Source organism: Streptosporangium sp. G12, from assembly GCF_052983175.1.
The window spans coordinates 229554-323721 of the sequence record NZ_JBRIQO010000008.1 but is presented as its reverse complement, the minus strand read 5'-3'; the positions used below and the strand labels follow the sequence as shown (position 1 = coordinate 323721).

The following is a 94168-nucleotide window of genomic DNA, read 5'->3' as shown; positions in this document are numbered from 1 at the left end:
GGACCCATCTCCATCGAGTGGGAGGACGCCGGCATGGACCGCCTCGACGGCGCCCCCGACGCGCTGGCCGTCATCCGTAAGCTCAACGCCATCACCCCGCCCACCACCGCCTTCGACGCCGCCTTCTCCTCGGACTGAACCCTCAGATCCTCGGAGCGAACCCCAGGCCGAAACCCCGGCGGGTTTCAGCCGGACCTCCCGGCTGAAACCCGCGCGGAAACCCGGCCTGGACCCCGAACCGACCCCCTCAGGGCGAACCTCCCGGGCCGAAAGTCCCGGCCCGGGATTCCTGACTGAGCTCGCTGACAGAATTTTTTTACGTTGAGCTGCTCTGACGGAAAAATATAGCCCTGAGACATATATCCGTAATATCCGCACAACGTACGATTCCTTGCACAAGCGGGTCGGGCCTCCCGGCTCGACCCGCCGCGGGGTCGTCTCCTCCGTTTTAACGACCACGTATGCCCGCCGTGACATCCCCTCCGACCGGATGGCCGAAATGGTGATGTCATCGGCGCCGTCCGGCCTCGGCCGGGCGGATGAAAACCGTCATCCCCCAGGAGTCGACTCACCACAGGAGGCCAGATGCGTACGGGAGTGTGGCTGGTAGGAGCACGAGGGTCCGTCGCCGTCACGAGTGTGATCGGGGCGCTCGCGGTGCGCGCCGGTCTCGCCCAGCCGACGGGCTGTGTCACGGAACTCCCCGAGTTCGGCGGCGCCGGGCTGCCAGGTCTGGGCGACCTGGTGTTCGGCGGGCACGACATCGTGCCGACCCCGCTGGAGAAGAAGGCGGCCGCGCTGGCCGGAGCCGGGATCGTACCGGCCCGGCTGGTCGAGGCCCTGCGCGACGAGCTCGCCCGCGTCGAGGAGAACCTGAGGCAGGTGCCGCTCGCCGAGAACCAGGCCGCGACCGCGCAGCTGATCAGCGCCGACATCACCGAGTTCCGGCTGCGTCACGGCCTGGAACGGGTCGTCGTCATCAACGTCTCGACCACCGAGCCGGCACCCGAGCCCCATCCGGCCCACGCCGACCTGGAGCTGCTGGAGGCCGAGCTGGCGGTCTCCCGGGACCTGCTGCCGCCCAGCGCCCTGACGGCGTACGCCGCCTTCCGCGCGGGCTGCCCCTACGTGGACTTCACCCCGTCGACGGGCGCCAGGCTGCCCGCCCTGGACCGGCTCGCCGGCCTGCTGGGGCTGCCGTACGGAGGCCACGACGGCAAGACCGGCGAGACGCTCGTCAAGTCGGTGCTCGCCCCGATGTTCGCCCAGCGCAACCTGCGGGTCCGCACCTGGTCGGGGATGAACCTCCTCGGCGGGGGAGACGGCGCCAACCTCGCCGACCCCGCCGCCAACGCCGCCAAGGCCGCCAGCAAGCAGCGGGTGCTGGGCGAGACGCTCGGCTACACCCCGCAGGGCGAGACCCGCATCGAGTATGTGGAGGACATAGGCGACTTCAAGACCGCCTGGGACCTTGTCACCTTCGAGGGGTTCCTGGGTACGCCCATGCGCATGGAGTTCACCTGGCACGGCTGCGACTCCGCCCTCGCCGCGCCCCTGGTCCTGGACCTGGCGAGGCTCACGGCGGCGGCGCACCGCTCCGGCCGCACCGGTCCGCTGAGCGAGCTGGCCTTCTTCTTCAAGGACCCGCTCGGGGTGGTGCCGCACGCGCTGGCCGACCAGTGGCGGGTGCTCCGGGAGTTCGCCGGCACCCTCGGCGGAGAGGAGCCGGTCTGATGCCGTCGCTGCGCGACCTCGTGGAGCTCGTGCGCGCCCCCGCCGCCCTGTCCGTACCCGGTGACGTCGTCGCCGGGGCCGCCGCCGGGCAGGTGCTCGGCGGCAGGACCCTCGGCCTGGCCTGCTCCTCGGTCTGCCTGTACTGGGCGGGGATGGCCGCCAACGACTGGGCCGACCGCCACCTGGACGCGGTGGAACGCCCGGAGCGGCCGATCCCGTCCGGCCGCGTGTCGCCCGGCGCCGCGCTCGGGATCGCCGCCGGGCTCACCGTCGCCGGTCTCGCGGCGGCCGGGCTCTCCGGCGGCCGCCGGGCCCTCGCGGTCGCCGTCCCGCTCGCCGCCGCCGTCTGGTCGTACGACCTGGTGGCCAAGAACACCGCGGCGGGTCCCCTGGCGATGGCGCTGTGCCGGGGGCTCGACGTGCTGCTGGGCGCCACCCCGGGGCGGAGCGTCGCGGAGGCGCTGCCCTCGGCGTTCACCGTCGCCGCCCACACCTACCTGCTCACCGCGCTGTCGCGAGCCGAGGTGTCCGGCTCCGACCGGAGCCTCCCGGTGGCGACCCTGGCCGGTACCGTCGCGCTCGCCGTGGCCACCGCCCTGGGACGCGGCGACGCGCCGTCGCGGCCGCAGACCGCGCGCGCGGCGCAGGTGGTGCGGGCCGTGCAGGCGGGCCTCACCGGCTGGTACGCCGCCAGGTTCGGCCTGTCCCAGGCCCAGGCGGTCGCCGAGCCGTCGGCCTCCCGGCTGCGGGCCGCCGTCGGCACCGGCATCGTCGCGCTGCCCGCCCTGCAGGGCGCGCTCGTCGCCCGCAGCGGCGCCATCCGCGAGGGCATCGCGGTCGCGGCGGCCGTCCCGCTCGGGCGGGCCCTCGCGAGGAAGGTGTCCCCCACGTGAGCTCCGGCAGCACCGGCACCAGCACCGGAACCGACGTGGGCGCCGGGCCGAGGTTCGGCTACGGCACCAACGGGTTCGCCAACCACCGGCTCGCCGACGCGCTCCGGGTCATCGCCGACCTCGGCTACCAGGGGGTCGCCCTCACGCTCGACCACGACCACCTGGACCCGTACGAGGAAGGGCTGGCGGGCAGGGTCGCGGCCACGGCCGACCTGCTGCGCGACCTCGGGCTCGGCGTGGTCGTCGAGACCGGGGCCCGCTACCTGCTGGACCCGTGGCACAAGCACGCCCCCACGCTGCTGCACGACGAGCGCGAGACGCGCCTGGACTTCCTGAACCGGGCGGTCGCCATAGGCGCCGACCTGGGAGCCGAGGCGGTGTCGTTCTGGGCGGGAGTGCGCCCGGAGACGGTCGACGAGGCCACGGCCTGGGCCAGGCTCGTCGACGGCTGCGCCCGGCTCGCCGAGACGGCCGGCGCCGCCGGCGTGCCACTGGGCTTCGAACCCGAGCCCGGCATGCTCGTCGAGACGATCGCCGGATGGCGCAAGCTCCACGCCGAGCTCGGCGAGCCGCCGGGGTTCGGCATCACGCTGGACATCGGCCACTGCCGCTGCCTCGAACCCGACCCGGTCCCCGACTGCGTCAGGGCCGTCGCCGAACACCTGGTCAACGTGCAGATCGACGACATGCGCCGCGGCGTGCACGAGCACCTGGAGTTCGGCGAGGGAGAGATCGACTTCCCTCCCGTGCTGCGCGCCCTGACCGGCTGCGGCTACCGGGGCCTCGTCGCGGTCGAGCTGCCCCGCCACTCGCACGCCGCGCCGCAGGTGGCCGCCCGATCCCTGGACTTCCTGCGTGCGGCCGCCGCAGAAGGGACGAACGCATGACCCCACGACCGAACATCCAGACGGACGGCCTGCTGAAGGCGCTCGACCAGGAGTGGCTCGCCGGCGCGCGTGAAAGCGTCGCCGCCAAGCCCGAGAGCGTCACGCGGCACTTCGCCTCCGCGGGACGGCGCGCCGGACGGGCACCGCTGCCGGACGCACCCGGCTGGACCGCCGACGAGGCGGCGAGGGCCGTCCTGCTCGCCGCGCTCCCGCCGGACGCGGTGGCCGGGCAGGTCGCCGACCTCTACCGGTACGGCGACGCCGACGAGAAGCGCGCCGTGCTCAAGGCCCTGCCGCTGCTGCCCCTCGGCGCGGAGGCGGTATCGCTCCTGCACGACGCGATCCGCACCAACGACACCCGCCTGGTGGCCGCCGCCCTCGGCCCCTACGCCCGCCACCTCGACCAGACCATGTGGCGGCAGGCGGTGCTCAAGTGCGTGTTCATGGGCGTGCCGCTCGCCGCCGTGGACCGGCTGGAGGAGCGGGCCGACGCCGAACTGGCCGGGATGCTGGCCGCGTTCGCCGAGGAGCGAACCGCGGCCGGGCGCCACACCCCCGACGACGCGACCGCACTGCTCGGCCGCCTGACCAGCGAGAAATCCGACCGTCCGACCAGCGAGAAGGAGGCCTGATGCGGATCTTCGACCCGCACATCCACATGACGTCGCGCACCACCGACGACTACGCGAGGATGGCCGCCGCCGGGGTGCTCGCCGTCGTGGAACCCGCCTTCTGGCTGGGCCAGCCGCGCACCAACCCCGGCTCGTTCACCGACTACTTCGACTCGCTGATCGGCTGGGAGCCGTACCGCGCGGGGCAGTTCGGCATCCTGCACCACGCCACCATCGCGCTGAACCCCAAGGAGGCCGGGGACCCGCGCTGCCGGCCCGTGCTCGACCTGCTCCCGCGCTACCTGGAGAAGGACCGCGTCGTCGCGGTCGGCGAGATCGGCTACGACTCGATGACCCCCGCCGAGGACGACGCCTTCGAACGGCAGCTCGCGATGGCCGTCGACCACGAGCTGCCCGCGCTCGTGCACACCCCGCACCGCGACAAGGCCAGGGGCACCCAGCGCACCCTCGACGTCGTCGCCTCGTCCGGAATCGCGCCCGGACGGGTCGCCGTCGACCACCTCAACGAGGTCACCGCGGGCATCGTGCACGACTCGGGCTGCTGGATGGGCTTCTCCATCTACCCCGAGACCAAGATGTCGCCGCCCCGCATGGTGGAGATCCTGCGCGAGCACGGCCTGGAGCGGGTGCTGGTCAACTCCGCCGCCGACTGGGGCGTGTCCGACCCGCTGCTCACCCTGGAGACCGGCAGGGCGATGCTGGAGGCCGGGTTCAGCGAGGACGACGTCGACCGGGTGCTCTGGCGCAACCCCGTGGAGTTCTACGGCCAGTCGGGACGCCTGGACCTGTCCGAGGTCGCCGGGGCGCGGGAGGCCACGTTCGAGGGCAGTTCCATCAAGCGCGGAGGGTCTTGATGCGGCTGCGTCACCCCGGCGGACGGACGTTGCACCTCAGCTACTGCACCAACGTGCACCCGGCCGAGGACCTCGACGGCATCGTCGAGCAGCTCGACACGTACGCGGTGCCGATCCGCGCCCGCCTCGGCGCCGAGACGCTCGGGCTCGGGCTCTGGCTGGCCGCGCCCGTCGCCGCCGCGCTCGCCGCCGACCCCGCGCTGCTGGCCGGGTTCCGCCGCGAGCTGGACGCGCGGGAGCTGGAGGTCGTGACGCTCAACGGCTTCCCCTACCGCTCGTTCCAGGACCCGGTGGTCAAGCACGCGGTCTACCACCCCGACTGGACCACTTCCGAACGGCTCACCTACACCCTCGACCTGGCGAACATCCTGGCCGCCCTCCTGCCGGACGACGCCGCCAGGGGGTCGATCTCCACGCTCCCGCTCGCCTGGCGCGACCCCTGGGACGAGGACATGTCCCGCCTCGCCATGCGCGGGCTCGAGAAGCTCGCCGCCGGGCTCGCCGCCGTCGAGTCCGCCACCGGCCGCGTCATCCGGGTGGCGTTCGAACCCGAGCCCGGCTGCGTGGTGGAGACCACCGGGCAGGCCGTGCGCGCCCTGTCCGGCGTCGACACCGACCGGCTCGGCATCTGCCTGGACCTCGCCCACCTGGCGTGCGCCTGGGAGCGGCCCGCCGACGCGCTGCGCCGGTACGCCGAGGCGGGCCTGCCCGTCGTCAAGGTGCAGGTCTCCGCGGCCCTGGAGAGCGACGACCCGGAGACCCTGCGCGAGTACGTCGAGCCGCGCTTCCTGCACCAGACCCGCAACGCGGCCGGCGACGACGCCGACGACCTCGACGAGGCGTTCGAGCGGAAACTGCCAGGACCGTGGCGGGTTCATTACCACGTACCGCTGCACGTCGCACCGCAGGCGCCGCTCGGCACCACCGTGCCGGTGCTCCGCGAGGCCCTCGCGGAGCTGGTCGGCGGCCCCGAGCCGCTCTGCGACCACTTCGACGTGGAGACCTACACCTGGGGCGTGCTGCCACCCGCGCTGCGCCCGCAGACCCCCGAGCAGCTCGCCGCGGGCATCGCCGACGAGCTGGACTTCGCCCGCGCCGAGATGCGCGACCTTGGAGTGAAAGCATGACATCGTTGCTGGTCCTCGACGTGGTGGGGCTCACCCCGAGACTGCTGGCGCACATGCCGAGGCTGCGCGCCGTCGCCGACGGCGGCTTCCAGGCCGAGCTCGGCACCGTGCTGCCCGCCGTCACCTGCTCGGCCCAGTCGACCTTCCTCACCGGCGTCGCGCCCACCGAGCACGGCGTCGTCGGCAACGGCTGGTACTTCCGCGAGCTCGGCGAGGTCTTCCTGTGGCGCCAGCACAACGCGCTGGTCGGCGGGGACAAGCTGTGGCACGCCGCCCGGCGCGAGCGGCCCGGTTTCACCGTGGCCAACGTGTGCTGGTGGTACGCGATGGGCGCCGACGTCGACTGGACGGTCACCCCCCGGCCCATCTACCGCGCCGACGGGCGCAAGGACCCCGACTGCTACACCTACCCGCCGGAGCTGCACGACGAGCTCACCGGCAAGCTGGGCGCCTTCCCGCTGTTCACCTACTGGGGCCCGGGCGCGGGAATCGCCTCGTCCACCTGGATCTGCCGCGCCACCGAGCAGATCATGAAGGACCACGACCCGGATCTCACCCTGGCGTACGTGCCGCATCTGGACTACGACCTGCAGAGGTTCGGCCCGTCCGACCCGCGCTCGGCCGCCGCCGCCTCCGAGCTCGACACCGTGCTGGCCCCCCTGCTGGACGCCGCCGCCGCGCGCGGGACCACCGTGGTGGCCCTGTCGGAGTACGGGATCACCGACGTCTCCCGCCCGGTCGACATCAACCGGCTGCTGCGGACCGAGGGACTGCTGGAGGTCTACACCCAGGACGGCATGGAGTATCTCGACCCCTGGACCTCCCGCGCGTTCGCCGTCGCCGACCACCAGGTGGCCCACGTCTACGTCGCCGACCCCGCCGACATCCCGGCCGTCGCCAAGCTCTGCGCGGGCCTGCCCGGGGTGGCCGAGGTGCTCGACGAGGAGGGCAAGGCCAGGAACGGGCTGGCGCACTCCCGGGCGGGGGAGCTGGTCCTCGTCGCCGAGCCGGACGCCTGGTTCACCTACTACTACTGGCTCGACGACGCCAGGCGTCCCGACTTCGCCAACCTGGTCGAGATCCACCGCAAGCCCGGCTACGACCCCGCCGAGCTGTTCTTCGACCCCGCCGCCCCCGGCGCCGCCAAGCGCAGGGCCGCCGTGGCGCTGCTGCGCAAGAAGACCGGCATGCGCTACACGATGAACGTCGTCGGCCTCGACGCGGGCGCCCGCGCCATCCGGGGCTCGCACGGCCGCCTTCCCGACGACCCCCTCGACGGCCCGGTGCTGCTCTGCTCCGACCCGTCCGTGGCCAGCGACCGGATCGCCGCCACCGAGGTGAAGGACCTGCTGCTCCAGCTGTCCCTGCGCTGAGCGGCTCCTCAACGGCGCCGCCCGCCTGTGCCTTTCACCCCCCGGGCGGGCGGCGCTCTCCACCTTCTCCTCGCACGCCTTCCGGACGGGGTCGCGTGTTCTCCCGCACGGGGTCGGCCGCGTCCGGACCCCCGGGAGGGAGAACACCCCCGACGGCGCGCGGCCGCGCATCCCGGTCGCCGGCCTTCTCGTGCCGAGGGCGCCGTCCTAGACGAGCAAGTCCGAAGTCCGGTCAGTGGTCGTAGGCGATCAGTGACCGGGTGACGGGCTGGCCGGTGGCGCGGTAGTGCCGGATCGCGGCGGTCAACGCCAGGATCCGCTGGGCGGCACGGACCGCGACGCCGCTCGGGCTGCGCCCGCCGTGCAGTTCCAGGTCGAGCCGGCCCTTGAGGGTGTCGTTGACCGACTCGATCAGCTGGCGGATCGGTTCGAGGAACTGCTCGCCGGGCCGGGGAGCGAGGTTGCGGTAGGAGGGCCGCAGCAGTCGCACACCTCGCAGGGCACGAGCGGCCGCATTCGACGGGGGTGGAGTCGACGACCCAGATCGGGTCGGCCCACAGGTCGCTGTCGTGGGCCAGCGCGCAGATGGTGCGCTGGAGCAGGGGCAGTGCGCTGCGCAGGCGCTTGTCGTAGCCGGACTGGCCGGGCAGACAGGGGAAGGCGCCGGGCAGATGGCGAGGCAGGAACCGCAGCCGGCGGGTCTCGGAGCGGATGCCGGGCAGGGCCTGGGCGATGGCCACGGTGAGTGGTTCGGCGTCGGTCAGGCGCGGTGGGCGGCCCAGGCGAACGTGCTGACCCGTCTGGGTGAGCCAGTCATCGATCCTGACATACAGTGCGGTCAGAAGGGTGTCGAGGTCGTTGGTCACACATCGATCCTCGACACCCTTCGTCGCTTCTGCTCTGGCGTCGGGGGCAGGTTCGTCTGTCGTGAGGCGCAGCCCGGGTGGGCGACATTCGCCCCACTGCCGACGCGCTCCACGGGTGGGCTCATCAGCCGGTACGTCCCGCCTTACCCGTTCTCAGTTTTAGGACTTACTCGTCTAGACCGGCCGGTAGCGGTCGCCTCATCGCGCGCCCCCGTAGACCCGGGCGGCGGTGCCGCCGAGCACCGCGGCGCGCTCGGCGGGGTGCCAGCCCGCGAGCAGCCGTTCGACGCGGGCGCGTTCGCCCGCGTAGTCGTCGCGCAGCAGCAGAACCGGCCAGTCGGAGCCCCACAGGAGCCGGTCGGCTCCGAGCGCGGCCCGAGCGGCGGCGAGCAGTGTCACGGCCCTTCCCTCGTCGTCACCGAGCCCTGAGACCTTGGCGACCGCGCGCGGGGCCCGGGCGAGCTCATCGAGCGCGGTGCGCCAGGACCGTGGGTCGGCATCCGGCTCGTGCGCGTTCGCCAGGTGGTCGATCACGACGGCCAGCCCCGGATGGCGGGCGGCGAGCGCGGCGGCCTCGGGCAGCTGCGCGGCCGAGATGAGCAGCTCGAGCAACAGCTCCTCCCTCTCCAGGGCGATGAGCCCCGCCACCGTCGCCGGGTCGGTCCACCAGCCGGCCGGGGCGGCGGTGAGCGACTGCCGCACCCCGCGCAGCAGGGTGCCGCCGGGCGCGGCGCGCAGGGCGGCGAGCCGTTCCGCCGCGTCCGGGCGGGCGAGCTCCACCCAGGCGACCACGCCCAGGACCCGCGGGTCGTGGGCGGCGCCCGCCAGCAGCCGCTCGGATCCCGCGTCGCTCTCCTCGGCGGCGACCAGCACCACGCGGGCGACGCCCGTCGTCGCGAGCTCGGGGGCGAGGTCGTCGAGCGTGAATATCCGGCGGATCGCCCCCGACGCCGGCTCGGCGAGCCAGCCGGTGCCGAGCAGCTCCGCGCCCCAGACGTGGACGTGGGCGTCGACGACGCTCACCGGGCTCAGACGAGCGGCCGGCGGCCGGCGTCGCGCCACGCCTCGTACTCGGCGCGGCTGTCGAGGCTGAGCGGGTAGTAGTCGGACAGCCGCGCGCCCTGCTCGAGCCGCATCCGGCTGAACTCCTCCCAGTTCTCGTGGTCCTCGGCCGACCGCACGAGCTCGAGCGCCTTGCCCGAGGGCACGATCACCGCGCCGTCGTCGTCGGCGACCACGACATCGCCCGGCAGGCAGAGCACGCCGCCGGCGGCGACCGGCACGTCGTAGGCCCAGGGGAACAGGTCGGTCTGCGAGGCGTAGTGCGGCGTCGTGCCGGTGCACCAGATCGGCACCCCGAGCTCGCGCACGCGCGCGGCGTCGCGGATGCACCCGTCGACGACGATGCCGGCACCGCCGCGACGCTTGAAGTAGCGCACGAGCATGTCGCCGAAACAGCCGGTGAACGAACTCCCGTAGGCCTGCACGACGAGCACGTCGCCCTCCTGCACGGTCTCGAGAACGGCCCAGAGGGCGGTGTCGCGCTCGACGTACTCCTGGCTCAGGCCGCTCGCGACGTCCTCGCGCTGCGGCATGAACTGCAGCGTCAGCGCCGAGCCGACCACGCGACTGCCGCGCTCGAGCGGGACGGGGCCCTGGACGGCGGTGCGGGTGATCCCCATGCCGTTGAGCTTGGCGCACGCCGTGGCGGCGCTCACCGCCTCCATCCGACGGAGGATGTCGGGGTCGGCCCGGTCGAAGGCCCCGCCGCGTACCGGCAGAGGCCAGACGGTCGACGGCGACTCGCGGGTGGTGTTCATGCGTTCTTCTCCTGAGCGGTGCGGACGAAGTCCTGGTGGGAGGCGCGGTGGACGCGCCGGGTGGTCTCGAGGTCGAGGGCGATCCGCGTGCGCGCGGGCAGGAGCACCTCGATCCGTGAGGCACCGACCGCGACGCGGTGGCGCGTGGTCGGAACGGGCGGGATGTCGTACCGGCGGTCGTCGCCCGGGTAGCCGGGCTCGGCGGTGTCGTGACCGGCGGTGACGATCTCGTCCTCACCGAAGGCGCCGGCCTGCACGACGACGAGCTGATCCTCGTCGCCGGTGTTGACGAGCTCGAGCGCGACGTGGTGCTCCTCGACCGCGCTGACGAGCGCCGCGACGCCGGGCGGCAGGCCGGGGCGTTCGCGCGTCCCGTCGCCGATCACGACACGGGCGAGCGCGAGGCCGCCGTAGTAGATGGCCGGTGGCGCGCCCGTCACGAGCTGGCTCAGCACCTCCGTCACGACGGGGTTGAGCCGTTGCCAGAAGTGGATGTCCCCGTCCTCCGGTTCGTCCGGTGCCTGTGCGATCAGGGACATCCGCCGGAGGGTCTGGGCGAGGGCCAGCTCGAGCGCGCGTTCCGGGTAGTCCGGATTGCGTCCGGCGAGGTAGCCGATCCACGGCGCCTCGTGGCCCTGCTCCTCCTTGTCGTGGAACCAGCGCACCGCCTCCCAGTCGGAGTCGGAGGCGGCCCGCAGCCGCTCGAGGCGCGGATCGTGCGCGACGTCGCCCTGCGCCCACGCGAGCCAGAGCACGGGCGCGAGCGGCACCGGGTGCCGGTCGAACCAGCCCTCCGGGCCGTGCCGGTAGGGCACGAGCAGCTCGCGGGTGCTCTCGTCGGCGCCGAGCCGCTCGGCCCAGCCGGGGCCGAGGCTGCCGCGGGTCGCGATGCGGTCGGCGACCACGCCCTCCGCCATCACGGCGTCGAGGGTGGCGCCGACGAGGCCGATCCGGTCGAGCGTGCCGGTGAGCACCACGGTGTTGAGCGCGGCGACCGTGGCGGTGGGCGCGATCGAGTGCAGGCCGTGAGGCCAGGTCCAGCCGTAGTGGCCGCCGTACCAGGCGCCGCCGTGCAGTTCGCCGACGACCCCGCCGGGACCGACGTTGTCGGGCAGCATGCCGCCGTTCGCGGCCGCGCGCTCGCGCCAGGCGTCGACGTACTCGAGCACCCAGTCGGCGAAGCGCCGGTCGTGGTCGTAGAGCCAGGCGTTGACCGCGAGGGTTGTCGCGGCGAGGTTGACGGCGGTGTCGCCGCGCCCCATCCGCTCCTGCATCGCCCGGCCCATCGCACGGGCCGCGGCCGGGTCGGCCAGATCGTCCCAGCCGCGGATGCCGGGGACGTCGAGCAGGGGGAGGCCGTAGATCTCCATGCCGGCCTGGTCGGCGCGGTATTCCTCCCAGTCCTCGCCGACGCCCCAGCGCGGACCACCGGAGCCGGTGTGCGGGGCGACGATCGTGCGGGTGACCGGGTCGTAGTTGCCGGCGCCGGGCAGGTAGAGCTCGGCGAAGCGACGCGCGCGTGCGCGGAACACGGCGTCGGAGGGATCCGCGGCGCAGATGGAGAGGAAGAACGGCAGCGACTCGCCCTGGTGGAACCAGTCGTAGCCGAGCTCGTACTCCTCCCGCACGAATCCGAACTCGGTGAGTTGCCGGGTCACGCCCTCCCAGTGATGCTTGGCCGCGTCGAGAACGTCGGCGGATCCGCCGAGGCGATACAGCACGGGCCAGTTGAAGAACGGCTCGTAGAAGTCGTCGACACCGTCGCGACCGTACATCCGTCCCCGGTAGCGCAGCCGGCCGTCAGGCTCGCAGAAGCGTCGCTCGAACTCGCGCCAGGCACGGTCGAGGCGGGCGAGCAGCTCGCGCTCGAGGACCGCCCAGCGGGGCAGCTCACGGACGGGGACGGTGGCGGAGATCCTGATCATCCTTTGACCGCTCCCGAGGTGAGACCGCCGATGATGCGTCTTTGCAGGAGGACGTAGAACACGATCACGGGCGCGACCGCGAGCAGCATGTTCGAGTAGACGATCGTGAAGTCGGTCGAGTACTTGCTGATCGCCGCGAACACGCCGGTGGTCACCGTGTAGATGCCGGACCCGGGTCCCAGGATGATCCGCGGATTCACGAAGTCCGACCAGACGCCCACCGAGTTGAGCACGACGGCGGTCGCGACGGCCGGGCGCATGAGCGGGAAGATGATGCGCCAGAACGTGCCCATCCGGCTCGCGCCGTCGATGCGAGCCGCCTCGTCGAGCTCGCGCGGGATGCTTTTGACGAACGCGGTGAAGAGGAACACCGTCGTGGGGATCGTCAGCGCCGTCTGGAACAGGACGAGACCGGGAACGGTGCCCATGAGGCCGATGGTCCTCAGCACGTAGATCACGGGGATGACGATCGCCTGGCTCGGGATGAACAGGCCCGCCAGCAGCACGAGCAGCACCAGCCGGTGGCCGCGCCGGACCCCGCGGGCGATCGCGTAGGCGGCCGGCCCGGTGACGAGGATCGAGAGCACGTTGACCGACGCGACGAGCAGCGCGGTCGTGCCGTAGGCGCCGATCACGTTGAAGTCGGCGGAGGTCGCGGCCGCCACGATGTTGTCGATCGTGAACCCGTCGGAGGGCACGTCGAACGGCGAACTGACGATGTCGTCCTGGCTCTTGAACGCGTTGGTCACGAGCAGATAGAGCGGGACGACCATCACGGCGGCGAGAACGACGAGCACGACGCCCCGGAGCAACCGGATGACGATCACGCGGACACCGCCTGTTCACTCTGGCGGCGGAGCTGGGTGACGACGACCGTCACCGCGATGATCGCGACCATGAGCACGACCGATTGGGCCGCGCCGTAGCCGAGCTGTGAACGGCTGAAGGAGGTCGTGAGGATGTTGAACACGGTCGTCTGGGTGGTTCCGGCAGGCCCGCCCGCGGTGAGCGCGAGCACGAGCTCGTAGACCCGCAGCAGGCCGATGGCGGAGAGCACGACGTTGAGCGTGACGGTCGGCGCGAGCACGGGGAGCTTGACCTGCCAGAAGGTCTGCCAGGGGCCGGCCCCGTCGATGCGGGCCGCCTCCAGAAGCGAGACGTTGAGAGTCTGAAGGCCCGCGAGGTAGAGCACGACGTTGACCCCGAAAGTCGCCCATATGATCACCGCGACGGTCGTGAAAGTGGCCCATACGGGGTCGGCGAGGAAGGGGAGGCGTTCGAGACCGAGGTTGGTGAGCAGCGCGTTGACCGCGCCGTTGCTGCCGAGGATCGACGCCCAGAGGAAACCGAGGATGACCGGCCCGATCACATACGGTGAGAAGACCAGCACACGCATGACAGTGTTGACGCGGGTGTGGCGGTTGAGGAGCAGGGCGACGCCGACGCCCAGCGTGTTGCAGGCGATCGTGCCCACGACGGCGATCACCGCGGTGAAGGCGGCGGCCCGCAGCACCTCGGGGTCCTGCACGAGCCTCTCGTAGTTGCGGGTTCCGACCCATGACGGCGGGATGGTGAAGCCGTCCCAGTTCGTGAGGCTGAGGTAGATGGCGATCGCGATCGGGATGAGGACGAACAACGCGACCAGCGCGAGCGCCGGCGCGATCATGACGGTGTCGGTGAGCAGTTCGAGGCGGGCGTCCCGGCGACGGCGGGTGGCCGGAGCCGCCCCGCCGGCTCCGGCCCGGGTGTCATTGCCCGGCATTCAGATCCCACCAGGAGTCCAGGGCGGCCGCCGCGTCCGCCGGAGTGGTCTTGACGTAGAGGGCCTGGACCTGCTTGTTGAGCTCGTCGCCGAAACCGCCGGGAATCCTGGGGCCGGACGTGCCGAGTACGAGGCAGGGAGCGGCGTCGAGGATCGCCGCGACCGCCTGGTTGAGCGGGCTGCCCTTGTAGGAGATCCCCTGGCGGAAGTTGCCCTCGGAGGCGAGTGACGCGGTGACGGCCGTCTTGTCGCTGACCAGGTACTCGACCAGGCTCAGCGCGAGGTCCCGGTTCTTGGAGGCCTGCAGGATCGAGTACGGCTGCGCGGGTCCGCTCATCTGCCCGGCCGGGCTGCCGTCGAGTGACGGCGCCGCGAAGACTCCCACGTCGAACGAGGTGGCGGCCTCGTCGATCGAGGGCACGATCCAGTTGCCGATCACGTAGGTCGCGGCCTTGCCGGAGGTGAATCCGTCGATCGAGTCCTGGTACTTGAGGCCGAGCGCGTCGGGATCGACGAGGCCGTCGGCGATCCAGCCCGCATAGGCGTCGAGGTACTTCTCGTACGCGCTTTTCGCGAAGGTGGCGGAGCCGGCGTTGCGCTTGGCGTAGAAATCATCGGACGCGAGGAGCTGCGGGTTCGCCAGCATCGCGAACTGCGCTCCGGTGACCCACTCGCCCGCCGTCTGCAGCGGAAGGTAGCCGGCCGCCTTGAGCGCCTTGAGGTCCTTGGTGAACTCGTCGAGGCTGGTCGGCGGCGCGTCGATGCCGGCGGCGGCGAAGGCTTTCTTGTTGTAGAAGACGAGCGACTGGATCTGCGCGCCGGTGGCGACCTGCCAGATCTTGCCGTCGACCTGGTTCTGCTCGGCGAGCGGGGTGTCGAGCACCCACGGCTCCTTCGGGAAGGCGAGCAACTGCGGTGCCACCACGGGGTCGAGGTTGCTGGCGACGATGTCGGGCACGTCACCCGAGGCGAGCTCCTGCTGGAGGGTCGCCTGCACGTCCTCCCCGCTCGGCACCTCGATGGTGACGGTCACCCCCTTGTGCTTGGCGACCCAGGGCTGGACGAGGTCCTCGTAGTACTTCTTCGTCAGGACCGGTGTGATGTTGGCGAGGATGCGGAGCTCACCCCCGCCCTCCTCGGCGCTGTCGGTCGCGCATCCCGTCAGCAATCCCGCGATCATTGCCGAGCCGATGAGGATCGCGGCGGCGCCGCGTGTGCTGTGTCGCATGAATCTTCCTTGATCTGTAATCGCCTATCGATAGGCAATGGGCGCACAGTAATCGGTCGCGCGTTCGGCGGCAACCTTAGGACGGGTTCGATGCGTCGAGATTTCCGGACGCGTGCGCGGCGAAGGCGCTCGCGGCGACCTCCGGATCGCCGCTCATGAGCGCGTCGATGAGATCGGCGTGCCAGTGGACGACCCGTGCCCGGTCGCCGAGGTAGGAGGGGTCGCCGATCGCGCGCTGGCTGATGAGCATGGGCTCGAGGGTGTCCCAGAGTCTGGCGAGCACCGAGACGCCCGCGGCGGCGATCACGCCGCGGTGGAACTCGACATCGAGTGTGCGGAAGGCCGCCCAATCCCCGGCGGCGACGGCTTCCTGCATTCGCGAGACGATCGCGCGCAGCCGGGTGAGGATGGCGGCGTCCGCGGTCGTGACCACGAGGCGGGCACCTGCCGCCTCGAGCGCGGCGCGCATCTGTCGGGCGATCGCGAACTCCTCGGGGGAGATCTCGGTCACGTAGCTTCCGTGGCGGGGCACCGAGACCACGAGCCCCGCGTGCACCAGCCGCTTCACCGCCTCGCGCACGGGCGCCTGGCTGATGCTGAGCTGCCGGGCGATCTCGGATTCCACGACGCGGGATCCGGGCGCGCGCGAGCCGTCGAGGATCGAGGTGAGGATCAGGTCGTACACCTGGTCCGAAAGCAGTCCCCGGTTGATTCCGGTGTCGGTCATGGTGCCTTCCGTTGCGCTCTGATGTTCTGTCCAGGCTAGCGATAGTCGATAGAGGGCGTCGCCGTTGTCGCGGTGATCGAGACCGAAGCCGTCTCGGCCCGGTTGCCGGCTCCCCATTGACTCGCTGGATGTCCCTCACTACTTTTCGATTATCGATTAGTGATTGGACCAACGATGGCCCGTCGGATCATCGCGGCACGCGCCGCCGCACTCGCCACGATCGCCGTCGCCGCATTGCTCGGCGGCACCCTCGCAGGCGCGCCTCCAGCCGCGGCCACGGGAGGCGCCACCTACCACGTGAGCACCTCCGGCTCCGACTCCAACCCGGGCACCTCGAGCTCCCCGTTCCGGAACCTCCAGCGATGCGCCGCTGTCATGACCGCCGGCGATACGTGCGAGATCGCATCCGGGACATATCGAGAGACCGTCACGCCGTCCGCCAACGGCACGGCGACGAACCGCATCACCTACACCGCCGCGCCGGGCGCGGCGGTCATCGTCGACGGCAGCGATCCGGTGGCCGGCTGGTCGCAGGTCACCGGGGCGCAGCTGACCGCGCTCAAGGCGAACGATCCCACCCTCGACGGGTCGGAGTTCGCCGCGGCGGTCGGAGCCGGTCGGATCCATCGTGCCGCCGTCACCGTCAACGGCGACCTCTCCGGACAGCAGGTGTTCGTCGACGGTGCGATGCAGCCCGAGGCGGCGTGGCCGCACCCGGGCAACAACCCGGCCGAGCCGGTGCTCGCCTCCGCGCAGTCCGGCACCCAGACCTCGCTCTCCGACCCGGCGCTCACCCAGCCGGCCGGCTGGTGGGTCGGCGCCCGCCTCACGTCGCACAACTGGTTCGTCAGCGAGACCGGCACCGTGACCGGCTCGGCGGTCGGTTCGGTGACCGCGAGCAGCCTGCCGGCATGCGTGGGTCTCAGTCCCAACCGGAAGAACCTCTACTCGCTGAGCGGCAAGCTCGCCCTGCTCGGCAAGGCGGGCGAGTGGCACCACCGCTCGGCCGACGGCCACCTCTACCTCTGGACCCCGGACGGGGCCGCCCCCTCGAGTCACACCGTCGAGCTCAAGAAGCGCGACCTCGCCTTCGACCTCTCCGGTCGCTCGTACACGACCGTGCTCGGGATCGGCATCAAGGGCGCCACCGTCCGGACCTCATCGTCAACCCACCACGTGGTGCTCGACGGGATCACCGCTCGCCACGTCTCGGCTTACAGCGACCTCACCATCGACCCGAACAAGGTCACGCCCAGCGACCCCTGCGACGTTCTCACCGCCGGCGAGACCACGAGCGGCATCCAGCTGCGTGGCACGGCCAACGTGCTGCGCAACAGCACAATCGACTGGAGCGCCGGCAACGGCGTGATGGTGGCGGGCACCGGCAACACGGTGACCAACAACCGCATCACGAACGCCAACTACATGGGCAGCTACGCGGCGAGTGTCAATGTGCTCGGCAGTGACCACCTCATCAGTCACAACACGGCATGGGGCAGCGGGCGCAGCAACCTCAACATCGACAACAAGGTCTCCGGCACCACCGCGTCGGGCCATCTGATCCGGTACAACGATTTCGGCGACTACGGCAAGCTCGTCAACGACGTCGGCGCGATCTACGTGTGCTGCCGGGTGAACATGGCGAACACGATCATCGACCACAACCTGCTGCACGACGCGGCCCCGGGCGTGGCCGAGGACGGGCCGGCGCCCGGCGTATACCTCGACCTCGAGACCCACAACGCCACGGTCGCCGACAACGTCGCCTGGAACCGCACCACCTACGGCGTCGTGCTGATCAACCCGAACGGGGGCACGACCTCGGGTAACAAGATCTACGGCAACACGAGCGGCACCGACCCCAAGGCGGTCAGCCTGTTCGGCGGCACCTACTCCACCTCCGAGGTGAAGAACAACATCGGCACGGTCGACACCGCGACAGGGGTCACGGTGACCGGCAACCTGCCGAACTCGACCAACCCGCAGTTCACGAACGCCGCCGGGCTCGACTTCACGGTCGGCTCCGGCTCCCCGGCCCGCAACGCCGGTGCGGTGCTGCCGCCCTGGACGGACAACTCGACCGACGCGACCCCCACGATCGGCGCCTACCAGTACGGTGCGACGAAGTGGGTCGGCGGGGCGCGCTCCGTCGGCGCGGCCATCCAGGCGGAGTCAGCCGTATCCGGCTCCGGCACGAACACCCGCTCCGGCGGGACCGGCACGGTCGTCGGCAGTTTCGACGGCGGCGACCGGCTGCGCTACGCGAACGTCGCCTTCGGCAACGGGCGCACCATGTTCGCGGCGACCCTCGCGACCGAGACGCAGTACGCCAACCAGCGCTTCGAGATCCGCATCGACTCGGCCACCGGCCCCGTCATCGGCACCGCGACGGTCTCGGCGACCGGCGGCTTCGACCGCTTCGTGCCCCAGTACACGCCGATCGTCCCGACCAGCGGCACCCATGACGTGTACCTCATCGCCCTCGGCACCGGGCCGGGTGTCGGCGACATCGACACGATCGCCTTCACGCGCACCACGGCGAAGCTGGAGGCGGAGCAAGCGGACGCCGGTTCCGGCACGAGCGTGATCGCGGGCGGGACCGGGACGTCCGTCGGGAGCTTCGACGGCGGTGACAGCCTGTCCTTCCGTTCGGTCGACTTCGGAATGGGACGCACATCGTTCTCCGCCTCGCTGGGTGTCGATCCCGCCTACGCGGGCCAGACCTTCGAGGTCCGGATCGACAGCGCGACCGGTCCGGCGATTGGTACGGTCACGACGACCTCGACCGGTGGATGGACGCGGTTCGCGACCCAGAGCATCGCCATCGCGAGCAGTAGCGGTGTGCACGATGTGTTCCTGGTCGCGACCGGCGGTGCGGGCGTCGCCAACATCGACTGGGTGGCGTTGGAGTAGCTCCGGCCGCCGGGCACGTTCGTCGCCACTCGCCGCGATCGGAGAATCCGACCTGTCCAGGTGGAGCATCCGGATGAGCGGTCACACAGCCCCGGCCCTCCCGGTCCCCGCGCCACTCGATGATCCGCTCTTGCGTTGAGGGACTACCCGAGCGTGGTCATCGATCCCACGGCTGACATCGTGGAAGCGGGGGTGGGAGCCCCCGCGGGCAGCGGCTGCTCGGTCCAGATGCACTTGCCCTCGGCGGTGTAGCGCGTGCCCCAGCGCTGCGACAGGGCCGCGACCAACTGGAGTCCGCGTCCCCCCTCGTCGGTCTCGGACGCGCGGCGGATGCGGGGAGTGGTGAGGCTTCTGTCGTGGACCTCGCAGATGAGCGACCGGCTCCGCAGCAGGCGGAGCACGATCGGCCCCTTTGCGTGGCGGACCACGTTCCCGATCAGCTCGCTGGCCAGGAGTTCGGTGGTCATCGTCAGGTCGTCCAGGCCCCAGGTCGACAGCTGCTCGCGGACGTGCTGCCGTGCCACGCCGGCGGCTCTGGGGTCCTCGGGCAGGCACCACGAGCTCATGTCGCGGCGGTCGAACGATTTGACGCGCGTGATGAGCAGGGCGGCGTCGTCGGCGGTCTGCAGGTCGGCGGGGAGCAGGGCGCCGGTGACGGAGTCGCACAGGAGTTCCAGCTCCGCGTCACAGGTGTAGCAGGTGATCCGCCTCAAGGAGGTCGTGAGGCTCTCGGCGAGCTGGGCCATGCCGCTGTCCAGGTCACAGGTGGGGGACTCGACCAGGCCATCGGTGTACAGCACGAGGAGGGCGTCGTCGGGCAGTCGTACGTCGAGGGTCTCGAAGGGGGGTTCGGCGGCGCCGAGCGGCGGGTTGGCCGGGATGTCCGGGAAGAAGGTGGTGCCGTCCGGGCGGACGATGGCGGGGGACGGGTGCCCGGCGCCGGCGAGGGTGCAGATGCGGGTGCTGGGATCGTAGAGGGCGTACAGGCAGGTGGCGTACGAGTCGTCCCCCAGGTTGCTGACGAGCTCGTTGAGGTTGTAGAGGATCTCCTCGGGCGGAAGCTCGAGGGCGGCGAGGGTGTGCACGGCGGTGCGCAGGCGTCCCATGGTCACGGCCTCGGGCATGCCGTGGCCCATCACGTCGCCGATGACGAGCGCCACCCTGTCGGAGGACAGGGGGATGATGTCGTACCAGTCGCCGCCGACCTCCATCTCCTTCCCGGCGGGCATGTAGCGGGCCGCGGCGGTGACGGCGGGCAGAGAGGGAAGCTCGTGGGGAAGCAGCTCACGCTGTAGTTCCTGGGCGTGGGCGTGCTCCGCCTCGTACAGCCTGGCACGTTCCAGGGCATGGGCCATCAGGCTGCCGACCGCGTTGAGCAGGGTGGACTCATCTTCGGTGAAACGGCGCGGCTGGCTGAAGCCCAGGACGCAGCAACCGACCCGGTGGTCGGGGGCGAGCAGGGGAAGGAAGGCCCATGCCCGCTTCCCGCTCACGGCGAGGAGATCGGCCATGCCCGGGAACACGCGGAGATACTCCTCCGGCGAGCAGATGAAGACCGGGGCACGGCTTTCGAGCGCCTGGACGATGGGAGGGATGGTCGCCGGGTCTTTCGACTGCACCGAGTCGATGCACGCCTGGGAGTATCCCACCGAGCCGATGGATCGAAGGCGATTGTTCTCGATCCCGTAGATGATCAGACCGGTCGCGACGAACAGCGACGACAGCCGGTCGGCGGTGACGTTCGTGACGTCGCGCAGGGTCAGTGCCGAGGCGAGCGCGCTGGTCAGCTCGCCGATGCGGGCGGCGCGTTCCGCCGCCGCGCGCGCGTCGGCGGCCTGCTCGGCCTCTTGTGCCCGCTTCTCGGTGACATCGCTGATGAACATCGTCATGCCCTCGGGCACCGGAACCAGCCGCACGTGGTAGCAGCGGTTGTTGGCGGGCCACCGGACGTCGAACTCGGCCGGCAGTCCCTCGTCGGTGGCCTGCCGGAAGCGGCTCTCCAGATCGGGTGTCGTGACCGTGGGCAGCTCCCACAGGACGCGCCCGAGCGGCTTCTGCCCGGAGCCGATGAGCCGTTCGGCTTCCAGGTTGAGGAAGGTGATCTTTCCGTCGTCGTTCATGGCGATGAAGCCGTCGCTCATGTGCCAGAGGGCCCGGCCGACACGGTCGAGGGCGAAACGGGCTTCCGTGGTGTCCCACAACGTGCCGATCATGTAGGCCGGCTCACCGCTCTCGTCGAGCAGCAATCGGCTCCGCACCTGCACCCAGCGGATCTTCCCGTCGGCGTGGCAGATGCGGTGCTCGGCGCTGAACATGCTCTTGGAGCGGATGGCCTCGTCCAGCGCGGCCAGCACCCATGGCAGGTCCTCGGGGTGAACCATCTTGGTCCAGGTCTCGATCTGCCCGTCGAAGGTGTCCGGGTGGACGCCGAAGATCTCGCAGAGCGCGTCGCTCCAGGTGAGGTCGCCCGTGCGGATGTCCCAGTCCCACGTGCCGACCATGACCGTGTTGAGCGCCTGCTGGAGCTGGGCGCCCGAGAGCGTGGGGCTCACACCGCGGGCGGCGGCGGACGGTGGCGGGGAGACCCCGCGCAGGCGGTTCGCCGCCCAGCGGGCTGCCATCCGGAGGAACGCCTGTTGGTCCGGTGAAGGCTCGCCGGGGGCGGCGGTCAGGACGGAGAGCGTGCCGAGCGTGCCGTCGGGGCCGGGCAGCGGGACGGCCGCCATTCCGGCGACGCCTGGAGAGGTCCGGGACTGTGGCTCGGAGCCGGGAGCCGGATACGCGGCCGGCTTCGGAGAGGACCACGCGAAAACGCCGCCGCGGGCCGCGCGGGCGGGTGCGCCGGGTTCGTCCCGCTTGACGTTCTCCCACGCCTGGGTGAAGGTCCGGGGCAGGCCGGTGGTGACCACCAGGCGGAGCGCGTGGTCGCCGGAGGGGTCGCTCAGGTGCGCCATGCCGCCCAGCCCGCCGAGCTCGGCGACCGCATGGTGGAGCGCGACCCGCAGCGCCTCGGTCGCCGTCAGGCCGTCGTCCATGCTCTCAAGCGCCCGCAGCTTTTCCACTGCCGAACGCTTCGAGAGTCCCTGTATGTCCAGGGTGTGTTTGTCCACATGCATGTTTGATGATCGCCCAGGTGGGCTGGCAGGAGATCTAGCGAACCCGGAACGTACTAATCGTATGTGGGCAAATGTCGCATTTGTGGCAAATTTTGGCCAGTGAACTGCCGGGAGGCCGCCCGGGGTTGTACGTGGAGTCCGGCTTCGGCGAGATCGGGACTTTGCCGAAGCTCCACCGGAGGCTCGACGGGAGCATGCCACCACTCGGGGTGGGGATCGGCGCCGGCGCGGGTGTGGGCGGAGCGGCGTCGAGGGCCTTCGGGGCCGAGGTGCGGGCACTCCTGCCTCGTATCATCTGACCGATTTGTCACTTCATTTACACTGCGATGAAAGGAAATATGTCGATTTCGATCTCTTATTCTCATGGTGAGTGATCGACGTTTCAGAAATGAACGGGAGCGCCATGGGCGACTTCACATAACGTGGATCGCGATCCTGGGCGGAGGCTCGGCAGGCGAGCACCAAGGAAGGGGATCGATGACCGATCGATATGGTAGGGATCACAGATGAGGGACTCCGAACCTGTCAAGAATCCTGCCATCGGGATCGACCCGACGATCCCGCATCCCGCTCGTATCTAGGATTACCCCCTGGGGGGTAAGGACAACTTCGTCTCCGACCGCGCCGCCGCCGAGCAGTTCATCAAGGTCTCGCCCGGGACGCGCGAGGGTGTTCGGGCGCACCGCGCCTTTCTCGGCCGAGGAGTGAGATACCTGGCCGAGGACGCTGGAATCGAGCAGTTCCTCGACATCGGTACCGGCATTCCCACTCAGGGCAATACTCATGAGATCGCGCAGGAGATCAATCCGCGCGCCCGTGTGGCCTATGTGGACAACGACCCGATCGTGCTCGCTCACGGCCGTGCTCTGCTCACGAGCACCGAAACGGGCGCCACCACTGTGATCGAAGCCGACCTCCGGAAACCGGACGCGATCCCCTCGAACCCGGAAGTCAGGAAGGTGCTCGACTTCTCGCAGCCAATCGCCGTCATCCTGGACACCCTCAAGGGCCGGCTCGACCTGGAACTGCACGGCGGGCGCAGCCCGAGCGGCGTCGCGGTCCGTGCCGCCCAGCGGATCCTGGCGTTGACCGCCGCGATCCGGCACAACCGCGCACCCGTCCGGCCCGGGTGCGGGCGGACAAGGCCTGCTCCTCCCAGGCCATCCGTTCTCACCTGCGCCGGCGCGGTATCCGCGCCACGATTCCCGAACCGGCCGACCGGGTTCAAAGCCGGCTACGACGCGGCAGCCGCGGTGGCCGCGGTGGCCGGCCTCCGGCCTTCGACCGGATCGACCACCGCGATCGCAACACCGTGGAGCGCGGCGTCAACCGGCTCAAGCGCCACCGCGCCCTCGCCACCAGATACGACAAGCTCGCCGTCCGTTACCAGGCCACCATCCATATCGCCGCCATCGACGACTGGCTCACCTGCCTTTGAAACAGGCTCTAGGCGGCGGTCGCCTGCTCCGGCAGGCGGGCGCCTAGCAGGGCCAGGCAGTTGACCCACATGGTGTCGAGGCCCTGGGTGTCGTTGTACAGCTTCGCGAAGAGCACCTGGCCCTCGATCTGCGCGACCACGGCACGAGCGGCCGCGGCGCTGTCGGCCACGGTGACCTCGCCTCGCGCGCGCGCCTCCTCGACGACGGACCGCACCATGTCGACCTGGGCGTCGAAGATCTCCTGCAGGCGGACGCGGATCGGCTCGGTCCGGTTGCTCAGCTCCAGCGTGAGGTTGCCGAACATGCAGCCGGAGACGGTGCCGCACGACTCCTTCCCGGCGCTCTGCTCGGCCGCGGTCGCCTCGAACAGCCGGCGCAGCCGCTCCAGGGGGGCGCCGTCGCCGTCGAGGATCACCTTCCAGCTGTCGCGCTCCTCGGTCCACTCCTCGTCGATGACGGCCCGGACCAGGGCTTCCTTGGACTCGAAGAAGTAGTAGAAGCTGCCTTTCGGGACGCCGGCGGCCTTGCAGATCTCCGCGACCCCGAGCGCGGAGTACCCGTTCAGCTCGATCAGCCGCTGCGCGGCGGTGAGGATCTTTTCCCTGGCGTCACTGGTCCGTCCCATATGACAAGTGTACGACCGGTCGTCTATGTTTTCCACTAGACCGGTCGTCTATAAACGGAGGGTAATCATGAGTCATCCGATGCCTGTGATCCTGGAGCGATGGAAGGCCGCGTTCGACGGCCACCGGCCGGACGCGATGGCCGAGCTGTTCACCGACGACGCGCTGTTCCTGGGCTTCCTCCCGGAACCGGCGTCCGGCAGGGAGGCCGTACGCGCCTACTACGCGGCCGTCCCGCCCGGCCGCACGGCCGAGGTGAGGATCCTGCACACCTACACGCTCGGGGAGGTGGTGGCGGGCGGTTTCGCCGCCGTCTCGTTCCGTGCCGACGGCGAGGACGAGGTGCCGGTGAACCTCTCCCTGGTCCTGGTGCGCGAGGGTGACACCTGGCGCATCCGGCACTACCACGTCTCGCGCGTCCTCGAGCAGTAGCCGGCGCGTCCGCGGGGGCCCGGTTCCGGGGCCGGGCGTCCGCCTCCCAGGTTTTGACGAATACTAGACCGGTCGTCTACATTGAAGTAGTAGACCAGTCGGCTAGTAAGGAGTCATCAGATGAACACGCAGGAACAGAAGGTCGCGATCATCACGGGGGCCTCCCAGGGCATCGGCGCGGGTCTGGTCGCGGGGTACCGCCGGCTGGGTTACGCCGTCGTCGCGACGTCGCGCTTCATCGCGCAGCCCGACGACCCGGAGATCCTCGCCGTCCGGGGCGACATCGCCGACCCCGAGACCGCCGAGAAGGTCGTCGACGCCGCGATCGGGAAGTTCGGCCGCCTCGACACCGTGGTCAACAACGCCGGGATCTTCATCGCCAAGCCGTTCACCGACTACACCGACGACGACCTCGCGATCTACCTCGGCGTGAACCTGACCGCGTTCTTCCAGGTCACCCGGCGGGCCGTCCCGCACCTGCTGGCCCACGGCGGCGGCCACATCGTCAGCATCACCACCAGCCTGGTCGACCACGCCAACTCCAACGTGCCGTCGGTGCTCGCCTCGCTCACCAAGGGCGGCCTGCAGTCGGCCACGAAGTCGCTCGCGGTCGAGTACGCCGGCCGCGGCCTGCGGGTCAACGCGGTGTCGCCGGGCGTCATCCGGACCCCGATGCACGCGCCGGAGACGCACGAGGCCCTGGCCACCCTGCACCCGGTCGGCCGCCTGGGTGAGATCTCCGACATCGTCGACGCCGTGGTCTACCTGGAGAACGCGCCGTTCGTGACGGGCGAGATCCTGCACGTCGACGGTGGCCAGAGCGCCGGTCACTGACCTTTTCCGGCGAGCCCCCGGCGTGGGCGAGGGCCTCTTCAGGGCGGCTGTTCCAGGACCGCGGCTCGGTACGGCGGCTTTGGGACGGCGGCGCGGGGGCGGCGTGCCCGTCAGCCGCGGGCGGCCCGCTCGTGGTGACGGATCACCTCTTCGATGACGAAACGCAGGAACTTCCCGGCGAACTCCGGATCGAGCTTCGCCTGCGTGGCGAGCGCCTGGAGCCGTTCGATCTGCGCCGCCTCCCTCACGGGATCGGCCGGGGGGAGCCGGTGGGCGGCCTTCAGCTCACCCACCTGCCTGGTGCACTTGAAGCGCTCCGCGAGTAAGTGGACCAGCGCCGCGTCGATGTTGTCGATGCTGTCTCGAAGGTCTCGAAGGTGGGCGAGGGGCGGGTCGATGCGCTGCCCGTCGTCCTCGAGAGACTGGTCGTCCATTCGCTTCTCGCCTCCGCTCGGGTCGGTGGTGGAGTCCGTCGTCCCGCCTCGACGGGCGTCGGCCGGGCCTGGACCTCCCCGGCGGGTGTGACCGCGCCGGCCGGGCCGGGGCCCTCCCGGCGGGCGCGACCACGGTGGCCGGGCCAACCGGGCGACCGGTGAAGATTACACCCGCGGGCGAGGTGGGAGCGCGACCCGAGCCCGTGGCGTCCGCCGGGCCGCGGGCCGCCGGACCGTGTCCGGCGGCCCGGCGAGGACTACCTCGCCCAGGCCTCGCGGCCGGTGGTCACACCGGCGCCGGTGCGCAGTGACTCCTCGATCGCCAGGCCGATCAGGTGGTCCTGGCAGCCGTCGGCCAGGGAGTAGGGCTCCGGGGCCTCCCCCCGACACCAGGAGGTCATCCGGCACAGGAGCGAGACGACGGCCAGATCGTCCTCGGAGAAGTGCGCGCCCCGATGATCGTTGCGGTAGACCACGCGCCCGTCGAAGCTGATGTGGTCCAGCTCGCGGCCCTCCAGGTTCAGGTCGATCCCGGTCTGGCGCCGCATGAGCCGCGACTCCACCGGCGTCCTCGGGTCGGCCAGGCGCACCACGCTGTCGTCCACGATCTCTCCCAGCGATCCCCGGACGACGACGCGCCGGGCGCGCAGCGGGTTCCACCACTGGTTGTCGGTGAAGTCGTAGAGCCCCATCCCCTCGGCGAACTCCAGGGTGGCGATCGTGGTTGCCGCCTCCTTCGGCGTGGAGTCGCCCGTCCAGCCGTCCCTGGACAGCGGGTCGGCCAGCGGGGCGGTGAACGAGCGCGCCGTCACCGTGGTCTCCCCGAAACCGGCCCCGAGCAGGTGCCGGATCAGGGACACGGCGTGGTACAGGTGCGTCGAGGAGATCTGCGCGGAGGTCACCTGCCCGATGATCCCCTCGCGGACGAGCGCGAGCCTCGCCGCGTGCCCCGGCATGTACGAGTACTGCTCGGCGACCTGCACCAGGCCGCTGGACCCGACGGCCGACCACAGGTCGCGCAGCCCGTCCAGGTCGGCCGCCGGGGGCGTCTCCGCCAGCACCGGCACGCCGAACCCCACCAGCTCCTTCGTCACCTCCGGGGTGACCGGCCACGGCACCGAGGGAATGACGAACTCGGGACGTCCGGCCGCGAGCATCTCCCCGACGGAGCGGAACGTCGGCACGCCCCAGGCGGCCTCGACCTCGGCGCCGCGCTCCCGTGACCTGGTCACCACGCCGGACACCGACAACCGCTCGGGCAACCGCCTGGCCAGGCGCACGAAGAACTCCGAACGCCACCCGCTGCCGACCAGGCCGAAACGTCCCGCTGACTGTGAGGTCATCACACTTCCTTGAAAGGGGGTGTCGTGACCCGCCGGGACGAGTTCGTCGGGCCCCGCGCGTCACGATGCGCGTATCGAACAGGAGACTACTCGGACCGGTCGACGTCCCCCGGGGCCGACGTCCCTCCGAGCGGCGCGGTCCGCCACTCCGGGCTCGAGGGCGGGGAGGCGTTGTCGCCCGCCGGGTGGCGGTCGCGGCGGGTGCGGAGCTTGTGGCGGTTGCCGCAGCGGTCCATCGAGCACCAGCGCCGCGCCCCGGGGCGGGAGGTGTCGAGGAAGAGCAGGTAGCAGCGCTCGCCCCCGCACATCCTGATCCGGTCGAGGGCAGGGCCGCCGAACACCTCGATGGCGTCGCGGGCCACCGCGGAGAGGAACTGCGCCCCGGTCACGGGGGAGGCCCAGCCGCGATCCAGGGCGGGGCCGATGACCGGGACGGGCGGCGGCGCGGCGGCGGCCTCGTTCAGCGTGGCGAGATCGGCCTCGGAGAAGGCGCGCGAGCCCGTGGCGGCGGTCGCGGCGAGCCGCTGGACGGCGGCGCGCAGGCGGAGGGCGGCGGCGAAGTCGCCCGGGGAGACCTGGACGAGGTCTCCGAGCCCCGCCCTGGAGTGCGGGATCCAGGCGGCGAGGTCGCCGGGCGTGTGGAGCCGCTCCCATTTCGAGAGCTCTCCCTCGCCTCCGGTGACGAGAAGCTCCAGGCACAGCGTGCCGGCGTCGAACCTGAAGCGCTGCCCGTCGAGCGGGGTGAGCTCCATACCGGTTGCCAAGGTCATGGATCGAGTGTAACACTTGACACCGGTTAAACCAGTGTCAACGAGAGGGAGTGCGACGATGAGCCTCGAGCGTGAGCTGATCGAACTGTCCGAGCGGGCCTGGGAGGCCAACAGGAACGGCGACGCGGAGTTCTACGACCGCTTCCTCGCCGAGGCGCCGCTGAGCGTGTCGCAGTGGGGGATCGTGGACGACCGGGAGGCGATCCTGAAGGGGTTCGCCGAGAACCGCAACCCGTACACGCGCACGGACCTGAGCGACCACCGGGTGACCGTGCTGAACGACGGCGGCGCGACCCACACCGCCACCGTGGAGATCGACGTGCTCGTCAACGGCACGGACAAGCAGACCATGAGAATCTTCGCCACCACCGTGCTGACCCGCCGCGACGGCGAGTGGAAGGCCGCCCTGTTCCAGATCACCCCGGCGCCCGCCGGGTGAGGCGCGCCCCTGTCAAGTGATCATCGGGGTGACGCGACTCCACGAGCGGTTTTCGGTGGCGTGCCGCTTCAGAAGGCGTTCGTGTCGTAAATGGCAATTATCCGAAGTGAGGATATTCGCCAAGGTGGATTTCTCCAGCGGTGTGGGCGATTCGCCCACACCGCTCCAGATTCACCGCGCGAGCAGCGGGAGCGCCGGGAAGGTGTGGTCCTGCCACAGCAGCCGCGAGGTCTCCTCCGGGTAGGAGGCCACCGTCGACGGCGTGTCGAAGAGCTGTGCGAGGCGGTGGCCGGCGTCGTACGGAGGCCAGCCCGGGTCTCCGTGGGCGGCGAACGCCGTCCACGCCCCGCGGATCCGCGCGGACAGCTCCTCCGCCGCCGGGGAGGGCGGGTCGCCGATCAGCACGGCGGGCTGTCCGCCGCTCAAGTTGCCGAAGACGAGCGGCACGTCCAGGCCGTGGCAGGCGCCGAGGGCACCGCCCAATCCCGGGGCGGGCCAGGTCAGCTCGTAGAGGTGGGCCCGGCCGCCGCCGGCGATCTGGGCGTCGGCGAGGTGGAGGCTCGGCATGCGGAACAACCAGTCGGCGTTGACCAGCTCGTACAGCTCCTCGTCGGCCGCGGCCGGGAACGCCTGGCGGTACCGGCGCGCGCCGTCCGGGCCGGGGGCGAGCATGTGCAGAGCGGCCTCGGCCTGCTCGTGCGTGACCTGGCCGAGCACGCCGTCGATCAAGCTGAACAACCGGTGCTCGTCACGGGTGTGCCCGACGAGAAGCCCGACGTCCCGGGCGGCGCCGTCGGCCAGTGCCTGCCAGGGGGTCGCCGGCAGGACGTCGCCGTCGACAACCGGTGCGAACGGGATCGGCCGGTGCGTGATCTGCCCCCAGCGCTCCCGCCACTGGACCGTCTTGGCGAAGACCGCGTCGCCCGCGGCGGGCAGCCGGTCCGGGGCCACCGCCGACAGGCCGGACACCGTGGGCCGTACCCCCAGCTCGGCGGCGCAGGCGGCGGCGATGTCGGCGGCGAGCTCGGGGGAGAAGAACGTCCCCGGCACGCTCTGCGCGACCGCCCGGTGGAAGAGCCCTGCGGCGCGCGGCATGGCGAGCAGCGCGGCGACCGATCCGCCACCCGCCGACTGGCCGAAGATCGTGACCCGGTCCGGATCGCCGCCGAACCCCCGGATGTTGTCCCGCACCCACCGCAAGGCCGCGACCTGGTCGAGCAGTCCCCGGTTGGCCGGGGCTCCGCCGATCTGCGCGAACCCCTCGACACCGAGACGGTAGTTGAGGGTCACGACCACGGCTCCGCTCCCGGCCAGGCGCCCGGCGTCGTATTCCGGGAGGCTGGAGTCGCCCATGGCGTAACCGCCGCCGGGGATCCACACCATCACCGGGAGCCCTGTCGCCGGATCCGGTTCCGGTGTCCAGACGTTGAGCGTCAGCCAGTCGTCGCCGGCGGTGTCCCGGGACACCCCGAGCACGCCGGACTGCGGGGGCGGCGGGCCGTACGCGACCGCCGGGCGCACGCCGTCCCAGCCGCGCACCGGTTGCGGCGCGGCGAAACGGAGGGGGCCGACCGGCGGCTCGGCGAACGGGATGCCGCGGAAGACCGCCAGGCCCGCCTCCCGGCCGCCGCGCAGGACACCGGCCGCCGTGCGGACCTCCGGCTCGGACTCGGACGGCTTGCCGGATGCGGTGACGGTCATGTCGCGGTTTCCTCTCCGTGCCGGTTCGGTCGAGCATCCCAGCACGTGCCATCCGCGGGCAAAGCATTTAGGGCGCGGCCCGCATGAACCTGAAAACCGCGTTGAACCAATCTTGAACGCTTTCCGGAAACGATCCCTCCCGCGCGCCGATTCCCGCCGGCCGGTACGCAGGCGACAGCAGACCGGTGCTCGTGTCCATAGGAGGATGGTGGCCGTGTCAGCCACCTCGCCAGAAGAATCACAAGATGAGACCTGTCGTCCATCGCCGAGTCGGCGACGGCGGTGGGTTCGCCGTATGGTGATCGTGTTCGCGCCGATTCTTCTGCTTTACGCGCTCATCATGGCGCCCGCGTGGTTTCACAATCATCTGCTTGATGGTCTCGCGGACCGGATTCTGAGCCACCCCCTCCCGCCGGGGACCGACTTCGGCGATTACGAGAGGCAGGGCGTGGTGATGCCTGGTGGTGGCCACAAGGACACGTGCGGCTATCGGGTCCGTTTCGATCTCCACACATACATGTCGGCAGAGGAGACACTGAAGCACTACCAGCCAGCGAAGATCGAACCTGTTGAGGGGAACAGGCCGCTTGAGATCAACGTGTGGACGCTGTCTCGGTCACAGTCTTCCCCGTTGGAAGACGGTGGTGGTCAGCGAATCATCGTTGAGATTCAGGACAACGGTCACGACGGCGGAGGTTGGGATGTCCGTTGCTGGTGAGTGTCGGCGAGCGTCGGAGCGGGTGACGGGAGTCGAACCCGCGCTGCCGGTTCGGGAAATCTCCCATGCATCTGGTCGCTGAGCTGCGAAGACACTGACCTGTGAGGGAGTGCTTCGAGTATCCGTGAGTTCCCCTCGATCACCCTCCTGACGGGCACGCGACGAGCACGGCTCACTTGGCATCGGATCGGACCCGCTGCCGTCGTCGACCCATGCAGTCAGGAGTGAGGCCCCCTCGACATGGCTGCTCCCGGAGGCCGGTTCCCCGGAATCCGGCCGGGCGTGCTCTTGCCGGCGCCGGTGCCCCCGGCGATCCAGCGGACATGCGCCAGCCGATGAACACGATCGGCAGAGTCATATTCGTCCAGGGGGTCATACCTGGCATCTCATGAAATCGAGCAGCCATGAACAGTCTTGTTCTTGAATCCCGCTCGGATGAGGATTGAAGGAGAGGGTCGATTCGTCCATGCCCGAGGCCGGCGCATCGGTGAGTTCGACGGGGTCACCGATGCGGCGCACGCGGCGCACCCTCTATCCGCCTGACCCATCCCGGAGCCGGACGGCGCCGGCCGGAGGCGGGTGTTCGAGAGACGATGTGGTCATGCCTGATCTGCTCTGGGATGACGTCAAACTCTTCTTCGACACCGGGTGCAACGGGGTGTTGCCCGATGTGGCGGTGGAGGGAACCGGTCCCGAGGACTGGCAGACGCTTCTCGATCTCGTTCGGTCCCAGCGCTGGAGGAGCGAGTATGTCCGGGACGGTGAATCGTCGGCTCCACCGACCGCGGCCGAGATGATCGCGGAGGGGGCGGGAGGTGCGGCCCTGAGGGTCTGGCCGGCCCCCGGGATTCTGGCGATCTTTCGCGCTTACGGCGCCGAGTTCATCGACTTCGACGTCGACCTGAGGGAACTGCAGGGCCAGGAGCGGCTGGACGTCCTGCTCGAATTCCTCACCGCGATCGGGAGGCGACTCGGGAAGTCGGTGTTGATGACCCCTGAAGGTGATCACGGCCATCCTGTCCTCGGATATGACGTCGAAGCCGGCCGGGTGGTGTTGCTGGCCGACCCGGGCGCGTACGGGTTCGCCGAGGTCACCGGCTAGGAGCCCCTTCGCCGAATGGATACGGCCCCCGCGGCGGGCACGCGCCGACTTGCCGCTGCTCCACCGGGCCTTGCCCGAGTCGGAACGGACGACGAGGCCGCCGTCCCTCCGCAGGTAGGCGAACGTTCCCCCTCCTGCCGAGCGACATGTGGGGTGGCCTGCGAGATTCACGGCCACCGGGGTCTCAGGTGCCCGTCGGGGCGGGGCTCGGCGGACCCGAAGGTTGACGCAACCAGATGATTGCCATATGTTGAGTAGCAACCAACTGGTTGCTACATGGAGGCGGACATGACATTCCCCGATCGCATCGAGCGCACGGTCCAGCTGGCTCACTCGCCGGAGCGGGTCTGGGCGGCGCTGACCACCGCCGAGGGCCTGGGCACCTGGTTCGGGAACCGCGCCGAGGTCGACCTGCGCGTCGGCGGCGAGGCCAAGCTCGTCTGGGACAGCGGAGACACCGCCACCCTCACCATCGAGCGCCTCGAGCCGCCGCGCGTCTTCGGCTACACCTGGCCGGTCGCCGGCCTTCCCGACGGCGATCCGCGACGCACCTACGTGGAGTTCACGCTGGAGCCCGCCGGTGCCGGCACCACGCTGACCATGGTCGAGAGCGGGTTCGCGCAGCTGCCGGACGCCGAAGCCCACAAGGCGGCCTACTCGGGCAACACCAAGGGCTGGACGAACGAGCTGGGCGAGCTGGTCGCGTACCTCGACGGACATGCCTGACCTGGAGGCGGTGGCGCAGGAGGTCTTCACCGCCCTGGCCGATCCGAGCCGGCGGGGGATCCTCGCCGCGCTCGCGGCCGGGGGGCCGGCCACCGCGACGGATCTGGCCGCCCAGCTGCCGATCACCCGGCAGGCCATCGCCAAGCATCTCGCCCTGCTGGCCGAGGCGGGGCTGGTGGTGGCCGAGCCGGGGGAGCGGCGCCGGGTCCGTTACCGGGTGGACTCCGCGCCGATGAAGGTGGCGCAGCAGTTCCTCGCCGTGCTCGCCCGCGACTGGGACGGTCCGCTGGCCGCCCTGCAGGACCGGTTGAAGTAGGGGCCGGCGCCCGGCCGGTTGAAGCAAGGACCGGGGCCCGGCCGGCCGGTTCCCGCGCGATCTCGCCGGCCGGCCTCGCGTAGTGCCTGGTCGTCCTGTCCGCCGAACTCGTTGTCCGGGTCTCGGCCGACCCCGTCCGAAAGGAGTGTCCGATGTTCGATCCAGTCGCGATGATCTTGGCTGACAAGGCGACCAGACGTCACGTGCTGTCCGCCCGTCCGAACGCGCCCACAGTGCCCGAGCGCCCGCGGCGGCGGCGCGGCGCCGCGGTGCGCCGGCTGACCGCGGTGGCCCTGCGCCGCCTCGCCGACCGGGTCGAGCCGCGCTGCGTGAAGCCGCGCCGGGCGGGCACCACCGCGCCGGCGTCGTGACCGCTCGCGCCCCGGACCGGATCCCGTACGGCTGCCGAAAGGCCGTACGGGATCCGGTCCGGGGTCGTCCGGGTCTCGCGTAAGGGAGGTGTCAAGCCTCGGGGCCGGGGCGTATGGGACCCGTCAAGACGCGCAGCAAGTGCGAAAAACGGCGGTTCCCTTACGTATGCCCCGCCCGTCGGGCGGCGGCGAGTGAACCCCGGATTCGAGGAGTGGGGATGGCAGACGTCATCTTCGTCGCCCTGACGGTCGCGGTTTTCGTGATCCTCGGGCTGGTCGTCAGGGCGGTGGAACGGTTGTGAGCGCCGTCAACGCCGTCGGCCTGGTGGTGGTCGCCGGTCTGGTGATCTTCATGGTCGCGGCACTGCTCTTCCCGGAGCGTTTCTGATGAGGGAGCGCTTCTGATGTCCTCGACCACGGCCGGGATCCTGTTCGTCGGATCCCTCGTCGTCGCCCTCGCGCTGGTCCACCGGCCGCTGGGCGACCACATGTACCGCGTCTACACCGGTACGAGGCACCTCGCCGTCGAGCGGGTGATCTACCGGCTCGTCGGTGCCCGGCCGGACGCAGGGCAGAGGTGGGGCGTCTACGCCCGCGCCCTGCTGGCCTTCTCGGTGATCTCCGTCCTGTTCCTGTACGGGCTGCAGCGGCTGCAGGACAGGCTGTTCCTGTCGCTGGGCCTCGCCCCGGTGCCCGACCACGTCGCCTGGAACACCGCCGTCAGCTTCGTCACCAACACCAACTGGCAGGCGTACTCGGGCGAGTCGACCATGGGTCACCTGGTGCAGATGTCCGGCCTGGCGGTGCAGAACTTCGTGTCCGCCGCGGTGGGCATGGCGGTGGCGATCGCGCTGGTCCGCGGTTTCGCCCGCAGGAGGACCGAGGAGCTCGGCAACTTCTGGGTGGACCTGGTCCGCGGCACCGTCCGCGTCCTGCTGCCGCTCGCCCTCGTCGGCGCGGTCGTGCTGCTGGCCGGCGGCCTGATCCAGAACTTCGCCTCCCCGCACGAGGTGACCACCCTGACCGGCGGCACCCAGGCGATCACCGGCGGCCCGGTGGCCGGCCAGGAGATCATCAAGGAGCTGGGCAACAACGGCGGCGGGTTCTACAACACCAACTCGGCCCACCCGTTCGAGAACGCCACCGCCTGGACCAACTGGTTCGAGATCTTCGCGATCTTCCTGATCCCGTTCGCGCTGCCCCGCACGTTCGGCCGCATGGTCGGCGACACCCGGCAGGGCTACGCGATCGTCGCGATCATGGGAACCCTGGCGCTGGCGAGCGTCGCGCTGCTGACCGGGCTGGAGATCGCCCACGGCGGTACGGTCCCGCAGGCGGTGGGCGCGGCGATGGAGGGCAAGGACGTGCGCTTCGGCGTGCCCAACTCCGGCACCTTCGCCGCCGCCACCACGCTCACCTCCACCGGAGCGGTCAACTCCTTCCACGACTCGTTCACCGCGCTCGGCGGCATGCTCACGATGTTCAACATGATGCTCGGCGAGGTCGCCCCCGGCGGCGCGGGCGCGGGCCTGTACGGCATGCTCGTCCTCGCCGTGATCACGGTCTTCGTGGCCGGGCTCATGGTCGGCCGCACCCCCGAGTACCTGGGCAAGCGGATCGGCTCCCGCGAGATCAAGTTCGCCGCGATGTACTTCCTGGTCACGCCGCTGCTCGTGCTGACCGGCACGGCGCTGGCGATGGGCTCGGCCGAGCAGCGGGCGAGCATGCTCAACAGCGGCCCGCACGGCTTCTCCGAGGTGCTGTACGCCTTCACCAGCGCGTCCAACAACAACGGCTCCGCGTTCGGCGGCATCACCGTCAACACGCCGTGGTACGACGTGGTGCTCGGCCTGTGCATGGCCTTCGGCCGCTTCCTGCCGATCGTCTTCGTTCTCGCCCTGGCCGGATCCCTGGCCGGGCAGGCACCGGTGCCCGTCTCGGCGGGCACGCTGCCCACGCACCGCCCGCAGTTCGTCGGCATGGTCGTCGGCGTGACGGTGATCCTCGTCGCGCTGACCTTCCTGCCCGCCCTGGCGCTCGGCCCGCTCGCGGAAGGAATCCAGTGATGACCACCCAGACGCTCGAGGCGCCGGGCCGCACCCCCGCCCCGGAGGAGGGCGAGAAGGACGGGAAGGTGGGCGGGGGCCTCCTCGATCCCCGGCAGCTGGTCACCTCGCTGCCCGAGGCGCTCAGGAAGCTCAACCCGGCCACGCTCTGGCGCAACCCGGTGATGCTGATCGTCGAGATCGGCGCGGTCCTCACCACGGTGCTCGCCGTGCTCACCCCGTCGTTCTTCGCCTGGGCCACCGTGGTGTGGCTCTGGCTGACGGTGATCTTCGCCAACCTGGCCGAGGCCGTCGCCGAGGGACGCGGCAAGGCCCAGGCGGCCACGCTGCGCGCCGCCAAGCGCGACACCACGGCGCGGCGGCTGCGCGGGCGCGACTCCGCCGAGTGGGACGTCGTCGGAGCCTCCGAACTGCTGCGGGGCGACCTCGTCGTCGTGGAGGCGGGGGAGATCATCCCCGGTGACGGCGACGTGGTCGACGGCATCGCCTCGGTGGACGAATCGGCCATCACCGGCGAGTCCGCCCCGGTCATCCGAGAGTCGGGTGGCGACAGGTCGGCGGTGACCGGCGGTACGAAGGTGCTGAGCGACCGGATCGTCGTCCAGATCACCCAGCGGCCCGGCGAGAGCTTCATCGACCGGATGATCGCCCTGGTCGAGGGCGCCGACCGGCAGAAGACGCCCAACGAGATCGCCCTCAACATCCTGCTGGCCGCCCTGACGATCATCTTCCTGGTCGCCACCGCGACCATGCAGCCGCTGGCGATCTACGCCAAGGCCCAGAACCCCGGCGTACCGGACTCGCTCGCCCTGACCGGGGACGGCGTCACCGGCATCGTGCTGGTCGCGCTGCTGGTCTGCCTCATCCCGACCACCATCGGGGCGCTGCTGTCGGCGATCGGCATCGCGGGCATGGACCGCCTCGTCCAGCGCAACGTCCTCGCGATGAGCGGCCGCGCGGTCGAGGCGGCGGGCGACGTCAACACCCTGCTGCTGGACAAGACCGGCACCATCACGCTGGGCAACCGGCAGGCGTCCGAGTTCCTCACCGCCCCCGGCGTCTCCGCCGACGAGCTGGCGGCGGCCGCGCAGCTGGCCAGCCTCGCCGACGAGACCCCCGAGGGCCGCTCCATCGTGGTCCACGCCAAGCAGGCGTACGGCCTCAGAGAGCGCGAGCCCGGGGAGCTCGCCCACGCCGAGTGGATCGGGTTCACCGCGCAGACCCGGATGAGCGGCGTCGACCTCGACGGCCGCCTTGTTCGCAAGGGCGCCGCCACCGCCGTGATGAAGTGGGTACGCGAGCACGGCGGCCACCCCACCGGCGAGGTGGGGAGCATCGTCGACGCCGTCTCCGGCTCCGGCGGCACCCCGCTCGTGGTCGGGGAGGTCGTCGAAGGGAAGGCGCGTGTCCTGGGCGTCGTCCACCTCAAGGACGTCGTCAAGCAGGGCATGCGCGAGCGCTTCGACGAGATGCGCAGGATGGGCATCCGCACCGTCATGATCACGGGCGACAACCCGCTGACGGCGAAGGCCATCGCCGACGAGGCGGGCGTGGACGACTTCCTCGCCGAGGCCACGCCCGAGGACAAGCTCGCCCTGATCAGATCGGAGCAGGAGGGCGGCAGGCTGGTCGCGATGACCGGCGACGGCACCAACGACGCGCCCGCCCTCGCCCAGGCCGACGTCGGGGTGGCGATGAACACCGGCACCTCGGCCGCCAAGGAGGCCGGCAACATGGTCGACCTCGACTCCAACCCGACCAAGCTCATCGAGATCGTCGAGATCGGCAAGCAGCTGCTCATCACCCGCGGCGCGCTGACGACCTTCTCGATCGCCAACGACGTCGCCAAGTACTTCGCGATCATTCCCGCGATGTTCGCGGCCGTCTACCCGGGCCTGGACGCGCTGAACGTCATGCGCCTGTCCAGCCCGCAGTCGGCGATCCTGTCCGCGGTCGTCTTCAACGCGGTCGTCATCGTGGCGCTGATCCCGCTCGCCCTGCGCGGCGTGCGCTACCGCCCCTCCAGCGCGTCGAAGCTGCTCAGCCGCAACCTCTACGTCTACGGTCTGGGCGGCATCGTCGTGCCCTTCGTCGGCATCAAGCTGATAGACCTTCTCATCCAGTTCCTTCCGGGGATGTCATAAATGGAACGCATGCCCAGCTGGATCCGCCGGCATCTCGCCGCGCTCCGCGCGCTGCTTGTCCTCACCCTGGTCACCGGGGCCGCCTACCCGCTGGTGGTCACCGGCGTCGCCCAGACCGTGTTCAACGACGGGGCCAACGGCTCCCTCGTCCAGAAGGACGGGAAGGACGTGGGCAGCGCGATCGTCGGCCAGAACTTCACCGACGCCGACGGCAGGCCGGTCGGCAGGTACTTCCAGAGCAGGCCGTCGGCGGCCGGCGACGGCTACGACATGCTCTCCACCGCCGCGAGCAACCTCGGGCCCGAGGACGTCGTGGACGTCTTGGGGGCTGAGGGGAGACAGAGCCTGCTCACCCAGGTCTGTGCCCGCTCCAGGGTCGTCGGGGCGCTGGAGGGGGTGAGCGGCGCCCGGCCGTACTGCACGCCCGACGGAGTCGGCGCCGTGCTGAAGGTCTTCCCCGCCGTCGGCGCCCCCACCCGGGCCGTCAGCGTCAACCAGGCCTGCCCCGCGACCCCGTTCGTCGCCGAGTACCGCGGCGTGAGGGTCGAGTGCGGCAGGCCCGGCGAGGACTACGCGGCCGGGCGCACCGTCCCGGTCCGGGGCACGGCCAGGGCCGTGGTGCCCGCCGACGCGGTCACCGCCAGCGGTTCCGGCCTCGACCCGGACATCTCCGTCGCGTACGCCGACCTCCAGGCGGCCCGCGTCGCCAGGGAGCGCGGCATGCCCGTGGGGACGGTGCGGCGGCTGATCGCGGCGCACACCACCGGCCGCCCCCTCGGCTTCATGGGAGAGCCGGCGGTGAACGTCCTCGAACTCAACCTGGCGCTCGACCGATGAGCGGGGGGCGGGGGCGGCTGCGCGTCTATCTCGGGGCCGCGCCGGGTGTCGGCAAGACGTACATGATGCTCTGCGAGGGCCGCCGCCGTCTCGCGCGAGGCACCGACGTCGTCGTGGCGCTCGTCGAGACCCACGGCCGCCCCCGCACCGCGGAACTCGTCGACGGCATGGAGGTCGTCCCGCGCGCGAGCATGGTCCACCGGGGGAGCGTGTTCACCGAGCTCGACGTGGACGCCGTCATCGCCAGGAGGCCTGCGGTCGCCCTGGTCGACGAGCTGGCCCACACCAACGTGCCGGGCTCGCGCAACGCCAAGCGCTGGCAGGACATCGAGGAGATCCTCGACGCGGGCATCGACGTCGTCTCCACCGTCAACATCCAGCATCTGGAGTCGCTCAACGACGTGGTCGAGGAGATCACCGGGGTGGTCCAGCGCGAGACGGTACCCGACGAGGTGGTGCGCCGCGCCGACCAGGTGGAGCTGGTGGACATGGCGCCGGAGGCGCTGCGGCGGCGGATGGCCCACGGCAACGTGTACGCGCCGGAGAAGGTCGACGCGGCCCTGTCGAACTACTTCAGGGTCGGCAACCTGACCGCGCTGCGCGAGCTGGCGCTGCTGTGGGTGGCGGGCAAGGTCGACGCCCAGCTCGACCGCTACCGCGCCGAGCACGGCATCGCCGGCACCTGGGAGGCGCGCGAGCGCGTCGTGGTCGCGCTGACCGGCGGCCCGGAAGGCGACACGCTGGTGCGGCGGGCCGCCAGGATCGCGGGCAGGAGCAAGGGGGCGGACCTGCTCGCCGTGCACGTCACGCGCGCCGACGGCCTGGCCGGCGCCGATCCGGCGAGCACGGCCCGCCAGCGCACGCTGGTGGAGGACATGGGCGGCACCTACCACCAGGTCGTCGGTGACGACGTCCCGACCGCCCTGCTGGACTTCGCGCGCGGCGTCAACGCCACCCAGCTGGTGCTGGGGGCCTCCCGGCGCGGCCGGTTCGCGCAGATCCTCTCCCGGGGGGTCGGGGTGACCACGACCGCGCGGTCCGGGTCCATCGACGTCCACATGATCACTCACGACAGGGTGAGCCGGGGGCGCGGCCGCGCTCCGTCGCGGGCCGCGCTGACCCGCACCCGCCGGGTGGCGGGCTGGGTCCTCGCGATCCTCGGGCTGCCGCTGCTGACCCTGGCGCTGCATCCCTTACGCGGCGACGTGAACCTGCCGAGCAACATACTGCTCTTCCTGCTCATGGTGGTCGTGGTCGCACTGGCCGGCGGCATGTGGCCGGCCGTCACCGCCGCGGTGCTCGGTTTCCTGCTGCTCAACTACTTCTTCACCGCGCCGGTCGACCGCTTCACCATCGCCGACCCGGAGAACCTGTTCGCGCTGAGCGTCTACGTGCTGGTGGCCGTCATGGTGAGCGCGGTCGTGGACGTCGCCGCCCGCCGTACCCGGGAGGCGGCCCGTGCCCGCGCCGACGCGGAGGTCCTCTCCACCCTGGCCGGTCACGTGCTCCGCGGCGAGCACGCGCTCGCCTCGCTGCTCGCCCGGCTGCGGGAGACCTTCGGGCTCGCCTCGGTCACCCTGCTGGAACGCACCGGCGAGCCGGGTCCCGACGACCAGTCCGACCCCGAGGCGTGGCGGATCGTGGCCACCGCCGGTGACGCGCCCTGCACCTGCCCGGGGGTCGCGGAGACCGACGTGGTCATCGACGAGCGGCTCGTCCTGGCCATCCGGGGCAGGCTGCTGGAGGCCTCCGACCGGCGGGTGCTGGAGGCGTTCGCCGCCGAGGCGGCGGTGGCGCTGCGCCAGGACCGGCTGGCGGCGGAGGCGGAGCGGGCCAGGCCGCTGGCCGAGGCCGACAGGATGCGCACCGCGCTGCTCGCCGCGGTCAGCCACGACCTGCGCACCCCGCTCGCCTCGGCCAGGGCGGCCGTGGAGAGCCTGCGCAACACCGGCATCGACTGGTCGCCGGACGACAGGGAGGAACTGCTCGCCACGGCCGACGAGTCCCTGGCCAAGCTGGACCGCCTGGTGGCCAACCTGCTCGACATGAGCCGCCTGCAGGCCGGGGTGCTCGGGCTGAGGCTGGAGCCGACCGCGCTCGAGGAGATCGTGCCGCGCGCCGTCGACGACCTCGGCCCCCTGTCGTCGCGGATCGAGACGGATCTCTCCGTCGCGCTGCCCGAGGTCGTCGCCGACCAGGCGCTGCTGGAACGGATCCTGGTCAACCTGATGTCCAACGCCGTCCGCTACAGCCCCGAGGACCGGAAGGTCCTCGTCATGGCCGGAGAGTACGGCGACCACGTGGAGATCCGCGTCGTCGACCGCGGTACGGGCATCCCGCCCGACGCCTACGACCGGGTCTTCATGCCCTTCCAGCGGCTCGGCGACCGCGACAACCACACCGGCCTCGGCCTGGGCCTCGCGCTCTCCCGGGGGCTCGCCGAGGCGATGGCCGGCACCCTGCTACCGGACGAGACTCCAGGGGGTGGTCTCACCATGATCCTGACACTTCCCGTTTCCTCCCGCGCGCGGGCGCGCGACGGGGCCGGCGCGGCGGAACGACCGTGACCCGCGTCCTCGTCGTCGACGACGAGCCCCAGCTCCTGCGCGCCCTGCGCATCAACCTCGCCGCGCGTCACTACGACGTGGCCGTGGCCCCCGACGGCGGCGGGGCCCTGCGGCAGGCCGCCGACTGGCACCCCGACCTGGTCGTGCTCGACCTCGGCCTGCCCGACCTGGACGGGATCGACGTCATCCACGGTCTGCGCGGCTGGACCACCGTCCCGATCATCGTGCTCTCCGGCCGTACCGGAGGCTCCGACAAGGTCGACGCGCTGGACGCCGGGGCCGACGACTACGTCACCAAGCCGTTCGGCATCGACGAGCTCCTCGCCCGCATCCGGGCGGTCTCCCGGCGCAGCGCGCCGAACGACGCGGAACTCGCCCAGATCCGCGTCGGCGACCGGATCGTGGACCTGGTCGACAAGACCGTCTCCGGCGGCGTGCGGCTGACGCCCACCGAGTGGCACCTGCTGGAGATCCTGGTCCGCAACCCCGGCAAGCTCATCACCCAGCGGCGGCTGCTGACGGAGGTCTGGGGTTCCAATTACCTCAAGGAGACCCACTACCTGCGCCAGTACATGGCCCAGATGCGCAAGAAACTGGAACGGGACCCGGCCCGCCCGGTCCACCTGCTCACCGAGCCCGGCATGGGGTACCGCTTCCAGCCCTGACCGGCTCAGCGGATCCGGTCGTAGACGAGAGCCAGCGTGCCGTGCTCGCCCGCGGCCTGGCCGGCGAGCGCCCACCGCCCCGCGGGCAGGCCGTCGTCGAAGAGGCGCGGCCCGCCACCGAGGAAGACCGGGAAGACGGTGAGCGCCAGCCGGTCGACCTCGTCGGCCGCCAGCAGCGCCTTGACGACGCTCGCGCTGGAGAGCACGAGAATGTCACCGCCCTCGGTCGCCCTGAGGTCCGCGACCACCTCGGCGGCCGGCTTGTCGACGACCGTCGTCCGCTCCCACGGCGCCTCGCCGAGGGTGGAGGACAGGACCACCTTGTCGGTGTCGACGAGCCACTTCGCGAAGCCCTCGTCGCGCGGGTCGGCCCCCTCCATGCCGATGACGGTGGGCCAGAAGCCGAGGAACCCCTCGGCGTTGACCCGCCCGAGCAGGGCGGTCGTGGCCGGTTCCCAGAGGCTGGTCAGGTGGTCGCGGGCGACGTCGGTGTGCGCGTACGGCATCACCCAGCCCATGTCCCGAGGGTCGCCCGGCCCGGCGTAGTGACCGTCGAGGGAGAGGCTCATGTTGGTGACGACCCTGCGGCCGCCGATCTGCTGCGTCACTTCGTGCTCCTTGTGCCGGTGTCGTGTTCGGTGCCTTGTCCGGTGTCGAGGGGATCGTGCGAGTCCGCGGCGAGGATCGCCGCGAGCTTGTCGAGGCTCTGGCCGAAGCCGATCTCGATGCCCGCGACGAAGTCCGCGGAGTCGACCGTGCTGCCGGTGATCCGGAAGTGGACCTCGAGGTCCGTACCGGCGTCGACGGGCCGAAGGTCGAGGTCGAGGTGGGCGGTGAAGGCGAGGCCGCCGCCGGGAAGCAGCGGGGAGAGCCGGTAGGCGAGGCGCTCACCGGGGCGTACGTCGTCGACGACCCCCTCCGCGCGCCCGGCGACGAGGTCGGAGCCGTCGGCGTCCTCGGCATCGCGGTACTCGTGGACGATCCGCCCGCCCGGTCGTGCCTCGAAGACGAGCTCGGAGACGCGGAGGTCGTCGGGCGTCCACCACCGGGCGAGCAGGGAGGCCTCGGTCAGGTGGCGCCAGACCACCTCGGGACGCGCCGTCAGCGACCGGAGGAACCTGAACGTGCGGCCGTCGGCCCAGCCCGGCTCCTCGGCGGCGAGTCGTTCCGCGTGGAGGCTGAGCCCGTGGCGGTCGTAGGTCTCGCGAGGGCCACCGGGCCGGTCCGCGGTGTCGGCGAGCCGGCCGAGCGCGGCCGCCAGGTCCCGTAGAGGACCGGGTTGGAGCGCGTAGACGCGGCGCTGGCCGGTGCGCCGGCAGGTGACGAGGCCGGCGCGCTCAAGGGTCTGCAGGTGCTTGGTCGTCTGCGGCTGGCGCGCCCCGGCGAGCTGGGCGAGGACACCGACCGACCGGGGCCGCTCGGCCAGCAGGTTCACGAGCCGCCATCGGGCCGGGTCGGCCAGCGCGGTGAGGAGTACGTCCATGGAACAAAGTATTCTCTACGGAGAATATTCGTGTCAAGGAATAACTATGAGCGTCATCGCCGTGGTCCACAAGGCACGCGCCTCGCCGGGGTTCCGGTGAAGGTCGCCCACGACCGGGACGAGGACGTGCCGGAGAAGGCCGTGCGCCTTCCCGCGTCGGGTCCAGGGGATGTCACAGGAGGGGGCGCTGTCCCGTCATACGCGGTGCGGGCAATCTTCGATCAAGGAGTGGATGACGAACCTCGCGTTGTGGATCGCCGCCGGACCGCCGGCCGCGGTGGCACTGGCCGGTTCCCACCCGCCGGTTCCTACCTCGCGGTGCGTCCCCTCAACGCGTCACGCCCCCGCGCCACGATGATGTCGACGGCCTTGACCTCGTCGATGTCGCGGGCGGCGGCCAGCGCCTGCTTGGCCGCGTCGTAGGCGTCCAGGGCCCGGTGCCAGTTGACGTCGTCGCCGCCCTCGCCCCCGTCGGCCAGGCGGTCGATCTCCTCACCCAGCCGCGTCACGTTCTCCTCCTGCGACAGCCTGGTCTTCTCCAGGCGGGCCGCCCGCTCGGACGCCTCCAGCTTCACGGCCCTCCCGAGCCGCCGCCCGCGCGCGACCACCTTGACCAGCACCCAGAGCGCGACCAGGCCCACCAGCGAGAGGAAGATCACCCAGCCGATCGCCATCCGGCTGGACGACCCGGACAGGTCGGCGTCCTTGGCGTGGCCGGTCTCCATGCCGGTGACCTCGGCGTCCACGAAGGTGGCCCCCCGCAGCTCGGCGAAACTCAGGTCGGCGTCGGTCAGCGTCGCCCCGCGGAAGACCGCGTCCTGGAACTTGCCGCTGCTCAGGTCGGCCCGCTCCATCCTGGCACCGGTGAAGTCGGCCCGGTCGGCCCTGGCGCTGCCGAACTCCGCATCGCGCAGGTCGGCGCCGCCCAGCCTGGCCTGCGTCAGGTCGGCGCTGCCGAACGCCGCCCCCGACAGGTCCGCCTTCGACAGGTTCGCCCCGGCGAGCTTGGCACTGCCGAGCTCCGCCCTCGCCATGCGCGCCCCCGTCAGGTCGGCCCCCATCAGCTCGACGCTGCCGAGCTTGGCGCGCTCCAGGCGCGCGCCGCGCAGGTCGGCGCCCTTGAGGTAGCGGATCGTGGCCCCGGTGGCCGAGACGTCGCGCAGGATCGCCCGGTCCAGCTTGACGCTGCCCAGGTCGACCCCGTCCAGCTTGGCTCCGGTCAGGTCGGCGCAGCTCAGGTCCCGGGGGAACTCGGCGACCGAGGTCAGGTCCCAGCCCGCGTACTTCTGCCCGCTGCCCGGCGCGCACGCCGGGTCGGGGGTCGGCAGGTCCTTGGGCATGCCCTTGCTGCCCGCCAGCAGCGCGCCCGTGGCCTCGCGCAGCTCGGCCCCGCCGAGGTCGGCGCCCTGGAAGGTCGCGCCGTCCAGCACCGACCCGCGCAACTGCGCGCCCCGCAGGTCGGCGTCCCGGAACACGGCCCTGATCATCGTGGAGTCGTACATGCGGGCCTTGGGCGCCTTGAAACCGGTGAGATCGGCTCGGCGCAGGTCCACGCCGTAGGCGTCGGCGTCGGTGAGGTCGACACCGACCAGCTTCGCGTCGTCGAACTGGGCTCCGTACGTCCTGGCGCGCACCATCGTGGCCCCGCTCAGGTCGGCACCCTCGAAGTGCGCGCCGTAGGGCAGCGAGTCGTCCATGGTCGCCTCGCGCAGGTCGGCGCCGCGCAGGTTCGCGTAGTACAGCTCCGCCTCCGTCAGGTCGGCCCCGCGCAGTTCGGCCCCGGCCATCTCGGCGTTCCCGAGGCGGGCGCCCTTGAGCGAGGCGCCCCGCAGGTCGGCCCCGGTGAGGAGGCTGCGCACGACCACGCCGTCCAGCCTCGCCCTCCGCAGGTCGGCGCAGGACAGGTCGGCGGGCAGCGCGACCCGGGTGAGGTCCCTGCCGGCGAGCTTGGGACCGCTGCCGGGCCTGCAGCCGGCGGCGCTCCCCGTCGCCCGGTCGTCCCGCGCGCTCCGGCCGTCCTGGACGGCGTGGGTGTCCTGGACGGCGTGGGCCGACGCCGCGGGGGCGGGGAGCAGGGCGGGCAGCACGATCACGGCCCCGGCGAGCAGGCGGGTAAGGCTGAACATGTCTCTCTCACTGTCTCCCCCGAGGCGCGCGGATCCGCCGGCGGGGGAGAGCGGTGCCGGGCGGGAGTTCGTGGACAGGCCGGTGCGGGTGACACCCCGAGGGGAGGGGCCCGCCCGATGGACCATACGGGAACGCGACCCTTTATAGGAGGGCCCGGTTGCGGCCCGCTTGCGAACCGCCTTCCGCGGTGGCTCCTCTCCCGCCGCGCCGGGCCGGCGCCGCCCGCGGAGCCGAGCGGGACGGCGCACACGAAGACGCCGAAGACGCCGAAGACGCGGCGCCGCGGACGGATCCTGTGGTCCCCCGCCCGGCCGCTATCGGGAGCCCAGCAGGGCGTCGACCAGGGCGCGGCCGTATCCGGGAGCGAGGGAGTCGCTCATGAACAGGAGCCGGTACGTCATCGGCGCGACCACGTGGTCCAGCACCGCGTCCAGCGTGGGCACGTCCTCGCCGCGCCCGGCGGAGCGGATGAGGATGGTCTGGATGTGGCTGCTGGTGTACGCGCAGCACTGCCCGGTGCTCCTGCCGTCGTCGTCGCCGGCGACCACGTCGCGGGTGAACGCGCGCCCGGTGGGGGAGGACATCTCCTCCAGCCACTCCTCGGCCCACGTCGCGAGGTCGTCCCGCAGGTTGCCGAGGTCGGCGGGGGGTCCGTCGGGCCGCATGTGCTCAAGGGCGACGTCGGCCAGCAGTTCCTGCAGGTCACCCCATCTGCGGTAGACGGTCGAGGGGGTCACGCCCGCGCGGGCGGCGACGAGCGGAACGGTCAGGTCGGCACGGTCGCGCTCGGCGAGGAGCTCCCGTACCGCCTCGTGGACGGCCTGCTGCACCCGCGCGCTCCGTCCCCCGGTGCGTACCGCCTGCCTCGTCGCCATGAACCGAGCTTAACGCAAAATATTTGCTTCAGTGGCCCGAGGTGTGTACGTTGCTAACGCAAATCTTTTGCTTTAAAGCTTCGGGAGTTCCTCCATGTCCACCGTGACTTCGACGTTGCCCGCCCAGCGGGTCCGCCTGGGGGCCGGCGCGGCCGTGGTGCTCCTGGCGACGACCCTGACGACGTTCATGGCCGCCGCCAGCGCGCCCACCCCGCTGTACGCCGTGTACCAGGGCCACTGGGGCTTCTCCTCCAGCGTCCTGACCGCGGTCTACGCCGTCTACGCCGTCAGCCTGCTGGTGGCCCTGCTCACCGTGGGCTCCCTGTCGGACCACGTCGGGCGCCGCCCGGTGATCCTCGGAGCGGTGGCGCTCGAGACGGTCGCGATGGCGATCTTCGCCTCCGCCGACGGGGTGACCGCCCTGGTGGTCGCGCGCGTCCTGCAGGGCTTCGCCACCGGGGCCGCGACCGGGGCGCTGGGGGCGGGCCTGCTGGACGCCGACCGGACGCGCGGCCCGCTGGTCAACAGCGTGACGCCCGCCCTGGGCCTGGCGGCGGGCGGCCTGGGATCGAGCCTGCTCGTGCAGTACCTGCCCGCGCCGACGCGGACGGTGTTCGTCGTCCTGGCCGTCGCGTTCGTGCTGCAGGGCGCCGCCATCCTCCTCCTGCCCGAGTCCGCCGGCCGCCGGGCGGGCGCGCTGGCCTCGCTGCGCCCGCGCGTCAGCGTGCCCGCAGGGGCGCGCCGGGTCCTGCTGCTGGTCACCCCGATCACCGTGGCCGGGTGGGCGCTCGGCGGGTTCTACCTGTCCCTGGGGCCGTCCCTGGCGCGCGAGGTCACCGGCTCGGGATCGGTCGTGGTGGGCGGGCTGCTGGTCTTCGCGCTGACCATCAGCGGCACCGTCGCGATCCTCGCCCTGCGGGCGGTCCCCGCCCCGCGCGCCATGCGGGTGGCCTCCGCGCTGCTGGCCCTCGGCGTCGTCGTGACCCTGCTCGGTGTCAACGCCGGCTCAGGAGCGCTGTTCTTCGCCGGTACGGTCGTCGCCGGGCTGGGCTTCGGCGCGGGCTTCCAGGGCGCCGCGCGCATCCTGCTGCCGGCCGCCGCCCCGCACGAGCGGGCCGGGCTGATGGCCGCCTTCTACATCGTCAGCTACCTCGCCATGAGCATCCCCGCCACCGCCGCCGGGATCGTCGCGGGCCACCTGCCCCTCGTCGAACTCACCACGTACTACGGGATCGTCCTCGCCCTCCTGGCCCTGGTCGCCCTGGCCGGGACGTTCCTCGTCCGCGAGCGTCTCCCCGAGGCGACGCGCCCGGCGTGACCGCTCCCCGGCGACGGCTCGCCGGACCCGGCGTGGAAGGCTGTCGGCCATGACTGTTCTGGACATCCCAACCTTGAAGCTGGTCAACGGCGCGGACATCCCGCAGGTCGGCCTGGGCACCTGGCCCATGTCGGACGAGGAGGCGGAGGTCGCGGTCGCCGAGGCCGTCGAGATGGGCTACCGGCTGGTGGACACCGCCTACGCGTACCGCAACGAGACCGGGGTGGGGCGCGGGCTGCGGGCGAGCGGGGTGCCGAGGGAGGAACTGTTCGTCACCACCAAGCTGAACGGCGAGTGGCACGGATACGACGCCGCGCAGGAGGCGTACCAGGCCAGCCTGGACCGGCTCGGCCTCGACTACGCCGACCTCTACCTGATCCACTGGCCGCTGCCGCGCAAGGACCGCTACGTGGAGGCGTGGAAGGGTATGGTCAAGCTGCTGGAGGACGGTCGCGTGCGGGCGATCGGCGTGTCGAACTTCAAGCCGGCCCACATCGACCGGCTCCTTGCCGAGACCGGCGTGGTGCCCGACGTGAACCAGATCCAGCTCAACCCGTTCTTCACCCGTGACGAGCCCCGCGCCTACGACACCGCCCACGGGATCGCCACCCAGTCCTGGGGTCCCATCGGGCAGGGCGGCGACCTGCTGGCGCAGCCGGTCGTCACGGCCGCCGCCGAGCGGCACGGCAGGACCCCCGCCCAGATCGTGCTGCGCTGGCACATCGAGCTCGGCCTGATCACCGTGCCGAAGTCGTCCAGCCCCGAACGGATGAGGGCCAACGCCGACATCTTCGACTTCGCCCTCACCCCCGAGGAGGTCTCCGAGCTGTCCTCCCTCGACCGGGGCGAGGCCGCCGCGACCGACTCCGACTCCGTCGGTCACTGACCCCACAGGCCTTCTCCGGCGCCGGCCGGCCACAGGGCCTCGGGAACGCCTCGGGAACGCCTCGGGAACGCGGCGCCGGCGTGCGACGGCAGGGGTACGCCGGCGCTCTCGCGGGTAGACCTGACCACGAGAATAATTCACAGTTAACCTGTAGAGATAGTAGATTTAAGCGAGAGCAGCCCACATGAGGCCATCGGCCAGCGGCAGAGGCGCACCGTCGGGGGGACTTTCGGATGCACATCACGGCTCGGAGCGACTACGCCATAAGGGCGATGCTGGTCATCGCGCTGAGCGATCCCGCCCCGGTCAAGTCGGAGACGATGGCCCAGGCGCAGGAGATCCCGGCGAGTTTCCTGCGCGGCATCCTGACCGACCTGCGCCGCGCCGACCTCGTCTTCGCCCAGCGGGGCCACGAGGGCGGTTTCACACTCACCCGGCCGCCCGTCGACATCTCGGTCGGGGACGTCCTGCGCGCCGTCGCCGGAGAGCTGACCTCGGTGCGAGGGCTGCCGACCGGCGACGTGGCCTACTTCGGAGAGGCGGTGCGGCTGCGCACGGTATGGCTGAACATCGAGACCTCCATAAGTGCCATCGTCGACACCGTCAGCCTGGCCGCCCTCCTGTCGCCGGTGGCCGAGGCCGGCGGGCGGCGCAGGGTGTGACGGTGCACCGCGCGCCGCGCGTGGGATGAAGATTCCCATACCTTGAGACGCCTTGCTCGAAACGTGACTTGACGTCGCCTTGGCATTCAATCACGATAATTCCTATCAACAGAGTAGGAAAAACAGGAAGGGGGGCGTTGTGCGTGCGCTCATCCTCTTAGGCCTGGTCGGCTTCGCGGCACAGCTCGTCGACGGCAGCCTCGGCATGGCCTACGGTGTCACCTCGACGACGCTGCTCCTGGCCATCGGCACCAACCCCGCCGCCGCTTCGGCCACCGTCCACCTCGCAGAGATCGGCACGACCCTCGCCTCGGGCATATCCCACTGGCGCTTCAACAACATCGACTGGAAGGTCGTCGCCAAGATCGGTGTTCCCGGCGCCGTCGGCGCGTTCGCGGGAGCCACCTTCCTGTCCGGCCTCTCCACCGAGGTCGCGGCACCGGTCATGTCGATCATCCTGCTCGCGCTGGGCGTCTACGTCCTGATCCGCTTCACGGCCTTCGGCCTCCCGCGCGGCAACCTGGGCAAGCCGCTGCGCAAGCGCTTCCTCGCGCCCCTCGGCCTGGTCGCCGGCTTCGTCGACGCCACCGGTGGCGGCGGCTGGGGCCCGGTCGGCACCCCGGCGATCCTGGCCAGCGGCCGCCTGGCGCCGCGCAAGGTGATCGGTTCCATCGACGCCAGCGAGTTCCTGGTCGCCATCGCCGCCAGCATCGGCTTCTTCGTCGGCATCGGCTCCGAGAACATCAACTTCTCCTGGGTCGCCGTGCTGCTGATCGGCGGCGTCATCGCGGCCCCCATCGCCGCCTGGCTGGTCCGGCACATCCCGCCGCGCATCCTGGGCTCCGCCGTCGGCGGTGTCATCATCCTGACCAACGTCCGGACCCTGCTGCGCAGTGACTGGATCGACGCCTCCAGCGGCGTCCAGACCTTCGCCTACATCACCATCGCCGTCATCTGGGCCGCCGCCATCGCCTACTCGGTCCGCGAGTACCGCCGTGACCGCGACAACGAGACGGTCGAGGCGATCGAGGAGGAGGAGAGGCGCCGCGCCGCGGAGCAGGAGACCGCGGGCACCGCCAGCTGAGCCCGGCGCGCCCTCCGGGTCGCCATATCCCACGAAGGCCCCTCTCGCTTCGGCGAGAGGGGCCTTCGTGTCGTGGTGGGCGAAGGTTCGCGGGGTGCGGGGGCCCGCCCCCCGTCCCACGGCGACGGAGAGGGGCCGACCGGGATCGGCCCGCCGCCCGGCTCGCGTCGAGCGCGTTCCTCCAGCGGTACCCGGCGAGGAGGCCGCCGACCGGCAGGGTCACGGCCCCCACCTCGCCGCCACGCACCTCCGCTGGACCGGCGGGCAGCTCAAGGACGCCCTGATGAGCTCGTCCAGGAGCACCCCTGTCGAGCAGACGATCGTCCGTGCCTTCGGGCTGAGGCAGGGCCCGGGGCAGAGCGGGCGGCACCGCCCGTCAGGCGAGAACGGCGCCGTCCGTCACGTACGGGCGGTGCCGTTCGGCGATCGGGAACCCTCCGCGGGGCCGAAGTGCTCCGACACGCGCTCGGCGGGGTAGGCGCCGTGCTCGGTCACGATCCTCGTCACCAGGTGCGGCGGGGTGGCGTCGAAGGCGGGGTAGTGGCCGGTCACGCCCTCGCCCGCGGTGCGCGTCCCCAGCACGTACAGGACCTCGTCGCCGTTCCGCCGCTCGATGACGACGTCGTCGACACCCGGCGCCCGCGGGTCGGGCGCGGGGATCACCACGTAGTACGGGACGTCGAAGGCGCGGGCGGCCAGCGCCACCCCGAGCGTGCCGACCTTGTTCACCACGTGCCCGTCCATCGTCACCCGGTCCGCCGCGGTCAGCGCCACGTCGGCGAGCCCGTCGGACAGCACCGAGGCGACCATCCCGTCGGTGATCAGGGTGGGCCGGTAGCCCATCTCCACCAGCGTCGGCGCGGTCAGCCGCGCTCCCTGCAGGTAGGGCCGGGTCTCGGTGCAGACGAACTCCAGCCGCTTGCCCGCCTCCTGCGCGGCCTCGACGGTCGCGATCAGGTAGGCGTCCGCCCAGCAGTGGGTGAGGACACGGGCGCCGTCGTCGAGCAGCGCCGCCGCGTGCCTGCCCACGGCCGCGCTGCTCGCCAGGTAGGCCGCGTCGTGCTCGGCCGCCGCCCGGGTCACGGCCTTCACCAGCTCGTCCCCGTGCGCCTCGGGCAGCGGCCCGTCCACCGTGGCGGCCAGGACGGCCTCCACGGCGTCGCGGATGTGGTTGTTCGTGGGCCGGGTCGCGATCAGCCGGTCGCCCGCCCTACGCAGCCGCGCCGCCGCCAGGCCCGGCGGCTCGCCCCGCGCCTCGCGGGCGGCCAGCGTCATCCCGGCGGTCGCCGCGAACGACGGGCCCGTGCTCTGGGTGACCATCCGCTCGATGGCCACCGCGACGTCCTCGCTGGTGACACAGCGCACCCAGCGGTGCTCGAAGGGATAGACGCGGCGGTCGAGGATCTCCACGGCGTCATCGGTGATCCGGACGGGGTCCGCGAGGACGGGACGCCTGCCGGTCGTGCTCATGAGACCTCCAGCGGGGAATCGGGCGGACGTCCGCCGCCTGCCGGACACACCGGGTGCCGTCCGGCGTCACCGCCGGCGCCGCGACCCGGCAGTGCCTCGCGCTTATGCCCCTTTTGGAGGGTCTCGTACCTCCGGGTGGCGGGCCCGCTCCTGGACGGCCCGCCACCCGGAGGCACGACGGCTCAGGCGAGCTTCTCCCCGATCTCGGCGATCAGGGCGCGCTGCCCGGTGACCATCCTCTCCGCCAGCCGGGCGGTGGGCCGGTGCCTGCCCAGCGCGATCACGACCTGGGCCATCCGGACACCGCTGTCGAGATGCTTGCCCAGCACGCTCAGCCACAGCTTGTCGAAGGCGGCACCCGACCGTCCCTCCAGGGACGAGATCTGGGCGGCGGACAGCATGCCCGGCATGTCGTGCGCGGCGTGGTCGCCCTCCGCCGGCACCTCGACCTGCCACGACCGCAGCCAGCCGGACATCAGGTCGATGTCGGCGGCCTCGTCCTTCTTGATCTTCGCGGCCAGGTCGCGCACGTACGGGTTCTCGCTCCGGCCGTCCACCAGGCCGGCGAGCTGGATCGTCTGGCGATGGTGGGGGATCATCTCCTGGGAGAAGCGGACGTCCGCGTCCGCCCGATCGCCGGCCAGTCCCACCGCCTGGACGGCGGTCCCGGCCGTCACGGCCGCTGACGAGCACCCGGCGACCAATATGGCGGAGACCAGCAAGGTGGCGGTCAGAGACCGTCTTCTGCGCGACCGCCGGGTGCTCATCGAGATCACTGCCCCTTTCCTGCGGGTGGGAAGGATCATTCGTGCCGTTCCGCCCTGAGATACGCGGGTCCCGTTCCCGGGGTTCAGGGTCCGCCGGAAATCGGGTGCCCGACATTCCGGGCACCCGATTCCGGCTCGGGCCGCGCCCCGTCTTCCGGGCGCACTCCGTCTTTCATGCGCGCCCCGTCTTCTGAGCGCGCCCTGTCCTGAGCGCGCCCCGTCTGACGTGGCCGGGGACGTCGCGGGACCCGAACGAGTGGCGGCTCGCCCGCCGGACGAGCTCGCCGTGCCCGGCCGCCGGGTGGGTCAGCCGGGGACGTCGCGGTGGTCGGAGATGCTGTCGAGCCAGGCGCGGTGCAGGTCGGCGTAGCGGCCCGCCCGCCGGACGAGCTCGCCGGGCGGGCCGTCCTCCATGATCCTGCCGCCGTCCATCACCAGCACCCGGTCGGCGATCTCGACGGTCGACAGGCGGTGCGCGATGATCAGGGCCGTCCGGTCCGCCAGGATGGTCCGCATCGCCCGCTGCACCAGCCGCTCGCTGGAGACGTCCAGGCTGGACGTCGCCTCGTCGAGGATCAGCACCGCCGGGTCGGCCAGGAACGCCCTCGCGAACGCCACCAGCTGCCGCTGCCCGGCCGACAGGCGGCCGCCGTGCTTGCCGACCTGGGTGTCGTACCCCTCGGGAAGCGCGGAGACGAACGCGTCGGCACCGATCGAGCGGGCCGCCGCCACCACGTCGGTCATGTTCGCGCCCGGCCGGCCGAACCTGATGTTGTCCGCCACCGACCCGCTGAACAGGAAGTTCTCCTGGGTGACCAGGACCACCGCGGCGTGCCGCGACTCCTCGCCGAGGTCGCGCAGGTCGACGCCGTCCAGCAGCACCCGGCCCGCCACCGGGTCGTAGAACCTGGAGACCAGCTTCGCCAGCGTGGTCTTGCCCGCCCCGGTGGTGCCGACCAGCGCCACGGTCTGCCCGGCGGGGACCACCAGGTCCAGCCGGGGCAGCACGGGGGTGCCGTCCAGATAGGAGAACTCCACGCCCTGGAACTCGACTCTCCCGCGTGGCCGCTCCAGCGTCACCGGGTCGTCGGGTTCGGCCACCACGGGACGCTCCTGCAGCACGCCGGAGAGCTTCTCCAGCGCCGCCCCTGCGGACTGGAACGTGTTATAAAATTGCGAGATCTCCTGCATCGGCTCGTAGAACTGGCGCAGGTAGAGCAGGAAGGCGGCCAGCACGCCCACCGTGACCTCACCCTGGATCGCCAGCGTGCCCCCGTAGAGCAGGACGGCCGCGATCGTCACGTTCCCGATCAGCTTGACGCCCGGTGAGAAGATCGCGACCAGGTGCATGCTTCGCTGGTTGGCGTCGCGGTAGTCGGCGTTCAGGTGGGAGAAGATCTCCTGGTTGCGCGGCTCCCCGCGGAACGCCTGGACCGCGCGCATGCCGGCCATCGACTCCACGAAGTGGACGATCACCAGGGCCACGGTCTCCCGGGTCCTGCGGTAGATGATGCTCGACTGCCGCCGGAACCAGCCGGTGAACAGCATCAGGATCGGCAGCGGAAGCAGCGCGACCACGCCGAGGTGGACGTCCAGGACGAGCAGCAGGACCGCCGTGCCGACCAGCGTCAGCACGGCGGTGACGAGGTCGTCGAACCCCGACTGCAGCATCTCGGAGATGGCGTCGATGTCGGAGGTGAGCCGGGAGACGACCCGGCCCGAGGTGTAGTCCTCGTGGAACGACAGCGACAGCCGCTGGAAGTGGACGAACACCCGCCGCCGCAGCTCCAGCAGGATGCCCTGACCGATGCGCCCGGCCATCCTGAGGAATATCCGCCGGGTCACCAGCTGGACGACCGCCGCCGTCAGGATCGCCGCGACGACCGTCACCAGCGTCCGCGGTCCCGCGCCCGCCACCATCGGCGGGATGCCCGCGTCGATGCCCACCTTGACCAGGTAGGGGATGGCGAGCGAGGCGACGTTGCAGGTCACGATGATCGCGACGAGCAGGATGATCTCTTTGCGGTACGGGCGCAGCAGGTCGCCGAGCAGCCGCCTGGACCTGTCGCGCAGCAGGAACGACACCCGCGCCGACAGCTCGTCCTGGTTCTCCGCCGCGACCCCCCGCCACTCCCGGGATCCGTTCGCGGTCCCGGCGGGGGAGGCTCCGGAAGACCCGGAGGCTCCGGAAGACCCGGAGGGTCCGGAGGGTCCGGAGGAAGGTCCCGAAGGTTGGGTGGAAGGTTCGGTCACGCTCACAGCCGCGCCTCCTCGGCGTCCGGGTCGGCCGACAGCAGCGCGCGGTACTCGGGCACGCTCGCCATGAGCTCGTGGTGCTCGCCGACATGCGCGATCGTGCCGTCGAGCAGCAGGGCCACCCTGTCGGCGAGGAGCACGGTGGAGGCCCGGTGGGCGACGACGATCCCGGTGGCCTCGCGCAGCACGTGCCGCAGCGCCTCCTCCACCAGGGCCTCGGTCTCGACGTCCAGGGCGGAGAGCGTGTCGTCCAGCACGAGGATCCTGGGACGGCTGAGAACCGCGCGGGCCAGCGCGAGCCGCTGGCGCTGGCCGCCGGACAGGGACATGCCCTGCTCGCCGATCCTGGTCTCCAGCCCCCACGGCAGCGCGTGGACGAATCCGGCCTGGGCGATCCGCAGCGCCTCCGCGATCTCCTCCTCGCTCGCGTCGCGCCGCCCCAGCGTGAGGTTCTCCCTGACGCTCATCGAGAACAGCGTCGGTTCCTCGAAGGCCGTGGCGACCATCGAGCGCAGCACGGGCAGCGGCAGGTCGCGGACGTCGACCCCGTCGATCGTGACCCGGCCGGCGCCGACGTCGTACAGCCGCGGCACCAGGGAGGTCAGCGTGGTCTTGCCCGACCCCGTCGCGCCCACGACCGCCACCGTCTCTCCCGGCCGCACCTCCAGCCAGACGTCGTGGAGCACCGGTTCGGCGGCGCCGGGGAAGGCGAAGCACGCCCCCTCGAAGCGCAGGTGCCCCCGGGGCCGCTCGATCGCGCCGGTGCCCCCGACGATCTCCGGTTCGGTGTCGAGCACCTCCATCACCCGGTCCGCCGCGGTCATCGCCTCCTGACCCATCGTCAGGATGAAGCCGAGCGCGGAGACGGGCCAGACCAGCTGCAGCATCAGGGTGGCGAAGGCCACCAGCGTGCCCAGCGTCAGCGTGCCCGAGCCGACCGCCAGGGCGCCGAGCAGCAGCACGAGCGCGAGGGTGATGTTCGGGATCACCTCGAGGAAGGTGAAGAACCTGGCCGACAGGCGGACCTTCTCCATCGAGGTCCGGTAGACCTTCAGCGCTCCTTCCTCGAAGATCCCGGAGACGTACCGGCCGCGGCCGAAGGCCTTGATCGTACGGATGCCGGCCGCCGACTCCTCGACGACCGTGGCGAGGTCGCCCTGCTCGTCCTGGACCCGGCGGGAGATGGTGATGTACGTGCGCTCGAAGCGCAGGGTGGTGAACACGATCGGCACCGCCGAGGCCACGACCAGCAACCCGAGCGGCCAGTACATGTGGAGCAGCAACCCGGTCACCGTCGCGATCTGGACGGTGGTCAGGACGAGGAAGAGCAGGCCGAAGCCGAGGAAGCGCCGGATCGTCGACAGGTCGGTCGTCGCCCGGGACAGCAGCTGGCCCGACTGCCAGGAGGCGTGGAACCCCATCGGCAGCCGCTGCAGGTGGCCGTAGAGGTCGTCGCGGATGCTGGTCTCCAGGCCCAGGACGGCGTCGGCCAGCAGCCACCGCCTCAGGAAGACGAGCAGCGCTTCGACCACGCCCAGGGCCAGGGCCAGCAGCGCGAGGGGAGCCACGGCCCCGGTGTCGCCCCGGGCGACGGGGCCGTCGATGATCTCCCTGCCGATCAGCGGGACGGCGATGCCGATCGCGACCGCGGCGAAGGACACCACCCAGATGGCGCCCAGGCGGACGACGTACGGGTGGAGGTAGGACTTCAACCGCCACAGGGAGGCGGCCCTGGCGCGGCGCGGGGAGAGGGGTTGCCGGGGCGGGGATTCCGCGTCGGCGGCCGAGGTATCTGTGTTGTCTGCGTTGGCTGTATTGTCTGCTTTGGCTGTGGTGATTCTGGTATCAGGGGGCATCGGCAGGCGGCACGCTCCTCACGGTGTTCTGACGGGGTGAGAGCCGTCCGGGACATGGCAGGCCGGAACACCATTCCCTCTCGACCGGTCTCTCCCGTGCCACCGCTCCCGGTGGCCGCCCCGTCGGATCACCGCCACCCGCGTGACACGGGTGACCATCCAGTCTTCGCACCCGGGTACGGCGTCGGCAACTGATTTGACGGTCCCCATGCTGTAACCCCCAGGCCAGAGTGCCCGTTGACCGCGCGTCCTCTCCCGGACTCTCCCGGAGCGAACGGCTCGCGCCTCCCACGGAGAACGGCCCGTGCCCCGGGCGGGCGCGTGCGACGGCCCGGCGGCCGTCCGGGCCGTCGGCACCGGCCCGGCCCGGAAACGGGGAGGACTAAAATCCCCGGTGGTGTTGAGCGCGAGGAGGCGGGCCCCGATGGATCTGGAGACGTTGCGCGATGTTTCCGGGCTGAGCGACCCCGTGGAGCGCGCACGGGTTCTGAGCCGTCTCATCATCGAAGAGCAGGGACTCCTCGCGGAGGCGGCGAAGATGCGTCGTCAGGCGATCGCCGAAGCCCGTGACTCCGGGATGAGCCTGGAGGACATAGGGACGCGCCTTGGCGTGTCCCCCGGCCGCGTCTCCCAGATGAGAAAGGGACCGACGGCCCGCGTCCCCGAGGAGCCCGCGATCCGCGCGCCCGAGGAGCCCGCGGCCCGCGTCCCTGAGGAGCCCGCGATCCGCACGTCCGAGGAGCCCGTGATCCGCGCGCCCAGGGTCCTGGTGCGGCGGGCGCTGCCGACCGACCCCGCCGTGCGGGCTTCCGCGTCCCTGTTCCTCGCCGAGGCGGAACGGCAGGGCGTCACACCGGGCCGCAGAATGCTCTACGTGGGCCCGGAGCCGGCCGGTGAGCACGTGGCCGCCTGCCTGCGCGTCGAATCCGGCGCCGAGGTGATCGCCCGCCGGAAGATGATGACGGCCGACGGGATCCCGGTGCGCGTCGCCACCAGCTACTTCCGGGCGGACCTGTTCGGGGGCACCCGCCTCGCCGAGCCCGGGTTCGTCAAGCCGTCACTCCAGTCGGCACTGGTCGCCCTCGGCCACACCTTCGGCCGTGCCGAGGAGACCCTGACGGCCCGCCCGCCGACATCCTTCGAGTGCGAGACCCTGGAGCTCGAACCGGGGGAGTGGGTCGTCCAGGTCCTCCGCGCCGGCTACTCCGACGAGGACGTGCCCGTTCACGTCCTGGAGACCATCTGCGCCGCGAACAGGCACGTCTTCCCGATCGGCCAGGTCTCCGGGCACGACGAGTTCTGACCGGCCCCCGGCCGCCCGGTCCGGTCACGGCGGGCCGGCCGGAGGCGGAGCGGGATCGGCCGCCCGTGGTGTCCGCGGCGGCCTGACGCGCGGCCGCGTCCACGCCGGGGAGGTGTTCCCCGCCCGGGGAAAAGGAGAGGCAGGGGAGGGCGGGGCGGCTGTATGGTCTGCGGTATGACCTGGCGACATTGATCCTCAACGATCGGTCGGTCCGGCGCGAGCTGCCGTGGACCCCCGGAGATGCCGAGCATCCCGAGTCCGCCCAGCCTCCGCGAGAAGGACCTCATGACCACTTCTTTTCACCGTGCGCCCGAAGGGCGTGCGAAGCGCCTGGCCGCGACGCTCTACGCCTACACCCTCCTTGATGAGTTCGTCCTGTTCTACCCGTTCTACGCATTGCTGTTCGTCGACACGGGTCTGTCGACCGCCGAGATCTCCTCGCTCCTGGCGATCTGGTCGGTCACCTCCGTCGCGCTGGAGGTCCCCTCCGGGGTGTGGGCCGACGCCGTCTCGCGGCGCGCGCTGCTCGCCCTGGCGCCGCTGCTGGCCGCCGCCGGCTTCGGCCTGTGGGTCGCGGCCCCCTCCTACTGGGTGTTCGCCGCGGGCTTCGTGCTGTGGGGCGCCTCCGGAGCGCTGCAGTCGGGCGCGCTGGAGGCGCTGGTCTACACCGAGCTCGACCGCCTGGGCGCGGCCGGTCGCTACGCCGCGATCATGGGCCGCGCCCGCGCGGTCGGCACCGGCGCCGTCGTGGTGTCCACGGTCGTGGCCGCCCCGGTGTTCGCCGTGGGCGGCTATCCGCTGGTCGCCGCCGGCAGCGTCCTGGCGTGCGTGCTCGCCACGGTGTCCGCGCTGGCCTTTCCCGAACACCGCGTACGCGCCGGGCAGGAAACCGGACGGGAAGGCGAGGGGGCCGCGGAGGGGGCCGACGAGGAGGAGGCGCCCGCGGGCGGCTACGCCGCGATCCTGCGCGAGGGGCTGCGGGCGGCGCGCGCCGACCGGCCGACGCGCCGGGCGCTGCTGCTGGTGCCGGCGGTGACGGCCCTGTGGGGCTCGCTGGAGGAGTACACCCCGCTGCTCGCGATCGGCACCGGCGTCGCCACGCACCTCGTGCCGCTCCTGGTGCTCCTGGTCTCCGTGGGGATCGCGGCCGGTGGCCTGCTCGCGGCGGCCGGGCGGAGCTTCACGGACCGGGAGTTCGCCGCGCTCCTCGCGTTCGGGGCGCTGGCGCTCGGCGCGGGCGCGGCCGGCGGGACCGCGGCGGGGTTCGTCGCCCTCGCGGTGGCCTTCTGCGTCTTCCAGATGGCGAGCGTGCTGGCCGACGTACGGCTGCAGGAGAGCATCACCGGCCCGGCCCGTGCCACCGTGACATCGCTGGCCGGGCTGGGCACCGAGCTGGGCGCCGTCCTCGTCTACGGCGGCTACGCCGCGGCCTCGGCGCTGACCGGCCATGCCGCGATCTTCACCGCGTCCGCGGTGCCGTACGCCGTCCTCGCCCTGGTCCTGTTCCTCGGCGGGTCCCGCTCGCGAAGATCGGCGACCGCCCGGGTCCCGCTCGGCGGGCCGTGAGGCGGTCCGTGAGGCGGGCCGTGAGGCGGGCCGGTCCAGGGCCGGTCCAGGGCCGGTCCCGGGCCGGGTTCAGCGCTTCGTGAAGCGTGGAAGACCCAGCTCGGCGAAGACCGGGCGGTGGTCGGTGTCCGGGAGGCGGTGGACGCCGAAACTCCTGATCGCCATGCGCGAGTCGGCGAGCACGTGGTCGATCGTCACCCCGGGGACGGGTTCCCAGCCCTGCTGCGGCCAGGTGGGCGTCAGGCCGTGCCCGGTGACGTCGGCCGCGTCGCGGTAGCCGCTGTCGAGCAGGTCGCGTACCAGCCGGTGGTCGAGGGTGGCGTTGAAGTCGCCCGCGAGCACCCGCAGCTGCCCGCCCGCCCTGGGCAGCGCCCGCAGCCCCTGGTCCCAGCACGGCACCTTGTCGCCGTACCGGGGCGCGCAGGGGTGGACCGAGACGACCTCGATCTCGTGGCCGCTCGGGTGCTTGACCACCCCGCGCGCCTGCCGGAACCTGCCCAGCGCGATCAGCGGCTTCTCGGTGACGGGGTGCTTGGAGTAGATGCCCGAGCCCCACACCCCGTCGACCGCGCGGTCCACGACGTGAGGCATGCGCCGGCGCAGCCCGGCCGCCTCCAGACGGTCGCGCGCGGCCGGGGTGACCTCCTGGAGGGCCAGCACGTCCGGGTCGAGGGAGCGCACGAGCCTCATCAGGACGTCGGTGTCGCCCGCGCCGACGGCGAGGTTCGCGGCGAGCACCCGCAGCCGTCCCCCGTCGGCGGCGGGCTGATCCGTGTCGCCGAAGTACCGGGGGAGTACGGCCGTCGCCAGCACCGCGCTGGTGACCAGGGCGACGGCCGCGGCCGCCCAGCGGCGCAGTCCCAGCGCCAGGAGCAGCGGGACCGCCGAGGCCGCCGCCACGTACGGCGTGAACGCCACCAGGGCGACCCACTGCCAGAGCGGGGTCCACCCGCCGGCCCTGAGCGCCGCCCAGGCCGCGAACGGCAGCACCGCCGGCCAGACCAGCAGGTCCACCCATCTCGATCTGATCATGCACCCGGAGCGTAACGGTCTTCTGTGCAGATTCGGTGGAGATCTACGTCTTTACCGGCGCAGATGGGCGATATCCGGTCCAGCGGCCCTCGCCGGATCACAGGGACGAAAGCCGGCGGAGGCGGCGGGCTCCCGGGTCAGGAGCCGCCGGTGAGGTCGTACGCCTGGGCGATGAGCTCGAAGGAGCGGGCCCGGTCGGCGGTGCCGTGGACCATCGTGGTGATCATCAGCTCGTCGGCCTCGGTGCGCTTGCGGAGATCCTCCAGCCCTTGCCGCACCCCGGCGGCGTCCCCCAGCACCACCTTGGACAGGTGGTCGTCGAGGAAGTCCCGCTCCATCGGGCTGTACGGGTAGTTCTCGGCCTCCTCGGGCGTGGGGATCGGCTGCGGGGCCCCGCGCCGCAGCCGCAGCATGGACAGCCCGCCGGAGCGGGCCAGGCGCAGCGCCTGCTCGGGGGTCTCGGCGGCGACCGCGGAGACGCCGATCATCGCGTACGGCCGGTCGAGGACGGCGGAGGGCTCGAAGGACGACCGGTACAGCTCGAGGGCGGGGATGGTGTTGTTCCCGCTGAAGTGGTGCGCGAACGCGAACGGCAGGCCGAGCATCCCGGCGAGCTGGGCGCTGAAGCCGCTGGAACCGAGCAGCCAGATCGGCGGGCGGCCCGACTCGGGCGAGCGGGGCACCGCGACGACCCGCTCCAGCGGGTGGCCCTGCGGGAACGCGCCGTCCAGGAAGGCCGTCAGCTCGGCCAGCTGCTCGGGGAAGTCGTCGGCGTCCAGACCGTGCCGCCCGCGCAGGGCCCTCGCCGTGGCGGGGTCGGTGCCGGGAGCCCGGCCGAGCCCGAGATCGATACGGCCCGGGTGCAGCGCGTGCAGGGTGCCGAACTGCTCGGCGACGACCAGCGGGGCGTGGTTGGGCAGCATGACGCCGCCGGACCCCAGCCGGATGCTCCTGGTCGCGGCGGCCAGATGGGCGATCAACACCGCGGGCGAGGAACTCGCCACGGAGGGCATGCCGTGGTGCTCGGCCACCCAGATCCGGTGGTAACCCCACTCCTCCGCGCGCCCGGCCAGCTCGGTGCTCGCCTTCAGGGTCTCGGTGGGCGTCACCCCCGAACCGACGGTCGCCAGTTCGAGGATCGACAGGGGCACCTCGGAGGAGCCGCGGGCCGTCCCGCGGATGTTGTCGTCATCAGCCATGTAGGCGGCAACCAGGCTGGACAGAGGTTTATTTCTGTTTACCGCCTGATTTCGATCTTGCATGAGCCTGCGAGACCGGTCTGCGGTGCCGCCATCGCGACGAGGCCCGCCCTCGCACCGATCGCACCAAGGCGGGCGCACTCGCCCTCCACCCGCCGGTGGATCCCGGCGGGCCGTTCATTCGCCGCCGGTGTCCCCGGCAGGTCGCCCGCCGGCCGCTCAGCCGCCGGCCGTCTCCCCGGCCAGCCGATCACTCGCCGCGACTCCGGTGTACACCAGGGCGGGCGGTACGTTGCGCCAGATCGGGCCCAGGGTGTCGACGGTGGTGAACGTGCTGTTCATGAGACCGCGGAAGTGCCGGAAGCGCCGGAACGGCATCACGGTCAGCGTCGTGATGGTGCTGAAGGCGCCGCCGGGGGTGAGTGAGGCCGCGATCTCCTCCAGAACGCGTTTCTGCTGGGCGTCCTCGAACAGGGTCCAGGGAAGGGAGGAGACGATCGCGTCCGCGTGGGACAGACCGGCCTCCCGCAGCAGCTTGCCGAGATCGCCCGCGTCGCCGGGGATCACCTCCAGCCAGGGTCTGCTGCGCCGCAGGTGGTCCACCATGCCTTCGTTGACCTCCACGGCGAGCTGCCGTCCCCCCGGAGGCAGCCGGTCGCGGATCGCGTCGCTGATCACTCCGCCGCCGGCGCCGAGTTCGACGACCACGGCTCCGGGGGTCGTGGGGACGATCGAGGACACCAGCCGGGCGACGGCCTTCGAGCTGGGAGCGATCGCCCCGAGTTGGTGGGGATTACGCATGATCGCGCCGAGGAAGGTGAGCGTGTCACTGCCGGCAGGACGAGTTTGAGAGAGCATCGACAGCTTATTCCCCCAGTTGAGGGGGTTATGCCAGTTTAACTGGCTTTGATGATCGGGCCTCCGCCGCCGTACGGCTGCCGTACCACTGCTGTATCACCGCCGTACCAGCGCTGTACAGCCGCCGTTCCGGTGATCGGGGAAACGACACCGCGGAGACGGTTCCCACCCGCCCCTGCCCGGGGGAGGTGAGGCGAGGTACCGTCGTCTTATCGGATCCCGGTCATGAGGGGAGCCGCCATGCCAGACGATTCCGATCACGTGCTCGACTCCATCGACGGCGCCGTCGACGAATGGCTCGCCATGAGCGACGACTCGATGCGCTGGACGCCGCCGGAGAAGGCGCGGCCGAAGCCCCAGTTCGGTCTGCCGGTGCCGCCGCTGCCGCAGGTCCTGGAGGAGTTCCTCCAGGAGGTCGGCACCCGCCTCGGCCCGCCCGCCCAGGCCGTGGTCGACGCGTTCCGCCCGCTGGGGGAGGGGGTGGTCGACGCGGTCTCCACGTTCCTGGACAGCCCGCCCGTGCGGCAGCTCATCGATCCGTCGGACGATCGTCCGGAGGCGCTCGGGGTCCGGGCGTTTCCCGACACGTTCGGGCCGCCGCCGGAAGACGCGCCCCGGCCACCGCGCATGATCGAGTCGCGGCGGGACGGGGCCGAGCTGCTTCCCGGCCCATCCGGCCCGTCGGACCCGCCGGGTTCGCCCGGCCCCTCCGAAGCCTCCCCGGCCCGGGAGCGGCCGGACGCCGGGCCGTCAGGACGTGACGACTCCCCGGCCGGGTAGCCGCCCGCGTGGGCTCCGTTCACCGGGCCGGGCGTGACGGGGAGCCCGGCCCTGGTTCCCGCCGCGGTCAGGGGCGATCACGCCGAGCCGGGTGTGGCCGGGGAAAGGGATCGTCACGCCGGGCGTGGCGGGGTCGGTGGTGATCACACCGGGCCGGGCGTGACGGGGTCGCGTCCTGGCTCGGGCGGAGTTTCGCCGGAGAGGCCCGTCCCGTCGCCGGTGGCCGTCGACGTCCTCTTTGAAACCCGCTTGATATCTCCTGCCCGAAAGAGGTGAGTCCGCGCGCCGAAAGGGAAGCGGGTCTGTCCGAACAGGGGGCGACCTCACGGTTTCACTTTTCCACAAAGTGCCTCGTGAAGTGCGGAACTCCTTTTTTCGGGCAAAGAACAAAAAACCCCATGAACCGGCGTACTTCAGGAGTGATGAAATGGCGGGTCTGGCGGGGCCGATCGCGGTCGGTGTCGAAGAGGAGTTCCACGTCGTCGATGTCGACACCCGGCACCTCGTCCCACGAGCCGGTGTCCTGCTCGAGCAGTTGCCGGCGGAGCGCTTCACCCACGAGCTGCAGCGTTCGGTCGTCGAGGCCAACAGCAGGCCCTTCATGCACCTGGAGGACCTCGGGCACGACCTGACCGCGCTGCGCCGCACGGTGATCCAGGCGGCGGACGGCCTCGGCCTGGGAATCGTGGCGGCGGGAAGCGTGCCGCTGGTGGATCTGGAGGCGTTGAAGATCTCCCCTGATCCCCGCTACGAGCAGATGCTCGCCGACTACCAGCTGCTCACCCGCGAGCAGCTGATCTGCGGGACGCAGTTCCACGCCGACGTCGAGGATCGCGACCTGGCGGTGGCCGTCGCCCACCGCCTGGCCCCCTGGATCCCCCCGCTGCTCGCCCTGAGCTCCAGCTCGCCGTACTGGCTGGGATCCGACACCGGGTACGCCAGCTACCGCCCGCTGCTGTGGCAGCGCTGGCCCACCGCCGGTCCGGTGCCCAGGTTCGAGTCGGCCGCCGAGTACGACCAGGTGGTGCGGGAGCTCGTCGCCTCCGGGGTGATCACCGACCCCGGCATGATCTACTTCGACATCCGGCCCTCGGCGCACCTGCCCACCATCGAGCTGCGGGTCTGCGACGCCTGCCCCCGGGTGGGCGACATCGTGCTGATCGCCGGGCTGTTCAGGGCGCTGGTGGCCAGGGAGCTGGAGGCGGCGCAGAAGGGCCCCGAGCGCACGGTCCGGCTGGAGATGGTCCGCGCCGCGTCGTGGCGGGCGTCGCGCTCCGGGCTGGAGGGCGACCTCGTCGACCCGGTCGACGGCACCCCGGCGCCCGCGGGCGAGGTGATCCGGCGGATGATCGACGGCCTGCGCCCGCAGCTGGAGCGGTGCGGCGACTGGGAGCTCGTCACGTCCCTGGCCCGGGAGTCACTGGCGCGGGGAAGCTCCTCGGCCCGCCAGCGTGAGGCGTACGCCCGCAGCGGCCGGCTGTCCGACGTGGTCGACCTCGTCATCGCCGAGACGCGCTCCGAGGAGTGGGAGACCGCCTTCGGCGGTCCGACGCCGAGGATGCACACCAGTCTCCTCGACGGCTACGAGGCCCCCGGCGACGAGGCGATCATCGAGGGAACGGTGCGCGAGTCCTACCAGCCGGTGCTGCGGGTCCTCGACCGCCTGGGCGTGGAAGGACTGCGCGACCGGGAGGAGAAGCGCGACGCCTACCAGCGCCGCAACGGCATGACCTTCCAGGTCGAGGGCGGCGGTGAGAGCCGGATCTACCCGTTCGACCTGGTCCCCCGCCTGGTCCAGGGCGGCGAGTGGGCCGAGATCCAGCGGGCCCTGCCGCAGCGGGTGCGCGCGCTGGAGGCGTTCCTGCACGACGTCTACGACGGGCGCGAGATCATCAGGGACGGCACGATCCCCGCCTGGGTGGTCGACGAGTCGCCCGGCTACCGCAGGCCCGGCCGCAGGGTGCCGCAGGGCACCGTGCGCTGTGCCGTGGCCGGGCTGGACCTGGTCCGCGACAACGTCGGCCGCTGGGCGGTGCTGGAGGACAACCTGCGGGTGCCCTCGGGCCTCGGGTACGCCGTGACCAACCGGCGGCTGATCACCGAGCTGATGCCGGAACTCGTCCGCGGCGAGGAGCTCGCCGACCCGGGGGAGGGCCTGCGGACGCTGCGGGAGGCACTGCTCGCGGCGGGCTCCGGCGATCCGTCGGCTCTGGCCGTGGTCTCGGCGGGACCCGAGGACTCCGCCTACTACGAGCACAAGATGCTCGCCGAGGAAATGGGGGTGGTCCTGGCCGTACCGGCCGACCTGTCCTTCAGGAACGGCAACCTGGAGATCGACGGGCGCAGGATCGAGGTGCTCTACCGCAGGATCGACGAGAGCGACCTGCTCGGCGGCCGCCTCGGGCTGGAGATCATGGACGCCGTCGAGCGTTCCGCGCTCGTCCTGGCCAACGCGCCGGGCAACGGCGTCGCCGACGACAAGTGCCTGTACCGGTACGTGCCGCGCCTCATCGAGTACTACCTGGGTGAGCGGCCCCTCATCGACAACGTCCCCACCTACCTGTGCCGGGACGACGAGGACCGGGAGCAGGTGCTCGACCGGCTGGCCGAGCTGGTCGTCAAGCCGGTGGACGGGTTCGGCGGGCAGGGCGTGGTCGTCGGCCCCGACGCCTCCGCCGAGGAGCTCGAGCGGGTCAGGAAGACGATCCTCACCGCGCCCGAGGGCTGGGTCGCCCAGGAGACGGTCCGGCTGTCGACGCACCCGACCTTCGACGGGCGGCGGCTGCGCCCGCGCGTGGTCGACCTGCGGGCCTTCGTCTGCTCCGGCGAGACGGCGACGGTGCCGCCGACGGCGCTGACCCGCGTCGCCCCGGCCGGCAGCATGATCGTCAATTCCTCCCAGGGGGGTGGTTCCAAGGACACCTGGTTGCCGAGGAGGGCCGCCGGTGCGCGGCTTGAGCGGTGAGCTCAGGCGTGGACCGGTCACCGATGCGTGAGATGTGTGAGACGTGCGAGATGTGTGATCTGGGCGACGGGCTCCGGCCCGAGCCGGTCACCGGGGGGTTTCGATGTGTGGTCTGAGCGGTGAGCTCCGGTTCGACGGCCGCCCGGCGGACGTCGCCGCCGTGGCCCGGATGAGTGACGTGATGCACGACAGGGGGCCCGACGGGGCCGGCCTGTGGTCGCTGGGGCCGGTCGCCCTCGGCCACCGGCGCCTGAAGATCATCGACTTGTCGGACCGGGGCGCCCAGCCGATGGTGGACAGCGACCTCGGCCTGGCGGGGGTCTTCAACGGGTGCCTGTACAACTACCGCGAGCTGCGCGAGGAGCTGGAGGGCCTGGGCTACCGCTTCTTCTCCACCTCCGACACCGAGGTGCTGGTGAAGTCCTTCCACCGCTGGGGGACCGGCTGCGTCGACCGCTTCAAGGGCATGTTCGCCTTCGCGGTCGCCGAGCGCGACACCGGCAGGCTCACGCTCGGCCGCGACCGGCTGGGGATAAAGCCGCTGTACGTCACCCAGGACGCCGGGCGGCTGCGCTTCGCCTCGTCGCTGCCCGCGCTGCTCGCCGGGGGAGGGGTGGACACCGGCATCGACCGGGTGGCACTGCACCACTACATGACCTTCCACTCGGTGGTGCCCGCCGAGCGCACCATCCTCGCCGGGGTGCGCAAGCTTCCCCCGGCCACCGTACGCACCGTCGAGCCCGACGGAACCGTCACCGACCACCTCTACTGGCAGCCGCCCTACACCCGGTCGGCCCTGCCCGAGTACGCCGGGCTGACCGCGGACGAGTGGGGCGAGGTCGTGCTCGACCGGCTGCGGGCGGCCGTACGCAGGCGCATGGTCGCGGACGTGCCCGTGGGCGTGCTGCTCTCCGGAGGCCTGGACTCCAGCCTGATCGTCGCGCTGCTGGCCGAGGAGGGACAGACGGGCCTGTCGACCTTCAGCATCGGGTTCTCCTCGGCGGGAGGGGAGCGGGGGGACGAGTTCGCCTACTCCGACCTGGTCGCCGCCGAGTTCGGCACCGATCACCAGCGCATCCCCATCGACGACGCCCGGCTGCTGCCCGCCCTGGAGCACGCGGTGCGGGCCATGAGCGAGCCGATGGTCAGCCACGACTGCGTCGCCTTCCACCTGCTGTCGGAGGAGGTCTCCAAGCACGTCAAGGTCGTCCAGTCCGGCCAGGGCGCCGACGAGGTGTTCGCCGGCTACAGCTGGTACCCGCCGCTCGCCGGCGTGTCGCGCGAGGACGCCGCCGCCGTCTACGAAAGGGAGTTCTTCGACCGCTCGCACGGGACGCTGGGCGCGATCCTGTCGCCCGACTACATGCCGGCCGAGGACGTCAGCGGCGATTTCGTCCGGCGCCACCTCGCGCGGCCCGGCGCCGACACCGCGCTCGACGCGGTGCTGCGCCTGGACACGAACGTCATGCTCGTCGACGACCCGGTCAAGCGCGTGGACAACATGACCATGGCCTTCGGCCTGGAGGCCAGGACCCCCTTCCTCGACCACGAACTGGTCGAGCTGGCCGCGGCCTGCCCGCCCGAGCTCAAACTCGCCTCCGGCGGCAAGGGTGTCCTGAAGAGCGCCGGCCGCAAGCTGCTGCCCGCCGAGGTCGTCGACCGGCCCAAGGGATACTTTCCGGTTCCCGCGATCAAGCACATCCACGGCCCGTTCCTGGAGCTCGTCAGGGACGCGCTGACCGGTCGGACCGCGAGGTCCCGGGGGCTGTTCGATCAGCCGTACGTCGACAAGCTGCTCGCGGCACCGGACGAACACCGCACTACCCTGGGTGCCAACGCGTTGTGGCAACTCGGACTCCTGGAGCTGTGGTTGCAGGCACAAGGAGTTTGATGACCGAAATTCTCGGCGCCCGTTCTCGCCCCTCGATGGGCACGGGCCTGACCGCCTGGAGCTGCCGGGCGCCCGCGCTGGCGCCCGACCTGAGCGCCGTCGCCTTCGTCGGCGACCGGGACGGCTCGCCGCGCGTCTGGATCCAGCCCCTCGGCGCGGAGCTGGAGGGCCTCCGGCGGCTTCCGGGGGAGGACCCGGAGGCCTGGCCGGTCGACACGGGACCCGAGCCCGTCGCCGACGTGAGCTGGTCCCCCGACGCCCGGCGCCTGGCCGTCCTCGTCGTGCCGGGCGGCGGGGAGCACACGCAGGTCTGGACGGTGCGGCCCGACGGCGGCGACCTGCGCCCGCTGGCCGCGCCCGAGGGCGGATCGGCGTCGTTCGTGCGCTGGACCGGCCAGGGAGAGGTCCTCCTCGTCGCGGAGGTCTCCTCCTCCGGCCGTACGGACGCGGTGCTGATCGACGCGGCCTCGGGAAGCCGGGAGGTCATCGCGGGCGGGGCACTCCTGCAGCCGGCCGCGGTCAGCCGCGACCACCGGCGGATGCTGCTGCGACGCGGCCCGCGCGGCGTGCGCCGGATGTACGTGGCCGATCTTCCAGCCCTTCCCGGCGATCCCGCCGGCCACCTTCCGGCCCTCCCCGGCGACCCCGCGGACTCCCACCCCGGAGGTCTCGTCTCCGGACTGGCCCATCCGGGAGATCTCACCGCGGGCCCGCCGGAGGGGGTTCCGGTCGATCTTCCCGCCGTGATCCGTTTCGATCTTCCTCCGGGCCATCTCGCCGACGGCTCGCCCGCTCTTCCCGCCGACCCTCCCGCCGGAATGCGCTTCGATCTTCCCCCGGGCCATCTCTCCGACGTCCCGCCAGGCCTTCCCGCGAGCCTTCCCGACGAGGCCGCGGGCGACCTGCCGGGCCACGGGGAGCGGCCGTTGCTGGCCGGGCTGACCGGCACCACCGACTACGGGATCCTCTCTCCCGACGGGACGACCGCCTACCTGCTGTCCGACGTCGGCCGCGACCGGGCCGCGCTGGTCGCGGTGGGCGAGGACGGGGCGGGGGTCGTGCTGGCCGAGCGTCCCGACGCCGAGCTGGACCAGTTCGCGCTGAGCGCCGACGGCCGTCTCGCCGTCCTGGTGTGGAACGACTCCGGCCGGTCGGAGCTGGAGGTGATCGAGACGGCCACCGGCGAGACGCGCCCGCTCCCGCCCCTGCCCGCCGAGGTGGTGTCCTCGATCAGGGTGTCCCTGGACGGCAGCCTGGCCGTCCTGGCGGCCGAAGGGCCCGGCCACCCCTCCCACGTGCTGCTCTGCGACCTGGAGACCGGCGGTTACCGGCGGATCGCGGGATCCGGGCGGATCCCCGGCGCGGCCGGCGCGGAGCTGGTGCGCTTCCAGGCGCGCGACGGCATGGAGCTGACCGGCTGGCTCTACCGGGTCCCGGGAGCCCGGGGTCCGGCGCCCTTCGTCGTCTACCTGCACGGCGGTCCCGAGAGTCAGGAAAGGCCCACCTTCAACCCGCTGTTCCAGAACCTGCTGGCCGCCGGGATCGGGGTGCTCGCGCCGAACATCCGCGGCTCGTCGGGATTCGGGCGGGCCTTCCGCAACGCCGACAACCACGCCCTCCGCTTCGACGCGATCGACGACGTCGCCGACTGCGCCCTGGAACTGGCACGGGCGGGCCTCGCCGACCCGGCCAGGATCGCGTGCATGGGACGCTCGTACGGCGGCTACCTGACGCTGGCCGCCCTCGTCACCCACCCGCGTCTCTTCCGCGCCGGAGTCGACGTCTGCGGGATGGCCGACTTCGAGACCTTCTACGAGCGGACCGAGCCGTGGATCGCCGCGGCGGCCGTCAGCGAGTACGGCCACCCCGTCGCCGATCGCGAGCTGCTGCGGGCCCTGTCGCCCCTGCACTCCTTCGACCGGCTGGCCGCTCCGCTGCTGATCGTGCACGGTGCCCGCGACACCAACGTCCCCCTGTACGAGGCCGAGCAGGCGCTCCAGGCGGCGCGGGCCCGCGAGGTGCCCTGCGAGCTCCTGCTGTTCGAGGACGAGGGGCACGAGATCCGGCAGATCGCCAACCGGGTGACCTTCGTCAAGAACGTCGTCGAATGGCTCAGATGGCACCTGGCGGTCCCCGACCGGGCGTGACGGATCTCCGGAACCGGGTCCTGTCCGGCCGGGCCTCACGCGATCGGACCTGTCGTGTTCCGCCACCGGAGGGGGAGCCGGTCACCGCGGAGCGGGGTGTGCCCTCCCGGCCCCGATCCGGCCGGCGCCGTGGGCGAGGGCCTCCAGGGGGTTGGCCAGCACCTCGGAGAAGGCGAGTTCGGCCGCGCCGGTCAGGGTGGCGTCGTCGCCGAGGGCCGAGGTGCGGAGTCGCACCCTCTCCCGGGAGATCACCAGCACGTTGGCCTCGACCCGGCTGTGGACCTGGGCCGCCGAGCCCCGATAGACCTCGCGCAGCATCCCGCCGAAGATCACCAGGCCGGGGTTGAAGAGGTTGATCAGGTTGGCCACCCCGATGCCGAGCCAGTCGCCGATCCGGCGCAGCGCGTCCGCGGCCGCGACGTCCCCGCGCCCGGCGGCGTCCACCACGGCCCGTACGCCCTCGCGGCCGGTCAGCTCGGAGGACCGTCCGGCGGCGTCGATCAGGGCCTGCTCGCCGACCTCCGCCTCCAGGCAGCCGTGCGAGCCGCACCCGCAGGGCCGCCCGTTGTACGGGTTCACCATCATGTGCCCGAGCTCGCAGCCGTACCCGCCGTCGCCGTCGAGCAGCTTGCCGCCGACGATGATCCCGCCGCCCACTCCGACGTCCCCGTGCAGGTAGACCAGGTTCTGGAAGCCGACGCCCACCCCGCGCTCGTGCTCTGCCAGCGCGCCCAGGTGGGCCTCGTTGCCCACCGACACCGGCAGCCCGAGCCCCAGCCTGAGACCGAGCTCGGTGCCGAAGGCCTGGTCCACCCAGCCCATGTTCGGCCCGAAACGCACCATCCCGTCACCGGGCCGGATCATGCCGCAGTAGGCCGCGCCGACCCCGACGCACACCGCGTCCGGGGGTGCCTCGCGGTACATCCGGCGGGCGAACCCGGCGAGGGTCCCGACCACGTCGTCGAGGTCGGCCCCGGCGCGCGGCCGGACCGCCTCCCTGCGGTCCAGGACCGTTCCGCCCAGCCCGACCCTGGCGGCGACCAGCCGGTCCACCCGGACGTCGAAGGCGATCACGTAGACCCGGTCGGACTCCGGCCGGACCACCAGCGACGGCCGGCCCGCCCTGCCGGTGTCCTTGGGGAGTTCCTCGCGGACCAGACCCGCCGCGGTGAGCTCCCCGGTCAGCCCCATGATCGTGCTGCGGTTCAGGCCCATCCGGTCGGCCAGCTCGGTGCGGGAGAGCGGGCCGCCCAGGTGCACGTGCCGGAGCAGGGCGCCAAGGTTGTGCTGGCGGATCTCCTCCTGGGACCGACCGGCTTTCAGCATCGTGGGGATCCTGACGACTCGGGGCTTGCCATCGTTGCGCGCCGCAACGGCGGGACGGGGCGGCCACGCCGACCGCGAGCACTGGAACAGATCCTGTCACACCAGGAGAACACCGGCCGGTGGCCGCGGGAGTATTTCCTCGTTGCTCCCGGCCGGTGGGTCCGGGACGTCCAGATGTCCACCTTCAGGCCGGTGGCGGGCAGGTGGCGGGCAGGTGGCGGGCAGGGCGTCGGCGATCGTGGCTGTGCGTCCTACCCGCCCGTCCGATGGCGGCTCGGGGACACGCCGCGTACTCGTTTGAAGGCCACGCTCAGCGCGAAGGCGTTGGCGTAGCCGACGTCCCGGGCGACCGAGTCGATCGTGGTGTCGGAGGAGCGCAGCAGATCGGCGGCGAGCGCCATCCGCCAGCCGGTGAGATACGCCATGGGGGGCTCCCCCACGAGGGTGGTGAACCGGCGCGCGAACGCCGCGCGCGAGGCGCCGACCTTTTCCGCCAGTGAGGCCACCGTCCACGGGCGGGCCGGGTCGTCATGGATCAGCCGCAATGCCGGACCGATCAACGGATCGCTCTGCGCCCGGTACCAGCCGGGTGCCTGAGCCTCGGGGCGGGCGAACCAGGCGCGCAGGGTCGCGAGCAGCGCCAGATCCAGAAGCCGGTCGAGGACGACCTGCTGGCCGGGCCCTTCGCTGTTGACCTCCTGAGCGAGCAGTTCCATGATCGGGGACTGCTCGCTCGACCGCGGCACGAGCACGACCTCCGGCAGGGCGTTCAGGAGCCGCTCGCTCACGTCTCCGCTGACCTGGTAGGTCCCGCTGGCCACGATCGCCGACCCGTCAGGGGTGCGTCCGCTCGTGCGCGGCCCGAGCCGCAACTCGTCGGTGACGTCGATGTCGTCCATGGTGGTCAGCCGGTTGCCCGGACGGACGATGATCTCCGGCGCGGTCGCCGGATCGTCGCTGATCGTGTACGGATCCGGCCCCTTGACGATGGCCACGTCCCCGGTGCGCATCAGCACCGGCTCACCTCTGCCGAGCGTGATCCAGGCGTGCCCGCGCAGCGTGGTGGCCAGGGCGAGCGGGGCACCGTCGGAGATCCGCAGCGACCACGGTGGTTCCAGTATCGCCTGACAGAACGCCGCACTTCGGGCACGAACGCCGTCGAGCAGGTCAGCGAGCGGATCCACCACCTCAGTTTAGACGGACAGAAATGGAAGTGAGCGTACGGAATATGGATCGTCTCTTTTGGTGCGTGTTCACTGGGGCGTGACCCACCTCGACGACTTACCGGAGGCATCCGATGTACGCGATCACAGGAGTGACAGGCCACGTGGGCGGGGCGGCGGCCCGGGACCTCCTGGCCAAGGGGGAACCGGTGCGAGCCGTGGTCCGCGACGCGGCCAGGAGCGCGGACTGGATCGGGGCGGGAGCCGAGGTCTCCGTCGCCGATTTCGGCGACAGGGCGGCGCTGGCGGAGGCGTTCCGCGGTTGCCGCGGGGCGTTCGTCCTGCTGCCGACGGATCCGGTGGCGGCCGACGCCGACGTCTACCATCGCCGGCTGGCCGACTCGATCGCCGGGGCGGTCCTGGACAGCGGCGTCCCGCACGTGGTGATGCTGTCCTCGATCGGGGCCGAGCTGGCCGAGGGCACCGGTCCCATCCGCTGGCTCCACCATATGGAGAACCGGCTGCGGGAGACGGGCGTGCTCCTGACCGCGATTCGCTCGTCGCATTTCCAGGAGAAGGTCGAAACGGTGCTCGGCGCCGCTCTCGGGGCCGGCGTCTACCCGGTCTTCGGCGCGTCGGCCGATGTGCCCGTCCCGATGGTCGCGACACGCGACATCGGCAGGGTGGTCGCCGAATCCCTCACGGCCCCCGCCACGGCCGGCGAGGCCATCGATCTGGACGGTCATCAGTACTCGGAACGGCAGGTGGCCGAAGAGCTGGCGGCCGTTCTCGGCAGGCCGCTCACGGTGGTGACCATCCCGCGGCCCGCATGGGTCGGCACGATGGTGGAGGCGGGCGTTCCGCCCCAGCTCGCCGAGGAGCTCGCCGGCCTGTACGACGCCGAGCAGCGAGGCATCCTCCAGCCCGGAGGCGACAGGCGATCCACGTGTACGACAGAGCTTGGCGAGACACTGCGCCATCTCGTGAAGACCGCTCTGTGAGTTGGGCCGAAGGGCTCTCACCGGGCGGTCTCGGCGCTGAGCCCGAGGCCGGCGACGTTGCGACCGGCTGAGATCCGGTACGCGCCGGCCGGGCCGCCGCGGGAGTTCGTCGGGGCGGCCGGCCTCACACCACGGCATCGGCGACATCGGCGGCCTCGGCGATTTCGGTGGTGGCGTGCAGGGCGGTCAAGATGGTCAGGATCCGCTCGGCGTCGGTGAGCAGGCTTCCGGTCACGGCCCAGCCATGCGGCTGGTCCAACCGGCCGGTGCGGACCTCTTCGGTCATCTGTTCCTGGATCGCGCCGGCCCGCTCCAGCGCGGCGGAGATCACCGCGTTCAGCCTCGCGGGCTCATCGGCGGTGCGCATCTGCGCTTGGAGCGCCTGGGCGAGCAGGTCCAGCAGTGCGGCGTAGTCGCGGGCGAACTCGTCGCTGATCCACGGCGGACCGTCGGCGTGGCGGTGCCGGCGCTGGGCGGCATAAACCAGCGCCCGCACCAGGGCGTGGATGTGCACGCCGATCTCGCTCATCGCCTCCAGCAGCCCTTCGTGATCATCGTTCGTCTCGTGGACGCGGGTGCGGCGCAGGTTGTAGCGGCGGCTTTCCGCGCCGTCGGCGATGGCCGCACTCGCTCGGGCCAGGTGGGCGTCCAGCCGGGCGGCGTGGCGCTGCCAGCCGGGCAGGTCCGACAGATCACAGCGCTCGCGCAACCCGCCTGCCACGGCCTCCAACAGTTCGGCGGCCTCCTCGCTCAGGCGGCGCACCGCCTCATGGGGGCGGCGCTGATACAGCGGCGGCCACAGCATCGCGTTGACCACTCCTCCGGACAGCGCGCCGATGCCGGTGGCCACCACATAGGCCAGCAGATAACGCTCCTGGGAGGCGGCGCCGAACGACAGCATCAGCACCGCGGTGGTCGCCACGTCCGTGCCGTGCCGGCCCATCCGCCGCCAGCGTGCGGCCACCAGCGCCGGTGGCACGACCAGCATCAGGCTGAAGGCGTTGAGGCCGATCAGGTGGCCGACGCTGCCGGCCAGGATGACACCGGCGGCCACCGCGCACACCCGCCGCGCCCCGTTGGTCAGTGTCTGGTACACCGTCGCGTGCACCATGATCACAGCGGTGGCCGGGGCGATCCACACCGTCTCGCGCGGCAGCAGCCGATCGGCCAGGAACCAGGCCAGCACCGCGGCCAGGGTCGCCTTGGCGATCTGACGCACCTCGAAGCGCTGCTCGGAATCTCGCCGGCCCAGCCCGGCCAGCTGGCCACGCAGATACCGCACCTCACGGCGAATCGTCGTCCGCATCCAGTTCATATTCCGGTTAATCACCATGTGGCCTTTACCTAATGTGGTGACCGGAAACCTACGCCGGGTCGGCGACGATCAGAGGCAGGGAAGATCGTCAGATGTCGGCCCGGCGGACCCTTCCGGTCTCAGCACCAGCGACCACCACTTGGCGGACGGCGAACGACACACCGACCTCTTGGGCAGTGTTTCCGCAGGTCGGGGTGACCAGCCGCGCCATGATCCATCTCACCGCCGACGGCCGTACTCGCGGTCCTCGACCCCGTGTCCGTGTCGCCCGCCGGACCGGCGGGCGGGCCGGGGTCAGGGGGGTGCGTCGCCGCGTGCGGCCTCCTGGGCGCACACCTCGTCCAGATCGTCGAGCCGCCGCATGCCGTGCACGCCGCGGGCCGTGCGCGGGTTGGCGGCCAGCCACTCCTGGTTGCGGGCGAAGAACCACCAGTAGCCCGCGGTGAACGGGCAGGCGTCCTCGCCGGTCCGCCGGGAGGGCCGGTAGCGGCAGGGCGGGCAGAAGTCGCTCATGCGGTTGATGTACGCGCCCCCGGCCGCGTACGGTTTGGTCGCCAGCATGCCGCCGTCGGCGTGCTGCGACATGCCGATCACGTTGGGCACCATCACCCAGTCGTACCCGTCGACGAAGCAGCGGTGGAACCAGTCGGTCAGCCGCGCGGGGTCGTACCCCCGCTGGAGCGCGAAGTTCCCGAGCACCATCAGCCGGACGATGTGGTGGGTGAACCCGGTGTCGCGCACCTGGGCGAGCGCCCACGACAGGCAGCGCGCCTCGACGGCGCCGGCGTCCAGCTCCTCGAACCAGGTGGGCGGCGCCGCGCGGGCCGACAGCCGGTTGAGGTCGCGGTAGTCCTCGCCGAAGTACCAGTACAGGTGCCAGATGTAGTCGCGCCAGCCGATGAGCTGCCGCACGTATCCCTCGACGCTCGCGAGCGGGGCGTGGCCCGCCCGGTAGGCGGCCTCGGCGGCCCGCACGCACGTCATGGGGTCGAGCAGCCCGAGGTTGACGGCGGGCGAGAGCATGCTGTGCGCCATGAACGGGTCGCCGGCGAGCATCGCGTCCTGGTGCGGGCCGAAGGCGGGCAGCCGGTGGCCGACGAAGCGCCGCAGCGCGCTGCGGGCCTCCGCGGCGGTGGCGGGGAACATGCGCGGGCCGTCGCGCCCGACGAAGGACACCTCGCCGTCGCGTTCCCACCGGTCGAGGTCGTGGCGCACCCGCTCGTCGATCTCGTCCTCCTCGGCCGTCCACGGGCCGGGCACGTCCAGCCCTCCGGAGGGCGGCGGCTCGCGGTTGTCCGCGTCGAGGTTCCACCGGCCGCCGGCGGGCTCGTCGCCGTCCATGAGCACGTCCAGGCGGCGCCGGGCGTCGCGGTAGAAGTCCTCCATGAGCAGGCGGTGGCCGCCCCTGCCCTCGGCCCAGGCGGCGAACTCCTCCGCGGTGCTGGTGAACCCGCGCGAGGGCAGGACGGTGACCTCGGGGCGGCCCCGGACGAACGCGTCGGCCGCGTGGCTGGTGGGACCGCAGACGGTGACCCGGCCGCCGGCGCGGCCGAGCGCCTCGGCGAAGGTGTCGGTCCGCAGGAACAGCGCGCGGTCGCCCAGCTCGGCCGCCCGGTGCCGCAGCGCCGAGAGCACCAGGTGCGCCTTCTGCCGGTGGTAGCGCCGCCGCCGCAGTACCGACCTGGCCTCGACCAGCAGCACCGGCTGGTCATCGGAGTCGAGGAAGTGGTCCCCGAGCTGATCGGCGAAGAGCCATCGCCTGCCGTGTTCCCCCATGTCGCCATCTTGGCGGCTCGGCGCGCCGCTTCCTCCGCGCCTCGCTGGTCGAACCGCGTGCGACACGGCTCCTCGTAGTCAGCGACAGGGCCGGTCAACGTGCAGGTGCGTCAACGGCGTCTTCGGGTCCCACCGGTCCGGCGTCGCCGGTGGCGGCATGAACCTGCAGGAGCCTCTCGACTCCGTGCAGGAAGGTCTCGCAGATCAGCGTCGGGTCGAACAGGCAGCCGGCGGCCATGGCGCCGTCGCGCATCATCACGAAGTGGCGGCCGGCGGGCTCGGCGCCCGTCTCCCGGACCTTGGCCAGCAGTTCCGTGACGGTTTCCAGGAACCATTGGCGGTGGACGAGCACGGCCCTGCGCACCGGGGACTCGGGGTCGGGAAACTCGGCGGCGGCGTTGAGGAAGGCGCATCCCCGGAAGCCGGGGGACCGGATGCCCTGAGCGATGGACGCGCTGAGGGCTCGGACGGTGTCGGCGGCCGGGAGCCCGGCGGCGACGGCCTCGTCCGCCTGGCTTCGCATCATCCGGTCGGCCTCGTTCAGGTAGGCGAGGACGAGGTCTTCCTTGCCGGGGAAGTGCCGGTAGAGGGTGGCCCGCGTCACCTGCGCCTCCGCGACGATGCGATCGATGCCGACGGCGTGGATGCCCTCCGTGTAGAAGAGCCGGGTGGCCGTGCCGAGCAGCCGCGATCGCGCTTCGGACGGCCGGCTTTCGGATTGGCTGCGCATGCCGCCATCCTAATAGGTAGAACGTTCGGTCTTGACAGTTCGCGCCGTAGATTGCCATGCTGTGTCGCGATAGAACGTTCTGTCTTGTGGGGAGCTGTTCCAGTGGTTCGTATATGCGAGTACGCACCGCCCCGCTGTCCGTCGGCACAGCCGAGGTCACCCGCGGCCGGCCTGCCGGCGGCGACCCCGACGTCGAGGCCCTGGTCTACGTGGCCGGCCAGGTCCTGGGCGCGGGAGAAGGCCTGGGCTCGCCGGCCCGGATTCCCGTCGAGCGTCCCACGCCGGCGCCGCGGACGGCCGAGGTCCTGACCGTCGCCGCCGACCTGGCCGCCCACCTGATCGAGAAGGCCGACCACGGGACGCGCCGAACGGCTCTCCTCGTCACTCATCCACCGAAAGGATCATCATGAGCACCATCGCTGCCTCGCCCAATGTTTCCGGGACCGCGTCCGCGCTGCGGCGGCTGTACTTCGTCCGGTTCGCGTTCGCCATCGTCTGGGCCCTCGCGATGTTCACGACCGCCTCGAAACTGGGTCCGGTCGCGGTCACTCTGCTCGTGCTCTACCCGCTGTTCGACGTGGCCGCCGCCATCATCGACGCCCGCGCGACGCGCACCACCGGCTCACCTGCCCTGCTGTACGTGAACGTCGCGGTCAGTCTGATCACCGCCGCCGGCGTGGCCGTCGCCTGCGCGTCCGGTATCCCGGCGGTGCTGCGCGTGTGGGGCGCCTGGGCGATCGTGGCCGGGCTGGTCCAGCTGATCGTGGGTGTCACCCGCCGCGGGATGGGCGGCCAATGGCCGATGATCATCAGCGGCGGCATCTCCGTACTCGCCGGTGCGTCGTTCATCCTCGGTGCCTCCGCGCCCAACCCGACGCTGGCCAACGCGGCCGGCTACGCCATCCCCGGCGGCATCTTCTTCCTCATCTCGGCCTTCCGTCTCGGCCGCGCCGCGAAGGGAAACTGACATGGACGGCAACACCTACGACGTCGTCGTCCTCGGGGCCGGCCCGGTCGGGGAGAACGTCGCCGACCGGGTGGTGCAGGGCGGGCTGAGCGCCGCCGTCGTCGAGCGCGAGCTCGTCGGCGGGGAATGCTCCTACTGGGCCTGCATGCCGACCAAGGCATTGCTGCGCAGCGCGGCGGCGTTGCGGGCCGCGCGTCAGCTGCCGGGAGCGCGCGAGGCGGTGACCGGTGGTCTCGACGTGGCCGCGGTGCTGGGCCGTCGGGATTCCTTCGCCTCGCACTGGAAGGACGACGGTCAGGTCGGTTGGCTCGAGTCGGCCGGGATCGCTCTGCACCGTGGTCAGGGCCGGATCGTGGCCGCGAACGTGGTCGAGGTGACCGGCGACGACGGAGTCCCGGTCACGTTGACGGCCCGGCATGCGGTGGTCATCGCGACCGGAAGCGGCGCGCTGCTGCCGGACGTTCCCGGTTTGCGCGAGGCCGCGCCGTGGACCAGCCGGGAGGCGGCCGCCGCGAGCGCGGTCCCCGGCCGGTTCGCGGTCATCGGTGGTGGCGTGGTGGCGTCGGAGATGGCGACCGCCTTCGCCGCCCTGGGGTCCTCGGTGACGATGCTGGCTCGTGACGGTGTGCTGCCGCTGGCCGAGCCGTTCGCCGGTGAGCGGGTCACCGAGTCGTTGCGGGAGGCCGGTGTGTCGGTACGCCTCGGCGCGGAGGCCGCGTCGGTGCACCGCGACGAGGCCGGAACGGTGCGCATCACGATGACCGGCGGCGAGCAGGTCGAGGCCGACGAGGTTCTGGTGGCGATCGGCCGGACACCGAACACCCAGGACATCGGCCTCGGCGCCGTCGGCCTGACGCCGGGCGCCTGGCTCACGGTGGACGACACGCTGCGCGTGGTCGGGGAGGACGGGGCGCCGGTCGGTGACGGGTGGCTGTACGCCGCCGGCGACGTCAACCGGCGGGTGCTGCTGACCCACCAGGGCAAATACCAGGCCCGCGCGGTCGGTGACGTCATCGTGGCGCGGGCGAGGGGTGAAGCGGTCGAGGACGGCCGCTGGGGCCGACACGTGGCCACGGCCGACCAGCGCGCGGTGCCCCAGGTGGTCTTCACCGAACCGGAGATCGCGTCGGTGGGGCTGACCGCGGCCGCGGCCGAGGCCGCCGGCGTGCGCATCCGCGTCGTCGACCACGACCTGGGCGCCGTCGCCGGATCCGCCCTGCACGCCGACGGCTACCGGGGGCACGCCCGCATGGTCGTCGACGAGGACCGGAAAGTGATCGTCGGTTTCACGCTCGTCGGCCCGGACGTCGCGGAACTACTGCACGCCGCGACGATCGCGGTCGTCGGCGAGGTCCCGCTGGACCGGCTGTGGCACGCGGTTCCGGCGTTCCCCACGGTCACCGAGGTGTGGCTGCGGCTGCTGGAGGCGTACGGACGCTGACCGTCGGGCCACGTGCCGGCGCCTGGCGGCCGCTCAACCGGAGCCGCGTGATCACACCGATCCATCAGGCCGTGACACGGGTACCGATGTCCCACGTCGCAAGATCAGTGACAGAGTCCGTTCACTCGTGCTCACCCTCGCACATCAACGCGCCCAGCCCGGCCCTCACGCCCGCCGCGCCGGGGATGTTCGGGCTGTGCCCGTGGTGGTCGGGCCGGAGCCGGTCGCCAGGGGTGTTCGTAGCGGTCATGAGGGGGACGGCGTCGCCGCCGCCGGTCGCGGTGGCCCTTCGGACGCAGCCGCGGAGCAGGGTGCGGCGCTTCGGCCCATCCCGGATACCGGTGGTCGGCAGCGAACAACTCCCGGATCGACGACGTCGGGAAAGCGGCCCCCCTGTGCGGGCGGGAGTCGATGAAGCGTTGCGCCGCCCTCGCCGGGAGCCGTTCTCCCCGCCGCCCCGCGAGTCCTGAAGATCCCGGTCCGTACGTGGCGCCCCCTCCTACCGGTCAGGCCGGTTTTTCACCGTATTTATTTATCTTTGCGGCCTGCTGCTGATAACAGATCGGTAAGACCGTACTGTCATGGGCCGCATACAGTGGGTGATTTTGCCAGGGTGGGGTGGCCAGACGCGACACGGGAGGCGAGATGCACGGTGAGCACGATCGCACTCACGGCCACGGCATCAAGGCGAGACCGCGAGGGCGCATGCCGTACGCCGACCCGCCGCTCCCACGTCCCGCCGAACCTCCGCACCCCGCCGGATTCCCCGGCTCCGCGGGGCCTCCGGAGCTGGCCGGGCCGCCGCGATCCGTACGCCTTCCGGAACCTCCGGAACCTTCGCGCGCCGGGCGCGTTCCGGCGCCCTCGGAGCCTCCGCGACCCGGACGATCTCCGGAGCCCGCCGAGCCTCCGCGACCCGGGAGGTTTCCGGAGCCCGCCGAGCCTCCGCGACCCGGGAGGTTTCCGGAGTCCCGGACGCCCGCGGAACCGGCGCTCCCCTCGGATCCCGGCCGGCGCGAGGGGGAGTGCGAGGGGGAGGGGGCGTCGGTGCCACGTGGGCCGGCGCGGCACCGGAAGGACGAGGAAACAGGCAACGCGGACGACGCGGACGACGCGGACGACGCTGCCACCCGTCCGATGGTCCGCCGCTCCTGGACATACCTCGACAGCAGGCCGTTCTCCATGCCCCCGCCCCCCAGCCCGTGGCGGCGGCCCTGGGCCCGCCTCTCGCGCGACCAGCTTCTGAGACCCGCGCTGATCGCCGGATTCCTCGCCGCAGCGGGGGTCGGCGTCTGGTCGTCCGGCTGGTCCCCGTGGGGCGGGATGCCCATCGCCGGCACGTCGCCCGCGTCTCCCGGGGAACGCCTTCTCGCCGGGCGCGACATGGTGATCACCCCCTCGCGGGCCCCGGTGGTGGCCGAGACGGACGCGAAGGCGCCGGCGGGGAAGCGGAAGGTCCTCGGGGGCGAGAAGGGGCCGGGCGCGGCGGGGGCCGGCGGCGGCGGGAAGAAGGTTCCGGGGCGTGATCCGGAGCGAGTGCTCCCGGCGGAACGGGCCCTTTCCGACGCCGGAAACATCCGGGACGAGTGGGTCGAGCGGGTGGAGCGTGCCCAGACCGTCAAGAAGCCGGCCAAGAGGGCCGGGCGGCACCGCGAGGGCGAGGGCTCCGCGCGGGCCGGCGCCGGGCGGGGAGGGGCGGGCGGGGCGGGAACCGCCGCGCCGGGGGCCGGTGCCCGGCGGGCGAACGGAGGCGCCGAGCGCGAGAGCGGAGGCCGGGGAGGCGAAGGCGCCGGGCGGCGCACCGCGAGCACCGGCGGGGACGCCGGGAGTGCCGGGACGGCGGGGCGGCCGCGCCCGGGGAAACAGGGCTCGGGGACGCAGGGTTCCACGGGGCAGGAGGGCAGGTCACAGCCCCGGGCGGGCAGGACGGGCACGCCGGCCACCAGGTCGCCGTCACCCTCGGCCTCCAGGAACAGGCCGCCGGCCACCGGGGGCGCCGCAGGCATCAGCGCCGCCTACGCCTGCCGCCACCTGCCTTCCGGGGACTGGCGCCACGCCTACTGCGTGCGGGTATGGAACGACTACAAGACCAGGAACGGCCTGCCCTGAGGCCCGTCCGACACTTCGAGGTGGCGGAGCCGGAGCATGACGGATGCCAGGGTGACACCTGCGAGCCGGCGGCCGGCGAGCTTGCCGGAGCGGGTGGCGACGGCTCGCCACCCGCCCCCCGGGCGCGTGCCACGCCGCTTGACCAACCGGGCTCAAGCCACCGCGACTCGGCGGCGGTACCGGCCGGGCGCCACACCGAACTCCCGCTTGAAGGCGTTACCGAAGGCGAACTCCGACCCGTACCCCACCCGCTCGGCCACCTCCGCCACCGACGCGTCGGACTCGCGCAGCATGCGCGCCCCGCTCACCAGACGCCACCAGGTCAGGTACGCCAGCGGCGGCTGCCCGGCCAGCCCCGTGAAGCGGCGGGCGAAGCCGGCGCGCGACATGCCCGCGTGGGCGCCGAGCGACTCGACCGTCCAGCGGTGGGCCGGGTCGCGGTGGATGGCGTCGAGCGCGCGGCCGATGGCGGGGTCGGCCAGCGCGGCGGCCCAGCCGGACAGCGTGCAGGGCTCGTCCTGGGTTTCGAAGTAGGCCCGCAGGACGTACAGCTGCAACATGTCCAGCAGGGACGACACGACGGTGTCCGTGCCGGGGCGCGGGGTGTCGATCTCAGCGGCCAGCAGCTCGACGGCGGCCCGCAGCTCCGGATGGCTGCCGAGCGTCGCGGGCAGGTGGATCACGCCGGGCAGCGAGGCCAGGATCGGGTGAGTCCTGTCGAGGTCGAGCTGGTAGCCGCAGGACAGGATCACCGTCTCGGGCCCGGCGCCACCGAAATCGGCCGAGGCGAACAGCTCCGAGTGCGAGGCGCAGTCCGACTCGACGAGCGGCCTCGCGGGATCGTCGGCCAGCCCGAACGAGTCGCTGTGCGGCAGGAACACCACGTCGCCCACGCTCAGCGGAACGGGCTCGCCATCGGGGGGAATGAGCCAGCAGGACCCGCGCAATACCACCTGGAAACCCGCGGAACCGGGCGCCGCGCGAAACGACACACCCCAGGGAGCCTGCCAGGAGACGCGGGCGGAGGAGGGGCGCCCACATCGCATGAAGGACACCACGTCGCTCAGCATATCCATGCGTCGAGTCTATAGCCTGAGACGCTGGCGTATAAATATTGGACAGGAGCGCATTCAGTATCTCATCAGATCTCCCTACTGTTGGTTCACGTAACCAATCGAGGGAGCGTCGACATGCTGAAGGTAGGCATCATCCTGGGCAGCACCCGTCCTGGCCGCAACGGCGAGGTGGTGGCGCACTGGGTCCGCGATCTGGCGGTCAAGCGAGGCGACGCCGAGTACGAGCTCGTCGATCTGAAGGACTACGACCTGGGCAACCTGGACGAGCCCGAGCATCCCGCCACGGGCAACTACCGGCACGAACACACCAAGCGCTGGTCGGCCAGGATCTCGCCCCTGGACGCGTTCGTGATCGTGACTCCCGAGTACAACAACTCATACCCCGGCGCGCTCAAGAACGCCCTCGACTTCCTGTACGCGGAATGGAACAACAAGGCGGCCGGTTTCGTCGGTTACGGCGTGGACGGCGCGCCCCGGGCGATCTCGCACCTGCGGCACGTCCTGGGCCTGCTCAGCGTGGCCACCGTGTCGAACCAGGTCGGGTTGTCGATCCACACCGACTTCGCGGACGGCTTCAAGCCCGCCGCCGTCCACGAGGACCGGCTGAACCTCGTCCTCGACCAGGTCCTCGCCTGGGGCTCCGCCTTGCGTCCGCTCAGGGGCTGAGCGAAACCGGCCGGAACGTCGTCGCGGACCCTGCGGGGACGGCTCCGGCGGGGGACCCCGGCCGTGACCGGTCATGACCCGGGCGTACGGGATCAGTACCTCCCGGCGCGGCGCATGGCACGGGGGCGGCCGTCCGGGTCGCAGAGGAAGCGGTAGAACGGGGTGGCCCAGGCGGTGGTCCACGGGGACATCCGCGGCACATTGTAGGCGCGGAGCCGTCCGGGGGGCCGGGGGCCGCGGCGGCCCCCGGCGTACCAGTGTTCGAGTTTGGCCGCGGAGGAGGCGAAGGCGTCGAAGAAGGAGGCGGGGTCGAGCAGGTCCGCGTCGGAGCCCTCGTGCCGGTCGAGGTGCTCGCGGGCGAGGGTGAGGCGCAGGTCCCTGGGCAGGCGGCGGGCGCCGTCGCCGAGCCCTCCGGGGTCGAGCGGTTCGCGGCCGTCGGGGGTCTCGTCGAGCACCGCGCAGGTCAGCTCGGAGTCGTAGGTCCAGGAGCGCCGGTTGAAGTTGTCGGAGCCGATGGTCGACCACACGTCGTCGATGACGCAGACCTTGGCGTGGACGTACACCGGGGTGCCCTCCCGGTTCTCGACCCCGTAGACCGCGACCCGGTCACCGCCCGCGCGCTTCAGGACGTCCAGCGCCTGGTTGCGGCCCAGGATCTGCGGGACACCGCTGATCAGGCCGTCCTGGTCGGGGTGGAGCGGCAGGACGCTGATCATCCTCAGTTCCGGGTTGGCCTTCAGCGCCTCGGCGAAGGACTCGGCGACCTGGGGCGACCACAGGTACTGGTCCTCGATGTAGATCAGGCTGCGGGCGCGGCGCAGGGCCTTGAGGTAGCCGCGGGCGACGCTGCGCTCCCCGCGCGGCGCGAAGGAGTAGCGGGTCCTGCGGTGGGCGTAGGTGCGCAGGAGCTGCACGGCGTGCGGGCCGCAGGCGGGCGGGTCGGGCGGCTGCGGGGGCAGCGGGTCCGGCCGGGTGTCCTCGCGCCGGACCAGGTCGGCGACGCGGTGCACGGGGTTGCGGGTCAGCGGCTGGGGGTCCTCCCAGCGCTCCCTGAAGACGGTCTCGACGTCGCCGACGGCCGGCCCCTGGATCGCGGCCTGCACGTCGTGCCAGGGCGGGCGGCTGCCGTACACCTTGGCCATGGGCGCGGCCTGCGCGTCGCCCTCGTGGGAGGAGTCGTCACGGCGGCTCCAGCACAGGTCGATGCCGCCGACGAACGCGATGTCGCGCCGGGGGTCGTCGCGGTGGCGCAGTACCACCAGCTTCTGGTGGTGCGAGCCCCCCATGGGGACGCGCATGTCGCGCAGGCACTCCCCGCCCGCCTCCTCGATGGCGTCGCCGAGGTGGCGGTTCTCCTCCGCGCTGAAGAAGAGTCTGTCCCAGTGCGAGCGCCACAGGAGGCCCTTGACCACGACGCCGCGCCGGGCGGCCTCGGCGAACACGCCGGCGACCTCCGTGCCGGGGCCGTCCAGCCTTTCCCCGGGGTCGCCGCGCCAGTCGGTGAACATCAGCAGGTCCCCCGAGCGCAGCTCGCGGACGCGGGAGAGCAGCTCGGTGAAGTAGGGCGCGCCGTGCGGGATGGGGCGCACGGTGTTGCCGTGCGACCAGGCGGTCCCGTCGTCGTGCCGGGTGTCGATCCGGGACGCCGGGTTGCCGCGCTCCTCGCGGTCGAGAAACCAGTTGTCTTCGGTCACCATGCCCGATCTACCCAATTTTTGCATGCTTCCACCCGTCGGGACTGGACGATCACCGGTTCGGCTCGACGCCCCTGAGGTTGCGGGGCGCAGGCGCGTAACTTCCGGCGCTCCCGCATCAGGGGACTGACCTGGGAAGCCTTGACAGGGGGTTTACACGAAGTTGCCTGCGTGTTAAAAATCTGTAACTCGCACATCGAGTCGCGAAAAAAACAGACTGCTGGCCTCCATCGGTCTGTCCCGGAGACGGCACCCTCCGGGACCGCGCGCAACAACCGCACCACCGCACCACCAGACCCGGCATCATCCGGTCGCGTGTGACAGCGCTGCCGGACGGCATAAGCGCGGCGGCGCGCGCCTTGCCTGACTGATCCCCCCAAGTCAGGAAAGGACCCTTCATGTCCCCACGCCCTCGGCCGTGGGCCAGGCTGCTGACCGCGGCCCTGCTCATCACCACCGGCGCCGTGGCCACCGGCCCGGCGGCCCACGCGGCCACCGGATCGACGGCCTCGGCGGCCACCGGATCGGCCACCGGCGCGGCGGCCCGCGCGATGGTCGACATCCCGGCCTCCGACTACCAGCAGGTCCCCCTGGCCACCGGCTCGAGCGAGCTCGGCGAGGCCATGTCGCTGACGGTGCTGCCCGACAGGTCGATCCTGCACACGGCGCGCGACGGCACTATCCGCCGTACGACCGCCGCCGGCGACACCACGACCGCCGGCAAGCTCGACGTCTACACCCACGACGAGGAGGGGCTGCAGGGCATCGCCGCCGACCCCGCCTTCGCCACCAACCGCTACGTGTACGTGTACTACTCGCCGAAGCTGAACACCCCGGGCGGTGACGCGCCCACCAGCGGCAGCGCGGCAACCTTCGAGGCGTGGAAGGGACACCTGAACCTGTCCCGGTTCACCCTCAAGGCCGACAACACCCTGGACCTGGCCAGCGAGAAGGTCGTGCTGGAGGTGCCCAACGACCGTGGCCAGTGCTGCCACGTGGGCGGTGACATCGACTTCGACGCGGCCGGGAACCTGTACCTGACCACGGGCGACGACACCAACCCGTTCGAGTCGAACTCCTACACCCCCATCGACGAGCGCACCGACCGCAACCCGCAGTTCGACGCCCAGCGCTCCTCGGGCAACACCAACGACCTGCGCGGCAAGGTGCTCCGCATCAAGCCGCAGGCCGACGGCACCTACACCATCCCCAGCGGCAACATGTTCGCCCCGGGCACGGCCAAGACCCGTCCCGAGATCTACGCGATGGGCTTCCGCAACCCGTTCCGGATGTCGGTCGACAAGGCCACCGGCATCGTCTACCTGGGCGACTACGGGCCGGACGCCGGCAGCAGCAACTCCAGCCGCGGCCCCTCCGGCCAGGTGGAGTTCAACCGCATCACGGCCCCGGGCAACTACGGCTGGCCGTACTGCACCGGCACCAACACCACCGCCGAGACCTACAACGAGTACACCTTCCCGTCCGGACCGTCCCAGGCCAAGTACAACTGCGCCGGAGGCCCGACGAACAACTCGTTCCGCAACACCGGCCTGACCACCCTGCCCGCGGCCAAGCCCAGCTGGATCCGCTACGGCGGTGACGCCGGATCGCCGCCGGAGTTCGGCAGCGGCTCCGAGTCGCCGATGGGCGGCCCGGTCTACCGCTACGACGCGGCCCTGAACTCGGCCGTCAAGTTCCCCGCCTCGCTCAACGGCCGCTACTTCGCCGCCGAGTACGGCCGCCGCTGGATCAAGGCCATCGAGGTCACCTCCTCCGGCGCGCCCGGCACGATCGACGCCTTCCCGTGGACCGGAACCCAGGTCATGGACCTGACCTTCGGCCCCGACGGCGCGCTGTACGTGCTCGACTACGGCACCGGCTCCGGCAACCAGGCCCTCTACCGCGTCGAGTACATCGGGGGCAGCAACCGCAACCCGATCGCGAAGGCCGCCGCCAACAAGACCTCCGGGCCCGCCCCGCTGGCCGTCACCTTCTCCTCGGCCGGCAGCTCCGACCCCGAGGGCGGCGCGCTGACCTACTCGTGGAACTTCGGCAACGGCGCCACCTCCACCGCGGCCAACCCCACCTACACCTACACGACGAACGGCACCTACACCGCCACGCTGACCGTCAGGGACTCCGGCGGGCTGACCGGCACCGCCAACGTCACCATCACGGTCGGCAACACCGCGCCCACGGTGAACCTCGCCCAGCCCGTCAACGGGCAGCTGTTCTCCTTCGGCGACACGGTGCCCTTCCAGGTCAACGTCAGCGACCCCGAGGACGGGACCATCGACTGCACCAAGGTCAAGGTCACCTACCTCCTGGGCCACGACAGCCACGCGCACGAGATCACCAGCAGGAACGGCTGCTCGGGAAGCATCGCGGTCCCGACCGACGGTGAGCACGACAGCGCCGCGAACATCTACGGGGTCTTCGTCGCCAGCTACACCGACAAGGGCGGTCTGACCAGCGAGAACACCCGCACCCTGCAGCCTCGCCACCGCCAGGCCGAGCACTTCGGCGCCCAGTCCGGCATCCAGATCGCCGAGCACGGCCCCGCCGAGGGCGCCAAGACCGCCGGGTTCATCGACAACGGCGACTGGATCTCCTTCACGCCGTACGCGCTCGGCAACGCGACCTCCATCACCGCCCGCGTCTCCTCCGGCGGGGTCGGCGGAACGCTCGAGGTGAGGGCGGGGTCGGCCACCGGCACGCTCCTCGGCACGGCCACCGTGCCGGTCACCGGCGGCTGGGAGAACTTCCAGAACGTCTCGGCCAACCTCGGCAACGCGCCCTCGGGCACCACCACGCTGTTCCTGGTCTTCAAGGGGGTCACGGGTCAGGGCAACCTCTTCGACCTCGACGCCTTCACCCTGAACACCGGTGGCAGCGGGACCAGCACCACGGTCGAGGGGGAGGCCTACACCTCCAACTCCGGCGTGCAGCCGGCCGCCCACGCCGCGGCCAGCGGCGGCACCACCATGGGCTACATCGACAACGGCGACTGGGCCGGGTACACCACGCTGACCGCTTCTGGGGCGAAGACCTTCAGCGCGCGCGTCTCCTCGGGCGGTCCCGGCGGCACCATCCAGATCCGCGCGGGCTCGCAGACCGGGACGGTGCTCGGCTCGGTGGCCGTGCCCAACACCGGTAGCTGGGACACCTTCCAGAACGTCACCACCACCCTCACCGGGACGGGTTCAGGGGCGATCTTCCTGACCTTCACCGGCGGCTCCGGCGCGCTGTTGGACGTCGACACCCTCACCATCACCAAGTAGTGACGGATCTCCGGTGCGGCGGTCTCCCGCCGCACCGGGGATCTTTCCGCACACGAAAGGACAGCGATGCGCAGTCTCATCGCACGCGGGCTGGCGACAGTCGCGGCGGCCACCATGGCGGCCGCGACCGTGCTCGTCCCGGCCGCGGCCCAGGCCGCCGCCCCGTACGAGGTGCTGGTCTTCTCCAAGACGGCCGGGTTCCGCCACGACTCCATCCCGACCGGCATCCAGACCATCAGGGACCTGGGCGCCGCGAACGGCTTCAGCGTCACCGCGACCGAGGACGCGAACGCCTTCAACGCGTCCAACCTGGCCACGTACGAGGCCGTGATCTTCCTCAGCACCACCGGTGACGTGCTCAACGACACCCAGCAGACCGCGTTCCAGAACTACGTCAACGGCGGCGGCGGCTACCTCGGCGTCCACGCGGCGGCCGACACCGAGTACGGCTGGGCCTACTACGGCCAGCTCGTCGACGCCTGGTTCAGCGGCCACCCCGCGATCCAGCAGGCCACCGTCAGGACCGAGGACAACACCCACCCGGCCACCTCCCACCTCGGCGCCACCTGGAGCCGCAGCGACGAGTGGTACAACTACGGCACCAACCCCCGCTCCACCGCGCGCGTCCTGCAGTCTCTCGACGAGAGCAGCTACAGCGGCGGCACCATGAACGGTGACCACCCCATCACCTGGTGCCACCCGCAGGGGTCGGGCCGCTCGTTCTACACGGGGCTGGGCCACACCATCCAGTCCTACGCGGAATCGGCCTTCCGCAGCCTGCTTCTCGGCGGCATCAAGTACGCCGCGGGACAGGCCGCGGCCGACTGCAGCCCGAGGACCGGCGGCACCAGCACCACGGTCGAGGGGGAGGCCTACACCTCCAACTTCGGCGTGCAGGTGGCGAACCACGGCCCGGCCAGCGGCGGCAGGACGGTGGGCTACATCGACAACGGCGACTGGGCGGGGTACGCGTCGGTGAACGCCTCCGGGGCGAAGACCTTCAGCGCCCGCGTCTCCTCGGCGGGTGCCGGCGGCACCATCCGGGTCCGCGCCGGTTCGCAGACCGGGACGGTGCTCGGCTCGGTGGCCGTGCCCAACACCGGCAGCTGGGACACCTTCAGGACCGTCTCCACCACCCTCACCGCGACGGGCTCGGGGCCGATCTTCCTGACCTTCAGCGGCGGCTCCGGTTCGCTGTTCGACGTGGACACCTTCACCATCACCAGGTAGTGCCCGGCGGTCGGCGAGTGCCTCACACGATCGTGATCAACCTGATCGGTTGCTCGCGGAAGTGGTCGTACTCGTCGACCGCGCCCAGCAGGACGTCGGAGTCGCGCTCCTAGCGGCGGGCCGTCTCCGGCACCTCCCGCCCCGCGGGAGTGATCTCGACGAGGGTGCGCCGCCGGTCGCGCTCGTCGGTCCCGCGCTCCACGTACCCGGCCCGGTGCAGCCCCTCGATCGTCCGGCTCATCGTCTGGTCGGTCACCCGGCACAGCGTCGCGAGCTCCCGCTGCGACAGGCGGCCGTCGACGACGTGGTGCAGGGCGATGCCGCGAACGTCATGACGGCGCCCGCCTCACGGGGCGGCCGTCGCGGTGATGAGCCAGATCCCGGTCGTCAACCGGTAGCCGGACGCCGGCTCGCGGAAGCGGGCCAGCAGCCGGGCCGCCCCGGCGCGTGCGGCCGCCCGCCGCGGTGGCGCGGCGTCGCGGTACGCGGCTCCGGCCGGGCCGATCTCGATCAGCCATTCGGCCACGGTGCCGGGGTCGTCGGGGGCGTGCAGGGCGATGTCGTGCGGCTGGACGGCGACGGCCTCGAAACCGGCCTCGATCAGGATGCGCGTCACCCGTTCGGAGTCGGCGAACGCGAACGGGCCCGGCTCGTCGCCGGCGGGCATCGGCGCGAGCGGCCCGAGGTGCGGCGCGGCGCCGAGCAGCACCGCGTGCATCCAAGGGCTGGTCGCGCCGTCACGGAAGACGGTGGCGGCCATGCGCCCGCCCGGGCGCAGCGCCCGCCGGATCGTGGAGCAGCCGGCGACGGGGTCGGCCAGCAGCATGAGGGCCGTCCGGGAGAAGACCGCGTCGAAGGGTGCCCCCGCGACGGTGCCGGCGGTCTCGATGTCGGCGGCGGTGAAACTCAGGCCGGGATGGCGGTCGCTCGGGAACCGCGCGGCCGCGGCGGCCATCATGGACTCGTCGAGGTCCAGGCCGACCGCCGCGCCGGTCGGGGCGACCGCCGCCGCGAGTTCCGCGGTGGTGCCGCCGCACCCGCAGCCGACGTCGAGGATCCGCTCTCCGGGCCTGGCGCGCAGCCGGTCGAGCGCCGCGGCACCCAGCGGCCGGCCGTACTCGTCCTGACGGTCGGCGTGGTGGATCCATCCCGGCGCGGCCTGCGCCCAGAACGTGACGTTGCGGGCCCGCATGCCGGCGATGTCGGTCACGGGAAGGGCATCTCGGCGCCGTCGACCGTCACGGACCGGAAGTTCGCGGCCTTGCCCGCGTCGAACCCGTCCGTCTGGGCGGCCAGACCGGCGGCGCGCATGAGCCGCTCGGACTGGAAGCGCCGGAACGCCTCCGCGTCCTGCCAGACGTTGATGATGCGCCAGCCGCCCTCGACCGGCCCCGCGACGTGGGCGAGCAGGCCCGGCGGCCGGTCCGGGCCCAGGTTGCGCTCCACCGCGAGGTATTCCTCCTCGGTCACGCCGGGCATCTCCTGCAGCACTCCGAACGGCATCGCGACCACCTCTCAATTGAATAGAGCGAAACTCTATCCAATGGAACCTTATACTAACGCGGGTGGAGGGCAAGCGGAGCTACCAGTCGGCGCAACGCCGGGAGCGGGCCCGCCAGACCCGGCGGGCGATCCTGGAGGCGGCCGGCAGGCTGTTCGTCGACCCCGGCTACGCAGCCACTCCGCTGACCGCCGTCGCCACCGAGGCCGGTGTGGCGGTCCAGACGATCTACGCGACCTTCGGCAGCAAACAGCAGTTGCTGTCCGAGCTCGTCGACGTCACCGTCGCCGGCGACGACGAGCCGGTCGCGCTGCCCGACCGGCCGTTCGCGGCCGAGATCCGGGCCCTGTCCGATCCTCGCGCCAAGCTCGCCCGCTACGCCCGGCACCTCGCCGTCACCCACGCCCGCCAGGCCGATGTGATGCTCGCGCTGGCCGGCGCGGCCACCGCGGACGCCGACGCCGCGCGCATCTGGCACAAGAACGTCGAAGACCGCAGGCGCGGCATGACCATGTTCGCCGCTGAGATCGTCGCCACCGGACGCGCGCGTCCCGACCACGACGTCGACAGCGTCGCCGACGTCCTGTGGCTGGCCATGGACTTTCGCAACTACGACTGGCTCGTACGCCGGCGCGGCTGGCCGGCCGAACGGTTCGAGCGCTGGTACATCGACACGGTCGCCGCCGCGGTGCTGACGTGAGCGGCCGGAGGCGGACGCGGCGGGAACGGAAGCCGTCCACGTGATGGAGCCGGTCCGGCAGCCGAGGGCCTTCCGGTAGGCCAGGGCCATCTCCCTGCCGAAGTGCTGCGGGTGATCGCCGGACGGAGAAGTGCGTCAGCCTTTTCCCGCCTGTTTCGGCCCCCCTGTGCCGAGGCCTTCACGAGCTGGTCGTGGCGGGTGGGTGTACGAGGCGCTGTGGAGGTCGTGGCAGGGCTCGCGGAGTGTCGGTGCCGAACACGATTCTCCGCAGCGCCGACCTGTGAGGCCGGGAGATGACCATGCGATTCCGCCGACCACCTGAGCATGTCTTTCGGCGCGAGCGCTCTCGCCGGCGTTTGCAGCCGGCCGGACGGTCTCGATCGACCGTTTCCTTACTCTATACGTCAGATAACGCTTGAATAATCAACTAAATCGGGAGAGGATCTTCACGTCAACTGATCCACACGATGGAGATGTTCAGTGCGCAAAACAACGGCGATCGGCTCTGCCCTGCTCACCGCCACAGCTCTCGTGCTCGGGGGTGGTGCCGCCGCGTCGGCGGCTTCCGCCACCTCGGCGAATGTTTCCGACCCCTCGGGCCTCTACTTCTTCGACGCGGCACGGAACGTGGTCGCCCACTACCCGACCCCGCCCGCAGGGTGCACCCCGGTGCCCTCGACCGCGACCCTCCACGCCGCCTGGGAAGCCGGATTCTCGAGGTTCCAGTTCTTCGGCACGGCGGACTGCACCGGGGGCTTCACGGTCCTGGACACCCTTCGCAGCTACTCCGCCGGGCGGTTCAAGTCCTTCGTCCCCATCCCCTAGAAGAAGGTCGCTGAAAATCTCGCCTCGATCCCGGGGCGGGCGGATGCCCATCGCTGTCAAGCGGTGGGCATCTTCGATGACCGGCCTCCTCGCCGGACTCCCGGCCGGACCTCGCCGATGCGGGTGAGCCCGAGATGCCGCGGTACGGCGATTCGCTTCAGGTGGCGTCGGGGTCTTCCTGCACGCTGACGTGGCTGCCGACGTCGTCGGTCTCGGCCGCGGCCAGCACCGTCCGCATCAGCCCGGGAAAGCGCGCCTGCAGATCCTCCCGGCGCAGGACCACGTAGCAGCGGGTCCCCTTCTGCCGGGTGCGGGTCAGCCCGGCGTCGCGCAGGACTCGCAGGTGGTGGCTGAGTGTCGACTTGGCCACCGGTGCCCGTAGCTCTCCCCAGCCGCGCTCGCGCCCGTCGGCCAGCACGCGCACCAGCCCGACCCGGATCGGGTCGCTGAGAGCGGCCATCACCTTGGTCAGTGCGATTTCGCCAAGCTCGGGGTGGTGTGCCTGCCTCATCCTGCGATGTTATACGTTGTTCGATGTTTCATAAACATCGAACGATGGGGAATTCCATGAACGACCAGCCCAACGGCCGCCTGCGGGACCATGTCGTGATCGTGACCGGAGCCGGGTCCGGGATCGGCCGCGCCACCGCGCTCGCCTTCGCCCACGCCGGAGCGCGGGTCCTCGGGGTGGGACGCCGCGCGGAAACCCTGCGGGACACGGCCGCCCGGCATCCCGGTATCGCCGTCCTGGCCGCCGACATCCGCGCCGACCAGGCCGCTCGGACGATCGTCGACGCGGCGATCGACCGGTGGGGACGCCTGGACGTCCTGGTGAACAACGCCGGAGCCACCGCGATGATGTCGCTGGCCGACACCGACGCCCAGCGCATCGGCGACCTGTTCGCCCTCAACGTCACCGCGCCCAGCATGCTCGCCCACGCCGCGCTGCCGCACCTTCGCGCCGGTCGCGGCACGATCGTCAACGTCTCCTCCACCTACGGGCATCGGCCACTGCCCGGTGCGGCCCACTACGCCGCGTCCAAGGCCGCCCTGGAGCAGCTGACCCGCAGCTGGGCGCTGGAGTTGGCCGCCGACGGCATCCGGGTCAACGCGCTGGCCCCCGGTCCCACGGAGAGCGAGGCCCTGGCCGCCGCCGGACTGTCCGAGGCGGCGGTCGAGCAGATCAAGCAGAACGAGGCCGCGAGCATCCCGCTCGGCCGCCGCGGGAGCCCCGAGGAGGTGGCCGCCTGGATCGTGCACCTGGCCGACCCCGAGGCCGCCTGGATCACCGGCCAGATCCTCACCGTCGACGGCGGCCTGGAACTCATCTGAGGCGGCACGCGGGCCGCTGACGGAATGTGCCTCAACTCATTGAGTCAGCAGTTCCAAGCGAATCGAGAATTTGGTCATCGGACCTGAGATCAGCGCAGTTCAGCGGCTACTTCGTTGGAAACTTCT

Annotated in this window: 81 protein-coding genes and 3 pseudogenes; 46 read left to right on the top strand and 38 right to left on the bottom strand. The window is 71.6% G+C overall.

What is annotated here, in order from left to right:
• The 8 genes and pseudogenes from ACVCAG_RS15190 to ACVCAG_RS15155 form a co-directional block, all read left to right on the top strand.
• Positions 1–138, top strand: a pseudogene (locus ACVCAG_RS15190) (sugar phosphate isomerase/epimerase); the annotation flags it as partial.
• A gap of 447 nt (positions 139–585) precedes the next feature.
• Positions 586–1734: an inositol-3-phosphate synthase gene (locus ACVCAG_RS15185; RefSeq protein WP_440083725.1), complete on the top strand. Its 1149-nt coding sequence runs from the start codon at positions 586–588 to the stop codon at positions 1732–1734.
• Positions 1734–2627 (top strand): SCO3242 family prenyltransferase, encoded by an 894-nt coding sequence (locus tag ACVCAG_RS15180; protein WP_440083724.1) that lies wholly within the window; start codon positions 1734–1736, stop codon positions 2625–2627. Before ACVCAG_RS15185 ends, ACVCAG_RS15180 begins: the two co-directional genes overlap by 1 nt.
• Positions 2624–3514, top strand: a complete 891-nt coding sequence (locus tag ACVCAG_RS15175) for a sugar phosphate isomerase/epimerase family protein (RefSeq protein ID WP_447189951.1) — start codon at positions 2624–2626, stop codon at positions 3512–3514. Before ACVCAG_RS15180 ends, ACVCAG_RS15175 begins: the two co-directional genes overlap by 4 nt.
• Positions 3511–4146 carry an EboA domain-containing protein gene (locus ACVCAG_RS15170; protein ID WP_440083722.1) on the top strand — a complete coding sequence of 212 codons (636 nt, stop codon included), beginning with the start codon at positions 3511–3513 and terminating at the stop codon, positions 4144–4146. The genes ACVCAG_RS15175 and ACVCAG_RS15170 overlap by 4 nt, the downstream gene beginning before the upstream one ends.
• Positions 4146–5000 carry a TatD family hydrolase gene (locus tag ACVCAG_RS15165; RefSeq protein ID WP_440070222.1) on the top strand — a complete coding sequence of 285 codons (855 nt, stop codon included), beginning with the start codon at positions 4146–4148 and terminating at the stop codon, positions 4998–5000. Before ACVCAG_RS15170 ends, ACVCAG_RS15165 begins: the two co-directional genes overlap by 1 nt.
• Positions 5000–6127, top strand: coding sequence for a metabolite traffic protein EboE (eboE, locus tag ACVCAG_RS15160; RefSeq protein ID WP_447189950.1), 1128 nt, complete (start codon positions 5000–5002; stop codon positions 6125–6127). The genes ACVCAG_RS15165 and eboE overlap by 1 nt, the downstream gene beginning before the upstream one ends.
• Positions 6124–7500, top strand: a complete 1377-nt coding sequence (locus tag ACVCAG_RS15155) for an alkaline phosphatase family protein (protein ID WP_440083720.1) — start codon at positions 6124–6126, stop codon at positions 7498–7500. Before eboE ends, ACVCAG_RS15155 begins: the two co-directional genes overlap by 4 nt.
• 232 nt (positions 7501–7732) lie before the next feature.
• Here the strand turns inward: ACVCAG_RS15155 and ACVCAG_RS15150 are convergent.
• The 8 genes and pseudogenes from ACVCAG_RS15150 to ACVCAG_RS15115 all read right to left on the bottom strand — a co-directional run bounded on the left by ACVCAG_RS15150 (position 7733) and on the right by ACVCAG_RS15115 (position 15828).
• Positions 7733–8366 (bottom strand): annotated as a pseudogene (locus tag ACVCAG_RS15150) (IS982 family transposase).
• A 198-nt stretch (positions 8367–8564) separates the two neighbouring features.
• Positions 8565–9389 carry an amidohydrolase family protein gene (locus tag ACVCAG_RS15145; protein WP_362693935.1) on the bottom strand — a complete coding sequence of 275 codons (825 nt, stop codon included), beginning with the start codon at positions 9387–9389 and terminating at the stop codon, positions 8565–8567.
• A 5-nt stretch (positions 9390–9394) separates the two neighbouring features.
• Complete coding sequence (locus tag ACVCAG_RS15140) at positions 9395–10186, bottom strand: RraA family protein (RefSeq protein ID WP_440083719.1); 792 nt, start codon at positions 10184–10186, stop codon at positions 9395–9397.
• Positions 10183–12111, bottom strand: a complete 1929-nt coding sequence (locus ACVCAG_RS15135) for a hypothetical protein (protein ID WP_447189949.1) — start codon at positions 12109–12111, stop codon at positions 10183–10185. Before ACVCAG_RS15135 ends, ACVCAG_RS15140 begins: the two co-directional genes overlap by 4 nt.
• Positions 12108–12938, bottom strand: a complete 831-nt coding sequence (locus ACVCAG_RS15130) for an ABC transporter permease subunit (protein ID WP_440083717.1) — start codon at positions 12936–12938, stop codon at positions 12108–12110. Before ACVCAG_RS15130 ends, ACVCAG_RS15135 begins: the two co-directional genes overlap by 4 nt.
• A complete protein-coding gene (locus tag ACVCAG_RS15125; RefSeq protein ID WP_362693947.1) occupies positions 12935–13873 on the bottom strand; it encodes a carbohydrate ABC transporter permease in 939 nt (312 codons plus the stop codon). The genes ACVCAG_RS15130 and ACVCAG_RS15125 overlap by 4 nt, the downstream gene beginning before the upstream one ends.
• A complete protein-coding gene (locus tag ACVCAG_RS15120) occupies positions 13860–15101 on the bottom strand; it encodes an ABC transporter substrate-binding protein (RefSeq protein WP_447189948.1) in 1242 nt (413 codons plus the stop codon). The genes ACVCAG_RS15125 and ACVCAG_RS15120 overlap by 14 nt, the downstream gene beginning before the upstream one ends.
• 76 nt (positions 15102–15177) lie before the next feature.
• Positions 15178–15828, bottom strand: a complete 651-nt coding sequence (locus tag ACVCAG_RS15115) for a GntR family transcriptional regulator (RefSeq protein ID WP_362693954.1) — start codon at positions 15826–15828, stop codon at positions 15178–15180.
• A gap of 174 nt (positions 15829–16002) precedes the next feature.
• Here ACVCAG_RS15115 and ACVCAG_RS15110 point away from each other — a divergent pair, with 174 nt between their 5' ends.
• Positions 16003–18741, top strand: coding sequence for a carbohydrate-binding protein (locus ACVCAG_RS15110; protein WP_440083715.1), 2739 nt, complete (start codon positions 16003–16005; stop codon positions 18739–18741).
• A gap of 143 nt (positions 18742–18884) precedes the next feature.
• On the opposite strand, the gene ACVCAG_RS15105 is transcribed toward ACVCAG_RS15110, so the two are convergent.
• Entirely contained in the window at positions 18885–21803 is a 2919-nt protein-coding gene (locus tag ACVCAG_RS15105) for a SpoIIE family protein phosphatase (RefSeq protein ID WP_447189947.1), read from the bottom strand.
• A gap of 644 nt (positions 21804–22447) precedes the next feature.
• Here ACVCAG_RS15105 and ACVCAG_RS15100 point away from each other — a divergent pair.
• Together ACVCAG_RS15100 and ACVCAG_RS15095 are read left to right on the top strand one after the other, a co-directional pair.
• Positions 22448–22801: pseudogene (locus ACVCAG_RS15100) on the top strand (SAM-dependent methyltransferase); the annotation flags it as partial.
• 185 nt (positions 22802–22986) lie between these two features.
• Positions 22987–23295 (top strand): transposase, encoded by a 309-nt coding sequence (locus ACVCAG_RS15095; protein ID WP_447189946.1) that lies wholly within the window; start codon positions 22987–22989, stop codon positions 23293–23295.
• Positions 23296–23303: 8 nt separating this feature from the next.
• Here ACVCAG_RS15095 and ACVCAG_RS15090 read toward each other — a convergent pair whose 3' ends face one another.
• Entirely contained in the window at positions 23304–23921 is a 618-nt protein-coding gene (locus ACVCAG_RS15090) for a TetR family transcriptional regulator (RefSeq protein WP_440083712.1), read from the bottom strand.
• A gap of 67 nt (positions 23922–23988) precedes the next feature.
• On the opposite strand from ACVCAG_RS15090, the gene ACVCAG_RS15085 reads away from it, so the two are divergent.
• Positions 23989–24351, top strand: a complete 363-nt coding sequence (locus ACVCAG_RS15085) for a YybH family protein (protein WP_440083711.1) — start codon at positions 23989–23991, stop codon at positions 24349–24351.
• A 120-nt stretch (positions 24352–24471) separates the two neighbouring features.
• The gene (locus ACVCAG_RS15080) at positions 24472–25185 is read left to right on the top strand and encodes an SDR family oxidoreductase (protein ID WP_440083710.1); all 714 of its coding nucleotides are present in this window, start codon (positions 24472–24474) and stop codon (positions 25183–25185) included.
• Positions 25186–25295: 110 nt separating this feature from the next.
• Here ACVCAG_RS15080 and ACVCAG_RS15075 read toward each other — a convergent pair whose 3' ends face one another.
• The 3 genes from ACVCAG_RS15075 to ACVCAG_RS15065 all read right to left on the bottom strand — a co-directional run bounded on the left by ACVCAG_RS15075 (position 25296) and on the right by ACVCAG_RS15065 (position 27732).
• Positions 25296–25619, bottom strand: a complete 324-nt coding sequence (locus tag ACVCAG_RS15075; protein ID WP_440083709.1) for a chorismate mutase — start codon at positions 25617–25619, stop codon at positions 25296–25298.
• Positions 25620–25876: 257 nt separating this feature from the next.
• A complete protein-coding gene (locus ACVCAG_RS15070) occupies positions 25877–26962 on the bottom strand; it encodes a Gfo/Idh/MocA family oxidoreductase (protein WP_440083708.1) in 1086 nt (361 codons plus the stop codon).
• 86 nt (positions 26963–27048) lie between these two features.
• Positions 27049–27732 (bottom strand): CGNR zinc finger domain-containing protein, encoded by a 684-nt coding sequence (locus ACVCAG_RS15065; RefSeq protein ID WP_447189945.1) that lies wholly within the window; start codon positions 27730–27732, stop codon positions 27049–27051.
• A 58-nt stretch (positions 27733–27790) separates the two neighbouring features.
• On the opposite strand from ACVCAG_RS15065, the gene ACVCAG_RS15060 reads away from it, so the two are divergent.
• Positions 27791–28171 (top strand): nuclear transport factor 2 family protein, encoded by a 381-nt coding sequence (locus ACVCAG_RS15060; protein WP_440083706.1) that lies wholly within the window; start codon positions 27791–27793, stop codon positions 28169–28171.
• A gap of 171 nt (positions 28172–28342) precedes the next feature.
• Here the strand turns inward: ACVCAG_RS15060 and ACVCAG_RS15055 are convergent, their stop codons facing one another.
• Positions 28343–29872: a carboxylesterase family protein gene (locus tag ACVCAG_RS15055; RefSeq protein WP_440083705.1), complete on the bottom strand. Its 1530-nt coding sequence runs from the start codon at positions 29870–29872 to the stop codon at positions 28343–28345.
• A 295-nt stretch (positions 29873–30167) separates the two neighbouring features.
• Between ACVCAG_RS15055 and ACVCAG_RS15050 the strand changes: the two genes are divergently transcribed.
• Positions 30168–30590, top strand: coding sequence for a hypothetical protein (locus tag ACVCAG_RS15050; RefSeq protein ID WP_440083704.1), 423 nt, complete (start codon positions 30168–30170; stop codon positions 30588–30590).
• A gap of 372 nt (positions 30591–30962) precedes the next feature.
• Here ACVCAG_RS15050 and ACVCAG_RS15045 read toward each other — a convergent pair whose 3' ends face one another.
• Positions 30963–31109, bottom strand: coding sequence for a hypothetical protein (locus ACVCAG_RS15045; protein WP_440083703.1), 147 nt, complete (start codon positions 31107–31109; stop codon positions 30963–30965).
• A gap of 82 nt (positions 31110–31191) precedes the next feature.
• On the opposite strand from ACVCAG_RS15045, the gene ACVCAG_RS15040 reads away from it, so the two are divergent.
• The 10 genes from ACVCAG_RS15040 to ACVCAG_RS14995 all read left to right on the top strand — a co-directional run bounded on the left by ACVCAG_RS15040 (position 31192) and on the right by ACVCAG_RS14995 (position 41384).
• Positions 31192–31692, top strand: a complete 501-nt coding sequence (locus tag ACVCAG_RS15040) for a hypothetical protein (protein WP_440083702.1) — start codon at positions 31192–31194, stop codon at positions 31690–31692.
• A gap of 288 nt (positions 31693–31980) precedes the next feature.
• Positions 31981–32418 (top strand): SRPBCC domain-containing protein, encoded by a 438-nt coding sequence (locus ACVCAG_RS15035; protein WP_440083701.1) that lies wholly within the window; start codon positions 31981–31983, stop codon positions 32416–32418.
• Positions 32411–32734: a metalloregulator ArsR/SmtB family transcription factor gene (locus ACVCAG_RS15030; protein WP_440083700.1), complete on the top strand. Its 324-nt coding sequence runs from the start codon at positions 32411–32413 to the stop codon at positions 32732–32734. The genes ACVCAG_RS15035 and ACVCAG_RS15030 overlap by 8 nt, the downstream gene beginning before the upstream one ends.
• Before the next feature lie 152 nt (positions 32735–32886).
• The gene (locus ACVCAG_RS15025; protein WP_440083699.1) at positions 32887–33105 is read left to right on the top strand and encodes a hypothetical protein; all 219 of its coding nucleotides are present in this window, start codon (positions 32887–32889) and stop codon (positions 33103–33105) included.
• A gap of 298 nt (positions 33106–33403) precedes the next feature.
• The gene (gene kdpF / locus ACVCAG_RS15020) at positions 33404–33493 is read left to right on the top strand and encodes a K(+)-transporting ATPase subunit F (RefSeq protein ID WP_344745511.1); all 90 of its coding nucleotides are present in this window, start codon (positions 33404–33406) and stop codon (positions 33491–33493) included.
• A 16-nt stretch (positions 33494–33509) separates the two neighbouring features.
• A complete protein-coding gene (gene kdpA, locus ACVCAG_RS15015) occupies positions 33510–35171 on the top strand; it encodes a potassium-transporting ATPase subunit KdpA (protein WP_440083698.1) in 1662 nt (553 codons plus the stop codon).
• Positions 35171–37315 carry a potassium-transporting ATPase subunit KdpB gene (kdpB, locus tag ACVCAG_RS15010; RefSeq protein ID WP_440083697.1) on the top strand — a complete coding sequence of 715 codons (2145 nt, stop codon included), beginning with the start codon at positions 35171–35173 and terminating at the stop codon, positions 37313–37315. The genes kdpA and kdpB overlap by 1 nt, the downstream gene beginning before the upstream one ends.
• Positions 37316–38152 (top strand): potassium-transporting ATPase subunit C, encoded by an 837-nt coding sequence (locus ACVCAG_RS15005; protein ID WP_447189944.1) that lies wholly within the window; start codon positions 37316–37318, stop codon positions 38150–38152. It abuts the gene before it with no gap.
• The gene (locus tag ACVCAG_RS15000) at positions 38149–40719 is read left to right on the top strand and encodes a DUF4118 domain-containing protein (RefSeq protein ID WP_447189943.1); all 2571 of its coding nucleotides are present in this window, start codon (positions 38149–38151) and stop codon (positions 40717–40719) included. The genes ACVCAG_RS15005 and ACVCAG_RS15000 overlap by 4 nt, the downstream gene beginning before the upstream one ends.
• Positions 40716–41384 carry a response regulator gene (locus ACVCAG_RS14995; RefSeq protein ID WP_440083694.1) on the top strand — a complete coding sequence of 223 codons (669 nt, stop codon included), beginning with the start codon at positions 40716–40718 and terminating at the stop codon, positions 41382–41384. Before ACVCAG_RS15000 ends, ACVCAG_RS14995 begins: the two co-directional genes overlap by 4 nt.
• A gap of 5 nt (positions 41385–41389) precedes the next feature.
• Here ACVCAG_RS14995 and ACVCAG_RS14990 read toward each other — a convergent pair whose 3' ends face one another.
• The 4 genes from ACVCAG_RS14990 to ACVCAG_RS14975 form a co-directional block, all read right to left on the bottom strand.
• On the bottom strand, positions 41390–41992 hold the full coding sequence (locus ACVCAG_RS14990; RefSeq protein ID WP_440083693.1) for a dihydrofolate reductase family protein: 603 nt from the start codon (positions 41990–41992) through the stop codon (positions 41390–41392).
• Positions 41989–42867 (bottom strand): metalloregulator ArsR/SmtB family transcription factor, encoded by an 879-nt coding sequence (locus tag ACVCAG_RS14985; protein ID WP_440083692.1) that lies wholly within the window; start codon positions 42865–42867, stop codon positions 41989–41991. Before ACVCAG_RS14985 ends, ACVCAG_RS14990 begins: the two co-directional genes overlap by 4 nt.
• A gap of 308 nt (positions 42868–43175) precedes the next feature.
• Positions 43176–44993, bottom strand: coding sequence for a pentapeptide repeat-containing protein (locus ACVCAG_RS14980; RefSeq protein ID WP_440083691.1), 1818 nt, complete (start codon positions 44991–44993; stop codon positions 43176–43178).
• Between the two features lie 315 nt (positions 44994–45308).
• On the bottom strand, positions 45309–45869 hold the full coding sequence (locus ACVCAG_RS14975; protein WP_440083690.1) for a TetR/AcrR family transcriptional regulator C-terminal ligand-binding domain-containing protein: 561 nt from the start codon (positions 45867–45869) through the stop codon (positions 45309–45311).
• Between the two features lie 94 nt (positions 45870–45963).
• Here ACVCAG_RS14975 and ACVCAG_RS14970 point away from each other — a divergent pair, with 94 nt between their 5' ends.
• The 4 genes from ACVCAG_RS14970 (at position 45964) to ACVCAG_RS14955 (ending at position 49819) form a co-directional block, all read left to right on the top strand.
• Positions 45964–47187 (top strand): MFS transporter, encoded by a 1224-nt coding sequence (locus ACVCAG_RS14970; RefSeq protein ID WP_440083689.1) that lies wholly within the window; start codon positions 45964–45966, stop codon positions 47185–47187.
• A gap of 49 nt (positions 47188–47236) precedes the next feature.
• Complete coding sequence (locus ACVCAG_RS14965) at positions 47237–48073, top strand: aldo/keto reductase (protein WP_440070250.1); 837 nt, start codon at positions 47237–47239, stop codon at positions 48071–48073.
• A gap of 233 nt (positions 48074–48306) precedes the next feature.
• A complete protein-coding gene (locus ACVCAG_RS14960) occupies positions 48307–48735 on the top strand; it encodes an Rrf2 family transcriptional regulator (protein ID WP_440083688.1) in 429 nt (142 codons plus the stop codon).
• A gap of 139 nt (positions 48736–48874) precedes the next feature.
• Complete coding sequence (locus tag ACVCAG_RS14955) at positions 48875–49819, top strand: TSUP family transporter (protein WP_440083687.1); 945 nt, start codon at positions 48875–48877, stop codon at positions 49817–49819.
• Positions 49820–50218: 399 nt separating this feature from the next.
• Here ACVCAG_RS14955 and ACVCAG_RS14950 read toward each other — a convergent pair whose 3' ends face one another.
• The 4 genes from ACVCAG_RS14950 to ACVCAG_RS14935 form a co-directional block, all read right to left on the bottom strand.
• The gene (locus ACVCAG_RS14950; protein WP_440083686.1) at positions 50219–51289 is read right to left on the bottom strand and encodes a hypothetical protein; all 1071 of its coding nucleotides are present in this window, start codon (positions 51287–51289) and stop codon (positions 50219–50221) included.
• 182 nt (positions 51290–51471) lie between these two features.
• A complete protein-coding gene (locus ACVCAG_RS14945; protein ID WP_440083685.1) occupies positions 51472–51966 on the bottom strand; it encodes a DUF305 domain-containing protein in 495 nt (164 codons plus the stop codon).
• Positions 51967–52362: 396 nt separating this feature from the next.
• Positions 52363–54141 (bottom strand): ABC transporter transmembrane domain-containing protein, encoded by a 1779-nt coding sequence (locus tag ACVCAG_RS14940; RefSeq protein WP_440083684.1) that lies wholly within the window; start codon positions 54139–54141, stop codon positions 52363–52365.
• 170 nt (positions 54142–54311) lie between these two features.
• Entirely contained in the window at positions 54312–56024 is a 1713-nt protein-coding gene (locus ACVCAG_RS14935) for an ABC transporter transmembrane domain-containing protein (protein WP_440083683.1), read from the bottom strand.
• 568 nt (positions 56025–56592) lie between these two features.
• On the opposite strand from ACVCAG_RS14935, the gene ACVCAG_RS14930 reads away from it, so the two are divergent.
• Entirely contained in the window at positions 56593–57471 is an 879-nt protein-coding gene (locus ACVCAG_RS14930) for a UTRA domain-containing protein (RefSeq protein WP_440083682.1), read from the top strand.
• Positions 57472–57756: 285 nt separating this feature from the next.
• Positions 57757–59037: an MFS transporter gene (locus ACVCAG_RS14925; RefSeq protein WP_440083681.1), complete on the top strand. Its 1281-nt coding sequence runs from the start codon at positions 57757–57759 to the stop codon at positions 59035–59037.
• A gap of 69 nt (positions 59038–59106) precedes the next feature.
• Here ACVCAG_RS14925 and ACVCAG_RS14920 read toward each other — a convergent pair whose 3' ends face one another.
• The 3 genes from ACVCAG_RS14920 to ACVCAG_RS14910 all read right to left on the bottom strand — a co-directional run bounded on the left by ACVCAG_RS14920 (position 59107) and on the right by ACVCAG_RS14910 (position 62126).
• Positions 59107–60069, bottom strand: a complete 963-nt coding sequence (locus ACVCAG_RS14920) for an endonuclease/exonuclease/phosphatase family protein (protein ID WP_440083680.1) — start codon at positions 60067–60069, stop codon at positions 59107–59109.
• A 137-nt stretch (positions 60070–60206) separates the two neighbouring features.
• Positions 60207–61268: an MsnO8 family LLM class oxidoreductase gene (locus ACVCAG_RS14915; protein WP_440083679.1), complete on the bottom strand. Its 1062-nt coding sequence runs from the start codon at positions 61266–61268 to the stop codon at positions 60207–60209.
• Positions 61269–61487: 219 nt separating this feature from the next.
• Positions 61488–62126, bottom strand: a complete 639-nt coding sequence (locus ACVCAG_RS14910; protein ID WP_447189942.1) for a class I SAM-dependent methyltransferase — start codon at positions 62124–62126, stop codon at positions 61488–61490.
• Between the two features lie 240 nt (positions 62127–62366).
• On the opposite strand from ACVCAG_RS14910, the gene ACVCAG_RS14905 reads away from it, so the two are divergent.
• The 4 genes from ACVCAG_RS14905 to ACVCAG_RS14890 all read left to right on the top strand — a co-directional run bounded on the left by ACVCAG_RS14905 (position 62367) and on the right by ACVCAG_RS14890 (position 69909).
• The gene (locus ACVCAG_RS14905) at positions 62367–62906 is read left to right on the top strand and encodes a hypothetical protein (RefSeq protein WP_440083677.1); all 540 of its coding nucleotides are present in this window, start codon (positions 62367–62369) and stop codon (positions 62904–62906) included.
• Between the two features lie 427 nt (positions 62907–63333).
• Positions 63334–65871, top strand: coding sequence for a glutamate--cysteine ligase (locus tag ACVCAG_RS14900; RefSeq protein ID WP_440083676.1), 2538 nt, complete (start codon positions 63334–63336; stop codon positions 65869–65871).
• Positions 65872–65974: 103 nt separating this feature from the next.
• Positions 65975–67762, top strand: a complete 1788-nt coding sequence (locus ACVCAG_RS14895) for an N-acetylglutaminylglutamine amidotransferase (protein WP_440083675.1) — start codon at positions 65975–65977, stop codon at positions 67760–67762.
• Positions 67762–69909, top strand: coding sequence for an alpha/beta fold hydrolase (locus ACVCAG_RS14890; protein ID WP_440083674.1), 2148 nt, complete (start codon positions 67762–67764; stop codon positions 69907–69909). Before ACVCAG_RS14895 ends, ACVCAG_RS14890 begins: the two co-directional genes overlap by 1 nt.
• Before the next feature lie 81 nt (positions 69910–69990).
• On the opposite strand, the gene ACVCAG_RS14885 is transcribed toward ACVCAG_RS14890, so the two are convergent.
• Complete coding sequence (locus tag ACVCAG_RS14885) at positions 69991–71235, bottom strand: ROK family protein (RefSeq protein ID WP_440083673.1); 1245 nt, start codon at positions 71233–71235, stop codon at positions 69991–69993.
• A gap of 251 nt (positions 71236–71486) precedes the next feature.
• Positions 71487–72419, bottom strand: coding sequence for a cupin domain-containing protein (locus tag ACVCAG_RS14880; RefSeq protein ID WP_440083672.1), 933 nt, complete (start codon positions 72417–72419; stop codon positions 71487–71489).
• Positions 72420–72532: 113 nt separating this feature from the next.
• Between ACVCAG_RS14880 and ACVCAG_RS14875 the strand changes: the two genes are divergently transcribed.
• The gene (locus tag ACVCAG_RS14875) at positions 72533–73399 is read left to right on the top strand and encodes an NmrA family NAD(P)-binding protein (RefSeq protein WP_440083671.1); all 867 of its coding nucleotides are present in this window, start codon (positions 72533–72535) and stop codon (positions 73397–73399) included.
• 124 nt (positions 73400–73523) lie between these two features.
• Here the strand turns inward: ACVCAG_RS14875 and ACVCAG_RS14870 are convergent, their stop codons facing one another.
• The 3 genes from ACVCAG_RS14870 to ACVCAG_RS14860 form a co-directional block, all read right to left on the bottom strand.
• A complete protein-coding gene (locus ACVCAG_RS14870; RefSeq protein ID WP_440083670.1) occupies positions 73524–74705 on the bottom strand; it encodes an aromatic acid exporter family protein in 1182 nt (393 codons plus the stop codon).
• Between the two features lie 303 nt (positions 74706–75008).
• Positions 75009–76490: a cryptochrome/photolyase family protein gene (locus ACVCAG_RS14865; RefSeq protein ID WP_440083669.1), complete on the bottom strand. Its 1482-nt coding sequence runs from the start codon at positions 76488–76490 to the stop codon at positions 75009–75011.
• 94 nt (positions 76491–76584) lie between these two features.
• Complete coding sequence (locus ACVCAG_RS14860; protein ID WP_440083668.1) at positions 76585–77220, bottom strand: TetR family transcriptional regulator; 636 nt, start codon at positions 77218–77220, stop codon at positions 76585–76587.
• A gap of 113 nt (positions 77221–77333) precedes the next feature.
• Here ACVCAG_RS14860 and ACVCAG_RS14855 point away from each other — a divergent pair, with 113 nt between their 5' ends.
• From ACVCAG_RS14855 to ACVCAG_RS14845, 3 genes are read left to right on the top strand one after another with little or no spacing between them, the layout of a single operon-like run.
• Positions 77334–77630: a hypothetical protein gene (locus tag ACVCAG_RS14855; RefSeq protein WP_440083667.1), complete on the top strand. Its 297-nt coding sequence runs from the start codon at positions 77334–77336 to the stop codon at positions 77628–77630.
• Positions 77627–78187, top strand: coding sequence for a hypothetical protein (locus tag ACVCAG_RS14850; protein ID WP_440083666.1), 561 nt, complete (start codon positions 77627–77629; stop codon positions 78185–78187). The genes ACVCAG_RS14855 and ACVCAG_RS14850 overlap by 4 nt, the downstream gene beginning before the upstream one ends.
• Before the next feature lies 1 nt (position 78188).
• Positions 78189–79628 carry an FAD-dependent oxidoreductase gene (locus ACVCAG_RS14845; RefSeq protein ID WP_440083665.1) on the top strand — a complete coding sequence of 480 codons (1440 nt, stop codon included), beginning with the start codon at positions 78189–78191 and terminating at the stop codon, positions 79626–79628.
• 121 nt (positions 79629–79749) lie between these two features.
• Here ACVCAG_RS14845 and ACVCAG_RS14840 read toward each other — a convergent pair whose 3' ends face one another.
• On the bottom strand, positions 79750–79878 hold the full coding sequence (locus ACVCAG_RS14840; protein WP_440083664.1) for a hypothetical protein: 129 nt from the start codon (positions 79876–79878) through the stop codon (positions 79750–79752).
• A gap of 797 nt (positions 79879–80675) precedes the next feature.
• Here ACVCAG_RS14840 and ACVCAG_RS14835 point away from each other — a divergent pair.
• Positions 80676–81737, top strand: a complete 1062-nt coding sequence (locus ACVCAG_RS14835; RefSeq protein ID WP_440083663.1) for a hypothetical protein — start codon at positions 80676–80678, stop codon at positions 81735–81737.
• Between the two features lie 152 nt (positions 81738–81889).
• On the opposite strand, the gene ACVCAG_RS14830 is transcribed toward ACVCAG_RS14835, so the two are convergent.
• Positions 81890–82813: a cupin domain-containing protein gene (locus ACVCAG_RS14830; protein ID WP_440083662.1), complete on the bottom strand. Its 924-nt coding sequence runs from the start codon at positions 82811–82813 to the stop codon at positions 81890–81892.
• A gap of 114 nt (positions 82814–82927) precedes the next feature.
• Here ACVCAG_RS14830 and ACVCAG_RS14825 point away from each other — a divergent pair, with 114 nt between their 5' ends.
• On the top strand, positions 82928–83479 hold the full coding sequence (locus ACVCAG_RS14825) for an NAD(P)H-dependent oxidoreductase (protein WP_440083661.1): 552 nt from the start codon (positions 82928–82930) through the stop codon (positions 83477–83479).
• A 92-nt stretch (positions 83480–83571) separates the two neighbouring features.
• On the opposite strand, the gene ACVCAG_RS14820 is transcribed toward ACVCAG_RS14825, so the two are convergent.
• Positions 83572–85176: a phospholipase D family protein gene (locus ACVCAG_RS14820; RefSeq protein ID WP_440083660.1), complete on the bottom strand. Its 1605-nt coding sequence runs from the start codon at positions 85174–85176 to the stop codon at positions 83572–83574.
• A 395-nt stretch (positions 85177–85571) separates the two neighbouring features.
• Between ACVCAG_RS14820 and ACVCAG_RS14815 the strand changes: the two genes are divergently transcribed.
• Both ACVCAG_RS14815 and ACVCAG_RS14810 read left to right on the top strand, forming a co-directional pair.
• Positions 85572–88454, top strand: a complete 2883-nt coding sequence (locus ACVCAG_RS14815) for a carbohydrate-binding protein (RefSeq protein WP_440083659.1) — start codon at positions 85572–85574, stop codon at positions 88452–88454.
• Between the two features lie 66 nt (positions 88455–88520).
• On the top strand, positions 88521–89684 hold the full coding sequence (locus ACVCAG_RS14810) for a ThuA domain-containing protein (protein ID WP_447189941.1): 1164 nt from the start codon (positions 88521–88523) through the stop codon (positions 89682–89684).
• Positions 89685–89793: 109 nt separating this feature from the next.
• Here ACVCAG_RS14810 and ACVCAG_RS14805 read toward each other — a convergent pair whose 3' ends face one another.
• Genes ACVCAG_RS14805 through ACVCAG_RS14795 form a run of 3 tightly spaced genes read right to left on the bottom strand, consistent with a single transcriptional unit; the run spans position 89794 to position 91187 of the window.
• Complete coding sequence (locus tag ACVCAG_RS14805; RefSeq protein WP_440083732.1) at positions 89794–89997, bottom strand: MarR family transcriptional regulator; 204 nt, start codon at positions 89995–89997, stop codon at positions 89794–89796.
• Positions 89998–90030: 33 nt separating this feature from the next.
• Positions 90031–90894, bottom strand: coding sequence for a methyltransferase domain-containing protein (locus tag ACVCAG_RS14800; RefSeq protein ID WP_440083657.1), 864 nt, complete (start codon positions 90892–90894; stop codon positions 90031–90033).
• Entirely contained in the window at positions 90891–91187 is a 297-nt protein-coding gene (locus ACVCAG_RS14795; protein WP_362694134.1) for a hypothetical protein, read from the bottom strand. Before ACVCAG_RS14795 ends, ACVCAG_RS14800 begins: the two co-directional genes overlap by 4 nt.
• A 62-nt stretch (positions 91188–91249) precedes the next feature.
• On the opposite strand from ACVCAG_RS14795, the gene ACVCAG_RS14790 reads away from it, so the two are divergent.
• Together ACVCAG_RS14790 and ACVCAG_RS14785 are read left to right on the top strand one after the other, a co-directional pair.
• Positions 91250–91885 (top strand): TetR family transcriptional regulator, encoded by a 636-nt coding sequence (locus ACVCAG_RS14790; RefSeq protein WP_440083656.1) that lies wholly within the window; start codon positions 91250–91252, stop codon positions 91883–91885.
• Positions 91886–92365: 480 nt separating this feature from the next.
• Positions 92366–92710 carry a hypothetical protein gene (locus tag ACVCAG_RS14785; RefSeq protein ID WP_440083655.1) on the top strand — a complete coding sequence of 115 codons (345 nt, stop codon included), beginning with the start codon at positions 92366–92368 and terminating at the stop codon, positions 92708–92710.
• Between the two features lie 157 nt (positions 92711–92867).
• Here the strand turns inward: ACVCAG_RS14785 and ACVCAG_RS14780 are convergent, their stop codons facing one another.
• Entirely contained in the window at positions 92868–93221 is a 354-nt protein-coding gene (locus ACVCAG_RS14780) for a helix-turn-helix domain-containing protein (protein WP_440083654.1), read from the bottom strand.
• A gap of 44 nt (positions 93222–93265) precedes the next feature.
• On the opposite strand from ACVCAG_RS14780, the gene ACVCAG_RS14775 reads away from it, so the two are divergent.
• A complete protein-coding gene (locus ACVCAG_RS14775; protein ID WP_440083653.1) occupies positions 93266–94042 on the top strand; it encodes a glucose 1-dehydrogenase in 777 nt (258 codons plus the stop codon).
• The last annotated feature ends 126 nt before the right edge of the window (positions 94043–94168 follow it).

Excerpts from the sequence above, each read along its gene's own strand:
- ACVCAG_RS15140 (WP_440083719.1), bottom strand. The coding sequence starts at position 10,186 with ATGAACACCACCCGCGAGTCGCCGTCGACCGTCTGGCCTCTGCCGGTA.
- ACVCAG_RS14950 (WP_440083686.1), bottom strand. The coding sequence starts at position 51,289 with ATGAGCACGACCGGCAGGCGTCCCGTCCTCGCGGACCCCGTCCGGATC.
- ACVCAG_RS15180 (WP_440083724.1), top strand. The coding sequence starts at position 1,734 with ATGCCGTCGCTGCGCGACCTCGTGGAGCTCGTGCGCGCCCCCGCCGCC.
- ACVCAG_RS14920 (WP_440083680.1), bottom strand. The coding sequence starts at position 60,069 with ATGATCAGATCGAGATGGGTGGACCTGCTGGTCTGGCCGGCGGTGCTG.
- kdpB (WP_440083697.1), top strand. The coding sequence starts at position 35,171 with ATGACCACCCAGACGCTCGAGGCGCCGGGCCGCACCCCCGCCCCGGAG.
- ACVCAG_RS14850 (WP_440083666.1), top strand. The coding sequence starts at position 77,627 with ATGAGCACCATCGCTGCCTCGCCCAATGTTTCCGGGACCGCGTCCGCG.
- kdpA (WP_440083698.1), top strand. The coding sequence starts at position 33,510 with ATGTCCTCGACCACGGCCGGGATCCTGTTCGTCGGATCCCTCGTCGTC.
- ACVCAG_RS15135 (WP_447189949.1), bottom strand. The coding sequence starts at position 12,111 with ATGATCAGGATCTCCGCCACCGTCCCCGTCCGTGAGCTGCCCCGCTGG.
- ACVCAG_RS15080 (WP_440083710.1), top strand. The coding sequence starts at position 24,472 with ATGAACACGCAGGAACAGAAGGTCGCGATCATCACGGGGGCCTCCCAG.
- ACVCAG_RS14810 (WP_447189941.1), top strand. The coding sequence starts at position 88,521 with ATGCGCAGTCTCATCGCACGCGGGCTGGCGACAGTCGCGGCGGCCACC.
- ACVCAG_RS14855 (WP_440083667.1), top strand. The coding sequence starts at position 77,334 with ATGCGAGTACGCACCGCCCCGCTGTCCGTCGGCACAGCCGAGGTCACC.
- ACVCAG_RS14780 (WP_440083654.1), bottom strand. The coding sequence starts at position 93,221 with ATGAGGCAGGCACACCACCCCGAGCTTGGCGAAATCGCACTGACCAAG.
- ACVCAG_RS15035 (WP_440083701.1), top strand. The coding sequence starts at position 31,981 with ATGACATTCCCCGATCGCATCGAGCGCACGGTCCAGCTGGCTCACTCG.
- ACVCAG_RS14975 (WP_440083690.1), bottom strand. The coding sequence starts at position 45,869 with ATGGCGACGAGGCAGGCGGTACGCACCGGGGGACGGAGCGCGCGGGTG.
- ACVCAG_RS14830 (WP_440083662.1), bottom strand. The coding sequence starts at position 82,813 with ATGGATATGCTGAGCGACGTGGTGTCCTTCATGCGATGTGGGCGCCCC.
- ACVCAG_RS15060 (WP_440083706.1), top strand. The coding sequence starts at position 27,791 with ATGAGCCTCGAGCGTGAGCTGATCGAACTGTCCGAGCGGGCCTGGGAG.
- ACVCAG_RS15170 (WP_440083722.1), top strand. The coding sequence starts at position 3,511 with ATGACCCCACGACCGAACATCCAGACGGACGGCCTGCTGAAGGCGCTC.
- ACVCAG_RS14985 (WP_440083692.1), bottom strand. The coding sequence starts at position 42,867 with ATGGACGTACTCCTCACCGCGCTGGCCGACCCGGCCCGATGGCGGCTC.
- ACVCAG_RS14845 (WP_440083665.1), top strand. The coding sequence starts at position 78,189 with ATGGACGGCAACACCTACGACGTCGTCGTCCTCGGGGCCGGCCCGGTC.
- ACVCAG_RS15065 (WP_447189945.1), bottom strand. The coding sequence starts at position 27,732 with ATGACCTTGGCAACCGGTATGGAGCTCACCCCGCTCGACGGGCAGCGC.
- ACVCAG_RS14965 (WP_440070250.1), top strand. The coding sequence starts at position 47,237 with ATGACTGTTCTGGACATCCCAACCTTGAAGCTGGTCAACGGCGCGGAC.
- ACVCAG_RS14980 (WP_440083691.1), bottom strand. The coding sequence starts at position 44,993 with ATGTTCAGCCTTACCCGCCTGCTCGCCGGGGCCGTGATCGTGCTGCCC.
- ACVCAG_RS14890 (WP_440083674.1), top strand. The coding sequence starts at position 67,762 with ATGACCGAAATTCTCGGCGCCCGTTCTCGCCCCTCGATGGGCACGGGC.
- ACVCAG_RS14820 (WP_440083660.1), bottom strand. The coding sequence starts at position 85,176 with ATGGTGACCGAAGACAACTGGTTTCTCGACCGCGAGGAGCGCGGCAAC.
- ACVCAG_RS15030 (WP_440083700.1), top strand. The coding sequence starts at position 32,411 with ATGCCTGACCTGGAGGCGGTGGCGCAGGAGGTCTTCACCGCCCTGGCC.
- ACVCAG_RS15070 (WP_440083708.1), bottom strand. The coding sequence starts at position 26,962 with ATGACCTCACAGTCAGCGGGACGTTTCGGCCTGGTCGGCAGCGGGTGG.
- ACVCAG_RS14970 (WP_440083689.1), top strand. The coding sequence starts at position 45,964 with ATGTCCACCGTGACTTCGACGTTGCCCGCCCAGCGGGTCCGCCTGGGG.
- ACVCAG_RS14885 (WP_440083673.1), bottom strand. The coding sequence starts at position 71,235 with ATGCTGAAAGCCGGTCGGTCCCAGGAGGAGATCCGCCAGCACAACCTT.
- ACVCAG_RS14865 (WP_440083669.1), bottom strand. The coding sequence starts at position 76,490 with ATGGGGGAACACGGCAGGCGATGGCTCTTCGCCGATCAGCTCGGGGAC.
- ACVCAG_RS15040 (WP_440083702.1), top strand. The coding sequence starts at position 31,192 with ATGCCTGATCTGCTCTGGGATGACGTCAAACTCTTCTTCGACACCGGG.
- ACVCAG_RS15090 (WP_440083712.1), bottom strand. The coding sequence starts at position 23,921 with ATGGGACGGACCAGTGACGCCAGGGAAAAGATCCTCACCGCCGCGCAG.
- ACVCAG_RS15005 (WP_447189944.1), top strand. The coding sequence starts at position 37,316 with ATGGAACGCATGCCCAGCTGGATCCGCCGGCATCTCGCCGCGCTCCGC.
- ACVCAG_RS14930 (WP_440083682.1), top strand. The coding sequence starts at position 56,593 with ATGGATCTGGAGACGTTGCGCGATGTTTCCGGGCTGAGCGACCCCGTG.
- ACVCAG_RS15055 (WP_440083705.1), bottom strand. The coding sequence starts at position 29,872 with ATGACCGTCACCGCATCCGGCAAGCCGTCCGAGTCCGAGCCGGAGGTC.
- ACVCAG_RS15115 (WP_362693954.1), bottom strand. The coding sequence starts at position 15,828 with ATGACCGACACCGGAATCAACCGGGGACTGCTTTCGGACCAGGTGTAC.
- ACVCAG_RS14895 (WP_440083675.1), top strand. The coding sequence starts at position 65,975 with ATGTGTGGTCTGAGCGGTGAGCTCCGGTTCGACGGCCGCCCGGCGGAC.
- ACVCAG_RS15050 (WP_440083704.1), top strand. The coding sequence starts at position 30,168 with ATGGTGATCGTGTTCGCGCCGATTCTTCTGCTTTACGCGCTCATCATG.
- ACVCAG_RS14960 (WP_440083688.1), top strand. The coding sequence starts at position 48,307 with ATGCACATCACGGCTCGGAGCGACTACGCCATAAGGGCGATGCTGGTC.
- ACVCAG_RS14860 (WP_440083668.1), bottom strand. The coding sequence starts at position 77,220 with ATGCGCAGCCAATCCGAAAGCCGGCCGTCCGAAGCGCGATCGCGGCTG.
- ACVCAG_RS14840 (WP_440083664.1), bottom strand. The coding sequence starts at position 79,878 with ATGACCGCTACGAACACCCCTGGCGACCGGCTCCGGCCCGACCACCAC.
- ACVCAG_RS15110 (WP_440083715.1), top strand. The coding sequence starts at position 16,003 with ATGGCCCGTCGGATCATCGCGGCACGCGCCGCCGCACTCGCCACGATC.
- ACVCAG_RS14915 (WP_440083679.1), bottom strand. The coding sequence starts at position 61,268 with ATGGCTGATGACGACAACATCCGCGGGACGGCCCGCGGCTCCTCCGAG.
- ACVCAG_RS14900 (WP_440083676.1), top strand. The coding sequence starts at position 63,334 with ATGGCGGGTCTGGCGGGGCCGATCGCGGTCGGTGTCGAAGAGGAGTTC.
- ACVCAG_RS15185 (WP_440083725.1), top strand. The coding sequence starts at position 586 with ATGCGTACGGGAGTGTGGCTGGTAGGAGCACGAGGGTCCGTCGCCGTC.
- ACVCAG_RS15075 (WP_440083709.1), bottom strand. The coding sequence starts at position 25,619 with ATGGACGACCAGTCTCTCGAGGACGACGGGCAGCGCATCGACCCGCCC.
- ACVCAG_RS14910 (WP_447189942.1), bottom strand. The coding sequence starts at position 62,126 with ATGCTCTCTCAAACTCGTCCTGCCGGCAGTGACACGCTCACCTTCCTC.
- ACVCAG_RS15165 (WP_440070222.1), top strand. The coding sequence starts at position 4,146 with ATGCGGATCTTCGACCCGCACATCCACATGACGTCGCGCACCACCGAC.
- ACVCAG_RS14870 (WP_440083670.1), bottom strand. The coding sequence starts at position 74,705 with ATGCGGACGACGATTCGCCGTGAGGTGCGGTATCTGCGTGGCCAGCTG.
- ACVCAG_RS14875 (WP_440083671.1), top strand. The coding sequence starts at position 72,533 with ATGTACGCGATCACAGGAGTGACAGGCCACGTGGGCGGGGCGGCGGCC.
- ACVCAG_RS14795 (WP_362694134.1), bottom strand. The coding sequence starts at position 91,187 with ATGCCGTTCGGAGTGCTGCAGGAGATGCCCGGCGTGACCGAGGAGGAA.
- ACVCAG_RS15125 (WP_362693947.1), bottom strand. The coding sequence starts at position 13,873 with ATGCCGGGCAATGACACCCGGGCCGGAGCCGGCGGGGCGGCTCCGGCC.
- ACVCAG_RS15120 (WP_447189948.1), bottom strand. The coding sequence starts at position 15,101 with ATGCGACACAGCACACGCGGCGCCGCCGCGATCCTCATCGGCTCGGCA.
- ACVCAG_RS14815 (WP_440083659.1), top strand. The coding sequence starts at position 85,572 with ATGTCCCCACGCCCTCGGCCGTGGGCCAGGCTGCTGACCGCGGCCCTG.
- ACVCAG_RS14825 (WP_440083661.1), top strand. The coding sequence starts at position 82,928 with ATGCTGAAGGTAGGCATCATCCTGGGCAGCACCCGTCCTGGCCGCAAC.
- ACVCAG_RS15000 (WP_447189943.1), top strand. The coding sequence starts at position 38,149 with ATGAGCGGGGGGCGGGGGCGGCTGCGCGTCTATCTCGGGGCCGCGCCG.
- ACVCAG_RS14905 (WP_440083677.1), top strand. The coding sequence starts at position 62,367 with ATGCCAGACGATTCCGATCACGTGCTCGACTCCATCGACGGCGCCGTC.
- ACVCAG_RS14775 (WP_440083653.1), top strand. The coding sequence starts at position 93,266 with ATGGGGAATTCCATGAACGACCAGCCCAACGGCCGCCTGCGGGACCAT.
- ACVCAG_RS15025 (WP_440083699.1), top strand. The coding sequence starts at position 32,887 with ATGTTCGATCCAGTCGCGATGATCTTGGCTGACAAGGCGACCAGACGT.
- eboE (WP_447189950.1), top strand. The coding sequence starts at position 5,000 with ATGCGGCTGCGTCACCCCGGCGGACGGACGTTGCACCTCAGCTACTGC.
- ACVCAG_RS15155 (WP_440083720.1), top strand. The coding sequence starts at position 6,124 with ATGACATCGTTGCTGGTCCTCGACGTGGTGGGGCTCACCCCGAGACTG.
- ACVCAG_RS14925 (WP_440083681.1), top strand. The coding sequence starts at position 57,757 with ATGACCACTTCTTTTCACCGTGCGCCCGAAGGGCGTGCGAAGCGCCTG.
- ACVCAG_RS15085 (WP_440083711.1), top strand. The coding sequence starts at position 23,989 with ATGAGTCATCCGATGCCTGTGATCCTGGAGCGATGGAAGGCCGCGTTC.